Origin of the sequence: Idiomarina ramblicola (assembly GCF_003987255.1) — a bacterium.
In the GTDB taxonomy this organism is placed as follows: domain Bacteria; phylum Pseudomonadota; class Gammaproteobacteria; order Enterobacterales; family Alteromonadaceae; genus Idiomarina; species Idiomarina ramblicola.
Genome location: NZ_PIQC01000007.1, coordinates 114,895 through 198,595, shown reverse-complemented (window position 1 = coordinate 198,595; position 83,701 = coordinate 114,895). Strand labels below are relative to the sequence as shown.

At 46.9% G+C, this 83,701-nt stretch carries 68 protein-coding genes, 1 tRNA gene and 1 pseudogene (1 of these 70 cut by a window edge); 24 read left to right on the top strand and 46 right to left on the bottom strand.

Annotated features, from left to right (window positions below):
- Nucleotides 1-182: hypothetical protein (locus CWI78_RS12895; protein ID WP_157982706.1), on the top strand; the 182-nt coding region annotated here is incomplete at its 5' end.
- 88 nt (nucleotides 183-270) lie between these two features.
- On the top strand, nucleotides 271-1,131 hold the full coding sequence (folD, locus tag CWI78_RS10585; protein ID WP_126782767.1) for a bifunctional methylenetetrahydrofolate dehydrogenase/methenyltetrahydrofolate cyclohydrolase FolD: 861 nt from the start codon (nucleotides 271-273) through the stop codon (nucleotides 1,129-1,131).
- On the opposite strand, the gene CWI78_RS10580 is transcribed toward folD, so the two are convergent.
- Both CWI78_RS10580 and topA read right to left on the bottom strand, forming a co-directional pair.
- Complete coding sequence (locus CWI78_RS10580; RefSeq protein ID WP_126782766.1) at nucleotides 1,128-1,865, bottom strand: pilus assembly protein; 738 nt, start codon at nucleotides 1,863-1,865, stop codon at nucleotides 1,128-1,130. The two genes, folD and CWI78_RS10580, sit on opposite strands and share 4 nt — an antisense overlap.
- 110 nt (nucleotides 1,866-1,975) lie before the next feature.
- A complete protein-coding gene (gene topA / locus CWI78_RS10575; RefSeq protein ID WP_126782765.1) occupies nucleotides 1,976-4,594 on the bottom strand; it encodes a type I DNA topoisomerase in 2,619 nt (872 codons plus the stop codon).
- Nucleotides 4,595-4,891: 297 nt separating this feature from the next.
- Here topA and astB point away from each other — a divergent pair, with 297 nt between their 5' ends.
- A complete protein-coding gene (astB, locus tag CWI78_RS10570) occupies nucleotides 4,892-6,235 on the top strand; it encodes an N-succinylarginine dihydrolase (RefSeq protein WP_126782777.1) in 1,344 nt (447 codons plus the stop codon).
- Between the two features lie 34 nt (nucleotides 6,236-6,269).
- Here the strand turns inward: astB and purF are convergent, their stop codons facing one another.
- From purF to fabB, 10 genes are all read right to left on the bottom strand, one after another.
- On the bottom strand, nucleotides 6,270-7,787 hold the full coding sequence (gene purF, locus CWI78_RS10565) for an amidophosphoribosyltransferase (RefSeq protein ID WP_126782764.1): 1,518 nt from the start codon (nucleotides 7,785-7,787) through the stop codon (nucleotides 6,270-6,272).
- 14 nt (nucleotides 7,788-7,801) lie between these two features.
- Nucleotides 7,802-8,296: a CvpA family protein gene (locus tag CWI78_RS10560; RefSeq protein ID WP_126782763.1), complete on the bottom strand. Its 495-nt coding sequence runs from the start codon at nucleotides 8,294-8,296 to the stop codon at nucleotides 7,802-7,804.
- A 90-nt stretch (nucleotides 8,297-8,386) separates the two neighbouring features.
- Entirely contained in the window at nucleotides 8,387-8,932 is a 546-nt protein-coding gene (locus tag CWI78_RS10555; RefSeq protein ID WP_126782762.1) for an SPOR domain-containing protein, read from the bottom strand.
- Between the two features lie 3 nt (nucleotides 8,933-8,935).
- Nucleotides 8,936-10,228 carry a bifunctional tetrahydrofolate synthase/dihydrofolate synthase gene (gene folC, locus CWI78_RS10550; RefSeq protein ID WP_126782761.1) on the bottom strand — a complete coding sequence of 431 codons (1,293 nt, stop codon included), beginning with the start codon at nucleotides 10,226-10,228 and terminating at the stop codon, nucleotides 8,936-8,938.
- A complete protein-coding gene (gene accD, locus CWI78_RS10545; RefSeq protein ID WP_126782760.1) occupies nucleotides 10,228-11,106 on the bottom strand; it encodes an acetyl-CoA carboxylase, carboxyltransferase subunit beta in 879 nt (292 codons plus the stop codon). The genes folC and accD overlap by 1 nt, the downstream gene beginning before the upstream one ends.
- A gap of 91 nt (nucleotides 11,107-11,197) precedes the next feature.
- Nucleotides 11,198-11,983: a tRNA pseudouridine(38-40) synthase TruA gene (gene truA, locus CWI78_RS10540; protein WP_126782759.1), complete on the bottom strand. Its 786-nt coding sequence runs from the start codon at nucleotides 11,981-11,983 to the stop codon at nucleotides 11,198-11,200.
- An 11-nt stretch (nucleotides 11,984-11,994) separates the two neighbouring features.
- A complete protein-coding gene (locus tag CWI78_RS10535) occupies nucleotides 11,995-14,208 on the bottom strand; it encodes a FimV/HubP family polar landmark protein (protein ID WP_126782758.1) in 2,214 nt (737 codons plus the stop codon).
- A 79-nt stretch (nucleotides 14,209-14,287) separates the two neighbouring features.
- Nucleotides 14,288-15,304, bottom strand: a complete 1,017-nt coding sequence (locus tag CWI78_RS10530) for an aspartate-semialdehyde dehydrogenase (RefSeq protein ID WP_126782757.1) — start codon at nucleotides 15,302-15,304, stop codon at nucleotides 14,288-14,290.
- Nucleotides 15,305-15,313: 9 nt separating this feature from the next.
- Nucleotides 15,314-16,459 (bottom strand): 4-phosphoerythronate dehydrogenase, encoded by a 1,146-nt coding sequence (locus CWI78_RS10525; protein ID WP_126782756.1) that lies wholly within the window; start codon nucleotides 16,457-16,459, stop codon nucleotides 15,314-15,316.
- A gap of 21 nt (nucleotides 16,460-16,480) precedes the next feature.
- A complete protein-coding gene (gene fabB / locus CWI78_RS10520; protein ID WP_126782755.1) occupies nucleotides 16,481-17,695 on the bottom strand; it encodes a beta-ketoacyl-ACP synthase I in 1,215 nt (404 codons plus the stop codon).
- Between the two features lie 134 nt (nucleotides 17,696-17,829).
- On the opposite strand from fabB, the gene mnmC reads away from it, so the two are divergent.
- The gene (mnmC, locus tag CWI78_RS10515; protein WP_126782754.1) at nucleotides 17,830-19,650 is read left to right on the top strand and encodes a bifunctional tRNA (5-methylaminomethyl-2-thiouridine)(34)-methyltransferase MnmC2/FAD-dependent 5-carboxymethylaminomethyl-2-thiouridine(34) oxidoreductase MnmC1; all 1,821 of its coding nucleotides are present in this window, start codon (nucleotides 17,830-17,832) and stop codon (nucleotides 19,648-19,650) included.
- Here the strand turns inward: mnmC and CWI78_RS10510 are convergent.
- Entirely contained in the window at nucleotides 19,615-19,911 is a 297-nt protein-coding gene (locus CWI78_RS10510) for a YfcL family protein (RefSeq protein ID WP_126782753.1), read from the bottom strand. The genes mnmC and CWI78_RS10510 overlap by 36 nt on opposite strands.
- A 104-nt stretch (nucleotides 19,912-20,015) precedes the next feature.
- Here CWI78_RS10510 and fldB point away from each other — a divergent pair, with 104 nt between their 5' ends.
- The gene (gene fldB / locus CWI78_RS10505; RefSeq protein WP_126782776.1) at nucleotides 20,016-20,537 is read left to right on the top strand and encodes a flavodoxin FldB; all 522 of its coding nucleotides are present in this window, start codon (nucleotides 20,016-20,018) and stop codon (nucleotides 20,535-20,537) included.
- 5 nt (nucleotides 20,538-20,542) lie between these two features.
- Nucleotides 20,543-22,945 carry a zinc-dependent metalloprotease gene (locus CWI78_RS10500; protein ID WP_126782752.1) on the top strand — a complete coding sequence of 801 codons (2,403 nt, stop codon included), beginning with the start codon at nucleotides 20,543-20,545 and terminating at the stop codon, nucleotides 22,943-22,945.
- Between the two features lie 18 nt (nucleotides 22,946-22,963).
- On the opposite strand, the gene CWI78_RS10495 is transcribed toward CWI78_RS10500, so the two are convergent.
- From CWI78_RS10495 to CWI78_RS10485, 3 genes are all read right to left on the bottom strand, one after another.
- A complete protein-coding gene (locus CWI78_RS10495) occupies nucleotides 22,964-23,356 on the bottom strand; it encodes an acyl-CoA thioesterase (RefSeq protein ID WP_054486953.1) in 393 nt (130 codons plus the stop codon).
- A gap of 40 nt (nucleotides 23,357-23,396) precedes the next feature.
- Entirely contained in the window at nucleotides 23,397-25,628 is a 2,232-nt protein-coding gene (locus tag CWI78_RS10490; RefSeq protein ID WP_126782751.1) for a S9 family peptidase, read from the bottom strand.
- A gap of 130 nt (nucleotides 25,629-25,758) precedes the next feature.
- Entirely contained in the window at nucleotides 25,759-27,906 is a 2,148-nt protein-coding gene (locus CWI78_RS10485) for a TonB-dependent receptor (RefSeq protein WP_126782750.1), read from the bottom strand.
- A 161-nt stretch (nucleotides 27,907-28,067) separates the two neighbouring features.
- Here CWI78_RS10485 and CWI78_RS10480 point away from each other — a divergent pair, with 161 nt between their 5' ends.
- Nucleotides 28,068-29,714 carry a M28 family metallopeptidase gene (locus CWI78_RS10480; RefSeq protein WP_126782749.1) on the top strand — a complete coding sequence of 549 codons (1,647 nt, stop codon included), beginning with the start codon at nucleotides 28,068-28,070 and terminating at the stop codon, nucleotides 29,712-29,714.
- 127 nt (nucleotides 29,715-29,841) lie between these two features.
- On the top strand, nucleotides 29,842-31,545 hold the full coding sequence (olsF, locus tag CWI78_RS10475) for a bifunctional ornithine lipid synthase OlsF (protein ID WP_126782748.1): 1,704 nt from the start codon (nucleotides 29,842-29,844) through the stop codon (nucleotides 31,543-31,545).
- Here olsF and CWI78_RS10470 read toward each other — a convergent pair.
- Together CWI78_RS10470 and CWI78_RS10465 are read right to left on the bottom strand one after the other, a co-directional pair.
- A complete protein-coding gene (locus CWI78_RS10470; RefSeq protein WP_244213118.1) occupies nucleotides 31,527-32,273 on the bottom strand; it encodes a UDP-2,3-diacylglucosamine diphosphatase in 747 nt (248 codons plus the stop codon). The two genes, olsF and CWI78_RS10470, sit on opposite strands and share 19 nt — an antisense overlap.
- A complete protein-coding gene (locus CWI78_RS10465; protein ID WP_126782747.1) occupies nucleotides 32,233-32,730 on the bottom strand; it encodes a peptidylprolyl isomerase in 498 nt (165 codons plus the stop codon). The genes CWI78_RS10470 and CWI78_RS10465 overlap by 41 nt, the downstream gene beginning before the upstream one ends.
- Nucleotides 32,731-32,847: 117 nt before the next feature.
- On the opposite strand from CWI78_RS10465, the gene cysS reads away from it, so the two are divergent.
- Entirely contained in the window at nucleotides 32,848-34,227 is a 1,380-nt protein-coding gene (gene cysS, locus CWI78_RS10460) for a cysteine--tRNA ligase (protein ID WP_126782746.1), read from the top strand.
- 28 nt (nucleotides 34,228-34,255) lie between these two features.
- Entirely contained in the window at nucleotides 34,256-35,800 is a 1,545-nt protein-coding gene (locus CWI78_RS10455; RefSeq protein WP_126782745.1) for a M17 family metallopeptidase, read from the top strand.
- An 88-nt stretch (nucleotides 35,801-35,888) separates the two neighbouring features.
- On the opposite strand, the gene CWI78_RS10450 is transcribed toward CWI78_RS10455, so the two are convergent.
- Nucleotides 35,889-36,488, bottom strand: coding sequence for a Yip1 family protein (locus CWI78_RS10450; RefSeq protein ID WP_126782774.1), 600 nt, complete (start codon nucleotides 36,486-36,488; stop codon nucleotides 35,889-35,891).
- Nucleotides 36,489-36,685: 197 nt separating this feature from the next.
- On the opposite strand from CWI78_RS10450, the gene miaE reads away from it, so the two are divergent.
- Nucleotides 36,686-37,468 carry a tRNA isopentenyl-2-thiomethyl-A-37 hydroxylase MiaE gene (miaE, locus tag CWI78_RS10445; protein WP_126782744.1) on the top strand — a complete coding sequence of 261 codons (783 nt, stop codon included), beginning with the start codon at nucleotides 36,686-36,688 and terminating at the stop codon, nucleotides 37,466-37,468.
- A 26-nt stretch (nucleotides 37,469-37,494) separates the two neighbouring features.
- On the opposite strand, the pseudogene CWI78_RS10440 reads toward miaE, so the two are convergent.
- From CWI78_RS10440 to CWI78_RS10430, 3 genes and pseudogenes are all read right to left on the bottom strand, one after another.
- Nucleotides 37,495-38,777, bottom strand: a pseudogene (locus tag CWI78_RS10440) (dicarboxylate/amino acid:cation symporter).
- Nucleotides 38,778-38,875: 98 nt separating this feature from the next.
- Nucleotides 38,876-39,874 carry a protease SohB gene (sohB, locus tag CWI78_RS10435; RefSeq protein ID WP_126782743.1) on the bottom strand — a complete coding sequence of 333 codons (999 nt, stop codon included), beginning with the start codon at nucleotides 39,872-39,874 and terminating at the stop codon, nucleotides 38,876-38,878.
- Nucleotides 39,875-39,947: 73 nt separating this feature from the next.
- Entirely contained in the window at nucleotides 39,948-42,359 is a 2,412-nt protein-coding gene (locus CWI78_RS10430; RefSeq protein WP_126782742.1) for a VolA/Pla-1 family phospholipase, read from the bottom strand.
- 186 nt (nucleotides 42,360-42,545) lie between these two features.
- Here CWI78_RS10430 and CWI78_RS10425 point away from each other — a divergent pair, with 186 nt between their 5' ends.
- Both CWI78_RS10425 and CWI78_RS10420 read left to right on the top strand, forming a co-directional pair.
- The gene (locus CWI78_RS10425; RefSeq protein WP_126782741.1) at nucleotides 42,546-43,298 is read left to right on the top strand and encodes a YciK family oxidoreductase; all 753 of its coding nucleotides are present in this window, start codon (nucleotides 42,546-42,548) and stop codon (nucleotides 43,296-43,298) included.
- 81 nt (nucleotides 43,299-43,379) lie between these two features.
- Complete coding sequence (locus CWI78_RS10420; RefSeq protein ID WP_126782740.1) at nucleotides 43,380-44,450, top strand: WD40/YVTN/BNR-like repeat-containing protein; 1,071 nt, start codon at nucleotides 43,380-43,382, stop codon at nucleotides 44,448-44,450.
- A gap of 12 nt (nucleotides 44,451-44,462) precedes the next feature.
- Here the strand turns inward: CWI78_RS10420 and CWI78_RS10415 are convergent, their stop codons facing one another.
- The 12 genes from CWI78_RS10415 to CWI78_RS10360 all read right to left on the bottom strand — a co-directional run bounded on the left by CWI78_RS10415 (nucleotide 44,463) and on the right by CWI78_RS10360 (nucleotide 56,061).
- Nucleotides 44,463-46,580, bottom strand: coding sequence for an aminotransferase class V-fold PLP-dependent enzyme (locus CWI78_RS10415; protein ID WP_126782739.1), 2,118 nt, complete (start codon nucleotides 46,578-46,580; stop codon nucleotides 44,463-44,465).
- A 56-nt stretch (nucleotides 46,581-46,636) separates the two neighbouring features.
- The gene (nqrM, locus tag CWI78_RS10410) at nucleotides 46,637-46,849 is read right to left on the bottom strand and encodes a (Na+)-NQR maturation NqrM (RefSeq protein WP_126782738.1); all 213 of its coding nucleotides are present in this window, start codon (nucleotides 46,847-46,849) and stop codon (nucleotides 46,637-46,639) included.
- Between the two features lie 8 nt (nucleotides 46,850-46,857).
- A complete protein-coding gene (locus tag CWI78_RS10405; protein WP_126782737.1) occupies nucleotides 46,858-47,889 on the bottom strand; it encodes an FAD:protein FMN transferase in 1,032 nt (343 codons plus the stop codon).
- A gap of 3 nt (nucleotides 47,890-47,892) precedes the next feature.
- The gene (gene nqrF, locus CWI78_RS10400) at nucleotides 47,893-49,119 is read right to left on the bottom strand and encodes an NADH:ubiquinone reductase (Na(+)-transporting) subunit F (RefSeq protein ID WP_126782736.1); all 1,227 of its coding nucleotides are present in this window, start codon (nucleotides 49,117-49,119) and stop codon (nucleotides 47,893-47,895) included.
- A gap of 36 nt (nucleotides 49,120-49,155) precedes the next feature.
- The gene (gene nqrE, locus CWI78_RS10395) at nucleotides 49,156-49,764 is read right to left on the bottom strand and encodes an NADH:ubiquinone reductase (Na(+)-transporting) subunit E (protein WP_126782735.1); all 609 of its coding nucleotides are present in this window, start codon (nucleotides 49,762-49,764) and stop codon (nucleotides 49,156-49,158) included.
- Nucleotides 49,765-49,769: 5 nt separating this feature from the next.
- Complete coding sequence (locus tag CWI78_RS10390) at nucleotides 49,770-50,402, bottom strand: NADH:ubiquinone reductase (Na(+)-transporting) subunit D (RefSeq protein ID WP_126782734.1); 633 nt, start codon at nucleotides 50,400-50,402, stop codon at nucleotides 49,770-49,772.
- Entirely contained in the window at nucleotides 50,395-51,171 is a 777-nt protein-coding gene (locus CWI78_RS10385; protein ID WP_126782733.1) for a Na(+)-translocating NADH-quinone reductase subunit C, read from the bottom strand. The genes CWI78_RS10390 and CWI78_RS10385 overlap by 8 nt, the downstream gene beginning before the upstream one ends.
- A complete protein-coding gene (locus CWI78_RS10380; RefSeq protein ID WP_126782732.1) occupies nucleotides 51,164-52,366 on the bottom strand; it encodes an NADH:ubiquinone reductase (Na(+)-transporting) subunit B in 1,203 nt (400 codons plus the stop codon). The genes CWI78_RS10385 and CWI78_RS10380 overlap by 8 nt, the downstream gene beginning before the upstream one ends.
- A gap of 3 nt (nucleotides 52,367-52,369) precedes the next feature.
- Entirely contained in the window at nucleotides 52,370-53,710 is a 1,341-nt protein-coding gene (locus CWI78_RS10375; RefSeq protein WP_126782731.1) for a Na(+)-translocating NADH-quinone reductase subunit A, read from the bottom strand.
- Nucleotides 53,711-53,885: 175 nt separating this feature from the next.
- Complete coding sequence (gene fabV / locus CWI78_RS10370) at nucleotides 53,886-55,064, bottom strand: enoyl-ACP reductase FabV (protein WP_126782730.1); 1,179 nt, start codon at nucleotides 55,062-55,064, stop codon at nucleotides 53,886-53,888.
- 84 nt (nucleotides 55,065-55,148) lie between these two features.
- On the bottom strand, nucleotides 55,149-55,469 hold the full coding sequence (locus CWI78_RS10365) for a BolA family protein (protein WP_126782729.1): 321 nt from the start codon (nucleotides 55,467-55,469) through the stop codon (nucleotides 55,149-55,151).
- A gap of 115 nt (nucleotides 55,470-55,584) precedes the next feature.
- On the bottom strand, nucleotides 55,585-56,061 hold the full coding sequence (locus CWI78_RS10360) for a hypothetical protein (RefSeq protein WP_126782728.1): 477 nt from the start codon (nucleotides 56,059-56,061) through the stop codon (nucleotides 55,585-55,587).
- A 117-nt stretch (nucleotides 56,062-56,178) separates the two neighbouring features.
- Here CWI78_RS10360 and CWI78_RS10355 point away from each other — a divergent pair, with 117 nt between their 5' ends.
- On the top strand, nucleotides 56,179-57,489 hold the full coding sequence (locus tag CWI78_RS10355) for a capsule assembly Wzi family protein (protein ID WP_126782727.1): 1,311 nt from the start codon (nucleotides 56,179-56,181) through the stop codon (nucleotides 57,487-57,489).
- Here the strand turns inward: CWI78_RS10355 and CWI78_RS10350 are convergent.
- The 4 genes from CWI78_RS10350 to CWI78_RS10335 are packed head-to-tail and all read right to left on the bottom strand — an operon-like array spanning nucleotide 57,486 to nucleotide 62,715.
- Nucleotides 57,486-58,040, bottom strand: a complete 555-nt coding sequence (locus tag CWI78_RS10350; RefSeq protein WP_126782726.1) for a PqiC family protein — start codon at nucleotides 58,038-58,040, stop codon at nucleotides 57,486-57,488. The two genes, CWI78_RS10355 and CWI78_RS10350, sit on opposite strands and share 4 nt — an antisense overlap.
- Nucleotides 58,030-59,673 (bottom strand): intermembrane transport protein PqiB, encoded by a 1,644-nt coding sequence (gene pqiB, locus CWI78_RS10345; RefSeq protein ID WP_126782725.1) that lies wholly within the window; start codon nucleotides 59,671-59,673, stop codon nucleotides 58,030-58,032. The genes CWI78_RS10350 and pqiB overlap by 11 nt, the downstream gene beginning before the upstream one ends.
- Nucleotides 59,670-60,923: a PqiA/YebS family transporter subunit gene (locus tag CWI78_RS10340; protein WP_126782724.1), complete on the bottom strand. Its 1,254-nt coding sequence runs from the start codon at nucleotides 60,921-60,923 to the stop codon at nucleotides 59,670-59,672. Before CWI78_RS10340 ends, pqiB begins: the two co-directional genes overlap by 4 nt.
- The gene (locus CWI78_RS10335) at nucleotides 60,886-62,715 is read right to left on the bottom strand and encodes a cation:proton antiporter (protein ID WP_126782723.1); all 1,830 of its coding nucleotides are present in this window, start codon (nucleotides 62,713-62,715) and stop codon (nucleotides 60,886-60,888) included. The genes CWI78_RS10340 and CWI78_RS10335 overlap by 38 nt, the downstream gene beginning before the upstream one ends.
- A 174-nt stretch (nucleotides 62,716-62,889) precedes the next feature.
- Between CWI78_RS10335 and CWI78_RS10330 the strand changes: the two genes are divergently transcribed.
- From CWI78_RS10330 to bfr (CWI78_RS10290), 9 genes are all read left to right on the top strand, one after another.
- On the top strand, nucleotides 62,890-63,915 hold the full coding sequence (locus tag CWI78_RS10330) for a Fe(3+) ABC transporter substrate-binding protein (protein WP_126782722.1): 1,026 nt from the start codon (nucleotides 62,890-62,892) through the stop codon (nucleotides 63,913-63,915).
- A gap of 21 nt (nucleotides 63,916-63,936) precedes the next feature.
- The gene (locus CWI78_RS10325) at nucleotides 63,937-65,565 is read left to right on the top strand and encodes an ABC transporter permease (RefSeq protein ID WP_126782721.1); all 1,629 of its coding nucleotides are present in this window, start codon (nucleotides 63,937-63,939) and stop codon (nucleotides 65,563-65,565) included.
- On the top strand, nucleotides 65,566-66,624 hold the full coding sequence (locus tag CWI78_RS10320) for an ABC transporter ATP-binding protein (protein ID WP_126782720.1): 1,059 nt from the start codon (nucleotides 65,566-65,568) through the stop codon (nucleotides 66,622-66,624).
- A gap of 73 nt (nucleotides 66,625-66,697) precedes the next feature.
- On the top strand, nucleotides 66,698-67,639 hold the full coding sequence (locus tag CWI78_RS10315) for a zinc transporter ZntB (RefSeq protein WP_126782719.1): 942 nt from the start codon (nucleotides 66,698-66,700) through the stop codon (nucleotides 67,637-67,639).
- A gap of 101 nt (nucleotides 67,640-67,740) precedes the next feature.
- On the top strand, nucleotides 67,741-69,612 hold the full coding sequence (locus CWI78_RS10310; RefSeq protein WP_126782718.1) for an acetate--CoA ligase: 1,872 nt from the start codon (nucleotides 67,741-67,743) through the stop codon (nucleotides 69,610-69,612).
- A 36-nt stretch (nucleotides 69,613-69,648) separates the two neighbouring features.
- Nucleotides 69,649-70,626 carry a calcium/sodium antiporter gene (locus CWI78_RS10305; RefSeq protein ID WP_126782717.1) on the top strand — a complete coding sequence of 326 codons (978 nt, stop codon included), beginning with the start codon at nucleotides 69,649-69,651 and terminating at the stop codon, nucleotides 70,624-70,626.
- 62 nt (nucleotides 70,627-70,688) lie between these two features.
- Complete coding sequence (locus CWI78_RS10300) at nucleotides 70,689-70,913, top strand: (2Fe-2S)-binding protein (RefSeq protein WP_126782716.1); 225 nt, start codon at nucleotides 70,689-70,691, stop codon at nucleotides 70,911-70,913.
- 33 nt (nucleotides 70,914-70,946) lie between these two features.
- Nucleotides 70,947-71,423 carry a bacterioferritin gene (gene bfr / locus CWI78_RS10295; protein WP_126782715.1) on the top strand — a complete coding sequence of 159 codons (477 nt, stop codon included), beginning with the start codon at nucleotides 70,947-70,949 and terminating at the stop codon, nucleotides 71,421-71,423.
- Nucleotides 71,423-71,890, top strand: coding sequence for a bacterioferritin (bfr, locus tag CWI78_RS10290; protein WP_126782714.1), 468 nt, complete (start codon nucleotides 71,423-71,425; stop codon nucleotides 71,888-71,890). Before bfr (CWI78_RS10295) ends, bfr (CWI78_RS10290) begins: the two co-directional genes overlap by 1 nt.
- A 248-nt stretch (nucleotides 71,891-72,138) precedes the next feature.
- Here the strand turns inward: bfr (CWI78_RS10290) and CWI78_RS10285 are convergent.
- The 6 genes from CWI78_RS10285 to CWI78_RS10260 all read right to left on the bottom strand — a co-directional run bounded on the left by CWI78_RS10285 (nucleotide 72,139) and on the right by CWI78_RS10260 (nucleotide 79,018).
- Nucleotides 72,139-72,226, bottom strand: a tRNA-Ser gene (locus tag CWI78_RS10285).
- A gap of 46 nt (nucleotides 72,227-72,272) precedes the next feature.
- On the bottom strand, nucleotides 72,273-73,904 hold the full coding sequence (locus tag CWI78_RS10280; RefSeq protein ID WP_126782713.1) for a methyl-accepting chemotaxis protein: 1,632 nt from the start codon (nucleotides 73,902-73,904) through the stop codon (nucleotides 72,273-72,275).
- Between the two features lie 118 nt (nucleotides 73,905-74,022).
- Complete coding sequence (locus CWI78_RS10275; RefSeq protein ID WP_126782712.1) at nucleotides 74,023-74,682, bottom strand: gamma-glutamyl-gamma-aminobutyrate hydrolase family protein; 660 nt, start codon at nucleotides 74,680-74,682, stop codon at nucleotides 74,023-74,025.
- Complete coding sequence (locus tag CWI78_RS10270) at nucleotides 74,655-75,632, bottom strand: amidoligase family protein (RefSeq protein ID WP_126782773.1); 978 nt, start codon at nucleotides 75,630-75,632, stop codon at nucleotides 74,655-74,657. Before CWI78_RS10270 ends, CWI78_RS10275 begins: the two co-directional genes overlap by 28 nt.
- A complete protein-coding gene (locus CWI78_RS10265) occupies nucleotides 75,625-77,010 on the bottom strand; it encodes a M28 family metallopeptidase (RefSeq protein ID WP_126782711.1) in 1,386 nt (461 codons plus the stop codon). The genes CWI78_RS10270 and CWI78_RS10265 overlap by 8 nt, the downstream gene beginning before the upstream one ends.
- A gap of 94 nt (nucleotides 77,011-77,104) precedes the next feature.
- Entirely contained in the window at nucleotides 77,105-79,018 is a 1,914-nt protein-coding gene (locus tag CWI78_RS10260; protein ID WP_126782710.1) for a PilZ domain-containing protein, read from the bottom strand.
- Nucleotides 79,019-79,089: 71 nt separating this feature from the next.
- On the opposite strand from CWI78_RS10260, the gene CWI78_RS10255 reads away from it, so the two are divergent.
- Nucleotides 79,090-79,935 carry an SDR family oxidoreductase gene (locus tag CWI78_RS10255; protein ID WP_126782709.1) on the top strand — a complete coding sequence of 282 codons (846 nt, stop codon included), beginning with the start codon at nucleotides 79,090-79,092 and terminating at the stop codon, nucleotides 79,933-79,935.
- 6 nt (nucleotides 79,936-79,941) lie between these two features.
- Here CWI78_RS10255 and CWI78_RS10250 read toward each other — a convergent pair whose 3' ends face one another.
- Together CWI78_RS10250 and gltB are read right to left on the bottom strand one after the other, a co-directional pair.
- Entirely contained in the window at nucleotides 79,942-81,363 is a 1,422-nt protein-coding gene (locus tag CWI78_RS10250) for an FAD-dependent oxidoreductase (RefSeq protein ID WP_126782708.1), read from the bottom strand.
- Nucleotides 81,363-83,701: the 3' portion of a glutamate synthase large subunit gene (gene gltB / locus CWI78_RS10245; RefSeq protein WP_126782707.1), read on the bottom strand. The gene runs 2,128 nt beyond the window's last position; only the last 2,339 of its 4,467 coding nucleotides appear in the window; its start codon lies beyond the right edge, outside the window; the stop codon is at nucleotides 81,363-81,365. The genes CWI78_RS10250 and gltB overlap by 1 nt, the downstream gene beginning before the upstream one ends.

Genomic DNA, 83,701 nt, shown 5'->3' with positions numbered 1-83,701 from the left:
AAGTGCGCTACCAAACTGCGCTAATCGCCGAATTTCTCCGAAAGCCGTGTCAGACGCAGCTTTTAAAAAATCTATTGCTGGCCGACAACGGTGGCGAATATTACCTGCTGAAGACTGACCCGTCAAACTTTTTTTCGGTTATCGGTATCGACTGGCTACTTTTGCAACAACCTGACGACTAAACCAACAACCGGTGACATTCAAGGCGGAAAAAAGTTACAATACCCATCATATATCACCTTGAATTCTCTCATTTTTGGGAACGCCACTATGCCAGCTCAAATTATCGATGGTAAATCCATTGCTGCCACTGTTCGTCAAGCTGTTAAACAGCAAGTAAAAGTACGTACTGATTCCGGACTGCGTGCCCCCGGTTTAGCTGTTGTTCTGGTCGGAAGCGACGCCGCTTCCGAAGTCTATGTCGGCAACAAGCGCAGGGCTTGCGAAGATGTTGGCTTTCGCTCATTTGACTACGATTTGCCAGCGACCACGACCCAGCAGGACCTTGAAAAACTTATTGAAAAATTAAACGACGACGAATCCATCGATGGTATTTTAGTGCAACTTCCCCTGCCCGCTGGGCTAGACGCTATACCGATACTAGAAAAAATTCGTCCGGATAAAGACGTTGATGGCTTTCATCCTTTCAATATTGGGCGCCTGTCACAGCGGATTCCGGCTTTGCGTCCCTGTACTCCCAAAGGCATCATGACCTTGCTGGAACACACCCAGGTAGATTTACATGGATTGAATGCTGTCGTGGTCGGAGCGTCTAACATTGTTGGCCGCCCTATGAGTCTTGAGCTTCTTTTAGCGGGAGCTACAACAACCGTTTGCCATCGTTTTACTAAAGATTTATCTGAACATGTAAAACGTGCAGATATCTTAGTAGTTGCCGTTGGTAAAGCGGAATTCATTCCGGGTGAATGGGTTAAACCCGGAGCCATTGTGATAGATGTCGGTATGAATCGTCTTCCTGATGGCCGCTTAACGGGAGACGTCGAGTTTTCAACAGCTGCTGAGAAAGCTGGCTGGATTACACCAGTCCCCGGCGGAGTGGGGCCAATGACCGTCGCATCATTGATCGAAAACACACTGCAAGCCTGTGTTGACTATCACGACATACGTTAAAACGAATTCCGATAGCCGCTTAACATGACATGTTGAGCGGTATTCGATAAGGCCCATAAGGGTCGATCGTACACAAGACTGCGCCCCGCACAGTAGGTTGCAGCTTTCGATCCAGACAATAAACGTTGCGTTGCCGCTAAAAATTCACCTGCAATCGGTATCTCCAGCGGTAAACACCAATACGTTTCAATGACTAATATACGTGCCTGATGCCATTGCTCAGTTTCATTCTCAGCGGCTCTGGCCTGATAATGATCAACGGAAATCTCACGTACTTCTCTTTCTTGTTCATCATCCCAACGCCATTCGGAAAACTGACGAAAATCGTTCTCGGTTGGCGACAGAACGTGTAGTTGTCCGAATTGCGCGAAATGAAGCCGTTGCTTTGCGATAGACTGCGCAGCCGCAGCCACCGGGTTATCAGTATCTAGTTGTGGCTTTAAACCAGCCATTCCCGCAACCACAGTGTTGACCATTGCGCTAGTTTTACCATGATTAATACTACCGGATCTCACTGCGTATTGGTTAGCAACAGTCAGAGTTTGCTGCCCCCACCAAATAATCAAAGCCTGAACAAAGGTCATTACGCTGGCAACGATAACCGGCCAGACAATCAGCAGCTCGACACTAGCTTGCCCTGCTTGTCTTCGGGGAACTTTAAGGGTATTCAAAAAGGAAAAGCCCGCTGCCGAGAAAGCAGCGGGAAATGTTATGCTCAAGCGAGGCAATAACATAGGACCTCCGTGTCCAGTGTGCCGTGTCCCTCAATAGACACGCCACTATGTTAGTCCAATCTCTATAGGTTAACTATTGGCAAAATGAGTGGTTTGCCGTAAGCCTTTAACTACTTCTCTTCTATTTGCCATTTACCATTACGATAAAACGCTTTCCAGCCCGTTTGTTTTTTCTTGATTTCAGTAACCACGTATTGCTCTTTATTCTTTCGCGAGAAGCGAACAATAGCATCATTACCGTCGTCATCTTCCTGTGGCGCTTCCGCCAGATACTTAAACTTCTCTGGTAAACGCTTCTTAAACTGTGCCAACTCTTTTACCGTAACAGCCCGGGTTTCTCTCGATTTCGGGAATGTATTAGCAGAAAGAAAGATACCCGAAGCTCCGTCTCTTAACACAAAATAAGCGTCAGACTCTTCACAAGGAAGTTCAGGCAACGGTACCGGATCTTCTTTAGGTGGTGCAGGCTCTCCGCTACGAAGTAACTTGCGGGTATTTTTGCATTCGCTATTAGTGCAACCAAAGTACTTACCAAAGCGTCCATTCTTTAATTGCATTTCTGAGCCACATTTATCGCACTCGATCGTTGGTCCATCATAGCCTTTAATACGGAATGTCCCCTCTTCAACGAGTTGCCCGTCGCATGTTGGGTTGTTACCACAAACATGCAGTCTGCGCTTCTCATCAATAAGGTAGCTGTCCATAGCGGTCCCGCATTTAGGACATCGCTTCTTCGCCCGCAAAGCTTCGGTTTCACGCTCTTCTTCGTCAGTCACCTCAATCGCCTCTTCACCCGGAGTCAGGTTAAGAGTCTTGGTGCAACGCTCTTTGGGCGGTAAGTTATAACCGGAGCAACCCAGGAAAACGCCGGTAGAAGCCGTCCGTATCCCCATTTTCCGGCCACACTCGGGACAGTCGATATCCGTTAAAACTAAACTATTTTCACGCATTCCACCTGCCGATGGCTCCAGTTCTGCTTTCTCCAGTCGCTCTTTAAAGTCAGCATAAAACTTGTCCAGCGTCTCTTTCCAATCGCGTTTCCCTGCTGCAATATCGTCCAGAGCTTGCTCCATTTCCGCTGTAAAATTGTAATTCATCAGCTCGGTGAAGTTTTCAATTAAGCGGTCATTAACGATTTCACCCATTTTTTCGGCAAAGAAACGGCGGCTTTCAACTCTGACATACCCGCGGTCCTGAATCGTTGAAATAATCGACGCATACGTTGATGGCCGACCAATACCCCGTTTTTCTAGTTCTTTAACCAGCGATGCTTCGCCATAGCGGGCCGGCGGCTTAGTAAAGTGTTGCTCAGGATACAACTGCTCAAGCTCAAGCGAATCCCCTTTATTCACGTCAGGTAAAGTGGCATCACCGTCTTTTTTACTACTGGCTGGAGGCATAACTTTAGTCCAACCAGCAAAACGCATAACGCGCCCACGAGCTTTCAATTCAAACTCACCCGCGGTAGCCGTCAAGGTTGTGCTGTCATAGCGAGCCGGTACCATTTGGCAAGCGACAAACTGACGCCAAATAAGTTCGTACAGACGTTGAGCATCACGTTCAACCGAAGCCAGTGACTCAGATTTAACCTTTACGTCTGACGGGCGTATCGCTTCGTGCGCTTCTTGTGCATTACTTTTTGCACCGTAGCGGACAGGCGCATCCGGCAAATAGTTTTTACCGAAGTCCTTCGTAATTAATTCGCGGCACGCATCAACAGCTTCGGAACTCAAATTGGTTGAGTCGGTACGCATGTAAGTAATGTAACCCGCTTCATAAAGCCGCTGCGCCATCATCATGGTCTTTTTAACCCCAAAGCCAAGCCGTGTACTGGCGGCCTGCTGTAGAGTCGAAGTAATAAAGGGCGCGCTGGGCTTACTTGATGTCGGCTTATCTTCCCGGGCGGTAATTTCATAACCCGCTGTTTTCAATGATGCGACAGCAGCGTCCGTCTCATTTTTGTTGGTCGGACGAAAGTTTTTCCCCGCTTGTTTCATCACCTGCATACGCAGAGACTCATGAGCCGGCGTATTCAGCTCGGCATGAACATCCCAGTACTCTTCCGGAACAAAGGCCTTAATCTCACGCTCGCGTTCAACTACAAGACGCACAGCAACCGATTGGACACGACCTGCTGATAATCCTCGTGCAATTTTTTTCCAAAGCAGCGGCGACACCATAAAACCCACAACGCGGTCAAGAAAGCGTCGAGTTTGCTGCGCATTGACTCGATCAGTATTCAGTTCCGCCGGATGCTCAAAAGCCTCCTGGATCGCTTTCTTAGTAATTTCGTTAAACACCACTCGCTTATAACGTGAGTCGTCACCTCCGATAAGTTCCCGCAAGTGCCAGGCAATTGCCTCACCCTCACGGTCCAAATCCGTTGCCAGAATAATTTCATCTGACTTTTTTGCTAATTGCTTTAACTCTTTAACGACTTTTTCCTTTCCCTGCAGGACTTCGTAATGCGCTTCCCAGTCGTTTTCCGGGTCAACGCCCATGCGGGCAATCAGTCGCTTATAATCGCGTTCTTTTTGATATTTTGCTTTTGCATCCGGAGCCATTTTACGTACTTCCGCTGCCGGCTTGCTTTTTATTGTCTCAGTAGCTCGGGTAGGTAGATCACGGACATGACCAACACTGGACTTAACGACAAAGTCCTTACCTAAATATTTATTAATCGTTTTGGCTTTTGCCGGAGACTCGACAATGACGAGCGATTTTGCCATAGAATAATCGTTCTCTTGTTGTAGATGACCGTGTATATACGTGCTAACAGTAACAATTACAAGTCCAATTGCTCTTTAGCGACCTTTTTTAGGTATATCGGTTATCGGCTACAGAAACAACCATAACTCGGTTATTTGATAAAAATTCGCACAAGCTAAATAAACAGTCAGATATAGGCTATCAGCCTTACAGTCCAGAAAAATAAAGGCTTTCAAGCCCGTTCTAAAACAGTATAATGGGACTTTAGTTTCTATTGTCAGGTGCACAGAACGTGCAGGGAGTATCGAAAAGTGAGCATGCAACACTTCGAAGTCAACTACGACGGTCTGGTCGGCCCTACTCATAATTACGCTGGATTATCGTTCGGTAATGTTGCCTCTTTAGCCAACGCTAAAGCCTCTTCCAGCCCCAAACATGCTGCCCTGCAAGGCCTGAAAAAAATGAAAGCGTTGCACGACATGGGAATGAAACAAGGTGTATTGGCTCCCCAGGAGCGCCCTGATATTTTTGCCTTGCGTCGCTTAGGTTTTTCCGGCACAGATGCTGAAGTGTTGTATCAGGCGGCAACCGAAGCCCCGGCTATATTCCAGGCTGTTTGTTCAGCCTCCAGCATGTGGACAGCAAATGCTGCTACTGTCTCTCCTAGTGCGGATACCGCCAATGGCAAAGTTCATTTTACCCCAGCCAATCTGACTAATAAATTCCACCGTTCTTTAGAGCCAAACACCAGTGGCCGTATTTTGCAGGCAATGTTCAACAACAGCCGTTATTTTGAGCATCATACGCATTTACCGGATAACGAGCATTTTGGTGATGAAGGCGCGGCGAACCACACCCGCTTGTGCCGTGAATATGGTCATGCCGGAATTGAGGTGTTTGTGTTTGGTCGTTATGCGTTTGACAGTTCAAAACCTGCACCGCAACGCTTCCCTGCCCGGCAAACTCTGGAAGCCTCTCAGGCAATAGCTCGTTTACATGGTCTGAGTGAAGAGAACACCGTCTATATTCAACAGAATCCAGACGTTATTGATCAAGGTGTGTTCCACAATGATGTCATTGCAGTCGGTAACCAAAATGTCTTGTTCTATCATGAACAAGCTTTTGCTGATGCCGAGTCGAAATTAGCCGAAATTCAGAGTAAATTCGGCGAACATCCCTTACATTTTATTAAAGTAGCCACCGATCAAGTCAGTATTCAAGACGCTGTAAGCACCTATTTATTTAACACTCAGCTAATTACACCGCCCGATGGTCAAATGACCATTATTGCGCCCACAGAATGTCAGGAAAACGATAATGTCCGGTCTTATCTTGAGCAGTTGACGCAAAGCAATGACAGCCCCATTAAGCGGGTTGAATTTTTTGATGTGAAGCAGAGCATGCGAAACGGTGGTGGGCCTGCCTGCTTGCGTTTACGGGTTGCCTTGAACGATGAAGAAATAGCCGGTGCGAACCAAAACTGTTTAATGTCAGACAAACTGTTTAAACGTTTGAATCAGTGGGTAGAAAAACACTACCGTGATGAGCTCGCTGTTGACGACTTACGTGACCCTGCGCTACTTGAAGAATCACGTTCAGCACTGGATGAACTAACACAAATTATGAAACTGGGTTCGGTATACCCGTTCCAACAAGACTGAGCGTAGGCCGCTCAGTCTTCTGCTTCAGAAGGAATTAATCGTTATCGTTGTGCAGTTCGAGGTTGGCGTCTTCAGAGCCGTCACGCTCGGACCTGGCAACGTCGTTACGGGCAGCATGCAGACGATCCAGATATTCCTGACTCACATCGCCCGTTACGTACTCACCACTAAACACCGAGGTTTCAAAACGTTTTATCGAACGATTTTCTGCACCGACAGCGTCAATTAAGTCATCAAGTTCCTGATAAATGAGCCCATCCGCTTTAATCATATCCTGAATTTCTATTGCCTCGCGTCCGTGACCGATAAGTTCATTGGCACTTGGCATATCAATACCATAGACATTAGGAAAACGAATTTCTGGCGCAGCAGAAGCGAAATACACTTTCTTAGCACCCGCTTCACGGGCCATTTCAATGATTTGTTCTGACGTTGTTCCCCGAACAATGGAGTCATCAACGAGTAAAACATTCTTACCGCGGAATTCCGCACTAATCGCGTTAAGCTTACGACGGACTGATTTCCGTCGCTGAGTCTGCCCCGGCATAATAAAGGTACGCCCGATATAACGGTTTTTTACGAACCCCTGACGGTACGGAAGATCCAACACATTGGCTATCTCTAGTGCAATATCACAACTGGTTTCAGGAATAGGAATAACCACATCAATATCGAGATCGGCGTAATCCCGTTTGATTTTCGCCCCCAACTTCTGTCCCATATTGACTCGCGACGCATAAACCGAAATGCCGTCAATAAATGAATCGGGACGCGCAAAGTAAACGTATTCGAAAATACAAGGGCAATGCATCGGTTTATCTGAACACTGACGCGAATACAGCTTACCATCGTTGGTTATGTATATTGCCTCTCCAGGTTCAACATCACGCAGGTATTTAAATCCGGTGCCGTCAATAGCAACACTTTCGGACGCAACAATGTACTCTTCGCCATCTTCAGTATCACGTTTACCTAACGCTAAAGGACGAATCCCCCATGGATCTCGAAAAGCAACCAGACCATGACCAAGAATCATAGCGACTACCGCATAAGCGCCACGAACCTGACGATGAACGGCGGTCATAGTGCGAAACACATCTTCTTCACTTAGTGTTAAGCTTTTATTTTTATCTAATTCATTGGCAAATACATTCAACAAAATTTCTGAGTCTGATGTGGTATTGATATGCCGGCGAGCAGTTTGAAACAAGTGCTCCTGAACATCGACTGCATTGGTCAAGTTGCCGTTATGCGCCATCGCAATACCGAAAGGCGAGTTAACATAGAATGGCTGCGCTTCCGCTGAACTTGAGCTGCCAGCAGTTGGATAACGCACATGACCAATACCAACATTACCTGACAACCGGTGCATGTGGCGTGTATGGAACACATCACGCACCAAGCCATTGGCTTTTCTTAAACGCAAAGTACAATGCTCATCGACTGTCATAATACCAGCGGCGTCCTGGCCACGATGTTGAAGCATGGTTAACCCATCATAAAGCGCTTGGTTAACAGGCTGCTTACCAACAATACCAACAATACCACACATGTCTTTTCACCTTTCTATACAGGTTGAGGGACTAAAAAACTGGAGCTGTTTTCCAGATAACTGAAAAACCACTGAATAAATACACCGAAGTGAGGGATTAATAGAGATTCCTGCCACCATTCGCTGGACGATAAAGTCGTAAAGGAATCAATAAAGAATAATAAGGCACTGACAATCAGTACACCGCGCAATGCGCCAAACACCAGGCCAAGAACGCGATCGGTGCCGGATAAGCCGGTGTGATGCACTAACTGAGAAAGAATGTAGTTGATAATTGCGCCAAGAATCAGCGTCGCTACAAATAATGCGGCTATAGCTGCGGCATTTCTGACCAGGGGATCACCGATCTGAGTAAAATATACCGCAAGATCTTGATAGAACTGGCTGGCAATAAAAAATGCTGAAATCCAGACGGCCAAGGACACAGCTTCTTTAACAAAGCCCCTAACCAGACTGATCAGCGTAGAAAGGCCGATAACAATTATAATGGCATAGTCAATCCAGAGCATAATAACTCACAATTGCTGCGCAAAAGACGCGGTGGATTTTAACAGAATGTGAGCCACAATGTGATTTTCTTTTCGCATATATTGCAAAACTCACGGCCGATAAGTAATGACTTTGCCCTCAAGTCCCGTTAGTTCTTTTAACGGAGCTAATTGTTTCTCAAGTTCCGCTTTAGATGTATCCGGCCCCACTAATACTCGTATCAATGAACTGCCGGAAGCTTTTTGTGAATACGCAGCAAAACCTTTTGCCTGTAATTGAGAGATTAATTGTTTGACGCTGTCTTCCTGACTAAAAGCACCTAATTGAATGACCCAGGCTTTACCATCAACGGCATACTCTGAGGGTTGCCGCGGCGGAGCCTGGATATCGTTATCGTCATTAACAGGTGCTGCAGAGTCGGCGGTTTTTTCTATTGCGGATTGTTCTTCTTTAACGGTTACAGGCTCTGCTACGGTTGTATCTGATAAGGTTTGAGGTTTCTTCAGCTCTTCCTCTACAGTCGGTTTCAATGGAATTGTTTCCATTGGTTCAACGGGCCCTTTCTTTTCTCCGTCCAATACATCAGGAATAATGATTACGGCTAACGCTACAAGTATTAATGTGCCAACGAGGCGATTTTGCAGAGGACTGGACAAAGCTCAAGCTCCTTTAAGGTGTGCGTTAATTCTCGCTACAGTGTAAAACGAGCCGAAGCCGAAAACCAGAGCCTTACCGTTATTCGTTTGCCATTGCTGTGCGGCTCTCAATGCTTCGGTAAATGCCAGCTCGACAGATTCAAACACCTCATAAGACTCCTTCGGGAGTTTCGCACTGACACCAAGTTGTTCGGCTGTTTCACCACGAGGCTCAGACAACGAGCCTAAGTACCAATTCGTCACTTGTGATATCAAAGCCTTAGCCACTCCCGCATGATCTTTATCGCTCAGCATACCAACGACGGCAAATATCTTATGCTCCGGATAGAACTTACGGACATATTGATTCGCATAAGCAGCAGCTTGAGGATTATGCGCCACATCAAGTAACACTTCACACTCGCGGTAAAAATAAGACTGCATTCTTCCCGGCAACGTTGCTCGTGCTATTCCTTCTCGGATAGCGGACAAAGTAACAGGTAAGGGCAGTTGTTCAATGGCAGCTATGGCTGTTGATGCATTAATAAGAGGCAGTTTAGGCAGTGGTAAGTCGTTGAGTTGGGTATGCTGACTACGGTAACTCCAACTCGTTCCCTGTTCATTCGCATGAAAATCGCGACCCACTTGCCAAAGTTTAGCGCCTATACGCTCGGCACTTTCTTCAATACTGCCCGTGGGTTTTTTTTCACCACAAATGAGTGGCTTGCCGGCTCTGCCAATCCCCGCCTTCTCACGCCCAATTTGTTCGCGGTCATTACCAAGAAATGCAATGTGATCAATACCAATGCTGGTCACTACAGCGACATCAGCATCGACACAGTTAACGGCATCCAGACGCCCACCAAGGCCAACTTCCAAAATAGCAACATCTGGACGCGCTTTATTGATTAACCATAGCGCAGCTAATGTGCCGAACTCAAAATAGGTTAAAGACGTTTGTTTACGCGCAACTTCAATGGCAGTAAAAGCCTCAACATGTTCAGCGTCGGTTAGTTCCTGAGCATTAATACGAACTCGCTCACGGTATTCTGTAATGTGCGGAGAAGTATAAACCCCGGTAGTGTAGCCCGCTGCACGAAGAATCGTTTCCAGATAGCACACGGTCGAACCTTTACCGTTGGTTCCACTCACAGTGATAACCAATTGAGCCGGCTCTAACACTCCAGCCTTAGCCCCAACCTCTGAAACTCGCTCCAGGCCCATATCAATGTTTTTGGAATGAATGGTTTCGAGGTAGATCAGCCAATCCTGCAACGGCGCTGCCGCAGCAGGAGCTGATGTCTGTATGCCCGTCATTATTCGCTTACACTTATTTCCGCAGTTTCAGTGGAGGGCAGGTTTTGCATTTTCGCTAACAAACGGGCGACGGTATCGCGCATATTACGGCGGTCAACAATCATGTCAATAGCACCATGTTCAAGCAAAAATTCGGCTCGTTGAAATCCTTCAGGCAGAGTCTGGCGTACCGTTTGCTCAATTACCCGAGGGCCGGCAAAACCAATTAACGCTTTAGGCTCAGCGATATGAATATCACCCAGCATCGCCAAACTCGCTGAAACACCGCCCATGGTAGGATCGGTTAATACCGAGATGAAAGGCAACCCTTCCTCACTCATTCGTGCCAACGCAGCGGATGTCTTCGCCATTTGCATTAACGACATTAACGCTTCCTGCATACGAGCACCGCCTGATGCTGAAAAGCACACCAACGGAATACGATGTTTAAGGCAGACTTCAGCGGCCTGCACAAATTTAGCCCCTACGACCGAGGCCATGGACCCGCCCATAAAGTTAAAGTCAAAAGCTACAGCGACTAAAGGAACACCCTTTACAGTCCCCTTTTCAGCAATTAACGCGTCATTTTCACCGGTACTCTTTTGTGCCGCAGCAATACGGTCTTTATATTTTTTCGAGTCTTTAAAGCGTAAAACATCTTTCGGTTCCAGATCGGTGCCGATCTCTTCACGGTTTTCTTTATCCAGGAAAATATCCAAGCGACTGCGTCCGGTGACCCGCATATGGTGATCGCATTTAGGACAGACATTTAGACTACGCTCTAAATCAGCCTTATAGATAATATTGTCACAGGCCGTGCACTTACTCCAGACACCTTCTGGAACGCCACGCCGCTTGTTAATTTTTGGCTTCGCAAGAATTCTTTCTATCCAGCTCATACTATTCCGCCTAAAAGCTGCTATTAGTCAATGTGATGTAGCTTACATGGTACCACAAATGGGTCAAGCAAAGAGGTCATAACAGTGACTCTTAGTCGCCTAGCCACAGCGGCCCCGGAGGTACACTCGGTATATTATAGTGCTCAGGATAAGTTACGGCTACCAGATAAAGCCCATCCGGTTTCGCCGTCGCGGCCGCTTTTGTCCTATCGCCGTCCCGTAACAACTCCCCAAGCCACGTAGGAGGCTGCAGGTGCTGACCAATGACAATAAGGCTTCCGACAATATTCCTAACCATGTGGTGCAAAAACGCATTCGCGGTAATATCGATGACAATGTAATCGCCACGTCGTTCTACCGTTAAATTAGAAATTTTACGAAACGGAGTATGTGATTGACAATGAGAGGCACGAAATGCACTAAAATCATGTTCGCCTATAAGCGCTGGCGTTGCTTGTTGCATGACTTTTTCATCGAGAGGCTGATGATAATGGCTCACTCCGGCCGAGTGAATGCCCGGACGAAATCGTGTATTGGCAATAATGTAACGATAGCGTCTTGAGGTTGCACTAAAGCGCGCACTGAACTCACTATCGACCTCCTGAGCCCAACGTACTGCAATACCCGCCGGTAAATTACTGTTAGCACCCAAGGTCCAGGCCGGACCGTGCCGTGGTATAGGAACATCGAAATGAACGATTTGTGCGGTAGCATGAACTCCTGCATCGGTCCTGCCTGCGCAGGTGACCGCTATGGGAGCGTCCGCAATTTTGCTTAAAGCCTGCTCAAGACATTGCTGAACACTTATCACTTCACGTTGACGTTGCCAGCCGTAATAACGACTACCGTCATATTCAAGGCATAAGGCCATTCGCATACTGCTTTATCCTACGAATTTAATTTTTGTTGCAGCGTCTTGGCTTCTTTTGCCAGCGCCTCATCATCACCTTCTGCTAATTGCTGAAGAATTTCTCGCGCTTCATCTTCTTCGCCCATCTCAATATAGGCTCGGGCTAAATCCAACTGACCAGCCGGATCATCGTCCTCGGGAGCACCTTCGGCGTCACCAGATTCATCGTCAGGTAAAACATCTTTCACCGCAGAAGACTGGTAACGATCATTATCTTCATCCTCTTCATCAGCCTCTGCCATTAATGAATCGATATCGACAAAGTCTTCATCTTCTTTGGCACTAAAAGAGTCAGCGTCTTCCTGCTCATCGTCTTTTTCGTCAGCTTCTGCTGCACCGCCAAATAGTGACTCTAAATCCTTATCAGCTTCATCTTCAGCTTGCTCAAGCTCCGCGTCATCTTCCGGAACTTCTTCCTCCAGCTCATCCAGCTCGTCCAATGACTGGGTCAGTTCATCAGATTCCTGAAGCAACTGTTCCAAATCATCTTCTTCAGCTTCTTCCTGCTGATCAGAAGTCTGTGCTGCCTTTTCTTCTTTCTCAGGTTCAGCTGCTGGCTGTTCATCCGCGCTTTCTTCGGCTGTCGGTTCATCTTCGGCTTCAGACAACCCTAATTCGGCAAGCACATCATCCACTTCGCTGTCGTCAAAATCATCCGGCAACAAATCGTTACTTTCTTCATCAGCTTGTTCCGAAGGTTCTTCCGTTACCGTCTCATCAACCTGAGTTTCTTCATCCGGTGCGTTATCTGACAGTATGTCGTCAATATCATCGCCATCTGTGACATCAGATTTATCAGTATCTGCTTGCGGCTCTTCCGCTTTCTCCTCTGGAGCTTCCTGAGAGTCTTCCTGTGCCTCATCGACAGACAGGTCAATGGCTTGCTCATCATCGTCATCAGCTTCACCAAATAATCGATCTAACTCATCCTGAGATAACTCACCCGATTCATCGGCTTCCTCATCCGGTAACACGGCTTCGTCATCCGGTAACACGGCTTCGTCATCATCGTCCAAATCATCATCTGAACTTTCCTTAGAAGGTGTTTCCGGCTGTTTATCATTATCATCACCGTCGTCAAGCCGCACGCTAAAGTCACTTTCATCTTCTTCTGAATGACCCGTCAATTCCGCTTCGAGTGCGCTCAGGTCATCGCCGTCATCATCGGTACTTTCTTCCCCGTCAATATCAAACAGGCCGTCCGTGCTATCTTTCGGTACATCTCCAAGTAATTCTTTATCAAGCTCTGCCGCAGCTTCCTCTTCGGTTAGCTCTTTATTCTTGCTTTCCTCTTCCTCATCTTCTTCTTTTGACTTTGCTGAACGACGTAAAAACAAGAAAACAATCAGCCCAATAATCAGCAGCGCCGGTAAAACCGACACCAGCAACATATTCACCGGACTTTGCAACCAGTCTGCAATACCAGAGTCCTGCTCAACTTCTTCTCTGGCTTGTTGTTCAAGAAGTTGCCTTTGCTGAGCTAATACCTGTTGAAACTGAACTTCCAGCTCATCAGTTTTACTCGCACTGGCGGCAAGTTCATCCAGACGTTCAGCTAACGCATCAATTCGCTCTTGTAAAGATTGATTCTCTCCATACATACGTTCAACAGCCTGCATAGACTGCTGAATGTCGGAGCGCAGCTCTTTAAAGTTCTGCTCCTGGCGCTGCTCTACTTCTTCAATTGTCTGTTCAGCTTTTGCTCGGGCTTCTTCCAGCAACTGTTGCTGCTCAGCCCGGGTTCTTTCCGTGCTCTCTTGTGCTTGTGAAAGTTCTTGAGATTTGGTTTTCAGCTGACCATCAACCACGACCTGGCGTCGAGCAGCCTCAGGGTTAACCATTTGAATTTCTTGCAGAGAAGGAATGCGTAGATAGAAACCATCAAGCATGCGGTTCATGTTGCCATCAACGAACGCTTGGTCGTTTGCCTGAACAATGGCAACCATCGTTTGGTATTGAGTCACGCTGGAATGTGGCTTATAACGACGGGCAATATCCCACAGAGTGTCATTACTGCTAATTGGGCCGTAACGCTCCTGCCCAATGCGCACATCGGTTGCTTCTGAGCCCTTTTCGCCTTTTATAACGACACCGTCCTGCCAACTTGCCGCAGCGACTGTCATGCTGCCGGACAACACTAGGGCTGCCAGCGAAAAATATCTCAGTACCTGCACTCTTATCGTTTTTCTCATTCCTTCGTCTCTGCCTGCACTTTGCTCTTATCTTTAACGGCGTCAGTCCTGAAAACTTTATGACATACAGCGGCTTAAATTACCAGTAATCACGAATTAAAGTTTCAGCGATTTGTATACTGTTCGTTGCTGCACCTTTGCGAATATTATCAGACACGACCCACAAGTTAAGACCATTAGGGTGACTGATATCTTCTCTTACTCTTCCGACAAAAACGTCATCGTTACCGGCCGCATTACCCACTTGCGTTGGAAACTCTTCACGCTGTTCCATTAAAGTAACACCCGGAGCTTCACTTAACAGCTGTTTCGCATGCTCTGCTGTAATTGGCTGGCGTGTTTCAATGTGGATGGCTTCTGCATGACCAAAAAATACCGGCACTCTGACAGCAGTAGGATTGACTCGAATACTGGGATCATTAAATATCTTTTGCGTTTCCCACACCATTTTCATTTCTTCTTTGGTGTAGTCATTCTCCTGAAAAACGTCTATTTGAGGAATGCAGTTGAAAGCAATTTGTCGACTGAAATTCTCAACCGTAGGCTGCTTTCCATTCAACAACTCCGCCGTCTGTTTGGCGAGCTCTTCCATCGCTTCTTTACCAGCTCCCGACACCGACTGATAAGTGCTGACGTTAATACGTTCAATACCCACCGCGTCGTGAATTGGCTTCAGTGCCACCATCATCTGAATAGTCGAGCAGTTCGGGTTTGCAATGATATTACGATTCCTGAAATCGGCTAAAGCCCAAGCGTTAACTTCCGGCACCACTAGAGGAATATCTGGTTCGTAGCGAAACTCCGAAGTATTATCGATAACAACGCAACCTGCCTCAGCGGCTTTCGGTGCAAACTCACGAGAAATAGAGCCTCCCGCAGAGAAAAATGCGATATCGGCGTTAGACCAGTCAAACTCGGTAGCGTCTAACACTTCGATTTCTTCACCGTTAAAGTCAACGGTCGCGCCAGCCGAACGAGCGCTAGCTAAAGGAAAAAGCTCTGCCACCGGGAATTTTCGTTCAGCTAAAATTTCGATCATCTGCTGACCCACTAAACCTGTTGCACCTAATACCGCAACGCGAAACCCATGTGACATGCTAACTCCTTACTTAGGCAATTGCCGAGCGTTAAAGCCCAACTGTAAAAACTGGATGTATTGCTCGCTATTATGGCATGTAACCACCTGATTAATGAACTCTCTGCGCGGCCTTTCTTTGCGATAATTACGACGCAGACGATCAAAACCATTTGATGTGAGGCCATGCTTCCGGAACATACTGTCATCGTGACTCAGGTCGAAGTGTTCTTTTACCCACGCACAAAGCGTTTCAAATTTATTGAGTTCTTCGGCTTTGCATTCTGGCCATTCAACCGGCGGTAAAACTTCGAATAACGTTTTATTGGCTTCATATCCGAAATGTTTCAGCAAGGCGTTTGCTATCATCACGGCACCGCCCACTTTGCCTTCCAGACTGTGTCCGGCAATATGCGGCGTGGCAATATCAATGTAAAGCACTAACTCCCTCAAGACTTCAGGCTCGTTTTCCCAAACATCTAAGACTAATGAAGGCCGTTCTCCCTGTTCCACTCGATTCAGTAACGCTTGGTTATCAACCACGGCTCCCCGGCTGGCATTAATCAATAGTTGCTGCGCGTGAAGTGATTGTAATGCCGTATTTTCAAACAAATGCCGTGTTGGAAACTCACCCTCAAAGGTTAAGGGTACATGGCAAGAGATGATATCGGCGGTCAGTACTCGCTGCCAGTGGTCATGTACAAACTTAACGCCTTTTTTACACAATGGCGGATCGTAGTAGTGAACATTAAGCCCTAAAGCTTCCAGCCTTTTCCCAGCCGCTTTTCCTGTGTGTCCGGCGCCAACAATAGCAACATCAATTTCATCAAAAGACGACAAAGACTGATCGTTTAACCAATTCAGAACCGCGCAAAGGACATATTCACCAACGGACTGCGCGTTAGCGCCGGGCGCGTGCGCGAAGCCAATGCCTCGTTCGGTGAGTGCATTAATATTAATATGCTCAGTGCCAATGGTCGCCGAGGCAACAAATTTCAGTTTAGGGGCTTTGCGCAGCAGGCTTTCATCAACGTTGGTAACCGATCGCACCAGCAATGCATCGGCTTCTGCCAGAAGTTCTTCAGGGGGGATTCTCTCAGAGAAGTAAGAAAGTGTTCCTGCACCCGACAATACATCTGACAGTGCAGGAATATTCTGGTCGGCAACGATTTTCATCGCAGTAACCGACTTAATCTATTACTCAGAGTATTGGCGCATCACTAACGATGCGTTCGTACCACCAAAACCAAAGCTGTTGGACATAACAGTCCGCAACGGTGCCTCAGTTGTTTGCTGAATGATATTCATACCATCGGCTTTTTCATCCAACGCTTCAATATTAATTGAAGGTGTAACAAAACCATTCTTAAGCATCAGCAATGAATAAATTGCTTCATGAACACCGGCAGCACCCAAAGCGTGCCCAGTCATTGCTTTAGTCGCGCTGATCATTGGTGTTTTTTCAGGGAAAACTTCACGAATGGCCTCTAGCTCTTTAACATCACCAACCGGTGTACTGGTACCGTGCGTGTTCAAATAGTCGATTGGCGTATCCACCGTTTCCATAGCCATATTCATACAGCGAACCGCACCTTCGCCTGACGGAGCAACCATATCGTAGCCATCAGAAGTAGCGCCGTAACCGACAATTTCACCGTAAATTTTAGCGCCACGAGCTTTAGCTGCTTCCAGCTCTTCAATAACCAGAATACCGCCACCACCAGCAGGTACGAAACCATCTCGACCCTGATCGTATGTACGTGACGCTTTCTCAGGCGTGTCGTTATACTTGGTGCTTAACGCGCCCATAGCGTCAAACTCCATTCCCAGCGTCCAGTGCAATTCTTCACCACCACCAGCAAAAACACGGTCCTGCTTACCAAACTGGATAAGTTCAAGAGCGTGACCAATGCAGTGGGCAGAAGTTGCACAAGCAGAACTGATAGAGTAATTCACACCCTTAATTTTAAACGGTGTTGCCAGGCAAGCTGAAGTAGTTGAAGCCATGCAGCGAGGTACCATATAAGGCCCTACTTTTTTTACGCCACGCTCACGTAAAATATCGGCTGCCGCAACCTGGTGTTCGCCAGAAGCGCCACCAGAACCAACGACCAGACCGGTACGCGGGTGAGATACCTGCTCTTCGCTCAAGCCTGAATCTTCAATAGCCTGTGCCATCGCGATATAGGCATAAGCTGCAGAGTCACCCATAAAACGCAATGCTTTACGATCAATGTGGTCTTTGGGATCTAGATCAACAGCTCCCCACACTTGGCAGCGCAGCCCCATTTCCGCAAAAGATTCTGAACGGCTAATACCCGACTTGCCGGTACGTAACGATTCCAGCACTTCTTCCTGATTGTTTCCGATACTTGATACGATACCAAGTCCGGTGATAACAGCTCTTCTCATTCTTTAATCCTGTCTGACATTTCTACGTCGATATCTTAACCAACGTTGTGTGTGAATGTGGTCTGCTTTGTCCACTGTTGTTCGTAAAGTTGTTATTATAGCGACCATCGACCAATAAATCATGGAATAGCCGCTTGAATTCTAGTTCATCTGTTCAGTTTAACGAGCATGGCGTACCTGTTTCCACTACTTTCGACGATATTTATTTTTCTGTCGACAGTGGTGTTGACGAAAGTCAGTACGTATTTCTCAATCAAAATGGATTACCTGAACGCTGGCACTCTCTACCGGATCATTATTGCTTCACTATTGCTGAGACCGGTTTTGGTACAGGGTTGAACTTTCTGCTGACCTGGAAACGCTTCCTGGAGCATGCACCAGCGAATACACGACTTCACTTTGTTAGTTTCGAAAAGTTTCCTTTATCACGCCAACAACTTCAGCAAGCTTACCAGTTACTAACTCCCGTCGCGCAGCTAAGTTCTCAGTTTTTGGAGCATTACCCTGCGGTCAATCCGGGCTGTCACCGCATCATCCTATCACAAGGCCGCGTCATTCTGGATCTTTGGATTGGCGACCTAAATGAGTTACTGCCTGACTGGCTACCACAGGCACAACAGCAAGTTGATGCCTGGTTTCTAGATGGTTTTGCCCCCGCCAAAAACCCAGAAATGTGGCAACCGGCATTGTATGATGCGATGGCGCAAACAGCGCATAGCGACACAACATTCTCAACTTTTACTGCGGCTGGCAGCGTAAAGCGAGAACTACAGCAAGCGGGATTTAAGGTTAAAAAAGTGCCCGGTTTCGGGCGTAAAAGAGACATGCTTTGTGGCCTTTACAACCAGGCAACGGATAAGAAAAAACACAATGACAGGCGCAGCGTCACCATTATTGGTGGGGGGATCAGCGCGGCCTGCTCCGCTTTAGCACTGAGACAAAGGGGGGTCGACGTCAGGCTCATTACACCTGAAATCGCCGACGGCGCTTCCGGCAATCCTCAAGCAGCCGTCTACCCTCTGCTTCATGCCGAGCATACACCACTCAGTCGATTGTACTGGCAGGCCTTCTCTACAGCCACAAGCTTCTACCGTAGCTTTTGTGCGGAGAACTGGTTCCCCACGGGTGTTATGCAGCCGGCGTTTAACGACGACAGAGCCCGGCGTTACCAGCGCATAGCCGACCATCTCTATGCCGAGGAAACGGTGCGTTATTTACAGCAACCGGAAGCAGAGAAAGCAGCTGGTGTTTCGTTGGCTTTTGCAGCACTGCATTACCCAAGAGCGGGATGGTTAAGACCATCGAAAGTCGTCAAGACGCTTTTAGAGAAGGCAAATACCGAGTTTATTGAAGGTAAGGTGAAAGCATTGGAGCAAACCGCAAACGGCAGTTGGCAGATTACATTGAATAATGGGGAGTTATTATCCGCTGAGCGTGTCGTCGTTGCCAGCGGCCATCAAGTTAATTTGTTATTACCGGAAAACATAGAGCCTCTGCCAATACAGCCGGTTCGCGGTCAAGTGAGCTTAGTAAAAACAACGCCCGAGCTCTCCGCGCTTAAAACGGTTTTATGCTTTAAAGGGTATTTAGTTCCTGAAGATGACAACACTCACTGTGTTGGAGCGACTTTTCACCGAGACAGTGACGATCTGGAGGCCAGAACAGAGGATGACGAAGAAAACCTGCAGCAGCTTAACCAGAATGCACAGGAGTCGTGGTCTGAATCACTTGAGGTAACAGCGCACCGGGTTTCTGTAAGGGCAACCAGCCCCGATCACCAACCGGTCATCGGAACCGTTGCTAAAAACTTACACGTTGTTACCGCGCTAGGATCGCGGGGCTTTACCTCAGCTCCTATTCTGGCCGAAATTATTGCCTGCCAATTAACCGGGGAGTTGGTCCCGTTAACTCAGGATGCCTTACGCCGCATTGCCGTTAGTCGCTTTAAGCGCTAATTTATCGATTACGTTATTGATGTGAGCCTGATCAGCTGGAGAAAGTTCATGGCGGGTCTTGTGCACTGCTTCGCGCAAGGCCGGCATGATATTCTCCGGCTGAGTCTCACCAGCCATCTCCAACTGCGCAACAACCAAATCAAAATGTCCGCGTAAATAACCGCTGGCGAACAGCTCATCATCGGTTCCCGAAACAACTGCCTCGTCAAAAACTGTCTCAAGTTGTTCCACTAATTGATCAAAGTCCATACTGCTTCCCATTCGAAGCTCCCTTCCGGAAACAAAGGCGCTCATTCTAACGGTCTTTTTGTTACAATGCATCCGCATCAAAGACTCAACGCATGACAGAGGTGTTTATTATGTCCCTGGAAATTGGCTTGTTTTATGGTTCAACTACCTGCTATACCGAAATTGCCGCGGAAAAAATTCAGCAAGCCATGGGCGAGGACATTGTTCAGCTATTTGATATCAAAGACACCCCGCTAAAAGAAGCTGAACAATTTGACGTCCTGATTTTTGGCATTTCCACCTGGGATTTCGGAGAGCTTCAGGAAGACTGGGAAAGCCACTGGGATGACATTAACGATGTTGACCTACGCGGTAAAGTTGTAGCACTTTATGGTATGGGCGATCAGGAAGGCTATACCGACTGGTTTCAGGATGCATTGGGAATGCTGCACGACGCCATTGCCGCCCATGGTTGCAAGCGCATTGGTTTTTGGCCTAATCAGGGGTATGAATTTGCCGCTTCCAAAGCGTTAACCGCAGATAACACTCAGTTCGTCGGTTTATCACTGGATGAAGACTCACAATATGAGCTATCAGATGAACGTATCGAACAATGGACCACGCAAATTTTAGAAGAAATTGCCGAACAACTAGGATAACAATAATGCAAAGCTTTCTTTCCAAAACCTTGCTGCTGATAACGCTGTTAGTGTCGTTAAGCGCTCTGGCAAAAACTGAAAACAACAGCATTGAAGCGTTCACTTCATCATTTGAAGAGCAACAGGGTTTCTTCACGTTTTATCATGATAAAGCGACCAGTAAGTTCTATCTGGAAGTTCCCAAAGACAGCAGACAATTTATTTTTCAAACCAGCCTCCCGTGGGGACTAGGTTCTAATGATGTGGGTCTTGACCGTGGTCAACTAGGCGAAACTCGTCTGTCCTCGTTTCATATCGAGGGGAATCGGGCGTTACTGGTTCAGCACAATACGGAGTTCCGTGCTCAAACCCGTAACCAGGCTGAAAGAGATAGCGTAAATCAAGCCTTTGCCGATGCCGTACTCTATGGTTTCGAGGTTGTTGCAAGCAATGACAAGCACGTTTTAATTGACTATACCCCGTACCTTCTAAGCGATGTACATGGCGTAAGTAAACGCTTACAACAAACCGAGCAAGGGCAGTTCAAAGCCGACCCAAACCGCTCTGTCGTTTATCCGGAGCGCAGTAAAGCTTTTGTTGAAAATACTGAGTTAGAAGCAAAAGTCACTTTTGTCGGCGAAGGACAAGGCCAATGGATCAACCAGGTAGCAGCCAACGCCGATGCGATTTCTCTGCACCTTCATCATTCTTTTATTAAACTGCCCGATGCGGCCTACCAGCCTAGAGAATTTCACCCCAACAGCGGTTTCTGGGCACACAGCTTTAAAGACTACGCGGCACCTCTTGGTGAATCAATGACGGTACAATATATCCCGCGTCACCGTTTAAATAAAAAAGACCCCATTGCCTCACAAAGTGAAGCTCGTGAACCCATCGTCTACTATCTCGACCCTGGTGCACCAGAACCAGTAAAAACAGCGCTGCTGGAAGGCGCCCGCTGGTGGACTGAAGGCTTTGAAGAGTTAGGTTACGATAACGCTTTTCAAGTAAAGGTCCTGCCTGATGACGCCGACCCAATGGATGCTCGCTATAACGTGATTCAATGGGTTCATCGTGCTACCCGCGGTTGGTCATATGGTTCATCAGTGATTGACCCGCGCACAGGAGAAATCATTAAAGGTCATGTCACCTTAGGCTCTCTTCGTGTACGTCAGGATATGAAAATTGCTGAAGGTTTGCTAACCCCCTTTATTGAGGACGCTAGCGAGCTGAAAGCAGCCGTTAAAAGCATGGCTCTGGCTCGTATTCGCCAACTGAGCGCGCACGAAATTGGCCATACACTGGGAATTGCTCACAATTTTGCGGCCAGCACCACTGATCGAGCCTCGGTTATGGATTACCCACATCCGTTAGTTAACCTAACCACAGAGGGTACCTTAAGCTTAAATAACGCCTACGCTGAGGGCTTAGGTATCTGGGATAAGCAAGTATTAGCTTATGGCTACAGCGATTTCGGCGGCATGCCATCGTCATCTGAACAGCTGGCTCGTATTCTTGAAAAGAATAAAACGCTTAATCTGCACTTCATTTCGGATCGAGATGCCCGCCCTGCAAGCGGCGCTCACCCACTGGCTCATCTATGGGATAATGGCAGCGACCCGGTTACTGAACTGGAACGTTTGCTTTCCGTTCGCCAACAAGTACTGGGTAGCTTCAGTAAAGATATGCTGCAGCCAGAGCAGCCTCTTAGTCAGCTACAAGCGATCTTTGTACCGGTTTATTTGCTGCACAGATACCAGACAGAAGCTGCTGTAAAGTGGCTAGGTGGCGTTAACTATCGTTATTACATGGCGAACGACACCGCGGATGATTACCAACCGGTTGGTGCTGCCAGGCAACAAAGCGCTCTAAAACAGTTGCTTAAAACCATTCAGGCAGACAACCTGCGTGTACCATCACATGTTAAGCAATGGCTGGTTCCTGTGGCTTACGGTCAAAACTCATCACGCGAAGACTTTGACGGAAAAATGGGACTAATACCGGATACGGTGAGTATGGCAGCCAGCGCAGCCGACCATAGCCTGCATTTGATGCTTAACAGCCAGCGCCTGAACAGACTGGTTCAGCAACACGCAGACAACGAACGGATACCTTCTCCAACGCAGGTAATGTCGGAAATTTTTAGTACCGTTTTCAACGACTGGGAAAACGCTACCAACGACCCTCTGCTGCAACGTTTATTGATGACTGCGTTGAATGCCGAAGTCAGAGCAATAAAAAGTGCTGGCCTGGCTGCGGAAACTCGATTAATGATGCGGGCAGAGCTTGTTAAACAGCAACAGCAGCTCGCTGAATCATCTTCTTTATTACTGCAGCAACTGGCTCATGATTTAGAGAGTTTCTTAACTGATGGGAAGTGGCCGGAACAATACGAACCCGAAGCGTTGCCGCCGGGTTCGCCAATCTAACGAAAATACCAGGGCCGCTTACAGCGGCTCTGGCATATCGTCTAACTGATCTTTGGTCTTACCGTGTGGAGTTGGTTGACGTGTTTCCGGATCAATATGAACGAAAACAATGTCATCCGCGGTACAAATATTTTGCTTCGTGTGCTTGTTACGCACCAAACAAGTAATAGCTAACGACGTACGACCTACAGACTTAACCTGCAAACCGAACTCAACAACATCGCCCTGAAACGCTGATGTTTCAAAGGTAATGGCGCCAATGTGCTTGGTTACCAGACTTTTAGCTTCTAACTGACAGCTGGCAAAAATATAAGCTTCCTCATCAATCCATTCTAAAATACGGCCACCAAATAACGAACCAGCAAAGTTCAGATCATTTGGCATAACCAGCCGGCGAGATAAAAAGCGCATAGTCACTCCTTATAAGTGGAAGAGATGAACATATTATAACCTATTGTTCGCCAATGGTTTGTTGAAAAAATTGGGCAATCATTGAATACAAATGAATTTTTGTATGACGCCCGTTAATAGAATGCTTTTTCCCCGGGTAATTCATCATTTCAAAAGACTGAGCGTTGTCCTGCAATTGTTTGTATAACTTTGTACTATGAGTAAACAAAACGTTGTCATCGGCCATTCCGTGATAAATCAACAAATCGCCTTTAAGGTTTTTACTGTACGGAAAGACGGAGGATTTTTCATAAGCATCGCCTTCATTCGGCATGCCCATGAATCGTTCGGTGTAATGCGTGTCATACAAGCGCCAGTCAGTTACTGGTGCGCCGGCAATTCCGGCTTGAAAGTGTTCAGGGGCTTTAAACATTGCAAGTAAAGACATGTAGCCGCCGTAACTATGACCATAAATACCAATACGCTTAGCATCGACATAAGGCAAACCGGTTAAATACTTGACCCCGACGACCTGATCATCGACCTCGGGCCCTCCCATGTTTTTATAAATGGGGGCTTCAAAGCGTTTCCCACGGTTCGCTGAGCCTCGGTTATCCAGCGTGAAAACTATAAAGCCGTGTTGCGCCATATATTGAACAAACTCACTGCCCCAACTTTTAGTGACTCGCTGAGCACCCGGCCCACCATAAACGTAAACCATTACTGGATACGTTTTTTCAGCATCAAAGTTTTTAGGTTTGGTTATTTTATAATAAAGCGTTTGGCCATCTGCAGCCTCAAGTTCGCCAAATTCCGGGTAACTCCATTGACGCAGATAGGGCGAGAGAGGATGCTCATCGGTAATCTCATTTTCAGCTAACCATGCCAGGTGGTTCCCGGTTGGCCCATGCAAGCTCACTTGCTTAGGTTGCTGGGGGGAAGAGTAAGTATCCAGATACGAACGCGCGTCCGAGGCAAATTCAATATCATGCATCCCTTCGCGCTCGGTAATACGTGTCGGATTTGCCGCCGAACTGGCATTCAACTGTGCGCGGTAGAGATGAGACTCAAGAGGAGACTCTTTACGAGCCGTAAAATAAAGTGTTCCTGTGCTCTCATCAATTGCCTCCAGCTCGTCAACTTGCCAGTCGCCGGAGCTTAACTGACGAATTAAAGAACCATCCAGCCGGTAAAGATAAAGGTGTTTAAATCCACTTCGCTCAGAAGCCCAGATAAAATGCTTATTATCTTCTAAGAAATACAAATCGTTATGAAGATTCAGCCAACTGTCGGATGTTTCCGTCACAAGCGCCTGCTCCGTCTTATCCTGACGGTTATAAACCAACAGGCTCAGTGTCTGTTGATTGCGACTCTGCCACTGATAGCTAAGATGCTTGCTATCGCCGACCCACTTTACTCTTGCCAGATAGCCATCATCTAATCTATCAAGATTTAACCAATCGACTTCTTTATTACCAACCTGATAAACCCCTAAATCAATGTTGACGTTATCGCTTCCGGCAAAGGGGTAACGTTGTTGTATGGTTTCTATGCTATCGGCATAAATTTCACTGCGAGTAGCCAAAGGAACAGGACTTTCATCAACTTTGGTCAACGCAATTGCTGATTCATCCGGAGCCCACCAGTACCCCGTCATACGCTTCATTTCTTCCTGAGCAACAAACTCAGCCATGCCAAATTTAAGCGTTCCACCACCGGCATTGGTAACAGCCCGTTCTTTGCCACTCTCTATATCAACAAAGTATAAATTTTGCTCACGAATATAAGAAACGTAATTTCCTTTAGGTGAGAGTTTCGCATCGGTCTCGAAAGACTTTGTTTTAGTCAACTGCTTGATACTCGACTTACCCGGCTGGTAGTAAAAGACATCGCCATTATACGGAAAAAGCAACGCATCACCCTGCGCGGACCAACTGTACTCTATGATGCCGCTTCCACTGACCCGCTGGCGCTCTCGGCGCGCCTTTTCCTCATCAGAGAGCTCACGTTCTTCTGTAGCAAGCTGATCAGCTGATACCAATAATTCATGCTTGTTGGCTTCTATATCGTATAACCATAAATCATAACGCTGAGGATTCTGCTCGCTACCTTTTAAATAGGAAAGATAGTTTCCTCCCGGAGCAAACTTAAGCGCTCGCGGTGTTTCACCGGTCAGACTGGGTCCACTAAACAGGCGCTCAATGGTTAAGTCTTCAGCAAAGACAGACAAGCTAAAAATACTACAGATGGCAAAAGTAACCGCCTGAACTCGGCGGTTAAGCATAAAAGGCATGATTTTCGATCCAGTTGTTAGTCTATTGCTTATAATACTAACAAAGTTCAGGGTAAAAATCGGTGCGGTGCGGTGAAATAACACGAAAACGCCACCGCCGAGTTGCAGCGGTAGCGTAATAAAAGACTACTTAGAAACTAATTGAAACCCCCGCCTGGAAACGGCGACCTGTCACTGGTGCATCATCTTTCAAAAAGGAGCTATGGACAAAACCTAATTGGTTGGTCAAGTTCTCTCCTTTCAGATACAAAGTAGCACCATAATTAGCGAGCCAGTCAGGATACAAATTAATACGTGCATTCAGTAATCCATAGGCGTCAGTGACCGTTTCGTTCTGAGCAATTTTATCCTGCTCTAAGTAACGGGTATAGCCAATTGAACCGTCCCAGCTTACCGCCTGATAACGTACCTCTGTGCCGATGCGCTGAGCGGGGATTCTCGGCAAGTTGTCACCGTCACGTTGCTTTGCTCGCGTATAATCACTGAACCCATGCAGTGACCACTGTTCTGTTAACTGCCAGTCCAGCTCGAGTTCATAACCAAACAATTCAGCATCCACTTGGCTAAACTGAACGACTTGCAGCTCTTCGCCGTGCTCGTGTTCATGTTCGTGTTCTTCTTCATGGGCGTGTTCATCATGATCTTCATCACCGTGAATTTCCTCACTATTTAACCCGATAAAGTTATCATAAATAAAGTCATCAACCCGATTGTAGAACAGGTTAAGGTTGGCATGAAAACGCTCACTCTCAAAATGAAAGCCAACATCCACGTTATTTGATGTTTCTGTCTTTATTTGAACATCCGTTGGCTCAATGTGATATTCGCCACTGGCTTCTTCGTGCAGTTCATAACCGAGCCCCAGCTCATAGGTGCGGGTAGCAAAATGATTGCCATTAGCAAACACCTCACTGGCCGAAGGCGCTCGCTCTGCGTGGCTCAGGTTAAACGAAACCGACGTATGGTCGCTAAAGTGGTAAAGATAACCGGCCGAAGCCGAAGTCGCGTCAAAGGTATCGAGCTTTTGTTCCTCACTGGAAAGCGAGGTGCGCTCATGGCGCAAGCCTAAATCAACATGATGCGGACCAAATTCCTGTTCTACGACCCAGAAAAGTCCCTGAGTGCGTCGAGAGGTGTTGGGCGTAAAGGCTTCTTCGCCAAAAGCAGCTTTGTCACTGATATCCCACTGCCAGCCAACAGCCCCTTTCCATCCTGCCACTTCATTATGACGACCCACCAGCCGTATCTCTTTTTGTTCATTTTCAAATTGTGTTGCTACAAAGTTTTGTTCGATTTCCTGATGTTGGTAATCGGTTAAGGCCGCACGAAAGTCTAACCGACTAAAGCCACTGACTGGATTACGCCACTGACCGGCAAACTGTATTCGTTCTTGCTCAAGATCGGCATAAGGACCTGATTCTCCAGCATGAATTTCACCCTCTTCATGAACGTGTTCTGCTTCGTCTTCATGCGCTTCTTCGCCATGCGCATGACCAGGAATCCCATATTCCTGATAAAGCCCCTGATAAGAGAGCCCAAAAAAGCCATCGTCAAACTGATAGCTCGCACCAATGGTTCCGCCCTGAGCATCAACGAAGGTATTTTCAACCTGATCGACTCTTTCACCTTCATCGTTCATAAAAGATGGCGTTTCATAATCATCCGCGCGACGCATAAAGGCATCGGTATAAAGTGCCCAACGGCCATTACCAAGCTGTAAGTCGTAAGAGCCCTCTTTATTGTCATTATTGGTCGAAGCTGACACATTAGCATTGCCCTGTAAGCCATAAACGGGCTCCGAAGGAATACGGTTGTCGACAACATTAATGACACCACCAATTGCCCCACTGCCATAAAGTAAAGTGGCAGGGCCGCGCAACACTTCAATTTGCTGTGCGGTACTGGTTTCCGTCGTTACCGCATGATCCGGACTTCCCCGTGATACATCACCGGTATCAAGGCCGTTCTGAGTGATTTTTACCCTAGGGCCTCCCAGGCCCCGAATAATTGGGCTACCCGCTACGTTAGCAAAGTGCGTATTATTAATTCCCGGTTCTAATGCCAATGTCTCACCCAGACTATGGGCATGCAGTTGCTTCAGAGCATCCCCTGAAATGATGTTAACCGGCTGTGCTGACTCAAGCGCGGTTTTATCTAGTGGGCTTGCATTAATCACTATCACTTCGTATTCATTTAGGTGTTCATGCTCTTCTTCCTGTTGCGCTTGCGCAACTGTGCTAGTTGCTAACAAAGCAAGGGTTAACGCATTCAGTTTCATAGACTACTCCGGTAAAGCCATGTCATTAATGTAATAATATAACATTACAAAAACTTGATACGTTTTGCAACACTCTTTCGGCTATCTACTCTGGTTGTCTTTTATCTGCTGCGGTACACTAGCTCAGCTATTATGATAAAAATAACACCAAAGGACATGATATGAAGCCATCCCATATTCTTCTGCCTGTCACACTCAGTCTGCTTGTAGCAGCATGTGGGGCACCAGAAACAAAATCACAGACTGTCGATATTAGTGCTGATGAATCAAATTTACGTGCTCATTTAGAGTTTCTTGCGGACGATGATCTTAAAGGCCGTGAAACTGGTAGCGATGGGCACGAAGTTGCGTCGAATTACATTGTTTCCGAGTTCAAAAAGCTTGGCCTTGAACCTGCAGGCGATGATGGCACCTTTTATCAGCGCATCCCGTTTCGCAAAAGCACACTGAAAGAAAACAGCGCCAGCATGAGATTTGAGCGTGACGGTGATGTTCTTGACTTTGAATTCCCTAAGCAATTCATTACCGGCCCGAGTCACTACAGTGAGAAAGACGAGATTACAGCGCCATTAGTCTTTGTTGGCTACGGTATGGAAGCTCCGGAATTCGGCTTAAACGATTACGAAAACCTGAATGTTGAAGGTAAGATTGTTGTGATGCTAACCGGTCGACCGGGTTTCTTGCCGAGTGAAGAAGGCGCTCACTTAGCCAACATTAAAGGCGATATTGCTCGTGAAAAAGGCGCGGTTGGTATCATCACCCTACATACCCCGGTACGCGAAAAAACACGCAAATATGAGACCAGCGTTTATTACACCAAAACACCTCGTATGACCTGGCTTGGTCCAAATGGATTACCAAAAGGCGAAGAGCAGCAACTCATGGGCTCTGCCTACCTCGATGACGAACCCGCTAAACAGTTATTTGCTGAAGCGCCAACAAGCCTGGGTAATATTTTTGAGAAAATTGAGGAAGACCCTGATTTTTCTCCTAAAGGCTTCGAACTTGACGGCTCGGTGACTCTGGCCCGAGAATCTCGCCACGAAGAGATCACTAGCCCTAACGTCGCCGCCGTATTACCGGGCTCTCACGACACGTTAAAAGACGAATACGTTATCTATACAGCCCATTCAGATCATATCGGCGTTATTAAGGATATGAGCCGCGAAGACAACATCAATAATGGTGCAATGGATAATGCCAGTGGCGTTTCGGTTATGTTAGAAACCGCTCGTTTATTTGTTGAATCAGGACAGAAGTTTGATCGCTCAATTATGTTTTTGTCGGTCACTGCGGAAGAAAAAGGTTTATTAGGTGCAGACTACTTTGCTAATAACCCCACCGTTCCACTGAACAACATTGTGGCCAACGTTAACCTCGATATGCCAGTACTGCTTTATGATTTTGCCGATGTTATTGCCTTTGGTGCTTCGCACTCGACTTTAGGTGAAACCGTTAGCAAAGCAGCAAAACAGTTTGATACCGAACAAAGCCCTGATCCAATGCCAGAACAGGCTATTTTTACTCGTTCAGATCACTACACTCTGGTTAAAAAAGGCATTCCAGCTGTCTTCCTGATGACCGGCTTTAATTCGAGAACTGAAGGCGAAGATGGCGGCGAAGTCTGGGGTAAGTTTTTCGCAGAACATTACCATAAGCCAAGCGACGGGCTGAACCTGGATATTAACTACGAAGCCGGAGCCCGTTTTACCGACATTAACTTTGCTATTGGTAAAGAGATTGCCAATGCTGACCAACGTCCACAGTGGTTAGAGGATTCGTTTTTCGGTAAGCAATTTAACGACTAAGCTCACCAAGAAAACAGGATTCAAGACTAAGGGGCCGCAGGCCCCTTTTTTGTTTCTTAGCGTCATGAAACTGTCATTAACGCGCCTTACACTTTTAATATCGATGACTACACTGCCGGAGCACTTGATGTTATCTGTAGACAAAGTGGTTAATGACAAGCTACCTCAAATTAAAGGTAAACCCTGGCTGGAAAAACCAACCACCTGGTTTTTGCGAAACCTTTTACATGAAGAAGATATTCAAGAGTTCGGGAAGAGTGCTCCGTCCCTCGAAGGCATCGACTTTGTTGAGCATGCTCTGGATTATTTCAATTTTACTTACGCTTACTCGTCACAAGAACTCGACAATATTCCCGTCAGCGGACGCTTGGTCATTATTGCTAATCACCCGATAGGTTCTCTTGACGGACTGGCATTACTTAAGCTCGTCAGTGAAATACGTAGCGATGTAAAAATAGTCGCGAATGAATGGCTTTCGGTACTAGAGCCTCTTAATTCACTTTTACTGCCGATTAACGTATTTGCAGGAAAGCCCAGCCGTAAAGACATTCGCAATATACACAGTCACCTCCATGACGAAGGCTGCGTGATCCTCTTTCCGGCCGGTGAAGTTTCCCGGTTACGACCCAATGGCGTGCGTGATACACACTGGCAAAGCGGCTTTCTTAAAATAGCTAAAGCAACCCAAAGTGACATTTTGCCAATACGTCTTGATGCCCACAATTCAGCCTGGTTTTACACCGCTTCAATGGTTTATAAGCCGTTAGCCACAATGTTGTTAGTTAAAGAGATGTTTCGGCAACAGCGAAAACAAGTGAAATGCCACATTGGTCAGAGAATACCCACTGAGGCATTTCTTCAACAAGGGCTTAGTGTTAACCAGCAAGTTAAACTATTTAAAAAGCACTTGTACCGTTTAGGTACTCAGAAAAAATCTATTTTCCCAACTCAGACAGCAATAGCCCGCCCTGAATCGCGCCAACCTCTGAAAGCGGCTATAGAGGCCTGTGAATTACTTGGTGAAACCCCATGCGGCAAAAAGATTTATCTATATGAATTCAATGGTAGCTCGCCTATTCTCAGGGAAATAGGCCGCTTAAGGGAAGTTGCTTTTCGCACCGTGGGCGAAGGTACCTGGCGCAAGCGCGATCTTGATGAATACGACACCTGGTACATGCATTTGATTCTTTGGGACCCGGATGATCTTGAAATTGCCGGCGCTTACCGTTTGGGTGACTGTAAAAAAATAATAGAAGCGCATGGTCAAAACGGGCTCTACAGCGATGGCTTCTATGAGTTCTCAGACGCTATGAAGGAAATTTTTCCGCAAAGCCTAGAGCTGGGTCGCTCATTTGTTCAGCCCCGATACTGGGGTAAACGCAGCCTGGACTACCTTTGGGTTGGTATTGGCGCGCTGTTGCGTAAGCATCCAAATTATCGTTACTTATTTGGTTCTGTCAGTATTAGCAACGCCTTACCAAAGGATGCACAGGCCGCTTTAGTTAAATTTTACAGCAGCCATTTTCCGCCCCAAACACCCATGGCCAGAGCGAACATTCCTTATCGTTTAAACACCGACTCAACAGTTCCGGACTTTACCGGTAACAACTACGCCGATGAATTTGTTCTGCTGAAAAGCTACATGGCGAATATCGGCTCTGCCATTCCCACGCTTTACAAACAATACTCCGAGCTATGCGAACCCGGTGGAGTGCAGTTTTTAGAATTTGGCGTTGATCCGGATTTTAATCATTCGATAGACGGACTGGTGTTAGTCGATACCACCAAACTCAGTGCGAAGAAGCGCAAACGTTATTTAGAGACGAGGTAAGCACTGGCCTGCTGATACCAGTCGCCCAATACTATTCGTTTTGCCGAAGTACCGTCATTCAATGTAAAGCAGTGAACCGCAGGGCGATGAGTGTGACCATGAATTAACTGATTAACATCGTGTTGTTCCATCACACGTAAGACTTCCGCATGCTGAGCATCCATTTTATAAAGTTGTGCGGGAGTTAGCTCGCGCTTTTGACTGCTGGATTTTTTCCGTAACCGATTCGCAATGCGCATACGCCATGACAAAGGTAAGTTGCGCATAACACTCTTAACCAAAGAGCTCTGGATAATTGAACGATAACGCAAGTAGCCGGTATCCAATGTGCAGAGTGTATCGCCATGCATAAGCAATACCCGCTCACCGTACAAGTCGACAACAGTTTCATCTGGGAGAATAGTTAAACCAACGTCGCTGGCAAAGCGTTCACCCACCATAAAATCACGATTCCCGGCCATAAAATACAGACGCACACCGTTATCGGTCAGTCGCGTAAGCTGCTCCTTAACTTTAGCCGCAAAATCGCTGGTATCGTCGTCACCCAGCCAGGCATCGAATAAGTCGCCAAGAATATAAAGCGCATCGAGGTGCTGGTGTTGCTGACAAAAGTCACTAAAGGCAGCCAGAATATCTGGCCGCCCGGGACTTAAATGTAAGTCTGCAATAAAGCCGGTGGTCATGGAATCAGTCTTTAACTGACACACTTTCAATAACCACGTCTTCAACCGGCACGTCCTGATGGAAGCCCGCTGAGCCCGTTTTTACGTCTTTAATGTTATTGACCACGTCCATACCTTCAACGACTTCAGCAAATACACAATAGCCATAACCATTCGGTGTTTCATTCTGAAAATTCAAAAAGGCATTGTCGTTCACGTTGATGAAAAACTGAGACGATGCTGAATGAGGATCAGGTGTGCGCGCCATAGCCACCGAGCCAACCACATTCGGCTTTGCTGTCGGGGCCTCGTTTTCGATATTATCGCGTGTTTCTTTTTGCTTCATACCGGGTTCGAAACCGCCGCCCTGTACCATGAAGTTATTAATAATGCGGTGGAAAATTGTACCGTCATAAAAACCGTCGCGGGCATACTGTAAAAAATTCTCTACCGTCTTAGGCGCGGTTTCATTGTGCATTTCTAAAGTGATATCACCATGATTGGTATGTAAAACGACTTGCATTGAATGTACCTGTTTCATTGACTAAACCAGCTGATAGTGTACCAGAGCCTCGCCATCGGTGGTATCATAAGCCCTTTGTTTTCATCGTTAACCGATAGATAAGTAAGAGATCACATTATGGCATTAACCGTCTTTAATACCCTGACCCGCAAGAAGCAGTCATTTGAGCCAATCAAACCCGGTCACGTGGGTATTTATGTGTGTGGTGTTACTACTTACGACTACTGCCATATTGGCCATGCCAGAACCTATGTCGCTTTTGATATTGTCGTGCGTTATCTGCGTAAACTTGGTTACGACGTGACTTACGTGCGTAACATTACTGATCTGGATGACAAAATTATTAAACGCGCGGCTGAAAAAGGTGAAGACTTTCATCAGGTCACCGAGCGCTTTATTGGCGAGATGCACAAAGATTTTGACGCACTGAATCTAGTCCGTCCCGATATTGAACCTCGCGTAACCGGCCATATGGATGAGATTATCCAGATGATTGAAAGTCTCATCGAAAACGGCAATGCCTATGAAGCCGGCAACGGTGACGTTCTGTTTGATGTTTCCACCTTTAACAATTACGGCAAGCTCAGTCGCCAGGACTTAGAGCAATTGCAGGCCGGCGCCCGGGTCAATGTTGATTCCGCCAAGCAGGATCCGCTCGACTTTGTATTATGGAAGGCGGCAAAAGCCGGAGAACCCAGCTGGTCATCCCCTTGGGGAGAAGGACGCCCTGGTTGGCATATTGAGTGCTCAGCAATGAATAAAAAACACTTAGGCACCACCTTTGATATTCATGGTGGCGGTTCTGATCTGGCTTTCCCTCACCATGAAAATGAAATAGCACAAAGCTGCTGTGCAAACCAGTCTGAGTACGTAAAGTACTGGATGCACAGCGGTATGGTGCAGGTCGATAACGAAAAAATGTCGAAGTCGCTGGGCAACTTTTTTACTATTCGCAGCGTACTGGAGCAATACGACGCTGAAACAGTTCGATACTTCTTATTGTCTAGTCACTATCGTTCACAACTGAATTATACTCAGGAAAATCTGGATCAAGCACATTCTGCTCTGGAACGCTTATACACCGCCTTGCGTGACATAACACCGCAAGCCGCCAGCGAAGAGTTGCGCAGTAAGTACTGGCAGAGCTTTGAGCAGGCAATGAACGATGACTTAAACGCGCCGGAAGCCATGAGCGTGTTATTTGACGTTGCCCGTGAGATTAACCGCAACCGTGAAAGCGCTGCTGGCACAGCGGCTCAATTAGCGCATATTTTGATTGAGCTTGCTGAGGTTATGGGGCTGCTACAGCAGTCTCCTGAAGAATTTTTACAGGGCGACGACGACGATGTCGCCAAAATTGAAGCGCTGATTGCCAAGCGTAACCAAGCCCGGGAAGATAAAGACTGGGCTGCAGCAGACAAAGCCCGTGACGAATTAACCAACATGGGCATTGTCCTGGAAGACGGTGCAGAAGGCACCCGCTGGCGTCGCGCTTAACTTACAAACTGATTAAGAGGTTTAACCTATGGCATTTGCACAACTGCAAATTGTCAGCTCACTGGCTGACGCATACTCAAAAGATGGTGCTGATGCACTTATCTTGATTGGGAACTTTGATTCTGTTGATGATTCTGCTCTGGCTGAAACCATACAGCAGGCACAAATTACGGATCAACGGGTTGGCAAACACCCTTTGTTGTTGAAAGCTGACGGAGTTCCTGGCCAACGTCTGGTCGCAGCACCAACCGGCCCATTAAACCGTGACTTTGACGATGTTCGTCAGGTGTTTGATGCGGCGCACGCAGCAGCAAAAGTTGCACAAGATGCCGGCGCTCGTCACCCTGTTATCGCACTTAATAATGTCAATATTACCGATGAACGTTACCAGCAAGCATTCTTAGCGGCTTATCTGGGCTTTTGCCAGGCACTTTATCAGCCACTGGAAGCTCGTGAAGCTCACGGCGAAGAAGCGATTGAACCGACTCAAAACGTGATTTTAGTTGGTGAACTCGATGCCGACTGGGCTATGGCTGTTGAAGCCGGCAAACGTGTTGCTCGTGACCTTGCGGGTACCGAGCCGGAACGTATGGCACCAATTAAGTTTGCAGAGTATTGCCGCCAGGCTTTTGCTCACACTGCGGTTAAAGTTACTGTTATTGATGATTATCAGCAGCTCCAGCACGAATACCCGTTACTGGCTGCGGTGGGACGTGCTTCCATAGCAGTAGAACGTCACCGTCCTTGTGTAATTCGTCTTGAATACCATGGTAGTAAGCCGGAACGTACCGTGATGTTTGCCGGTAAAGGCATTGTTTACGACACCGGTGGCGCTGATCTAAAAGTAGGTGGTCACATGGCAGGCATGAGCCGTGATAAAGGTGGTGCCGCAGGTGTTGCTGGCTTCGTCAAAACCGTAGCAGAACTTCAACCGGAACACCTCAACGTTGTTGCTGAAATTGGCGCCGTGCGTAACAGCATTGGTTCAGATGCTTTTGTCGCTGACGAAATCATTACCGGTCACAGTGGGAAGCGTGTTCGCATCGGAAATACTGACGCTGAAGGTCGCCTGATTATGGCTGATTTACTGTCACATTTACGTGAGGAAGCGGCAAAAAGTGACGGCGAGCACGAACTCTATACTGTAGCCACTCTGACAGGCCACGCAGCCCTTTCAAAAGGACCTTATAGTGCCTTGGTGCCTAATGGTCATGCTCGTCGTCAAAATCTGGCTCAAGCCTTATTTGATGCAGGCGAAACTTACGGCGATCCGACGGAAATATCCTGGTCACGTCGTGAGGACTTCGACTTTGTTAAAGGCCGCACCTTGTGTGATGACTTACTCTCATCCAATAACGGACCTTCAGCAACCACACCTCGTGGACATCAGTTCCCTATGGCGTTTCTGACCGGAGTCTCAGGCCTGGACAGCCATGGTATCGACAGCGATCATCCTATCAGCTATATCCATATTGATATTGCCGGTAGTGGTGTTGAAGGTGGTGATTGGCAACATGGCAAACCGACAGCCGCCCCAGTAACCTGTCTAGCAGGATATTACTTAAAAAAGTAACTTCGATTTAAAGAAAGTCCATTTTCTCTATAAAAAAATGCCCAAGTCCAGTCAAATGGAGTTGGGCATTTTTGTCTCAACACTTACTTTATGAAATGAAATCAGGTCCAAAACCGTTGGTCCACAAAATAGCGGTCGTTGCCATTAGAACCACCATCGCAATAAGTCCTGCGGTTACCACTGAGCTAGCATAAAGAAAACCGCGCTCTTCAGGAATGTGCATAATTACCGGAAGGCCTGAATAAAGCAGGTACACGGAATAAGCAACACCACCGAGGAACACCACCGCAACAAACCATAATTCAGGATAAAGCGAAGCAACTCCCGACATAATAACCGGAGTCGCAGCATAAGCTGCCAATTCAAGAGACTTCGTATAACTTGGATCAGCACCAAAGGTTTTTGCCATCCAGTAAATGAGGTAAGCAAGTGCAAAAGTTGCACCTAATATACCAACATACATTGCGACAGCCATCATCACGGCGCTGCTTTGCGTCAGATAAATAGAGTCGCGAATGCCAATGCTCCAACCGATATGAGCTGAAGCATAATAAGCGGCTAAACACGGTAAAATCGCAACCAACAAAACATGAGAGCAGGAATAAAAGAAGCTTTCCCGCTTGCTGTCTATCGACTTCCATTCTTGCACTGGATGGGCGTACAAGCCCCAAATATGATTCAGTATCATAACTTCACTTCCCCATAGTACGCGGGTCATACCGCGAAATTCTTAAATACGTTATAATTTTGATGCGGGTACTGCTGAAAAATTCACCCCATGTGTCTAATATTCAGCACCACCTCTTTTCTGTCAAGGCCTTTTGTTATAGAACAATGCCGCAGTTGTTAATTTATTTTGCACTTTTAAAATCAAGAAGGATCGTTGTGAATCATAGCGTTATCGAACCCTATTTAAACCTGCTCAATCCAATACACGACTTTTTGCTTTGCAGAACACCGCAGGAGTGGGTTCAACAGGCCTCTCTTTCTGAAAACCTGCCTGTCATCTTACTCGATCACTTGCATTGCGAGCTTAAAGCCGCTCAAAGTGCCGCATTACTACTCCGTCGTTATGCCGTCAATCAAGACCACGGACAGGCTCTTCTGGACGCATTACAACCTTATGAGGACCTGGTCTACCGTGGACTAGGGGACTTCCGGCAGCTTAAGAGAAGTAAGCAGTTGTCATACGCGCTGCAGGCTGCTGAATCACAACCTTACGCCGACGAAATCATTGATAAGATGTCTCGTTTAATTCGTGAGGAACTGCATCACTTTCAGCAAGTTCTTGAAATTATGCAGCGGCGCAATATTCCCTTATACAAACTCAGTGCTTCTCGTTATGCCGCGCAACTGATTCGCCACGTACGTACCTACGAACCGCAGGCTTTAATCGATAAATTGATTATTGGGGCACTCATTGAAGCTCGTTCATGCGAGCGCTTTGCTGCACTAGCGCCGTATCTGGAAGAGGATATTGCCCGGTTTTATGTGTCACTTTTGCGCTCAGAAGCACGGCATTACCAGGATTACCTGGAGTTAGCTCAAAAGCTTAGTGACATTGACATTACGGAAAGGGTAAATGAATTCAGGACGTGGGAAGCGGAGTTGATTACCGCAGAAGATACCAAACTACGTTTTCACTCAGGAATTCCGGCGCACGCCTAAGCGTGCACCGGTTCTTTACAGGCAGACTAAAGCTCTTCGAGTTTTTTACCTGCGTCTTTGTCGTAGTATACGTCTTCATCAAAGTCATTTTCTGAGCGCGCAACCACACAGCTAACCATGGCATCGCCGGTAACATTAACGGCGGTGCGGGTCATATCCAGTAAACGATCCACACCAATAATCAGCCCAATGCCCTCAACTGGCAGACCAACTTGCTGTAGTACCATGGCGAGCATAATAAGGCCAACCCCCGGAACACCAGCTGTGCCGACAGAGGCCAGTGTCGCTGTCATAATGACCATCAGGTACTCTGCAATACCCAAATCAAGTCCATAGACCTGCGCAATAAAGACCGTAGCCACACCTTGCATAATAGCCGTACCATCCATATTGATGGTAGCGCCTAAAGGCACCGTAAACGAGCCGACACTGTTACTCACACCTAGGCGTCGCGTTACCGATTCCAGAGTAATCGGCATGGTGGCGTTACTGCTAGCCGTACTAAAGCCAAATAACTGAGCATCACGCATCTTACGCATGAAAATTCCCGGTTTAACCCGCGCCAGAACGCGCATAAATAACGGATAAACAATTAAACCGTGAGCAAGCAGCACAAACAGAACCAGCAAAAAGTATTTCGCCAGACTGCCAATCATTTCCACGCCAATTTCCGTGAAAAGCTTGGCCATTAGCGCGAAAACTCCATATGGCGCTACGCTCATTAAAATAACCACCAGCTTCATAATGACGGCGTTTAAGTCATCAAAAAACCTTTTAAGCGTTCACCGGGTTTGCCAATTAATGCCATGGAAATACCGAACAGCAATGCAAACACGATAATTTGCAGCATGTTGCCTTCGGCCATAGCATTGATCGGATTATCCGGGAAAAGATTGACGATCACTTCACTGACTGATGGCGCTTCACTGGGTTCAAAGGTCGCGTCGGAAGCACGCTCAATTCCCGAACCTGGCTGTACCAGAACTGCTGAGGTAATCGCAAAAGTAATCGCTATTGCCGTGGTAATCATATACATACCCACGGCTTTCCCGCCTAATCGCCCAAGCTTGCTAGGGTCGCTTAACGAGCATGTACCAACAACCAGTGACACAAACACCAGCGGGACAACCAGCATTTTTAACGAAGTAATGAATATTTGACCAACAACGTCAAAAAGGCCATTGGTTAAATACAACGAAACCCAGGCGTTATCACCGGCAACGTAACGAATAAAAGTACCGAGAATGATCCCAGCGACCATGCCAATGACAATGCGGCTAGTCAGGCTGAGTTTTTTCTTTTCGCTCATAAGCGTCCTTTATTATTCATTCTTGAAAAACTGCCACAGCCTAGCAGAAAGCTTTTAAAGAAACAGCTATAAAACTGCAAAGCCAAGCTGAATACCTGTTATTGTGCGACATCCGACCGAGTTAAGGAAGTCTTCAGGGTATGAATTATAACTGACATACCTTTGGCAAAACGTTCACTTAATGGCTTACGCATAACGTATTGTACTTGCAATACATCAAAGCCTTCATGCTGTTTCATTAACCAGGCGTCGCTGGTAATGACTTCATCAATCAGTCCAAGATCTTTAGCTTCCTGACCCGACCAAACTTCACCTGTAGCGACTTTATCGATATCCAGTTCTGCCCGGTTTTCCTGAACAAACGACTTAAACTGACGGTGGATAGCCTCTAAGTCCTGCTTAAACTTACGGCGTCCTTCATCGGTGTTTTCACCAAACAGAGTTAACGTACGCTTGTACTCCCCTGCCGTTAATTGTTCAAAGTCGACATTATGCGTTTTCAAAAATCGGTGAAAATTCGGTATTTGTGCCACCACACCAATTGACCCAATAAAAGCAAAAGGCGCGGCCATGAGTTTGTGTCCAACACAAGCCATCATATAACCACCGCTGGCAGCAACCTTATCAATAGCCACATTCACCGTTAGCTTATGCTCTCTCAAGCGCAGTAACTGAGCAGCAGCCAAACCGTAACCATTGACAACACCACCACCACTTTCCAGCTTCACCAGTACTTCATCTTTTTCAGTGGCCAAGTTAAGAATAGCATTCACTTCATGACGCAAGCTATCGACTTCCTTAGCATCCATACTGCCTTTAAAATCAATAACAAAAAGGCGCTTTTCTTTTTTCTCCGTCGCTTTCTTTTTCTTTAAGGCTTTCAATGCCTTTTTTTTCGCCTTTTTATCCATAAGCTCAATTTTTAGCTGCTCACTGAGCTCATTCAACTCTTTAGATAAATGCGTTACTTGTAAGTCACCTTTACTTTTCTTCTGCTTTTGCGCCGCCTGAGCCACCAGGCCCACTATAAAACCTACGGCGACAACAATAATGGCGGCTTTCAGTAAAAAGCTTCCAATATCAGCAACAAAGTCCATACCACTCTCCTAAAACGAAAAAGGCCAGCATAGTTGCCGGCCTTTGAATGCTCAGTGTTCAATAACCTGAAAGTTATTCTACCACTTCTTCGTTGGTTACTGGTAACTGCAACATATCTGATGCAAACCAAAATGCGATTTGTTGCTGCATTTCAGCGGTAACAGCCGCAGATGATTCTGAGCTAACTAATGAACCGTGCGCTGCATCACCACCGAAGCGAACAATACCCGATACCGGAGTACCGTCTTCAGATGTTGTTGTGGTTGAGATACCTTCAAGGCCAAGTAATGCCGCTAAAGGTTCTGTTCCTGCCAGAGGCTTGTTCTCAACGGCATTTGGAATAACCGAATCACCAATGGCTTCAATCATGAATACAGGCGTTTCAGAAGCAACGACATCACTTGCATAGTTAACCGGGTCTCCCGAGTCGACAACAGTTTGTGCTGCAAATGCGAACTGCTCAAAGGTTGCATTGATTTGCGCAACCTGCTCGGCAGATGCTTGCTCCATGAAACCTGCGTAGAACTGCTCTAATGTAGCACCACCAGCAATAGCCTCATCAGCTGCAGCCTTGAACTCTGCGTTAGAAGAGTACAGTAGGCTTGCCTTAATTGTTGGTCCAAAACTTTCCGACGCCAACAAGAAATTAGCTAAACTACCACCAGGCATACCTAAGCTGGAAGCCTGGATTTCAAACATACCGTCAATCCCAGCAGCAGCCAGAGGGTTATCTTCAGCAAATGGTGTGTTCGCTAAAGCAGTAAAACCAGTACCCGCAATTGCACCTAACGAGTGACCAATAAAGTGAACATCCGTCCCATCAATTTGCTGGCCATCTGCCGCCATAAAGTTATTTAAGCTGACACGCAATGCAACCAAATCTGTAATTGACTGACGCAGATTGTCGCGAGTTGTCAACAGACTGCTTAAGTTCATATAAGTGGTTGCATTTGCAGGACCCGTTGCCGTGATATCCAACTCGCCGTCTTCATCGATATCGAAGCCACGTTCACCGTGCAATGGATGGTCGATTGCGACTGTTGCATAGCCCGCTACCGCCAATGTACCTGCAATTGCTGCTGCGTTGCTTTTATCTTGAGTTATACCATGTTGAAAAATGACAACGGGCCAACCATCAGCAGGGGCCGTTAAAGCCGGAAGCGCAGGATCCATTCCCGCTCTAACCGCATTTGCAGTTGCTAGATCAGGGATAGTTACAAACGCATTAATAGTTGGATTTCCTTGTACTTCAGGAACAGGGTTATACTTCGTCAAGTGACGTTCATCATCAACACCTGGCAAGTCAATACCATCAGCTGAAGCAATACATGCCTGTACTAAAGAACGAATAACACTCGCTTTGTCAGCTGCGATGGCATCTTGAGTGATTCCTAAACCTAGAGCTCCCTCAGGGATTTGACCACTTTCAATACCGCCAACAATAGTTACAGGACTATCACACTTCGCCGTCCAGCGCCCCGTTACCGGAGCAGTCGGCTCTTCTGCGCTTGGTAATGGAGAATAATAAGGTAAGTCAACCTGTCCACCATAGACTTTAGCCGCGCTTGCCGCAGCCAAGGCGTTAGGGTCGTCAGTTACGCCAGATAATACAACGTCTAAGGTATAACCTTGAGGGGCAGCCTGCATTACTGGCGGAGCCCCAGCTACAATTTGCTGGCCCAGTAATGTTTTTGTCATGTCCAGCACATCACCCACAGACTGTGTGGTAAAGTTAGAGCTGTAAATAACACCTTCAGGGTCAACGCCATACTGCGCAAGAGCGCCTTCGTAGCTATTGACCAGGCCTTGTAAAGCTAAGGCGCTTTCATCGCCTGAAACTGGATTTTCTTCAGCATTACGCTTCATCAACGTATAAGTCTGTGATGGTTTCACATCACGTCCCAGCGAATCCTGAATGTTATTGGTCAATACAACTAAATAACCCGTTGCTGACTTAAATGGGCGTAAAGGAACAACAGCTACACTGCCTTCACCTGTCGCTTTAACAGTGAAATCGGTACCATGCTCAAGCTCACCGGTTACCGCGCATACCGCAGCCGGGTTAGCTGCCGCACAACCAGCCGAGACATCACTGCCGCCTTGAATGGTTTCAAATACACGTATAGAGCCCTGAGCTTCCAGACTCGCTGCTTCAATAATGACTTGCTCGCCGTTTTCATCAACAGGTAGAGAGAAATCAAAAGTTAACGTTGAGTGAGTACCCCAGCCATCAAGCGCATTAATAGCAACTTGAGGGTTAGCGGTATCTGTTGCATCAGCAACAGGTAAATTCAATGTTCCGTCAGTTGAACCACTTAACAGTATGTTTGTTGGTGCAGATAATGCACCGTTTGACGGGTCAAACACCACGCGTGACGCGGCAACACTTACTTCACTTTCCGTAATAGGCGCTTCGTCACCGCTGCCGCAGCCTACCAGGCTAAGCGCAGAACCAATCGCAAGTGGGAGTAGTAATTTCTTCATGAGGTATCCCCAATCCTTTTTTATGTTTTGTTATTCTATGCCTTCTCTTAACGATTTTTATACACCTGTCTTAATTAAGATGAAAGGCTTTTTACCGATTTTTCGTTCGTTTGCTGAGAAGTTATTCGATTATCGTTACAATAGCCTACTCACCCGACCACAGTCCAATGGTATTAAGAAACTGTTATGCAAATTAAAACTGTACATACTTATCAGGCAAGTCCTGAACTACTGAAAAATAAAGTTATTTTAGTTACTGGCGCTGGCGATGGTATTGGTCGCCAAGCCGCCCTAAGCTATGCCAAGCATAGCGCCACGGTCATTTTATTAGGCCGTACCGTTAGCAAGCTTGAGTCTGTTTATGATGAGATTATCGCTCAGGAAAGTCCGCAACCCGCAATTATTCCATTGGATCTAAAAGGTGCAACGGAAAATAACTACCGTGACATGGCCACCACTATTGCTGATCAATTCGGTAAACTCGATGGTGTACTTCACAATGCGGGCTTACTGGGTATTCTATCCCCTTTTACCCATATCGAAAAAGACAGTTGGGACGATGTGATGCAGGTCAATGTCACTGGTCAGTTTGCGATGACTCAGGCACTCATTCCGGTAATGGAAAAATCTCCTCATGCTTCTTTAGTATTTACGTCTTCCGGCGTTGGTCGCAAAGGCCGGGCTTTCTGGGGAACTTACTCTGTCAGTAAATTTGCAACAGAGGGTATGGCTCAGGTTATTGCGGATGAATATGATGGCACGAAGCTACGTACCAATGTTATTAACCCGGGCGCCACCCGCACTTCTATGCGTTCGAAAGCTTATCCGGCGGAAGATCCAAAATCACTAAAGACACCTGAAGAGTTAATGCCGACGTATCTCTACCTAATGAGTGATGACAGTCTTTCTGATAATGGATTATGTTTCGATGCACAGTGAACTGCAGCCCCCGAACTGACGTATCGGTAAAAAGGAAACGTGTTACACTCAATGACATGCATAATTAATTAGGCCACGTCTATGACATCGAAGCTACAGCAGCAAGCCGTAAATATACTCAGGTTTGTTTTGCCCTTCAGCACGTTATTAAGTCTTCCGGCATCAGCTCAGCCGCCGGAAATAGAGGTTTTTGATAACGTTCGTCAACAACATTGGGTAGGCGTGAGCCCTGTAAGCCGCAATACCATATGGCTCTCCGGTGAAAAGGGAACAGTAGCCAGAACAACCGATTCCGGTAAAAGCTGGCAGTATTTTCAGCCTGGCCCTGCCGATCTTGATTTTCGTGACATTGAAGCTATTGATGACCGCCGGGCCTACGCCTTAAGTGTTGGTACAGGTGGTCAGTCACGCATCTATTACACTGAAAATGGCGGCAATAGCTGGCGTCTACGCTATCGCGGCGAATCTGACAGCTTTTTCAATTGCATGGCGCTTTCCCCCAGTGGCGAGGCCTGGGTTCACGGCGACAGCGTAGGTGACGAATGGCGAATGGTTCGCAGTGCCGATGGCCGCAACTGGATGCAAGTACGTAGCGCCATTTCAGAGCCTCCTCAATCGAATGAAGGTGGTTTTGCATCAAGCGGCAGCTGTGCCCGTTTTAATAACGATAACTGGATGATAGCAACGGGTAATGCCGATAAAGCAAGAGTACTGATTAAAGGCTCCTTCGGTATCCGTTTTCGAGTAATAGAGACACCGATGAAAGCTGGCCCTATGGCCGGCATTACCAGCGTATGGCCGATTGATGATGAGACCTTTTATATTGCCGGCGGTGATTTAAATGACGCCTCTGGCAATGAAGATAGATTGTGGCATTACCAGAACGAAGAATTTAAAGCCCTGCCAGCTCCCCCTATAAAGGGTGCGCTCTATAGTTTAAGTCTGATTGATCACAACGGTACTTGGTTATTAACGTCTAATCCGCAAGGTTCAGCAGCACTCAATTTGGACAACAACGAGTGGTTTAAGCTTTCGGATGCCAATATCTGGAACATTCAGTGCCACGATGACATCAGTTGCTGGCTAGTTGGTAAAGATGGGTATGTCGGTCGCCTCCAATGGCAGGCTCCACAAGAGCGCACCCAGCTTTAACACGCTCTTAGGTTACGCCGCGGGAACACCTAATAAAGCCAGGCCACCAAGCAAATGACGACTGTTAAATCCATGCCGCTTCAGTACATTAGCCACAACCTGGCTTCTGTTGCCGGAGCGACATAAGCAAATAATATCCCGTTCACGCAGATGAGGATTGTTATGGATAAATTGAATAACTTCTGTCAGTGGCACATTAATAACCTCAGCACAACAGGGTAAATCTGACAGCACGTGCTCTTGTCTTTCCCGAACATCGATAATTAATAGATCGTCGCGATGCCAAAATTCATCGGTATCCCCAATAGGAATGTTAACCCCGTCATCAACCTGACAGTCACCACTTAACTCACAAGCAGTATAAGCGATATGATGTTCAGGATCTCGTCCGGGACAAAGAAGCGTGTTCTCACCAGTAAAGCACTCGTAAACCGAAGGTGATGCCTCTGTACCAGTAAATAAAAAGTCTGAGTGAACCTGGCTTTTAAGCGCCGCAGGTTCACTTAAAACATAAACAGGATTGCGAGTACCAACCCGGAATAAACGGCGCTCACCAATACTGACACAGCCGCTAACATTCCCTTCACACTCTACGGGCACAACGTCACATTGAGTTACCGCAATTTCCGGCCAACCAAACATATCCTGTCGGCCTTTTGATTCTGACGACATGAGTATCGGCGTCAACAGCTCAATAGACTGGCTTATCACCGGGTCCGGAGTTGTCGCCAAAACCGCTTTTACTCGATAGTTCTGGCAGCTGACGATATTTTCAATTCTTCCTGCCAAAGCTGGATGCGGATCAATGACCGCAATCTCTTTCGCTTGTCGGTCTATCACCAAATAGCTGCAGTGATCATCGTATTTAAGCTGAATTACGCCATCTAATTCTGCATCATTATCGTTATTCGTATCTGCCACGATCAGGCAGGAATTTCTTAAAGCATCAGCAGCCTGTTTTATACGTAAACAAGCCTCATCGATTTCGGTTTGTTGCGTCGCCGGGCCAAAAGATAATCGAATAGCCGAGCCACTACGCCACTCCTTAAAACCCATAGCATCCAACACAAAACTCCGTGTCACTTTTGAGCTACAAGCTGACCCTGAACTCACTCTTATCTGACAGGCGTCAAAAACATCCATAATATCGCGCGACGCAACGCCTTCTACAGAAAAGTTGAGCGTGGTGGGAACAGACTGATTAAGATCGTGGTTAAACACAATAGAAGGAAAAGCAGAACTCAATGCGTCGACCAGCTGAGAGCGATAGCCTTTCAACGTAGCTTCAGTCTGAAAGCGCTGACTTTTTGTATCCAGCATTAACTCAAATAATGCGTTTAACGCCGCAATACCGGGTAAATTCTCTGTTCCGGAGCGTTGACCCGACTCCTGTCCCCCACCAATAATCAGCGGTGTGTAAGGTGCTGAGCTACGCACCGCCATAAACCCAATACCTTTGGGTCCGTAGAGTTTATGACCGCTGAATGGCGCATAATCAATAGTCGTTTCATCCAAATTAAGCGCTTTCTTTCCCAAAACCTGAACACAATCAACCATCCACGGGACATCAGGAGCATGCTGGCGAATTACCCTCTCCAACTCACCCAGGTTTTGAATAACCCCTGTCTCGTTATTAACTGCCATAGTGCATATCATCGCCGCGTCTTTTACGTGTTGGGCGATAAACTGTCTATCCAGTAACCCCTGCTCATCAACAGGAATAGCAACCAGTTGAGCCTTTAAGCCCAGCAGTTGATTCCAATGTTCGAGTGCTTGTGGAACCGCTTTATGTTCAGTTGCGCCATAGAGTAAATATTTTTTTCTTTTACCTGGTTCCGTTTGCATAGCAGCGTATATCGCTGACACAACAGCCGTTTGTATTCCTTCTGTGGCGCCACTGGTAAAAATAAGACGACCAGATTCCAAACCCACAACCTTTCGGGCTAACTGACGTGTTGTATCCAAAATATATCGGGCTTTTAGCCCAGTGATGTGACTACTTGAAGGGTTACCAAAAACCGTTTCCATCGTGTGTGAAACGGCTTTAATAATTTCGGGAAGTACCGGAGTAGTAGCATTACAGTCCAGATAAAGCTCGTTTGCATTTGTCTGAATATCAATAGGTTTCATGCCACCCTCCAACTAAACAAAAAGTTATATGTTTATAACCTTTATGACTAAAAGGGTCAATGAATCTGGTTTTCTTTCCAGGCTTCTTCCTTTTTCATCCGTTCTTTGCGTTTCTCGCAAGGTTCATCGCAATCGCACGCTTTCTCCATACCCAGTGTGCTGATGCCTCCACAGCTACCAGAAATGGTCTTTCGTTGTACGATATAACCAATGGCCATCGCCAGTACAACGATAACAAACAAGGCGAATACCATTATAAAGGTTTGCATTAAAACTCCTACTCCTGCTCATTTAACAACGGCTTAAATGCATCGCTGATATACTCATCAAAACCGTCTTCTGTTTTGTAGATAAGCATGACTGCCAAATTGTGTTTTTCTGAGAATGCTTTTGCTTTATCCGTTCCCATAACCAATAAGGCCGTTGCATAAGCATCAGCAGACATCGTATCGTCGGCATAGACCGAAACCGAAACTAAATTGTGCTGTATCGGAGAGCCTGTCGCAGGATCAATAATATGTGAATAGCGACGTCCGTCTTCTTCGTAATAGTTCCGGTAATCACCAGATGTTGCTAATGCGCCGTCTTTAAATTCGACAACACGCTGCACTGCTCGTTCCGTAGAAACCGGTTTTTCTATCGCGAGACGCCATGAAGCTTCATCAGGTTTGCCTCCCTTGGCAACAACTTCACCACCAATTTCAACGAGGTACTGCTTTATTCGCAGTTGATCTAGTAAGTGACCTACTCTGTCAACTCCGTAACCCTTTGCAATTGTTGATAAATCCACATACATTCCGGATTCATCTTTAATCAATTGATGATTTTGTACACGCAACTTTTGGTAACCGGTTCTTTTACGAACAGCTTCTAGCTCAGATTCTGATGGTTCATTTTCTGGTCTTGCCTGAGGGCCAAACCCCCATAAATTGACCAGGGGTCCAATTGTTATATCCAAAGCACCGTCAGTTTGCTCTGCTATCTCTAATGCTCGAGTCACGACCCGTTCAAGGTCACGACTAATAACCATCGGCTCAGTACTTTCGAATTGATTAAATTGAGACAGTTCAGACTCAGGATCGTAAGTCGACATTTGTGCGTTAACCCGTTCTAACACGATATCGACTTTCCGTTTAATCTCATCTTTATTGTGTCTGGGATCTTTAGTGTAAAGCGTCACACTATAAGTCGTTCCCATTGTACTGTCGCTAAACGTGATTTTCTCAGGAGAGTCAGAACAAGAAACTAAAAAGGCCAGCCCCATAAGGGCTAGCCAAACTTTAGCAATCGACAGTTTCGATAGCATCATGAATTAACCACCAAAGTCATCCAACATAATGTTTTCGTCTTCGACGCCTAAGTCTTTCAATAGATTGATAACAGCAGCGTTCATAACCGGAGGTCCGCACATGTAGAACTCACAGTCTTCAGGCGCTTCATGGTCTTTAAGGTAACGCTCATAAAGAACATTATGAATAAAGCCAGTATCGCCTTCCCAGTTATCTTCCGGCTGAGGATCAGATAATGCCACGTGCCAGTCGAAGTTTTCGTTCTCTTCAGCCAGCATGTCAAAATCTTCAACATAGAACATTTCTTTTTTCGAGCGAGCACCGTACCAGAACGACACTTTACGATCAGTCTTCAAACGACGCATCTGATCGAAAAGATGCGATCGCATTGGCGCCATACCTGCACCGCCACCTACGAAGACCATTTCCGCGTCAGTCTCTTTAGCAAAGAACTCGCCAAACGGACCGGAAATCGTCACTTTATCGCCCGGCTTAAGACTGAAAATGTAAGATGACATTTTCCCTGCCGGTAAGCTCAAGTCGTTAGGCGGTGGAGTTGCTATACGGACGTTCAGCATAATAATGCCTTTCTCTTCCGGATAGTTGGCCATTGAATAGGCACGCTCAACTTCCTCATCAACCTTAGATTCCACATCAAAGAAGCCAAAACGATCCCAGTCAGCGTGATACTCTTCCGCGATATCAAAGTCTTTGTACTTCACATGATGCGGCGGAGCTTCAATCTGAATAAAGCCGCCCGCACGGAAAGGAACTTCTTCACCTTCCGGCAACTGCACAACAAACTCTTTAATGAACGTGGCTACGTTATCATTAGATTTAACCGTACAGTCCCACTTACGAATACCAAAGACTTCTTCTGGTAATTCGATTTCCATGTCCTGTTTAACGTTAACCTGACACGAAAGACGACAACCTTCACGGGCTTCACGTTTCGTAATATGGTCAAGCTCGGTTGGCAAAATATCACCGCCACCTTCTTTAACCGTGACACGGCATTGGCCACATGAACCACCGCCACCACAAGCAGACGACACGAAAATACCAGCGTTAGCCAACGCCCCCAGAAGTTTAGTACCAGGCTGGGTCACGATTTTTTTGTCTTCGTCGTCATTAATCAGGATTTCTACATCACCCTGAGGTACCAGTTTGGATTTTGCGAACATAATAATCGCAACCAAAACCAGTACGATAATGGTGAACATCCCTACACCGAGATATATCTCTTGCATCGATTCGTACCTTTTTTTACCGATTCAACACACTGGTTATAAGGATACGCCGGAAAACGACATAAAGCCCAAACCAATCAGACCCACTGAAATAAATGTGATACCTAAGCCACGGAGGCCATCCGGTACATCTGCGTATTTCAGTTTCTCGCGCACTGCAGCCAAAGCAACAATTGCTAAAGCCCAGCCCACACCGCTGCCAATTCCGAATACAACGGATTCGCCGAAGTTGTAATCGCGCTCAACCATAAACGCAACACCACCAAAAATGGCGCAGTTAACGGTAATCAGCGGTAGGAAAATACCCAGTGCGTTATAAAGTGCGGGCACATATTTATCCAGCGTCATTTCCAAAATCTGTACCAATGCAGCAATAACACCGATAAAGGTCAGGAATTTCAAGAAGCTTAAATCTGCATCCGGGAAGCCCGCCCATTCCAGAGCACCTGGTGCCAGAATGTTATGGTAGATTAAGTTGTTAACCGGTACTGAAATACCCAATACAACGATAACCGCGACACCCAGACCAAATGCTGTTTTTACTTTCTTAGATACGGCCAAAAACGTGCACATACCTAAGAAGAAGGACAATGCCAGGTTTTCAATGAAAACCGCGCGGATGAACAGGTTGATATATTGTTCCATGACCATTACTCCTTAGGTTCAACTTGTTCAGTGCGGAAGGTACGCAGTACCCAAATAAACCCGCCAATGATGAAGAAGGCGCTTGGTGGCATCAGTAACAGGCCAACAGGCTCGTACCAACCACCTTGTGATGCCAGAGGCAAAATCTGCACATCAAACAAGCTACCTGAACCGAAGAGTTCACGCACAAAGCCAACCACAAGCAGCACAATAGAGTAACCTAAACCATTACCGAGACCATCCAGTAACGACATAAAAGGTGTACTCTTCATAGCGTAAGCTTCGGCACGCCCCATGACGATACAGTTAGTAATGATTAAGCCGACGAATACTGACAACTCTTTAGAAATTGAGTAAGCGTAAGCTTTAAGTATCTGGTCAACGACAATAACCAAGCTCGCAATAATTGTCATTTGGACAATAATACGTACGCTTGACGGAATATGATTCCGGATAATCGAAATAAACAAGTTAGAGCAGGCGACAACTGCGGTTAGTGCAATGCACATAACCAGTGTGTTGCTCATTTTCGACGTTACAGCCAATGCAGAACAGATACCAAGAATCTGCAGTGCGATGGGGTTGTTGGCAAATATCGGTCCGAATAATACGGACTTCATTTCTTTTACATTAGCCATTGTTCAACTCTCCCTCACGAAGTTTCTTGAGTAATGGACCGTAACCATTTTCGCCCATCCAGAATTGAACTAGGTATTCAACACCATTACTGGTCAACGTTGCACCAGAAAGCGCATCAACTTCGTGCTCGCCTTTGGCACCGCCTTTTACCACTTCAAACTGGACGTTACCGTCCTCGCCGTAAACTTCTTTACCTTGCCAAGTTTTTACCCAGGCCGGATTAGTGATTTCACCACCCAGCCCCGGCGTTTCAGAGTGCTCGTAGAAATTAACGCCTTTAACCGTGTCAAAGTCGCCTTCTAACGCCAGCAAGCCGTACATGGTTCCCCATAGACCCTGGCCACGAATATGAAGAACAAGCCCTGTTGTTTCGCCGCTGTCATCTTTAACAAGATAAATCTGTGTTAAATTTTCGCGGGTACCTAAACCAGCAGGATCGTTCTTTTTCTCAAGTTTTTTACTTCTTTCAGAGTCACCCGCTGCTTTGCGGTTGCTGAAAGATGTCGGATCAATGTCATCCTGAACGGTTAGATCTTCAAGGCTGACAACCATGGTATCGATGCGTTGCTGGTAAGTTTCGACAACGTCGGTATCGGCTTTCAGAATGCCAGCAGCGTCCAGAACGTTTTTCTGCATATCAAGTGCAGCATTCTTTTCCTGCATTGGTTTAAGACCAATAGCGGCCCCAGAAACTACAATTGAGCAAACCAGGCAAAGCGCTAGCACGACACCAACGGTCTTGCCTAAACTTTCATTTTTCTTAGCCATTGCGCGCTAACCTCCGTTTGATATTTGCCTGTGCTACAAAATGGTCAAATAACGGTGCAAATACGTTAGCAAATAAGATGGCCAACATGATGCCTTCCGGGAATGCCGGGTTAATGACACGAATCATGACCGTCATAAAACCAATTAACAAGCCGTACGCAAACTTCCCTTTGTTGGTAAAGGACGCAGATACCGGGTCGGTTGCCATGAACATCATTGCAAAGGCAAAACCACCTAATACTAAGTGCCAGTACCAAGGCATTGCGAACATTGGGTTTGTCTCACTGCCAACGAGGTTCAGTAAACCGGAGAACAGAACCATACCGACAAAGACACCCAGAACAATACGCCAGGAGGCAATACGGAAATAAATTAACGCTAAACCGCCAATCAGAATAAGTAAGGTTGAAACTTCACCTACTGACCCCTGGATGTTACCAAGGAAAGCGTCCCACCAAAGCTGGGTGTTACCGTAATCCATTTCACCCAGAGCCGCTTTACCCAGATTAGTCGCACCAGAAAAGCCATCTACAGCCGTCCAGATGGAGTCTCCGGACATACTTGCCGGGTAAGCGAAATAAAGGAACGCACGCCCGGTTAACGCTGGGTTCAGGAAGTTACGGCCAGTACCACCGAATATTTCCTTACCAATAACGACACCGAAGGTGATACCTAAAGCAACCTGCCATAATGGCGTTGTTGCCGGCAAAATCAGGGAGAATAAAACCGAGGTAACAAAGAAGCCTTCGTTAACTTCGTGTTTGCGAATCGACGCAAAAAGTACTTCCCAGAAACCACCGACAAAGAAGGTAACCGCATAAATAGGCAGGTAGAAACATGCCCCGTACCACATTTTTGCGCCCCAACCGGCATCGGCTCCTAATTCACCGCCCAGCAGTTGAAATAATCCAACCTGCCAAACGTCTGATAATTGGTAACCGTCTACTAATGCAAGCGCAGCTTGGTTACCAACGTTGTACATGCCCCAGAACATTGCAGGGAACGTCATCATCCACACCAGAATCATGATGCGCTTAAGATCGATACGATCACGAACGTGCGTAGCCGACTTAGTCACAGTGCCTGGTGTGTATAAAATAGTGGCTACGGCTTCGTAAAGCGCGTACCACTTCTCGTATTTACCGCCTTCTTCGAACTGCGGTTCAATACGCTCGAGTGTGTCTTTCAAGCTCATGGGTTAGCCTTCTTTCTCAATCTTAGTGAGACAGTCACGCAGCACCGGGCCATATTCATATTTCCCAGGGCAAACATAAGTGCACAATGCGAGATCTTCTTCGTCCAATTCCAAGCAACCTAATTGCTGGCCTTCATCAGTATCGCCTGACAGTAAGTCTCTCAACAATAAGGTAGGCAGAATGTCCAAAGGCATAACACGCTCGTAATTACCAATTGGAACCATTGAACGCGAAGAGCCATTCAGTGACGTGGTCAAGCTGAATAATCTCTTCGGATTAAAGTGCCCCGCATAAGCTCGCGTTACTGAATGCAAATCAGAGCCTGGACGAATCCAACCCAGAAACTCTTTGTAATTACCCTCAGGGATAACACTCACTTGATTATGGAAGCGGCCTAACCAGGCGTGTTCGTCATCTGCAGTATGACCGTGCAAAACAGAACCTGAGATGATTCGCAGATTATCACCGTTTAGCTCGCCGTCCGTTAATTCATGGAGGTTAGCACCCAGGCGTGTACGCAGTAGGCGAGGCTCTTTAACCCCTTCACCAGCAACAGCTACTACTCGGTCAGTAAAGATTTCACCCGTTGTGAATAATTTACCGTAGGCAATAACGTCTTGGTAACCAATGTGCCATACCGGGCGTTTAATGCTCGCTGGCTGCAAAAAGTGCATGTGAGTACCAACCAATCCAGCAGGGTGAGGACCGGAAAAAGATTCCAGTGTGACATCGGCATCGCCGGTATCAACTTCTGCATCACCGGCTTTACTAACAAACACTTTGCCTTCGGTTAGGTTCGACAACACCTTCAAACCATCAATAAAAGCTTGTTTCTGTTCATTGATAAATAAAGTTGGGTCACCAGCTAATGGATTTGTATCCATTGCATTGACAAAGATTGCGCTCGCTTCTGCATCTAATGCCGGAGCTTTACTGTAAGGACGGGTGCGAAGCGCAGTCCATTGACCTGACTCAACCAAAATGTCCTGAACTTTCTCACGACCTAATGAATTAAGTTTGTCGCTATCAAATTTGTCGAAAGTAACTTGCTCATCACCTTTCAACTCAATAACAACCGCCTGCAACACTCGACGCTCACCACGCAGGATGTCTTTAACTACACCAGCACCAGGGGCTGTGTATTTGACACCAGGGTTTTTCTTATCCTCGAAAATCAATTGACCTTTTTTAACCTGATCATCGACTTTCACGTGCATGGTTGGGCGCATACCCACGTACTCTTCACCTAGGGTAGCGACCGTCGTCACAGCCTTACCGTCGGATAGTTTTTGCTGGGGCGCCCCTTTAATAGGGATGTCCAGCCCTTTCTTGATCGTAATCATATGCGTTTGCACTACTCGTTAAGGGAAGATTCATCACAACCAGCCGCTAAGACTGGAAACCTGAATAATCAAATAGTTACCGACACAAGCAACCGCCTTCAGAGGGGCTTGTCATCGGCAACCTGAAACATTTTCCACACTTATCGGTGGGATTTTAGCATTTTTCCCACAACGCTTACCAGTTTACTTTTGGATCAATATCAGCGTCATAATCAACGTTATCAAAGCCAAAACCGAATAATTGCAAGAAGTCCTGATGATACCCTTCATAATCGGAGAGTTGGTGGAAGTTATCCTGATTCACCTGCTCCCAAAGCGCTTCCACCTTAGCTTGCGTTTTGTCATTGGTTTCATAACCATCCATATGCAGGCGCCCCGCTTCATCTAACTCTGGGTTATTTGCATACAGTCCTTCAGTGAAGAGTCGGTAGATTTGTTCAATACAACCTTCGTGTGTGCCTTCTTCTTTCATCACCTTATAGATTAATGAAATATACAGAGGCATAACCGGAATGGCTGAACTTGCCTGAGTCACTAGCGCTTTCAACGAAGAAACATAAGCTTTTAAGTTAAGATCATCATGGCTTGAAACTAACCCGGACGCGGCACGATCAAGATCTTCTTTAGCCCGACCGATAGTTGCATGTCCGTAAATTGGAAGCGTCAGTTTTTTACCAATATAGGTATAAGCTGTCGTTTGGCAATTGTTAGCCAATACTCCGGCCTCGTGCAATGCTTTAATCCAGCGCTCCCAGTCTTCACCGCCCATAACTTTTACCGTATTGGCAATATCATCATCGGTTGCCGGATCAAGCGTTATTTCGTGCACTTGATCTTTATCCGTGTTGTAAGTTTTGGTGGTGTATTGTTTGCCGATAGGCTTTAACACAGAGCTATAGACTTCACCGCTTTCAGGATCTTTGCGCTTAGGCGAGGCCAGGCTGTAAACGACGAGGTCAATTTTGCCCATATTCTGTTTAATGTAGTCGATGCTCTCCTGCTTAATTTCATCAGAAAATGCATCACCATTAATTGAATGGAAAGCTAAACCGGCTTTATCCGCTTGCTGATGAAAAGCGGCGGTGTTGTACCAGCCTGCTGTTGCTGTTTTCTTTTCTGTAGGTTCTTTCTCAAAACACACGCCTAGAGTGTGAGCTTCGCTGCCAAAGGCAGCCGTCACTCTTGAAGCAAGTCCATATCCTGTTGAGCAGCCTATCACCAGAACATTCTTAGGCCCGTCACTAATAGCAGGCTTACTACGGACAAAGTCGATTTGACGCTTTACGTTTTCGGCACAGCCCACTGGGTGGGCATTAGTACAGATAAAACCGCGAATTTTTGGCTTAATGATCATATTAATGTATCCCTGTTGTTCGCATTATTTTAGCTATTGTAACCAATGCAACCGCAGGAACACATCAGACATGCGTAATTTTTCTTAATTTGCCGCTATTTTTGACCCGCCAAGACAGTTTGGCGAGCGTCTGGATTCACCCAGTTGCTCCCATTCGCCTTGGGTATAGGTGTGCAATGCCAACGCATGAATATGATTCATTAATTCATCAGCCAAGATTTTATTAACCGCACGATGCCGGTTAATTAACCTTTCCCCACTAAATTTTGGAGTCACTAATACCACTTTAAAGTGAGATTCTGCGTTCGCTCCACCCGAGTGCATATGGCTTTCATCTTCTACTTCCAGGTGAACTGGCGTAAACGCTTCTCGCAATTTATTTTCGATATTCAACCCAATAGACATAACTGACTCCCTCTGCGTTCGCCTCAATAACAAGTTTAGTTTACTTATACCGAATCACAGAAAATTTTTACAAATAACAACTTAACTCTACGAATTTTCAACAAATAAAGTTTTCTTAATATTGGGAATCATCAACTGCCGCATGACAAACCTGTGGCATGGAAGACAAAGCGACAACAGCAGGAAATACCGCATCTGCAACCTCCCCTTTTGACACGTTCTCCGGTTTAGCAACATGATAACGTTGCGCGCTCACATTGCCCTCGACTTGCCAAAGCAGAACGTCTGTTTTTTCAAACAGCTTTGACAATGTATCTAAACCTTCCTCCCTGTATGGCGGAAACGCAGTACTTTCTCCTGATAGCCGCCACCCTCTGAGCTCTGATTTAGAAGCCAGCAAGGCCTCATTAATGCGATCACGGCAAAAGCTCAACTCAATTGTCGCTTGACTCAATTGCCAATCGGCGTTGGGCAACAGTTGTTCGTCCAAAGCTTTAATTTCGGCACTACGTAAATCCGTTGTGCGCTCCTGCCCGCAGCCGTTAAGAAGCGCAAGAAACACTCCGGCTAACAAAAATTGTTTAAAAGTCATAAGTAAAACCTCCGAAGCCTCATATTATAACTGAAAAGCTCAGATAAACCGTTGTCTTAGTGTTAAAATTTCTGGCAGTATAGAGTGCAATTTGTCATAGGGATTCAAATACGTTTCATGTCACCCATTTCCTTTTTTCGTAACACAATCATTGTCAGCGGTCTTAGCTTACTGATGGCCCCTTCTGCGGTTAGCTCCGTATGGATTGAAGCAAATGACGTAGAATTACGGAATAGTCTGATTGTTCTAGCTGAGTCAGGACTGATTAAAACGCCCATTCAGCAGTTTCCAATTACCTGGAAAAGTTTACTACCTGAACTAGACGCTCTTGAACTGAAAAAGTTAACAGCTACCCAACAGCTGGCCCTGCGCCATGTACGTCATCAGTTGTCGCAAGCTCAAAGCGGCCCAAAAACACGCTGGTATATAGGAGCGACGGATAGTGAACAGGCAGTTCAGGACTATGGTGATGATACCTATGAAGAAGGAAAAATCAGCTTAAGCCGAAGCATGCATGGCACAAATTGGGCAGCAAGAATTCAGGTAAATTATCGTCAGGACCCTTTCGAAGGGGATCATAAAAAAACACTGGATGGTAGTTACTTAGCCTATAACCTCAATGACTGGAGCTTCAGTCTGGACTCACTGCCTCTGCGTTGGGGGCCAGCAGAACACAGCAGCTTGCTCTTTTCCAACAACGCTCGTCCTATGCCAAAAATTCGCATTGATTACGCTCCAGATTATCCGCCAGCCGGTATGAATCCTTTTAAAATTAGCTTATTCAGTGCTTATCAGGACGACGGTTACAGCCATTATAATCGCGTTAGCGGCATTCGTTTTTCCAGTCAGTTATTTCAGCACTTATGGTTTGGTGTCAGTGCTATAGAGCAAACCGCCGACAACCGCCCGGATAACCGAATGTTAACCGCTGATGCGCGTACCGGTTTTGACTGGGGCTCACATCAGTTTTCAGCCTATGCCGAACTGGGAATTGACCGAAAACTGGAGACCGATGATAAGCCGGTATACACGTTGGGCGCACAGTGGATGACAGGTTCTGAAGAACACCGCCATAGCGTTACTCTTGAATACAGCCAGCTAGACGGCGGCGATGAGCACGATTTCTATTCACTTGATAAAAACCAGCAACAATACTTCCTGAATCATCAACGTAATCCAGGCTCTCCTTTTCCGCGAGAAAGCCAAACGTTATCAGCCAGTTATCGGAATTTTTCTGCAGATGGGTCAGCCTGGACAGCGTTACTTAGTCACAGTAAAGAAAAAAATGATGACACCCTATCGAGGGCACTGCTGAGGCGCACAGAACCGGCGTTCTCCGGGTTAATTAAACTTTCTCTGCAATACCTTGATGGCAGTCATTACGACGGTGACGTTGGTATTCAGTTAAGCGGAGAATGGCGCTTTTAACGCGCCAGTTTCTGACTGACTCCCAGACTGATAGTATTCATAACATTCAGCCAGGCTTCATCAAATGCATTAACCAATGCAGGGTAGCCATCGCTTTTCAATGGCATTCTCTCTGTAAAAGCCCCTTCTAATAACATCTGACTCTCGTGACTTTTGTATTCCCAATGACCTGCCACAACGGCCCGGGAGTCATTACTTCCGTAAAAGTCATCAACCCAGATAGTCAGTTTTCCATCACAATTGTCAGCCAGGAGCAGACGTTGCGCACTGCGCTGTAATTGATGAGCCAAAGGTGTACTCCAGCGGTGCTGTCGTGCGCTATGCCAGCGGGTTTCGTCTTGTTGCAGCTGCAATCCCGGTTTGGCCGCAGAATCACCAACGAACACAGGCCGCCTATTCGCCTGACAAAGAGCTTCAGCCGATTGGCTCAAATGTGGCAATCGGTATTGAGTGACTTCGTAAGTATTAGAAGAACACCCAGCCATTAGGGCTACCACCATAGCTAAACCAAGCGGTTTTATTCTTCTTGCAATGACATCTTTATTGTTCATAAGCTTTTGGCTCCGGATCGGGCTCGATAGACGGACTGAAAATAAGAGAGTTCGGCTGTTCCTGTAACAACTCGATTACGGGTTTCAGCTCACGAGAGAGTTGTTCAATTTCACTTAGTGTTTGGTTCAACTGCTGTCGTGTAGGCGACCCTTCATTAAAGCTGCCGGTCAATTCCTTTAATTGAATGAGGTTTTGTTGTAATAACTGCGGCAGTTGCTGCATTTGTGGTTGCTCGACAATTGCGGCAAGGCTTTGTGAGACGCTATCCAACTTCTGTGCTGTGTTATCAACGGAGGTCATTGCCTCTGAAAAGTCATTTAGTCCCTGCTCGAGCGGTAACTGATTAAACTTATCCATTAACTCCGTCAATTTCTCTTCCAACCGGGTAAAGTCACTCGCCATAGCAGGCATCACCGGATAGCCGGCAAATCTCTCACCAACGTCAGATTTATCGTCACCCGGGTAAAACCGAACATCAACAAAAAGGCTGTTAGTCAATAAGTTTGCGGCGCGAATATTGGCTCGGAGTCCATCTTCAAACAGTTCAGGCAACCGCTTTTCCCAGTTTTTGATATCGGTATTAGCAACCAATCCTCTTAAGCGTTCTGGTTCAAAACGGATAAGAATCGGAATACGCTTCAACGGGGCTTCTTCACTTTCATCAGGGAACCAGCGTAGCGGCACCTCCCGGACCGTACCCACTCTGACTCCTTTGAACTGAACCGGAGCCCCCTTTTCAAGCCCGGAAACTGACTCATTCAATAAAACCACGTAATCAATACCATGGATATAGCCTTGTTGCTTTGCATCTTCCAAACTTTCAAACAATGCAAAGTTTTGGTCGCCTGTTAACTTTTTACCCCGGGGCTGACCTTCCGGAACACCAAACGTGACGCTCGCTCCCAGCAATGATTCCAGTGAACCCAACGCTAAGTCCAGGCCTTGCGAATTCCATTGAATTGAAACACCACGCTGCAGCCAGAATCGAGTATTTTCAGTTAGCAACTCGTCGTATGGGGCTTTTACGAAAATCTGATAACGCGTTTCCCTCTCCTCTACCAGGAACTCGGCCTGCTCTACCTGACCAACGGTGAATCCCTGATATTGTACCGAGTCACCAACCGTAATTGTCGTTTGGCCTTCGCTCGTCAATATTAACCGTTTGCCCGGCGTTTCCTGAGACGTCACTGGCGGCTGTTCTAATGCTTCAAAATGTGATTGCTGCTCTTCTGAGTTTCCCGGTTGCAGACGAATATATGCACCCGATAATAATGTTCCGAGTCCGCTGACACCTTGTCTTCCTATCCTGGGTTTAACCACCCATATCCGCGTTTCTGCATTCAGCATTCGCTCTGTGCCGTCATTCATTGCAACTTCCACAACGGCTGACGAAAAATCGTCAGATAAACGGACCTCTGTCACCTGACCAACATCTACATTACGAACCTTTACCTGAGTTTTTCCAGCCTCAATACCTTCAGCATCTTCTACTGCCACCGTAATGGTCGGTCCGGTACCCCGCGTGTCTTGCCAAACCATCCACAAAGCGACAGCAAAAGCGAGCAACGGTACAATCCAGACTGGGGAAACACCATTAGCTTGACGAACCTTGCTTGTTGAATTTTCTGTCATCTATCCGCCTCTCGCCAGAATAAGCGTGTATCAAAACTCATCGCTGCCAACATCGTCAGAACGACAGCTGCTGCAAACGACACCGCAGCACTGCCCGGGTACACCGACATAACAGTGCCACTGCGGACCAGAGCAACCAGTATCGCCACCACAAAAACATCTATCATTGACCAACGACCAATCCAGTCAGTGACTTTAAACAATAATAACCGATTCCGCACCATTGCCGGAGTCTGCCAACGCGCTAAGAGTAGCAAGACTCCCAGCACCAGAACCTTTGCGACAGGAATAACCAGACTGGCCACAAAAACGATAATAGCTATGGGCTTGTCACCACTTTGCCATAATTCTGTTACCCCACCAATAATGGTAGCCGGTTGATCGTTTCCAAACCGAACGGTTTCCATAACCGGTAACCAATGCGCCGGAATTAACATAATAGCGCCAGCCGTAATTAATGCTAACGTTGCCCCCGGCTTGCGCCACCAAGATGTTTTTTGCGGCTCAGTGCATTGATAACAGTTTCTGCTGTCCCGCGAATTAAGTGCATGACAGAGTGTGCAAGTCATCAACCCTTGCTCACCGGCGGTAAGACCGGCTTGTGCAGACAAGTCGGGGCGATTCATTACGGAAAAATACTGCCAAACAGGTGTTCGCTTAGCCCGCTCATAAACAAACAGTAACAACACCACAAAAACGCTGAATCCCCAGAACCCTTCAAGCAAGCGAACCTCTGCCAGACTGGATATTTTCACTAGCGCTACCAGGGTACCGAGCAGGAAGATATCCGTCATTAACCAAGGCTTTAAATGTTCCATTGTCCGCAACAAATAAAGGTTCAATCGATTTGGACCGGACGTTTCAAGCTGACTGTATACCCAAATAAGACATAAAAGGTAGATACAGGGAATAATGATGACAGTTAACAGAACCAGAACCGCCAATACCTTTTCGTGAAAATACGAAAGTTGCCAAGCCGCATCCATTAAGGTCATTGATTGTTCGACACCAGCAGCCGAATATCGAATAAAATCGACAGACAAGCTTGCAAACAAAAGCACCAACGCGGCGATGGCAACAGCTAAAAGAGTATACTGCCCAGCGTTATTCCCATCTTCCAGAATGTACCCACAGCGCGGGCACTCCGACTGCTCATTTGTCAGGAGCGGAACGCGCCGGCTTACCCAGTCACATTGAGGGCAGCCGACCACTTCAGTCTTTTCGTGTGGCGTTGCCCTGCTCGTCGTCATTTTCCTCAGACTCCGCTGAAATCATAGCAATAACCGTCCACCCGGACTGCGGTATGAGTTCTCGTTCAGTTGTAAAAATATGGAGTTTTTCGGCATCATCCAATGCGAACATCGGTAGTGCCCGAGTGCCATATTTTTGCTGGTAGTCCGCAAAACTAAAGCTGTCGGTAATCGGTGTCGACTTAATTTTTGCGCCTTTAAAGTGCAAACTGGCAAGCTTTGAATAAGTCACACTTTCGCCAAACAGATTGAGCGTTTTCCGATAACTTTCTGTCAATTGATGGCTGGCCCGATAGTCTTGCTCGCCACCATTCAAACCATGAACTTTTTTCGAGCCAAACCAATCCTGATAATACATTGATACCAAAGGGTTCAACTGCTTATAAGGCGACATCACTAACAACCTTCCAAGACCGGTCAAATCGATGTTGTTAGCAGCATGTTCCGAGGCCGGGTTGCCAAAATACACCGGTAAATTATCCATTCTCGCTAACTTAATGTTCTCCCAGTTTGTATCTGCCAGGCGTACCGGAATACCTCTTTCCTGCAAGCTTTTAGCAACAGCTCTGGTCATCTGGTTTGCACCAAAAATTAAAAAGCCATTTGCAGAGGGTTCCAATAGCCCCAGCAATCTTGCCAGCGGTTTCGCAGTCAAACTTTGCAACACGACTGTTGTCATGATCACAAGGAAAACTAAAGGCACCACAGCTGCCGCTTCCGTCCAGCCTGATTCCTCCATTTTTAACGCAAACAATGCTGAAACCGCTGCTGCCACAATACCTCTGGGCGCAATCCAGGATAATAAAACTTTATCCTTAAACCTGAGTTCAGTGCCGATTGCCGATAGCCACACAGCTAAAGGACGTACCGCAAACAAAATAATAGCGAGCAGAACAACCGCAGGCATTCCCAGTGCATCAAACTCAGCAAAATCAAGTCGGGCGGCCAGAATAATGAAAAGAGCAGAGATAAGCAGAACGCTCAGCGTTTCCTTAAACTCCAATATTTCTTCCATATTCAAGTTGCGGGTGTTTGCCATGACCATCCCCATAACGGTAACGGTCAATAACCCGGACTCATGCTGAATCGCGTTCGATAGCGCAAAAACACCTAATACGATGGTTAAGGTTGCGACATTCTGCAAGTAATGCGGAAACCAACCTCGTCCCAAAGCGAGCCCTAATAAACGTGCAGCTCCCCAACCTAACGCAAAACCAAGAGCGACGGTTGTTGCAAAGGCCTGAAGGGCATGCAGGAAAGCAACGTCCTGACTGGCGATAATAAATTCATAGACCAGTACTGCCAGTAAAGCCCCCAGCGGATCGATGATAATGCCTTCCCAGCGCAAAATATTAGCGAGCTTATTAATGGGTCTAACCGAGCGTATCATCGGCTGAATTACCGTTGGCCCGGTTACCACCACTAACGCACCGAACAAAGCAGAAATTTCCCAGCCATAGCCCATAATAAAGTGCGTCAAAATAGCGATGACAATGAAGGTAACCAACATTCCAATACTGACCAGGTTGGTTACCATACGGCCATGTCCGCGAATTTCTTCAAACTTCAGCGTGAGGCTGCCTTCAAACAAAATAACGGCTACCGCCAAGGACACGAAAGGAAACAGTAAGTCCTCAAATAATGCATCGGGGTTCAATAAGCCAAGAGTAGGCCCCAGTAATAACCCGCAAATTAGTAATGGCAATATTGCAGGCAGCTTAATGCGCCATGCTAACCACTGACAACAAATGGACAGCACACCAATCAGGGCAAGCAACGATAGTTCAGACATAAGTTCTCCGCTGAAAGTAAGTCTTTGTAGAATAGCAGAAGCTAATACCTTGACTACCCTCAAATAACGAATTTAGATGACTATTTTTTAAATGAGAATGGCTATCATTATTTGTTTTGTTTGATATAATCATCGCGTTTCGACCACGTAGAGTTCGTTAAGGAGTCATTTGAAATGCGTAAGTTTAATTCATTACTCGCAATACTTGCCGCGACTTCTGCGACACTGGTGTCTTTCACTAGCGCCGCCGCTGAAGTTAATATTTACTCAGCGCGAAAAGAAGCCCTGATTAAACCGGTTTTAGAAAAATTTACCGAACAAACCGGTATTGAAGTTAATTTATTAACAGGTAAAGCCGATGCCTTGCTTGCTCGTTTGAATTCAGAAGGCGAAAATACACCGGCCGATTTATTTTTAACGGTCGATGCAGGAGCTCTTCACCGTGCTGTTGAAGCAAACGCCTTCCAGCCCGTCATTTCCGATACGATTAATTCGGCCGTTCCTGCTCATTTCCGCTCAGCGGATAATCTCTGGTTCGGACTCAGTTTGCGTGCCCGTCCCATTTTCTACTCGCCTGAACGGGTTAATCCAGACGAATTGCAGTCTTACTTAAGTCTGGCGGATGAAAAATGGAATGACCGCATTTGTATTCGTTCTTCTAATAACCTCTATAACCAATCGTTAGTTGCCGCCCTGATTGAACATCACGGTGTAGATAAGACAGAGAAATGGGCAGAAAACTTTGTTGAAAATTTTGCGCGTAAACCAGTTGGTGGTGACCGCGATCAAATTAAAGGCGTAGCCTTCGGAGTTTGCGACATCGCTGTTGCCAATACCTACTACTTTGGTCACATGCTGAACTCAGAAGACGCAGAAGAGCGTGCAGCGGCGGAAAAGGTTAAGATTTTCTGGCCAGCTCAGGATAAACAGGGCGCTCATGTTAATGTTTCTGGTATCGGTGTTACCAAACACGCCAAAAACGTCGACGAAGCTAAAAAACTCATTCAGTTCCTGGTCTCTGAAGAGTCACAGAAATGGTACGCTCAAGCCAATTATGAATACCCAGTTCGGGAAAGTGTTGAGTGGAGTGAAACGCTACAGCAATGGGGCGACTTTAAGCAGGATGATATCGCCATGGATATTCTAGGTGAAAATAACGGTGATGCCGTTCGTCTGATGAACCGCGCCGGCTGGCGTTAATTTGTATCAGGAGATGCGTAAATGAACCGTGGCACGCTATTGCTGTTTGCCGTCGCGGTGTTGATTGGGCTACCACTTATTGTGGTAGCTTTATCGTTATTGAATCCTCAGTGGGACATCCTGTACCATCTGTGGCAAACCGTGATCCCCGAATACATCGGTCATTCGTTGATCTTATTATTCGCTGTCGGTTTCGGTGTCACTCTATTAGGGGTCAGCACAGCTTGGTGTATTAGCCAATACGACTTTCCAGGGTGGCGCTGGCTAAGCTGGGCATTATTACTTCCATTGGCAATGCCTGCCTATATCACAGCTTATACTTATACTGGCCTGCTTGATTACGCAGGACCGGTGCAAGGGCTCGTCAGGGATATATTTTCTGTAAACATTGGTGAGTATTGGTTTCCTCAGATTAGAAGCCTCAGTGGCGCTATCTTTGTTCTTTGCATTGTTCTTTACCCCTATGTTTACCTCATTACCCGCGCCGCTTTCATGCAGCAATCAACCACCGCTTTTGAAAGTGCAAAAACCCTTGGAGCCGGCTCACTAAGAAGTTTCTGGAAAGTCGCCTTACCGTTAGCACGGCCAGCTATCGCGACTGGAGTCACCCTCGCGTTAATGGAAACTCTGGCCGATTACGGCACCATGGAATATTTTGGCGTTACCGTGTTTACCACAGGAATATTCAGGACCTGGTATGGTATTGGTGACGCTCAGGGCGCTTTACAACTGTCCGCCCTGTTATTGATGTTTGTCATCATACTGATTATGGTTGAACGTTACTCCCGACGCAGGGCTCGGTTCTATCAACAGCGTTCTGCCACCCGACCACCACAGCGACGCCCCCTTAGCGGATGGCGAGCTGCTGTAGCGTCACTGATCTGTTGGTTGCCGGTTGTGCTTGGTTTTGCCATACCCGCAGCACAGTTGCTGTGGTGGTCTATTCAAAAGTCAGACATCTGGCAACAAAGTGCTTTTTGGATCTTAACCTTTAACACACTCTGGCTAGGACTGTTAGCGGCGTTAATCACCGTGGCTCTGGCATTATGGCTTGCCTACGGTCGACGCCGCCACCCTACCCGGCCCTTACGTGCAGCTATCAGTCTGGCAGGTATGGGTTATGCTATTCCGGGTATTGTTATTGCTGTCGGATTACTGTCGCCGCTCGCCTGGATTGATAATCAACTTATCACTATCAGCGAATGGTTGTTTGACTTTAATCCCGGCTTATTATTTTCCGGTACCGTTATGGCACTTTTATTTGCTTACAGCGTCCGCTTTCTCTCGGTTTCACTGCAAACAGTGAACTCGGGGCTCGAACAAATCACGCCGCAAATGGACGACAGCGCACGCACTTTAGGTGCCAGCGGTAAGCGTATTTTATGGCGGATACATTTACCTTTATTGCGCAGTCCATTGCTGGCCGCACTTATTTTAGTCCTGGTTGATGTCATGAAAGAATTGCCTGCTACTTTGGTTTTAAGACCGTTCGACTTCAATACGCTGGCCGTACGCGCATTTGAAATGGCCTCTGACGAGAGACTCGCCGATGCCGGGCCCCCGGCACTGATGATTGTCGTTGTGGGCTTAATTCCGGTCATTATGTTATCCCGGGCTTTACGCAGTAACTCGCTTAAAACAGGAGAGTAAATGAGCACACTACTGAATATCGACGCAGTCAGCATCCAGCTTTCTGGTGATCTCATTGTCGATAGGCTGGGCTTATCATTAGAGCCTGGCGATATTGGCTGCCTACTCGGCCCCAGTGGTTGCGGTAAAACAACTCTCTTACGCGCTATAGCAGGCTTCATACCGGTTTCACAAGGCAACATACAGTTACACGGCAAGACCGTTTCTTCCGAGAGAACACAATGGCCCACCGAACAACGACAAGTCGGCATGATGTTTCAAGACTTCTCGCTATTTCCCCACTTAACCGTTGGCGACAATATCCGCTTTGGTATTAACCGGTTGCCTAAAAAGCAGCAAGAAGAACGCATCAGTGAATTGCTGGTTCGTATCGGCCTTAATGGATACCAAAATCGTTACCCTCACGAGTTATCAGGCGGACAGCAACAACGCGTGGCACTAGCCAGAGCTCTGGCACCTAAACCCAAACTGATGCTGCTGGATGAACCTTTCTCCAGCCTTGATGCAGAACTGCGAGAAGTTTTAGCTCACGACGTCAGAAGATTGCTTAAAGAGGAAGGTATTACGGCTTTACTCGTTACCCACGATCAGCAAGAAGCGTTCGCTATGGCAGATAAAGCCGGGGTCATGTACTCAGGTCAGTTACTGCAATGGGAAACCCCTTATGCGCTCTACCATCAACCGACTCATCAACTGGTTGCCGACTTCATTGGCCGCGGAATTTTGCTCAATGGTGAAATAAAAGACCAAAAATTGCATTGCGCATTTGGCATTATTGAACATCAGCAACTGCACGGCAAACCCGATATGAGCGTTAACTTTTTAGTTCGTCCCGACGATATACTGATTAATAATGACAGCTCTATGAAAGCGAGTGTTGTCGGTTGCGGCTTCCGCGGCTCCCATTATCTTTATACCCTGGAATTAACGGATACCAGCCATGTGTTAGCCGTTGGTCCGTCTCACCAACCCCTGAAAACCGGTGAGCAAATTGGTATCGATATCGATTTTGATCATTTAGTCGTCTTTGATTCATCGTTGTGTGAACTTCCTGACTGAGTGATGCGTAAAACAATGACAAGTTAAACGCCTCGCTATAGACTTTGGATAATAGTCTTAAAGTGAGAGTTCTATGGATTTTTTAATTGATGCCTGGGATTTCAATCAACATCCCGCAACACAACTTCAGACACCGTCCGGAGCCGAACAGAACACTTGGTTTCACTTCCAGCGCGACGTTGAAGGCCTGACTGATTGGTTAACTCAGGCCGGAATCCCCGAACCTCTTATTGATGCAGTGCTCGAAGAAGATACCCGCCCCAGGTTCCAACGCTTGCCTGATGGTTTTATGTTGTTACTACGAGGCGTTAACTTAAATACGGGTGAGTCACCAGAAGACATGCTCAGTTTGCGTCTACTGTATTATAAAGGGGCATTATACAGCTTCCGTAAACGTCCGTTCTTATCCATAGCAAAACTAAGAGAACAACTCCAGCAACAGATAGGGCCTGAGTCATTACACGATTTTATCGTCGCGCTAATTGAGCAAATCAACTTACGAATTGAAGATGTCGTTTCATCGGCAGAGGAGCAACTTGAAGCCATTGAGGGGGAAGGCTTTGATAACACCGCATCGGTTCAGATAAAGCTGACAGCCCTGCATCGTCGCCTATTGCGTCTGAACCGTTTTATTCGCCCTCAATTGGCGGCTTTAGAAAAGCTCAGCACCGAAGCTGAAAAAATCATGACACCCGAATTGCACCAATGGCTAATCAACGAACGCGACACAACCCAACGGCTGTTCGAACAAATTGATTTAATGCTTGAACAGGTCTGGATGCAGCGCGAGCAGCTACAGCAGGCCATCGCCGAAAAAATGAACCGAAATACCTACTGGCTTTCGGTTATTGCCGGTGTATTTTTACCACTAAGCTTTTTAACCGGTGTTTTTGGCATTAATATTGGCGGCATGCCGGGCGTGGAAAATACCGACGCCTTCATGATTTTCTGTGGTTCATTGGTGATTATTGCCATTGTTGAGTTCTTACTGCTACGACGCCTGAGATTTTGGTAACGCCCATTTGAGTTCAGCAAATTTAGACCTAAGTCGAATAGGAAATTTAAGCCAACAGAATATGCTAAAAGGCTCTGCATAAAAGGATTTGAGGTAGTGCTATGCAACCCTACAAAAAAGTCTACTCAGAAGCTCAACAAGATCCAGAAGGTTTTTGGCTTGAGCAGGCGCGTCGTTTAGATTGGTTCAAACACCCTAAGGTCGCAGCGCATGTCAGGAAAAATGGCATGGCAGACTGGTTCCCGGACGGCGAAGTTAATGTCAGTTACTTAGCACTCGATGCTCAGATTAACGCCGGCCGTGGAGAGCAAGTCGCTCTTTACTACGACTCTCCGGTTACCCAAAGTAAAGCAAGCTACACCTTTAACGAATTACACCACCAGGTTGCATGCTTCGCCGATGTGCTGAAACAGCAAGGCGTTGAGCAAGGTGACAGGGTCATTATCTACCTTCCCATGATCCCACAGGCAGCTATTGCTATGCTGGCTTGTGCTCGAATTGGCGCGATTCACTCGGTTGTCTTTGGTGGCTTTGCAGCACATGAGCTGGCCGTTCGCATTGACGATGCGGCACCTAAGCTCATCGTAACGGCCTCCTGCGGTATTGAGGGCGATAAAGTTTTACCTTATAAACCGATTGTCGATAAGGCGCTGGCAGAAGCACAGCACCAACCCCGCACTATAGTATTCCAGCGTGAACAATGTCAGGCGGAAATACGCGAAGGTCGGGATACCGACTGGGAACAAGCATTAAGTCAAGCCAAGCCAATAGAAGCGCTTCCCCTGCCGGCAACTCACCCCCTTTATATTCTTTATACTTCAGGTACCACCGGTAAACCAAAAGGCGTCGTACGCGATCATGGGGGGTACGCTGTCGCCTTAAACTTTTCGATGAACTACGTTTACGGGTTAACTCCGGGAGAGGTTTTTTTCACCGCATCAGATGTTGGCTGGGTAGTTGGCCATTCGTATATTGTTTACGGTCCTCTTATTTTTGGTTGCAGCAGTATTCTCTATGAAGGAAAGCCCGTCAATACGCCAGATGCCGGAGCCTTCTGGCGCATTGTCCAGGATTATAAAGTTAATGCCATTTTCTCCGCACCCACTGCGTTCCGTGCGATAAAAAAAGAAGATCCTGAAGGCGAACATCTCAACCGCTACGATATGAGTTCACTGCAACGCATTTATATGGCCGGCGAACGTTTAGACCCAGCCACGTACGAGTGGACCACCGAGCTCACCGACTTGCCGGTTTACGATCACTGGTGGCAAACAGAAAGTGGCTGGCCGATGTGTGCAAACCCTGTGGGAGTTAGCGCGGTTAAAGTGAAGCCCGGTTCCTCAACTTTCCCAGTTCCGGGTTATGAGATCAGCGTGCTGGACCCACTGGGCAAAAGTCTAAACAGTAAAGAAGAAGGAGCAATTTGTGTGCGCTTACCTTTACCCCCAGGCTGTTTAACCACCATTTGGGGTGATGAGGAGCGACTGCATGGTAGTTACTTAAATGCTTTCCCTGGTTATTATTGCAGTGGCGATGGCGGTCATATTGATGATGACGGTTATGTCTTTATTATGGGTCGTACAGACGATGTTATTAATGTTGCTGGTCACCGCTTATCCACTGGCGAAATGGAAGAAATTCTGGCCAATCATAAAGACGTTGCAGAATGCGCGGTGGTTGCTCAGCCCGATGAACTTAAAGGAGAACTGCCAGTAGGTTTCGTTATTCTTAAAAACGCCTCCACTATTGAGCATGAACAGTTACAACAAGAACTGATTCAGTCGATTCGCTCCGAAATTGGCGCAATCGCCTGCCTGAAGACCTTACATATTGTTCCAAGGCTGCCTAAAACTCGCTCGGGGAAAATATTGAGACGTCTTATTCGGCAAGTTCTGCAAGGTGATGACGTCGCCGTTCCATCCACCATTGACGACCCAACAAGTATTGATGCTATTAAGGAAACTCTGCGTTAAACTAGCGCCCTTTCTTTTTAACAGGAACAGGGTGTTATGACATTATCGATTGTTGCGGTTGTGCTCGGGTTAGCAGTTTTAGTCTGGAGTGCTGACCGCTTTGTTGAAGGGGCCGCAGCAGTAGCACGACACTTGGGTATGGCACCCTTGGTTATCGGTATGGTCATTATTGGCTTTGGCACGTCAGCACCGGAGATGGTGGTGTCTGCCTTAGCCTCTATGCAAGGTAACCCCGCGCTGGCTTTGGGTAATGCCTACGGCTCAAACATCACTAACATTGCTCTGGTTCTGGGCATAACCGCCTTGCTTGCGCCTATCGCGGTAAAATCTGTGGTCATTCGCCGTGAAATGCCAGTTTTAATAGGCATTACCCTGTTAAGCGCCGTTTTCCTTCTCGATTATCAAATAACGCGATTTGAAGCCGTACTTTTATTGGCTGTATTCCTTGGCTATATGGGCTGGTCCATATGGATAGGGTCAAAAAGCAGCGATGACAGCTTAGCAGCGGAGTACACAGAAGAAATCGACTCCCACCCTTTGCCCATGAAGCCCGCTATCATTTGGCTTATTGTGGGACTCGTACTCCTTATTGTAAGTTCGCGCGCTTTAGTCTGGGGGGCGGTAAACATTGCCGTATCACTGGGGGTCAGTGATCTGGTGATTGGCTTAACTGTGGTTGCTATTGGTACCTCTCTACCGGAACTGGCATCGGCAATTGCAGCCACCCGTAAGAACGAACATGATTTGGCGCTCGGCAACGTTATTGGTTCCAATATGTTCAATACCCTAGCGGTAGTTGGTATCGCGGGTGCAATTGAGCCAGTCTCGCTGGAGCCTCTGGTCTTAAGTCGTGACTGGGTCGCCATGGCAGTGCTGACTCTTTTATTAATGGCCTTTGGTATTCGCAAAGCACGCCAGGGACGAATCAACCGCATACATGGTGTTATCTTTATTTGCTTATACCTGATTTACACCTTGTACTTACTGAAAACAGGCTTTATCGCACCACAATAAAACACTATTGCAAATCGTTCGCATTTAACATAGACTATCATCATTAACCGAGGTGATAGTTTATGTATGTGTGTCTTTGTAAAGGTGTCAACGATAAAGTCATCCATCAGGCCGTAGTTTCTGGTGAGGTGAACTCTATGCGAGACTTGCGCCAACAGTACGGTGTGGCATCACAGTGCGGCTGTTGTAAAAGCTGTGCCAAAGACGTTTTGCATGAAGCACTCGAACAACGTTCCAATCAGGCCGGTAAAGGGACTCAACTTCCAGTTTCCGTATGCTACACTTAATTCATACCTAATGAATTAAGGAGTAATACGGTTATGAAAGGTGATGCTAAGGTCATCCAGCAACTGAATAAAATATTAACGCTGAAACTTACCGCCATAAATCAGTACTTTCTTCATGCCCGCATGTATCGCAACTGGGGCTTCGAAAGTCTGAACAAGCCCGTCTACACAGCTTCAATCAATGAAATGAAACACGCCGATGTTCTTATCGAGCGTATTCTCTTTTTAGAAGGTATTCCCAACTTACAGGAACTCGGTAAATTATACGTTGGTGAAGACCCCCGTGAAATGCTGGAACTGGATCATAAAGTTCAGTTTAATGATGTTACGGCAATACGCGAAGCCATTAAGGAATGTGAGCAGCATCAGGACTACGTCAGCCGCAACGCGTTACGCGATATTCTCGACTCTCAGGAAGAGCACCTTGACTGGCTTGAAACCCAGATTGACCTAATATCACGCCTGGGTAATGAAGTTTACTTGCAGACAAAGATTCAAGGAGCTGAGTAATGCAAAGAGATAACAACGTTGTTGAGCAGCTCAACCGTCTACTGGCTTTTGAGTTGACTTCAATTGATCAGTACACATCACATTCTCGTCAATACGAAGATATGGGCTTAATGAAGCTTTATGAGCGTATTAATCATGAAATTGACGATGAACGGGGTCATGCAGACTTACTCATTCGTAGAATTCTATTTCTTGAAGGTAAGCCGAAAATGGATAACCGCGAGGCTCATACCATTGGTTCGGATGTCAGGGAAATGCTGGAGAATGATCTGCAACTGGAGCACAACAATGCAAAAACGTTGCGGGAAGTTATCCAATATTGCGAAGAAGTTGATGATTACGTCACTCGTGAAATGCTGGTTGGTATTTTAAGAGATACCGAAGAAGACCATGCTTACTGGTTACAAATTCAACTAAACTTGATGGATCGCCTGGGTGAGGATCTTTACCTACAAAGTATGATGTAAGACGATAGACTCTCATCAAGTCCTCACTTTCTGCAGACACAAAAAAACCGCCTCAAGGGCGGTTTCTTTTGTATCTGGCGGGGAGAGAGGGATTAACTCGGGCCCTCCATGGCCCTCGCCCTTCGGGCTGCGCTGAAGCGCTGTTCAAAACGGCTTTCCTGCCGTTTTGTCGAACCGGTAGGGTTATCATCAAGTCCTCACTTTCTGCAGACACAAAAAAACCGCCTCAAGGGCGGTTTTTTTATATCTGGCGGAGAGAGAGGGATTCGAACCCTCGATACGTTGCCGTATACACACTTTCCAGGCGTGCGCCTTCAGCCACTCGGCCACCTCTCCAGAACGGCCGCTATGGTAGGGGTTTTGGCCGTTCTAATCAAGGGGTTTAAGCAATTTTAAAGCGCTTCATACCATTATTTAATCGTTTTGCTAACTCATTCAGCTCACGGCTGGCTTCGCTAATTTGCTCTGAGCCTGCTGCTGTTTGCTCCGCGGCTTCTGTAATTGAGGTAAAGTTCTGATTAATTTCCTCAGCAACCGCTGTTTGCTCTTCTGCTGCAGTAGCAATTTGTGCATTCATGTCACTCATTTTTGCCACAGAATTATTGACCGCGTGCAAGGACTCACCAGCTGAACGTGCTTGCGTCACGCTTTCCGCCGCTTTCTCCCGGCCTTTTTCCATGACTGAAACCGCATCTGTCGCACTGCCGCGCATCGTTTCTATTAAGCTTTGAATACTGCGGGTAGAGTCCTGCGTCCGGTTTGCCAGAGCTCGCACTTCATCGGCAACCACAGAGAAGCCTCGGCCATGTTCGCCCGCTCGTGCCGCTTCTATCGCGGCATTCAGTGCTAATAGGTTGGTCTGATCAGCAATGCCTTCGATAACCTCCAGCACCTTGTGTATTTCTGCCGTGTTGTCAGACAGTTCACCAATGACTTTAGCAGCACCTTCAACCTGGCTGGCTAACTCTTCAATTGAACGAACCGTCGCTTCTACCTCACGGCTGCCAGCTAACGTTTCTTTATCGGTATCATCGGCCAGCTGCGCCGCTTGCTCAGTGTGCTGAGCAACCTCACGAACCGTTTGCGACATTTGATGAATCGCGGTTGCGCCCTGAGTCGTTTGCTCCTGCTGCTGAACCACCAGCTTTTGGTTACTCCCCGCTGTTTCGGCAAGTTCATTCGATGACTTCAAAATAGTATCCGCTGACCCATTAACATCTCCCAGAATGTCTCTTAACTGGTTAACCATGCGGTTAACATCCGCCATCATGCTGTCTTCGTAACGTGTTCGGGTGGACACCGTTAAATCACCATCGGCAATACGTTGCAATACTTCTGCAGCTTCTTCTGGTTCGCCGCCGATAGTATGTGTCAGTTTCACGACAATCTGCCAGGCGACTAACCCGCCACTAATAATGGCAAACGCCGTCACCCACCACATCAAAGTCGCAAAGTTTTCACTACGACTCATTACGTCTTCCGTACCAACAGAAATACTTTGTTCCTGATAGTCGATAAAGGTATTAATGCGATTTAGCCATTCAGCGTAAAGTGGCGATACTTCACTCAGAACGTATTCTTGAGCCTGCTGGCGTTGATTGGACGTTAATAAACGCTCTGTTTCCTTAGCCGCCGCCAGACCTTGAGTCTGAATATTGTTAATTTCACTCAATAACTCGCGCTCTTTACTGTTGACCAATTTATTATCAGACATTATATCCGCCATACCGCTGGCAGCTTTGCTGTAATCCGATTTCAAGTCAGCAATTAAGTCACGTAATGGCGCGCGTTGGTCGGCATTTTCAACCAGGACTAAATCACGAAGAGCTATTGCGCGGTCATGCACACTGCCCCGAAAGTTAATAGCAAACCGCTGTTTTTCACTACCCACCTCATTAACTCTTACCAGCGTTTTATCAATTTCGCTGACCTGATATGTACCGACGATGGTGGTTATAACAAGTAATAGGAGAATAAAGACAAACCCCGCATACAAACGATTTGCTATCGTCATTTTGTGCTCCAAAAGTGATTTAAATATCTTTCTAAGTAATTGAATGGTTATACAGATTAAAACCTAGGATGGATCAGGAAAACTGATGAAATGAGGCATGTATAATCGAAATGTTCAATTATTGTTTTATAAGCCAACGAAAAATTCGAACTTGGCTGGGAACGTAAAATAAATATTCAGGATGCCACTGTACGCCAATGATTGTCTGTTCGTCCTGGCCTTCGGAGGCTTGCAAAAAACCATCTAAGTCCCAGCCCACAGCAAGCATACCGACACCGGTTTGTTTTACAATTTGCGAATGCAAGCTGTTAACCCGGAGTTTTTGCTTTTTACAGATTCTCGCCAACCGGCTTTCAGGCTCAATGAACACCTGCTTAGTTGGTAATAACCCCGGTCGATTATAGGTTAGCTGTCGTAGCTTTCGGATATTTTGGTCAAGCGCGCCCCCCAGTACCACGTTAATTAATTGCGACCCGCGACAAATGCCTAGCAATGGTTTTTTATTCTCCAGAGCCCAGCGTATCCAACTGACTTCCAGTTCATCACGATCAGGATCATACTCGCCATCAGGTTCGGGGGGCTGATTATACTGGGAAGGGCTAATGTCATCGCCCCCTCCTATAATCACCGCATCGATATTATTTTGCTCACAACGGTGTCTGACACTTGCCCGCAAAGGCGTAGCACCAAGACATTTCAGAATAAGCCAGGTACACCACCAGGACGGAGACCAACGCCTGGCTGTTCCAGTTACAACCACTCGCGGTCTTGCAGCCATTGCTCCAGCCTTTTCTTCCAGTCTTTTTCAGAAACCCCCATTAAAGGACGCTCAGCGTCTTTAAACGCTTGTTTCCAGTAGTCTAGCGCCTGTTGGTCATCAGCCAGGGCATCGACTACCCACCACATTTTCCAGGGTTCCGTTAATTGCCAGTCCGGGTGCTCAAGCTGACAATTTGGCAAGCGATAATGAAATGTCGGACGCGCGTTGATCTTATTATCATCCACCGCAGCCATAACCTTTTCTTCATCCAAAAAAGCGAACAGCGGCAACATATCCAAAGCGCGGTTGCGGGTCGCATTGTGTTTCAGGTAGTCGTCAATAAGTTGTTCCTGAGTTACCTCATGCTGGGTCACCAACAGTCGGGTATAGGCTTCTGGGTACTTATCAATGTAAGGACTGAGTTTACGCGTTGTATCAACACGGTGGGCTTCAACCAACCACCATTGCAATAGGGAAAACGCCTGCAGATAACGGAGTAAAACATTGGCATCTAATGACGGCACTTCGGGATTGATGTGAACACCATAAGCAGCTATCCAGGATTCGTCCGTGCCTTTTGCTCCCGCTTTTCTTAATGCCTCAGTCAACGGAAGTAACTGCTCACATTGTTTGAGTGACAGCGGCGGACAGACAATTTCAATTGGCACAAGATTCTCGGCAAGACTGCCTAACTCACGAACCCAGGCCGATTCGTCTCCGCCTTCCGCTTTGGCCTTTCGCTTTAAATAATCCCAGTCGATTTCAACGTTAAACGAACCGAGGCCATTCACTTCAATTTTTTGCTCTGCTTTGGAGACAGAAACTAACTCGCCCGGCAATTCCTGCTGCAAAACATCAACAGTCTGTTCCAGAGTTAAACCGCTAAACTCCAGTTCAAAACCAACCTTGCGGTCTTCCCCTTCATAATTTAGCGGCTCAGTTAATGCTTTAAACGACGCTTTACTCAATAGAGAATGTCCCTGCTGGTCCCGGAAATACAACCGGGCTTTCAAAACCATCATTACTGACACTAGCTACACCAAAAATGTAATTATCGATCACCACATTTTCCAGTGTGTACTCATTTACGTTACCGACGTAACGGCTAAACTGCCACTGTGGGGCACTGGTTAAACGCCAGTAAATTTTATAACCAGCGATATTTTCTTTATCTTCTGCCTGCGGTGTCCAGCGCAAGGTTGTATCCGGTTTCACTGCACCTTCAATTTCTACTTCTGCAGGCGGTCTTGGTGCCCACGACATGCTCGCCATGGAAACCGCGTTTAACGCCGTCAGTTTCGCTGCGTAATCAAAATCGACGCCATCGATGGTATCGCCGTATTCAATCCCGTTTTCGACGCGTAGGTCCTGGTGCTGGCGATTATAGTTTTCGTTGGTTTCCATAATGCGGATACCCGCATAGCCTAAATCATTAAAAGGTCTATGGTGCCCACCACGACCAAAGCGATCTAAACGATAAACAATCATGGTGTCTAAATTCGCTATATAGCGGTCAGCTACGGTATCAATGTAGCGCGCTAAGTTGCGTGAAGGTGAGTCCACTTCGCCACCATAAAAACGACGCATGGTTGCTTCGCGCTCCGACTCATTCATACGGGTGCCTTCAGCAAAAATACGCGCGGTGGTATTATTAATAACCCCGTTAATACCTTCAATATTACCAATCATGTCATTGTTAAGCACAGCGGTCAGATGCCATTCCTCATCTTTGGCTTTTTTTGCCAGAATTTTTCCGCCAAACAGACCTTGTTCCTCGCCTGCCAGTGCCGCATAAACAATAGAACCATCAAATTCGTACTGGGTCAGCACTCGTGCCGCTTCTAACGCGCCGGCGACACCAGAGGCATTGTCATTCGCACCGGGAGCATCCGAGGTGTAATCCATAACATCACTAACGCGCGAGTCGATGTCCCCGGACATCATCACATAACGATTAGGGTCTGTTTTGCCACGCTGAACCGCAATGACACTTTTTACTTCCACAGGGTCGGGTATGCGCTCTTCTCCCGAAATCGTGTCGCTGACGTACATCACTTCAAGACAGCCTCCACAGGCTTCTGATATACGTTCAAACTCAGCAAAAATCCAACGTCTTGCGGCGCCAATGCCGCGTGTATCCGATTCAGTTTCGGATAACGTATGACGAGTGCCAAAATCGACCAGCGTCTGAATGTCATTTTCGATACGGTCAGCCTGCATTGCGCCAGCTATTTCGTGTAACTTTTCTTGTTCTTTGTAATCAATCCCGTTCTGAGCAACGGCTGCAAGCGGCAATGCCAAGCCAAAACCGACTGCCAATAAGGGATTTGCCCATGATTTGAACATAGTTGAATACCTGTTAATAAATGAACCAATTTTGATTATGCGGCAAATACCCAACGATGAAAAGCCACGACAGTAAGGCCTGCCGGTAACGGATTTACGACGAAACAGTCAATTCAGACAGATCAATGAGAGTCTGAGTCACGTCAGTCAACGTCATAACCGCCTGCAGTTGAGAAAAGCTTCCTTCAAGCTCTTTTGCCCGATGCGGTAAGTAGCGCTGAATATAGGACAGACTTTCCATCAACTCCGCAGGAAAGCGGTTAGCACAGGGCTGAGCAGACACCAGAACGGCAACAAAGTGGCTGCTGTCATTTAAAAAGCGTATGTATTCGGCGGCTTCTTCAAAACTCTCATATTCCTGAATATCGCGTCCCATGACGGCTTCTTTTTGAAGCGAGCTGCTCACTCTTAAAAGTAAAATGCGAGACGAAAACTTGTCCTCGCCCGATAACTGACGCAGTTTTTTCCTCAACTGACAGCTCAGGCGGCGCCCACCAAGAATTCGGTCGCCATTGGCTAACCAAAATTCGACCTCATTAAACAACGAAGGCAAACCATCTGTTAACGACATTAGCCCAGCAAGTTGAGGTTCCCATTCAACCCCTTGTTTATAAAGAAAGAGCGCACTTGATAGCACATGGGGGAAAACCCGATGCTTTGCCGAGGACGCATCACTCAACAGTTTGACGTTTAATTTTTCTGCGCCTTTACTGCGGTAACCCTGCAACTTAGATAAATCCGGCTTTTCATTCGCGGTGTTTTTCCGAAGCGGTGTTTTTACTGAATTTAATTCCGCGTAAATAAGCTGCTTTTCTTTGCTATAAGTTATTGTCAGTTGGTAACAGCGCGTAACGTAGCCTGCGACCCGTAGCGCATTAAGCGTCACCATTAGAGATTTATCTGTTTGTAATGCCTGTAGAGGAAGTAAGTACTCGCGCCAGACCTTATTAACCGGCAAGCTAATACGAAAAAATGTCACCTGTCGACGAGTTGCTTTGCGGGAGTCCTTTAATAACGAAATGCTGGATTGCACCCACTGCTGTTCAAAAAGTTCAGCAAGTAAGTCTTCCTGGTGTTGTTGCCAGCTATTCAACAGTGTTTGGTTTGCTACTGTTTTTATTACAGCAAAGGTACTGGAGTTATCGCTAAAAAGGACAGGCAAAGCCTGAATCGCTTGAAACCAGTAGTCTTCATGTCCGCGTGCAATCACTCGTTGCGCGACATGCTCAACATTAATTTTGTAACGACGTCTGGACTTCGTCACAATCTCGGACAGAAGTTTGCTGAGTTCATCATCCATAGACTCGTCAAAACGTTTTAAACGCAGGTACAAAAACGTCTCTTTTTCTTTAACGCCGACAACACGATACTCATAACCTGTATTAGCATCAAAAACAAAATCATCTGAAAAGCCATGAAAAGACAAAGTGACACGAGCATGTTTCAGTCCAGCCAGTTGTTGCTCAAAAGGAAGCTTTAGCTGTAAACCTGAAAGTGAAACGTCCACGGTCATCGCGTTTAACTTCTGGCCGTCAGCTAGCTCCATTTTTACGGAAGTCACAAGGTTCATCCGCTCTTCACGACGCTCATATTGATAGCCAGCGATAAAGCTGCCCAGAGCTTTGTCTTGTTCTTCCTGAGTCTGAGCTTTGTGCTCTGCCAGTTTTTGATGGTGTGCTTTTAACGCCAGTATTTTTGCTTTGGTGTCATTAGTAAAAACCCCTTTATAAGCACGCAGTCCTTCTTCAAATATTTTTCTGGCGGTTAAATCGAAATAGTGCGTGCGCCCCTGAAAGGTATAGGGCTCAACCTCAGCCGGGATTTTTTTACGAAGATCAACAACACCCAGCGCCGGTTTTGCTAATTCAGTAATTTGCATGCGAAGCTTGAGCTTTTCGGGCCCGCTTAGGTGCGCTGTTTTACGTTTAAAAAGAGATTCAAATTGAGAGCGGTGGTAATCTGTTTTAAGCTCGTCAACCAAGGTCTCAATTAGGGCGTCACTGCTCATAATGGGCTGCTGATCAGTATCATTATTATTTTGTCCAACATTTAATTTACATTAACGCTAAGAGGATCTTCATGCAAACGCTTTTACTCGGTTACGGTGATCTTGCAGACCGCGTTGCGCAAAGGCTTAGCGCATTTAAAAGCCAGGTTACCGGAGTTTGCAGAACACCCACAAATAAACCCGTACGCCCCGGTGTCGACTTACTTGCGGCTGACTTAAACAATGAACAAGAACTCTATCAGCTGTTTAAGCAGAAGTGGGACAACGTCGTTATTACTCTAACCCCGACAAAAGATGCAGAAGATAGCTATCATCAGGGTTATGTGGTCCCCTGCCGACACCTGCAGCAAGTTTTAGCTCAGCAAACTCATCAACCGAATATTATTTACGTTTCCAGCACCGGCGTTTATGCGCAACGTGATGGAGAGTGGATTGATGAAAACAGCCTAACTGAGCCCAATTCTGATTCCGGCAAGGCGTTATTGCAAGCGGAGTCACTGATCCATGCATTACCCGGCCAAACTTCAATTCTTCGTTGCAGCGGTATTTACGGCGAAGGACGTGACTTTTTACTGCGCCAGCTCAGTCAAGGGAAAGCACAGTTACGCGACAGCTGGACCAACCGCATACATCAGGACGATGTCGCAGGCTTTATCGTCCACCTGTTGACACAAGTTACCCAGCCTCTTCCTGTTTATTTAGTCAACGACGATGAACCCATTAAACAATACAAAGTTTATCAATGGCTTGCCCAGCAGTTAGGGCTTGAACTACCTGAACATATCGATACTACAGTAGGACCCAGAGGCTCTAAACGCTGCCTGAATAAAGGTCTTAAAGACAGTGGCTACCAACTGCAATATTCCAGCTTCCGCGAGGGTTATGCCGCCGTTATTGAACAATGGCAGCGCCAATAGCGCTGCTTAAAGCCGGTCAAAGTAGTCCAGTATTCCCTCCGCTGCGTCACGCCCTTCGGCTATGGCAGTCACTACCAGATCGGCACCACGTACCATATCACCGCCGGCAAATATCTTAGGGTTACTGGTTTGCATAGCAAACTCAGTATCACCCGTTGCTAACACAGTACCCCAATTGCTCAATTCCACTTTATGTTGTTGTAACCATTCTGGTGGGTTGGGCTGGTAACCAAAGGCAATAATCACTGCGGTGGCGGGCATCAGGAACTCTGATTCGGCTACCGCCTGCGGCCTGCGCCGACCTTCATCATCGGCTGGGCCGAGCTCCGTGCGAACCATTTTCACGCCACTGACTTTACCTGTCTCGTCCGTTACGATCTCTAATGGTTGCAAATTAAACTCAAAAACTACCCCTTCTTCTCGAGCGTTCTGCACTTCTTTGCGCGACCCCGGCATGTTGCCTTCGTCTCGACGATACGCACAGACAACCGACTTAGCTCCCTGCCTTATCGAGGTTCTGACACAATCCATAGCCGTATCACCACCACCCAGCACAACCACAGACTCATCTTTAACATCAATAAGCGGATACTGGGACATCGGTTCATGAGCCATAAGTCGTTGTGTATTGCCAATTAAAAACGGCAATGCCGGATAAACACCGTCAGCATTCAGGCCTTTCAACTTTCCGTCCAGTGCTTTGTAAGTTCCTAAAGCCAAGAATACCGCATCGTAACTGGCCTCCAAGTCGGCAAAGCTGATGTCTTTACCCACCTCAACGCCCAACTTAAATTCAATGCCCATATCAGTGAATATTTCACGCCGTAACGTCATCACAGCTTTATCCAGCTTGAATGGCGGAATCCCGTAAGTTAGCAGCCCGCCAATTTCCGGGTAGCGATCATACACCACGGCTTTGACACCATTGCGAGCTAATACGTCAGCACAGGCAAGACCCGCAGGCCCTGCACCAATAACCGCAACCCGTTCCTGACGCTGTGTTACTCCGCTTAGGTCCGGACGCCATCCCTGTTTAAAGGCTTCGTCGACCATTTGCTTTTCAATACTACCAATCGTCACTGCGCCAAAGCCGTCGTTGAGTGTACAGGCTCCTTCACATAGACGATCCTGCGGGCATACCCGACCACAGACCTCCGGTAGACTGTTGGTCTTGTGCATCAATTCCGCCGCTTCAATAACCCGACCCTCGTTAGCCAACTCCAGCCACTGAGGAATATAATTATGAACCGGACACTGCCATTCGCAATAAGGGTTACCGCAGTCCAGGCAGCGGTCCGCCTGACCTTTTAGCTGCACACCCGGCATCGGATCATAAATTTCTTTGAATTCAATTCGGCGTTCTTCAACCGAGCGTTTAGGCGGATCGATGCGTTGTACATCTAAAAATTGATAAATATTCTTGTTCATTACATCACCTGCACACGTAATTCTGCGGTCGACCGCGCTCGATGCCCTAACAGCTCTTTGACATCGGCCGCTTTCGGTTTGACGATATAAAAGCTATCCACAACTTGCTCAAAATTGCGCAGTAATTCGCGGGAATACTGACTACCCGTGGCTTCGTGATGCTCATGAATTAAGCCGCGTAAGTGCTCTTGAATAATTGGAGTATCCAGTGACACCGCCTCAACCAGTTCATGGTTAAGCCGACGGTGTAAATCGCCATCGCTATCCCTTAAATAGGCAAAACCACCGGTCATACCGGCACCAAAGTTAATGCCACATTCCCCCAGCACCACCACAATACCGCCGGTCATATATTCACAACCGTGGTCGCCAATGCCTTCTACTACGGCTGTGGCCCCCGAATTGCGCACCGCAAAGCGCTCGCCGGTGCAACCGGCAGCATAGAGTTTCCCCCCGGTTGCGCCATACAGACAGGTGTTCCCCATAATAACCGCCTGGTGACTGTTATAACGGCAGCCCGCAGGCGGTTTAATGGTAATTTCGCCTCCAGCCATACCTTTACCCACGTAATCGTTCGCGTCTCCGGTCAGGTGCAACTTTAAGCCGCCAGCGTTCCATGCGCCGAAGCTTTGCCCGGCGGTACCAATAAAACCTAGAGTGATTGGCGCCACAGCCATTCCCTGGTTGCCATGTTGGCTGGCAATATAACCGGACACACTTGCGCCAACAGAGCGATCATCATTACGAATGGTCAGTGACCAGTGTCCGCCTTTGCGTGCATCAATCGGCTCTCTACACAGTTCCAGTAGGCGTTGGTTGAGTTTACCCTGGTCAAATGGCGGGTTCTTATCAGTACAATACAATGCGTGTTCAGACCCAACTCCGGCCGATTCAAGCAGTGCCGTCAACTGTAATTGCTGCTGACGCTTAGTTTCGCCGGGCAAGCGCTCCAGTAAATCAACCCGTCCGATAGCATCGGTTAACTGAGCTAAGCCGAGGTGAGCAAGAATGTCACGAACCTCTTCAGCCATAAACTCAAATAATTTCACCACGCGTTCCGGTAAGCCTGAAAAGTGTTCACGGCGCAATGTTTCGTCCTGTGTTGCCACTCCGGTCGCACAGTTATTCAGGTGACAAATGCGCAAGTATTTACAGCCCAGAGCTATCATCGGAGCAGTACCAAAGCCAAAGCTCTCAGCACCTAATATCGCCGCTTTTACTATGTCCATGCCGGTTTTTAATCCGCCATCGACCTGTAAGCGAATTTTGTGACGCAAGTTATTCGCCACCAGGGCTTCGTGCACTTCGACCAATCCTAATTCCCAGGGAGAGCCAGCGTACTTTACCGACGTCATTGGGCTTGCACCGGTTCCGCCATCGTAGCCGGATACCGTAATCAAATCCGCATACGCTTTCGCAACGCCCGTGGCTATGGTGCCAATTCCGGGCGTAGAGACCAGTTTCACTGAAACTAATGCCTTTGGGTTAACTTGTTTTAAATCAAAGATCAGTTGAGCTAAATCTTCAATGGAGTAAATATCATGATGCGGCGGCGGTGATATTAACGTGGTACCGGCTACGGCATAACGTAACTGTGCAATTTCAGCAGTGACTTTTTCACCTGGCAACTGCCCTCCTTCTCCAGGTTTTGCCCCCTGTGCAACTTTTATCTGAATAACATCGGCGTTGACCAGATAGTGCGGTGTCACTCCAAAACGGCCTGAAGCTACTTGCTTAATTCGGGAATTTTTAGCGTTATTGAACCGTTTTGGATCCTCACCCCCTTCACCAGAATTTGAATGCCCGCCAATTTGGTTCATTGCAATAGCCAGAGCTTCGTGCGCCTCGGCGCTCAATGCCCCTATCGACATAGCCGCCGTATCAAACCGCTGAAACAGACGTTCTTTTGCTTCAACTTTTTCTTTCATCAGCTTTGCCGTTTCCGGCAATTTAATACCCAACAAATCGCGAAGGTGGGTAACCGGCCTTTGATTCACAAACTTGGCGTAAACGTCGTAGTCCCGCTGCTCACCTGTTGCTACCGCACGTTGTAATGACGTGACCACATCCGGGTTATACGCATGGTATTCCCCACCGTGCACATATTTCAGCAAACCGCCCTGAGCCAAAGGTTTGCGTTTTAACCAGGCCTTGTGGAAACTTTGCTGGAGATCCTGCTGAATATCATCAAAGCCGGTACCGTCAATACGTGCAGGAACGTTTGCAAAACAAAGACGACGAACATCTTCGTTAAGCCCTACCGCCTCGAACAAAGAGGACCCCCGGTATCCTGCCACCGTGGCTATTCCCATTTTTGACAGTATTTTTAAAAGCCCTT

What these genes read in the sequence shown, in the direction of transcription:
- CWI78_RS10425 (WP_126782741.1), top strand. Translation starts at nt 42,546, where the DNA reads ATGCAAATTAAAACTGTACATACTTATCAGGCAAGTCCTGAACTACTG.
- fabV (WP_126782730.1), bottom strand. Translation starts at nt 55,064, where the DNA reads ATGATCATTAAGCCAAAAATTCGCGGTTTTATCTGTACTAATGCCCAC.
- CWI78_RS10405 (WP_126782737.1), bottom strand. Translation starts at nt 47,889, where the DNA reads ATGATGCTATCGAAACTGTCGATTGCTAAAGTTTGGCTAGCCCTTATG.
- CWI78_RS10355 (WP_126782727.1), top strand. Translation starts at nt 56,179, where the DNA reads ATGTCACCCATTTCCTTTTTTCGTAACACAATCATTGTCAGCGGTCTT.
- CWI78_RS10580 (WP_126782766.1), bottom strand. Translation starts at nt 1,865, where the DNA reads ATGTTATTGCCTCGCTTGAGCATAACATTTCCCGCTGCTTTCTCGGCA.
- CWI78_RS10330 (WP_126782722.1), top strand. Translation starts at nt 62,890, where the DNA reads ATGCGTAAGTTTAATTCATTACTCGCAATACTTGCCGCGACTTCTGCG.
- purF (WP_126782764.1), bottom strand. Translation starts at nt 7,787, where the DNA reads ATGTGTGGTATTGTTGGTATTGTTGGTAAGCAGCCTGTTAACCAAGCG.
- nqrF (WP_126782736.1), bottom strand. Translation starts at nt 49,119, where the DNA reads ATGCAAGAGATATATCTCGGTGTAGGGATGTTCACCATTATCGTACTG.
- CWI78_RS10390 (WP_126782734.1), bottom strand. Translation starts at nt 50,402, where the DNA reads ATGGCTAATGTAAAAGAAATGAAGTCCGTATTATTCGGACCGATATTT.
- CWI78_RS10315 (WP_126782719.1), top strand. Translation starts at nt 66,698, where the DNA reads ATGGATTTTTTAATTGATGCCTGGGATTTCAATCAACATCCCGCAACA.
- CWI78_RS10510 (WP_126782753.1), bottom strand. Translation starts at nt 19,911, where the DNA reads ATGGGAAGCAGTATGGACTTTGATCAATTAGTGGAACAACTTGAGACA.
- CWI78_RS10560 (WP_126782763.1), bottom strand. Translation starts at nt 8,296, where the DNA reads ATGCTCTGGATTGACTATGCCATTATAATTGTTATCGGCCTTTCTACG.
- bfr (WP_126782715.1), top strand. Translation starts at nt 70,947, where the DNA reads ATGAAAGGTGATGCTAAGGTCATCCAGCAACTGAATAAAATATTAACG.
- CWI78_RS10385 (WP_126782733.1), bottom strand. Translation starts at nt 51,171, where the DNA reads ATGGCTAAGAAAAATGAAAGTTTAGGCAAGACCGTTGGTGTCGTGCTA.
- CWI78_RS10450 (WP_126782774.1), bottom strand. Translation starts at nt 36,488, where the DNA reads ATGATACTGAATCATATTTGGGGCTTGTACGCCCATCCAGTGCAAGAA.
- accD (WP_126782760.1), bottom strand. Translation starts at nt 11,106, where the DNA reads ATGAGCTGGATAGAAAGAATTCTTGCGAAGCCAAAAATTAACAAGCGG.
- truA (WP_126782759.1), bottom strand. Translation starts at nt 11,983, where the DNA reads ATGCGAATGGCCTTATGCCTTGAATATGACGGTAGTCGTTATTACGGC.
- CWI78_RS10525 (WP_126782756.1), bottom strand. Translation starts at nt 16,459, where the DNA reads ATGAAAATCGTTGCCGACCAGAATATTCCTGCACTGTCAGATGTATTG.
- CWI78_RS10275 (WP_126782712.1), bottom strand. Translation starts at nt 74,682, where the DNA reads ATGGCTGCAAGACCGCGAGTGGTTGTAACTGGAACAGCCAGGCGTTGG.
- CWI78_RS10280 (WP_126782713.1), bottom strand. Translation starts at nt 73,904, where the DNA reads ATGACGATAGCAAATCGTTTGTATGCGGGGTTTGTCTTTATTCTCCTA.
- CWI78_RS10420 (WP_126782740.1), top strand. Translation starts at nt 43,380, where the DNA reads ATGACATCGAAGCTACAGCAGCAAGCCGTAAATATACTCAGGTTTGTT.
- CWI78_RS10340 (WP_126782724.1), bottom strand. Translation starts at nt 60,923, where the DNA reads ATGACGACGAGCAGGGCAACGCCACACGAAAAGACTGAAGTGGTCGGC.
- folD (WP_126782767.1), top strand. Translation starts at nt 271, where the DNA reads ATGCCAGCTCAAATTATCGATGGTAAATCCATTGCTGCCACTGTTCGT.
- sohB (WP_126782743.1), bottom strand. Translation starts at nt 39,874, where the DNA reads ATGGACTTTGTTGCTGATATTGGAAGCTTTTTACTGAAAGCCGCCATT.
- CWI78_RS10455 (WP_126782745.1), top strand. Translation starts at nt 34,256, where the DNA reads ATGGCATTTGCACAACTGCAAATTGTCAGCTCACTGGCTGACGCATAC.
- CWI78_RS10415 (WP_126782739.1), bottom strand. Translation starts at nt 46,580, where the DNA reads ATGAAACCTATTGATATTCAGACAAATGCAAACGAGCTTTATCTGGAC.
- CWI78_RS10465 (WP_126782747.1), bottom strand. Translation starts at nt 32,730, where the DNA reads ATGCAAGTCGTTTTACATACCAATCATGGTGATATCACTTTAGAAATG.
- CWI78_RS10500 (WP_126782752.1), top strand. Translation starts at nt 20,543, where the DNA reads ATGCAAAGCTTTCTTTCCAAAACCTTGCTGCTGATAACGCTGTTAGTG.
- CWI78_RS10250 (WP_126782708.1), bottom strand. Translation starts at nt 81,363, where the DNA reads ATGAACAAGAATATTTATCAATTTTTAGATGTACAACGCATCGATCCG.
- CWI78_RS10375 (WP_126782731.1), bottom strand. Translation starts at nt 53,710, where the DNA reads ATGATTACGATCAAGAAAGGGCTGGACATCCCTATTAAAGGGGCGCCC.
- CWI78_RS10495 (WP_054486953.1), bottom strand. Translation starts at nt 23,356, where the DNA reads ATGCGCTTTTTATCTCGCCGGCTGGTTATGCCAAATGATCTGAACTTT.
- CWI78_RS10305 (WP_126782717.1), top strand. Translation starts at nt 69,649, where the DNA reads ATGACATTATCGATTGTTGCGGTTGTGCTCGGGTTAGCAGTTTTAGTC.
- CWI78_RS10350 (WP_126782726.1), bottom strand. Translation starts at nt 58,040, where the DNA reads ATGAACAATAAAGATGTCATTGCAAGAAGAATAAAACCGCTTGGTTTA.
- CWI78_RS10325 (WP_126782721.1), top strand. Translation starts at nt 63,937, where the DNA reads ATGAACCGTGGCACGCTATTGCTGTTTGCCGTCGCGGTGTTGATTGGG.
- CWI78_RS10485 (WP_126782750.1), bottom strand. Translation starts at nt 27,906, where the DNA reads ATGAAACTGAATGCGTTAACCCTTGCTTTGTTAGCAACTAGCACAGTT.
- CWI78_RS10530 (WP_126782757.1), bottom strand. Translation starts at nt 15,304, where the DNA reads ATGTCACATGGGTTTCGCGTTGCGGTATTAGGTGCAACAGGTTTAGTG.
- CWI78_RS10490 (WP_126782751.1), bottom strand. Translation starts at nt 25,628, where the DNA reads ATGCCTTTTATGCTTAACCGCCGAGTTCAGGCGGTTACTTTTGCCATC.
- pqiB (WP_126782725.1), bottom strand. Translation starts at nt 59,673, where the DNA reads ATGACAGAAAATTCAACAAGCAAGGTTCGTCAAGCTAATGGTGTTTCC.
- folC (WP_126782761.1), bottom strand. Translation starts at nt 10,228, where the DNA reads ATGACGGGCATACAGACATCAGCTCCTGCTGCGGCAGCGCCGTTGCAG.
- CWI78_RS10255 (WP_126782709.1), top strand. Translation starts at nt 79,090, where the DNA reads ATGCAAACGCTTTTACTCGGTTACGGTGATCTTGCAGACCGCGTTGCG.
- CWI78_RS10265 (WP_126782711.1), bottom strand. Translation starts at nt 77,010, where the DNA reads ATGTTCAAATCATGGGCAAATCCCTTATTGGCAGTCGGTTTTGGCTTG.
- fabB (WP_126782755.1), bottom strand. Translation starts at nt 17,695, where the DNA reads ATGAGAAGAGCTGTTATCACCGGACTTGGTATCGTATCAAGTATCGGA.
- CWI78_RS10260 (WP_126782710.1), bottom strand. Translation starts at nt 79,018, where the DNA reads ATGAGCAGTGACGCCCTAATTGAGACCTTGGTTGACGAGCTTAAAACA.
- CWI78_RS10430 (WP_126782742.1), bottom strand. Translation starts at nt 42,359, where the DNA reads ATGAAGAAATTACTACTCCCACTTGCGATTGGTTCTGCGCTTAGCCTG.
- CWI78_RS10480 (WP_126782749.1), top strand. Translation starts at nt 28,068, where the DNA reads ATGAAGCCATCCCATATTCTTCTGCCTGTCACACTCAGTCTGCTTGTA.
- CWI78_RS10300 (WP_126782716.1), top strand. Translation starts at nt 70,689, where the DNA reads ATGTATGTGTGTCTTTGTAAAGGTGTCAACGATAAAGTCATCCATCAG.
- CWI78_RS10360 (WP_126782728.1), bottom strand. Translation starts at nt 56,061, where the DNA reads ATGACTTTTAAACAATTTTTGTTAGCCGGAGTGTTTCTTGCGCTTCTT.
- astB (WP_126782777.1), top strand. Translation starts at nt 4,892, where the DNA reads ATGCAACACTTCGAAGTCAACTACGACGGTCTGGTCGGCCCTACTCAT.
- CWI78_RS10310 (WP_126782718.1), top strand. Translation starts at nt 67,741, where the DNA reads ATGCAACCCTACAAAAAAGTCTACTCAGAAGCTCAACAAGATCCAGAA.
- nqrM (WP_126782738.1), bottom strand. Translation starts at nt 46,849, where the DNA reads ATGCAAACCTTTATAATGGTATTCGCCTTGTTTGTTATCGTTGTACTG.
- CWI78_RS10380 (WP_126782732.1), bottom strand. Translation starts at nt 52,366, where the DNA reads ATGAGCTTGAAAGACACACTCGAGCGTATTGAACCGCAGTTCGAAGAA.
- nqrE (WP_126782735.1), bottom strand. Translation starts at nt 49,764, where the DNA reads ATGGAACAATATATCAACCTGTTCATCCGCGCGGTTTTCATTGAAAAC.
- CWI78_RS10335 (WP_126782723.1), bottom strand. Translation starts at nt 62,715, where the DNA reads ATGTCTGAACTATCGTTGCTTGCCCTGATTGGTGTGCTGTCCATTTGT.
- cysS (WP_126782746.1), top strand. Translation starts at nt 32,848, where the DNA reads ATGGCATTAACCGTCTTTAATACCCTGACCCGCAAGAAGCAGTCATTT.
- CWI78_RS10535 (WP_126782758.1), bottom strand. Translation starts at nt 14,208, where the DNA reads ATGAGAAAAACGATAAGAGTGCAGGTACTGAGATATTTTTCGCTGGCA.
- CWI78_RS10320 (WP_126782720.1), top strand. Translation starts at nt 65,566, where the DNA reads ATGAGCACACTACTGAATATCGACGCAGTCAGCATCCAGCTTTCTGGT.
- topA (WP_126782765.1), bottom strand. Translation starts at nt 4,594, where the DNA reads ATGGCAAAATCGCTCGTCATTGTCGAGTCTCCGGCAAAAGCCAAAACG.
- CWI78_RS10365 (WP_126782729.1), bottom strand. Translation starts at nt 55,469, where the DNA reads ATGTCTATTGGGTTGAATATCGAAAATAAATTGCGAGAAGCGTTTACG.
- bfr (WP_126782714.1), top strand. Translation starts at nt 71,423, where the DNA reads ATGCAAAGAGATAACAACGTTGTTGAGCAGCTCAACCGTCTACTGGCT.
- olsF (WP_126782748.1), top strand. Translation starts at nt 29,842, where the DNA reads ATGTTATCTGTAGACAAAGTGGTTAATGACAAGCTACCTCAAATTAAA.